This window comes from Bacillus sp. UNC322MFChir4.1, assembly GCF_000746135.1.
In the GTDB taxonomy this organism is placed as follows: domain Bacteria; phylum Bacillota; class Bacilli; order Bacillales; family Bacillaceae_G; genus Bacillus_A.
Window position 1 is genome coordinate 115,343 of record NZ_KN050809.1, and the last position, 115,343, is coordinate 230,685.

Genomic DNA, 115,343 nt, shown 5'->3' on the forward strand with positions numbered 1-115,343 from the left:
TTTTACTACTTCCCGGTAATACGCTAATGCTTGATTGCGAACAGGCTTACGGTTTTCTGTAATAAAAGCAACTCCACCAATTTCTAGTTTTTCACTAGAAGAAAAAAACGTTTGATGTGTTGGATAATTATAAATTGCATTAACAATATTCCCTTTTTCAATCACAAGTGGATTAATCCCAACATTTTGCATCGCAATCGCTGCCGCTAATCCGCACGGTCCGCCTCCGATGATAATTACTGTTTCCTTTTGCATGTAAGGTTCAACTCCTAGTCTTCTACTCTCTCTATTCAAAAAACAATGCAAACAAGAAAAAACCTACTTTCAGCAGTAGGCACCTATCTATATTGTATTCATTTTTCATATATTTGTCATCTATACGATACGTACATGCGATAGACGTCCGCTAAAAACTGTTTAAAAGGTATGCCTTGATTTGTTAATACACGTTCCGGATCAATCTTACGAGCAGGATCAAGCTTTTTATGTGACACAATATCTGTCCTTGGATTTAACCCAAAATTATGACACAAATAGGCATGATACCAAGTAAAACGTGTATATGCATTCCAAAAATTTATATTTCCCCCGTAGCAAAGTTCAACACCAATCGCTGCGCTATTAGCATTGTAACCATATATATCATTATCTGTTGGAACGTTGTATCGAACATGATAAGCTACCTCATTGATTGGAATAATTTCAAGTATGGTTGTATCATCAATAAATGTATGAGCTGAAGCTTTCGGTTGCACTTCATTAAAATAGTCACGGTTTCCAATCGCATTACTACCTGGATTCCCAGTGTCATGACTGACAATAAAACGGACTTTTGAAAGTGGAAAACCAGGCCGAGAGCTTCCATGTTTAATGTAATTTCGCTGTATAGGAAACTTCGCCATTCACATCATCTCCGCTCTAATAGAATAACCTACCTAATCTTATATGTATTCAGATGATGTGTCCCTATCACAATCATTATCAAGAAAACAAAAAATCCATCATATTCGAAACAAATACCATAAATAGTAACATACTTACTGCCAACGTATAGAAACCATAAAACCAAACTTCATCTTGCTTCGTTTCTAAACCAAAAAAACGATTCACTGTCTGTAAGAAGGAATACTCTTTCACGTTCTTTTTACGTAAATTTTCAACTCGCTCCATTACATGTGCTGGCATCATAAAACGTTGTTCTGCAGTCGTTTTCATTACAATCTCCCCTTTATTATTAGCGAATGCTTTCCACCAATGAATCCCGAATAAACTGATCCCTATGGAACTTTCACTTTATTTCCGTTTTTCTATCTAAGGAGATTATAGCACAAATGTTCTGTCAGAACAAGTGTTCTTTTCTATTTTTTACTAATTCATGTAACTCATAAGTAATACAACTAATGCGTATACACCTGTAATAAGTGGACCGATAATAACTACTCCGAACAACAGAGAAGCAAGTGCCTCCCAAAACAGCCGAATAGGCGATATTGTTTCCATTTGTTTTCTCTCTAGCTTCTTTTCTAAATTCATAATTCGCTTCTCTAATTCAACCACTTGTTCCATTAGATCCATTTGCATGTTTCTCCCCTTTCTCCCAGCACTTTTCTATATAAATCTGTTTTAATACTTTGACACCTTTATCTAGCCCTCATGTCTAAGAATCTTCCACACGAGAAAGTATAAAAGAACCTTAGCCAACAGACTTAAACAGTCGGCTCCGCTTTTCTTTATAAGTCGCTGCTATAGAGAATAGCTTGCTCCCTTTGTTTTAAACCAAGCATGTGGACCGCTCACACTCTCGTCCTCCTATAAAGTGAAACTTTAATCAGTGGGGGTTTTCTTCATCCCCCACTGATTATTAGTTGAACCAATCGGGCTTTTACGGGCAGTTTATCTCCCGCCTAACTTCTTTGCTTCCGCTGAATTTTGAGGCGGGAGTATTACTGCCCGTTAATGCGGGATAAACATGAAAGGGCTTTTATGGCAGTTTTTTAACTTATATACATATATATTCCTCCAACTTACCATCAGTAGAAATACGAATGGAAACCCCACTTAATCTCACAATCTAAATACGACAAAAAACCGCAACTTCCTTTAAGGAAATTGCGGTTTTCATAATCAATAGTTGGCTTATACCCAGCCTCTGAAGCGACTTGCTTCTGCCATTTTACGAACACCAACCATATAAGCTGCTAAACGCATATCCACTTTACGAACTTGCGATGTTTCGTAAATAGAATCAAACGAGCTTACCATTACTTTTTCTAAACGAGCCTCTACTTCTTCTTCAGTCCAATAGTAACCTTGGTTGTTCTGTACCCACTCAAAGTAAGAAACTGTTACGCCACCAGCACTTGCTAATACGTCTGGAACAAGTAAAATGCCACGCTCTGTTAAAATTCTTGTTGCTTCTAATGTTGTAGGACCGTTTGCTGCTTCTACAACAATTTTCGCTTTAATATTCGCTGCATTTTCTTCTGTAATTTGATTTTCAATCGCAGCTGGTACTAAAATATCACAATCTAATTCTAATAATTCTTTATTTGAAATTGTATTATTGAATAATTTTGTTACTGTACCAAAGCTATCACGACGGTCTAATAAATAATCAATATCTAAACCATTTGGATCATGAAGTGCACCGTAAGCATCCGAAATCGCAATTACTTTCGCTCCCGCATCGTGCATAAACTTCGCTAAGAAGCTACCTGCATTTCCGAATCCTTGTACAACAACACGTGCACCTTTAATATCGATATTACGTTTTTTCGCTGCTTCACGAATACAAATTGTTACACCTTTTGCAGTCGCTGTTTCACGGCCATGAGATCCACCTAATACAAGTGGTTTCCCTGTAATAAATCCAGGTGAATTAAATTCGTCAATACGGCTATATTCATCCATCATCCATGCCATAATTTGTGAATTTGTAAATACGTCTGGAGCTGGAATATCTTTTGTTGGCCCTACAATTTGACTAATTGCTCTTACATAGCCACGGCTTAATCTTTCTAACTCACGGAAAGACATTTCACGTGGGTCACAAACGATACCACCTTTACCACCACCGTATGGTAAATCAACGATACCACATTTTAAGCTCATCCAAATTGAAAGTGCTTTTACTTCATTTTCCGTTACATTCGGATGGAAGCGAATACCACCCTTTGTCGGACCAACAGCATCATTATGCTGAGCACGATATCCTGTAAATATTTTAACAGTCCCATCATCCATACGAACTGGAATCTTCACTGTCATCATACGAATTGGTTCTTTAAGTAATTCATATACCTCGTTTGGATAACCCAATTTTTCTAAGGCTTCTTTAATAACAATTTGCGTCGAATTCAACAGTTCAAAATGTTGTTCTCTTTGTTGTGTTTGTGTTTGAGCTCCCTTTTCGGCTACCATAGTAAGTAAACCCCCTGTAATTTCACTTGTTTAGTAAACCTTCATTGCTTAGTATACACTCTTAAAATAGGAATGCAAGAGAAAACGCTAACAAAAGTATACAAACCTTTTTTTACTTTGCAAACGTTTTCAATATCATTATAGTATTTTTGTTATTTTTAGAAAAGCAAAACGATTAAAAAGTTAACATTTTTTATATAATATAATGTTTAAATATTTTATATATAGAAAACCTCAACTAAATTACTTAGCTGAGGTTTTCTTTTGCGATAAAGTAATTGTAGATTTGTTTAATTGCATCATTTGCCATCAGTTCTTTTCCATATTCCATCATTCGATAAATTGTAATTGTGGAGGAGTTACCAAACTCCGCCAAAATAGCAATCATATCTTCTTTTAATAACGTAGCCGTTTCCTCTTCTATCCATAAATAAAAACGATCTTGCCATCCATAAAGCTTTCCACCTATTATTCCAAGACTATATAAACGACCAGCTAATGCAATCATATCGTCTAACGAATTAAATTCGTATAATATATGCTCACTCTCATCAAGAGTAACTTGCATTTCAATGTATTCATCTTGGAATTCTTCTTCCGTATCTAACTCTTGATTTTCTTTTGTGACAATAACAACCATCCCTTGCGCTTGCAATGAAAACACTTCTACTGCAATTGGACCATCAGCTTCAAAGCCGAGCTCTTTATTAGCTTCTTGCATCATATCTCGAAATAACTGTTGAACTTTAGGAGCATTTTTCCATAAATCTTCCTTCGTAAGCCCACGTTCTGACAAATCATCGAACGTCAGAAAGATTTTTATTTTATTATAATTTAAACGTTCCAGCCTCATCCCGTAACCTCCTTACGCAACCGTTGCATCTAATTTTTATTATATGAAACAGAAAATAGATGGTTCTTTCCGAACAACTATTCTAACATTTTTAACCATTCATTCCACTCTTCTTTCGTATCCCCAACAAACAAGTTATGAATCTCTTCTTTTTCTTCATTAGAAGCAAACCTAAAGGCAACACCGGCAAGTCCGATAGTAAGATTCTTATATTGCTCACGTAATCTCTTTGCAAGCTGAACACTTCCCATTATATTTTCTTGCATTGTACAAGAAATAAACAAAAATTTAGGGTTTACTCGTGTAATTACTTCATGAATACCGGCTTCCTCTATGCCTGTCCCAATATAGATTGTTGGATAACCTTTTCGGCGTAAATATGTTGTAAAAATAAATAATTCGAGTTCATCTACTTCTCCTGGAACACATATAGAAAGTACCTTTGATGTTCCTGCATTGGTGGGTATACTATGGTAAATCGCTCCCACACGTGATCGTAAAAGAGATACTGCATATTGTTCCTCTACGCTTGTGTTTTTTTCATTCAAGCGCTTCTCTCTTAGCTTGAACAATAATTTTGTGAATACCTCTGTAACCACTTTATCTATAGAAAAAATACTAAACGCTTCATCCAATAATTCAAGAGCTTGTTTTTCATCAAATTTTAACAAAGAATACAAGATATCGTCTACTAAAAGTTCTACTTTATTATATTCTTTTTCTGATAAATTGTGATTTCTTAATTGATCATTTTCTAATAAACTTACTGCTTGTCCAATGGTAAATCCTTGATTCAGTTTATTAATAAGCCATTTAAAAATTTGAACATGTTCTTCCGTATATAAGCGATGTCCAGCATCATTACGTTTCGGTGTAATGATTCGATATCGTCTTTCCCAAGCTCGCAATGTTCCTGGATGTATACCGAGCATATTGGAAATAGCTTTAATATTATATTTTCCAGTTGAATTTGGCATATTTCTTCCCACCTTAAAAGCAGCGTCAATCTTTTCTTCGTAAGGTAATCAAATGCGTTTGTGCAGGAGCTCGAAACCGTAATGGTACAAATGTTGTTCCATAACCATTACTTACAAACAAAGTCGTATGTGGATATTCATAAATTCCACCTTTCAAAAAACGTGTAGCATGAAACAGCCGAATTTGTCCGCCGTGCGTATGACCACTTAATATACAGGAAATACGTTCCATTCCATTTAATTTATATAAAATATCAGGGTTGTGGCTCACAAGGATGCGAAAGCCCTCTTCTTTGCAATCCGCTAACGCTAAATCTAATCGATCACGCCTCAAACCTACATCATCGACACCTAGTAGCCATATTTTCTCTCCAAGATCCGATTCAAATAACGTCCCTGTATTATCTAAAATTTTCACGCCATTTTGAAGAAGTAACGCATCTAATTCGTGAAAATTAATTTCATAATCGTTATTGCCCCAAACAAAATATACTTGTCCTATTTCATTTAACCGTTTAATATTTTCAGCTACTCGTGATAGAGGTACTCCTCGTTCAGCTAAATCCCCACCTATAATAACAAGGTCTACTTTTCCTTTTACTTTCTGTATTAAAGATTGAGATACCGTTCTTTTGTGAATATCTGAAATAAAGAAAATTCGAACTTCTCCAAAACTTATTGGAAAATCTGCAAATAATATGGTGTGCTCTAACAATGTATTACGTATCGCTTCTCTATACATCATCATAAAACAAACCATTACAATACATACAATGAAACAACCTAACACGACCCAAGTCATACACTTTCCCCATCTTTCTTCTTAACAGAATCTATCTATATATACAAGTTAAAAAACGACATAAAAACCCCTCTCTTTTAGTGAAGGACGAGAGCATCTGGCCGTGCATAGAAGCTGTCAGGGCCTTTTCCTGCCACATTCGAGGTTTCAAACAAAGAAAACAATCAAGTACAGGTCATGTTGTACTCTGCATAGAAGCAAATTATATGTCGAAAGATTAAAATGAATTTATATAATCACATCATAACACATCTTGAAGAAAAACCTTCTACGATCAGTAGAAGGTTTTCTTCATCAAATTACTTATTTGTAATAAGATTGATACACACCAGCAGTTATCCCCCGGCTATCTTCTTCAAATTTCTCACAAACTTTAGATAGGGGCTTACCATCAGCAAATAACAGGATGAAAATTTCTCTTTATTTCTTCTTTTCTGCCCCTGTCTTCTTCGGAATTTTCAATACCTGCCCTGGTTTCAATCCTTCTGCTATCTCATTATATTTCTTTATAATTGCTATTCCATCTTCGTTCGGAAAATATTTCTTTGCAACCTCTTCCAAAGTCTCTCCTTCTTTCACTGTATGAAACTGAAATGCCTCTGATGAGGATGATTTTGATTCATGATTTGTTTTCTTTTTTGAATCAAAAAAAATAACTTCAAATGGACTTTGTTCAGAATTAGCCTCAGATTCTTTGTTTTTCTCTACAACGTAACGCTCGGTATACCATAAAACCCCAATAGGGAGAAGGATAAATAATACTGTTAAAATCCGAACAAAAAAGTGCTTTATTTTAAATTTTGATTTTTGATTTTTTTTGTCTTTATGAACTTCACTACGTGGCGGTAAACCCTCTTCTGTTTGCGTTGACTCATTCAAACTCTCTTCAAACTCTGTTGTCGGCCTTGTCGTCATCCCGGTCACCACCATCTATCATTTGATTTCTTAATTGTAATCCCATTATGAAATCGACTAAAAAATGCGCAAAAATTGTAATTACTAAATTCCCTGTATATTGAAACACAAAACCAAATACAATACTAATTAACAACACAAAACAAAATAAAAATGGCTTAGTAATGTAGCGAATATGTAAAACAGCAAATACTACACTTGCAAAAATTAGGCCAAAGTACGTTTGTATCACACCACGAAATAGAAATTCTTCTGCTGTTCCGATCAAAAGAGTAACAGCCAATATTTGCAACACAGACATTCCTTGAAACATACGATCATTAATCCCACCGTCATCAAACCACGATTCAGGAAAAAGATACATTGCAATATGATCCAACAGAACAATAATACAAGCTACTCCTCCACCTATAAAAAAAACAGATGAAAAGTCCCAGTACCATAAATCCAAAAATGTATCCATACTCGGAAAAAATGTATACGCTAATAGTATTCCCACACATATAACAATTGCTTGTGTAATATATAAATTCAGTCTGATTTCTTTTGGGCTCATGTCTTCAATACTTTTCTTGCGTATATCCATCATTCCTTCCCTCTAAATCCGAAAAGCAATTGTAACTCCGCTTCCCAATTATATTCGAAAACAGATTGTCTCGCTTGCTTTTTTTTATAATCTTCCATATGAATTCCGCAATGATTACAACAATTTTCCGGCTGTATTTCCTTTATATATCCAAATTTCGAAAGGATTTCCTCTCTTTTGCAATCTGTTCGCCTTATCCATTCTTTCATCATTTCTAATTGACCATATTTATTATAAAGTCTCGTTCTCACTTCTGTAATTAATTTCTGCTCAGCTTCATCAGACAAGGATTCAATCATCAATTGCCTATGCTGTATGATTTTCATCTTTTCAAAATGATAGCGAATAAATCTCCAGTATTGTTCATTCAATCCTGCTGCATTATAGCAAATTTCTTCTACATCTTCTAACGATAACACTTTTTTTTGTAACGTTGTTTCACGTAATAAGGAAAATAAAAACCGAATTTGTTGTTCATTTGGTAATTCTTCTTCAATAATGGTGAGCGGCAAATCATGATCAAGCGGGCTACATAATAAAATAGCAATGCTCGGTTCTCCATCACGACCCGCTCGTCCAATTTCTTGTAAATAAGATTCTATATTAATTGGATAATGGAAATGAATAATATATCGTGTATTTTGCTTATTCACACCCATTCCAAATGCACTTGTACAGACAACAAGTTGCAGTTGATCATTCATAAATTGTTGCTGAATTAACATCCGCTCTTCATGTTCCATTCCACCGTGATAATATGCAACATCATTAATGCCCTCATCCCTTAAATACGCTGCAAGACGCTCAGTCCAAGCCCTACTTGAACAATAAATGATCCCAGGTCCTTGTAGATATTTCACGTAAGATAATAATGCCTCTTTTTTCTCTTGAATCGTTTGGACAAACTCGATTTTCATAGCGATATTAGGGCGATCAATCGAATATAAATGTTGCTTCACATCTTTCAAATGTAAGCTTTCAATAATATCTTGTAATACTTCTTTCGTAGCTGTGGCTGTTAAAGCAAGAACTGGGGGGGAACCTATGGATGCAATAACTTGATCTAGCTTTTTATAATCTGTTCGAAAATCATATCCCCATTGTGAAATACAATGCGCTTCGTCCACAACAAATAAAGAGATATGAATTTTTCTTAGTTCTTTTAGCAGTACATCTGATTGCAACATTTCAGGAGATACAAATACAAATTTATAAGAATGCAATCGTCGCATCGCTTCTTTTTTTTCTATTATTGTTCGAAAGCTATTCAGAGCAATAACTTGATTTTTCACTATATATTTTAATTGTGTAACTTGATCTTCCATTAAAGACAATAATGGTGACACAATTAGTACCGTTCCATCTTGTACAAGCCCTGGCAACTGATAACAAAGCGATTTTCCGCCCCCTGTTGGCAGCATCGCGACAACAGAGTTTCCCTTTAATAAATCTGCAACGACTTCCTTTTGTCCAGATCGAAATGTTCGGTATCCAAACCACTGATATAAAACATCTTCAAGTCTCATGTCATCCCCCTACTCGCGCTAATACAAGACGAATTTCAAAATAGGAAACATGCTCTCCAGCAGCTTGTTTTAATATTCGCAGCTTCCGTGTTTGTAACTTCTCAATCACATTCTGTATTTGCTTCATTTTTTCTTTTTCTATAAATTGCTCCACCTGAAATTCTTTCTCACGTAATGCAATTTCTACAATATGATCTTCAATTGTTGCAACTTTCAATTTTCTAATCCGCGCAATTTCATCCATACTTCTTCCTTGTTTCCATAATTGATACGTTTTTTGTGTGGATATACTTAATAGATCTGCTTTTTCATTTGGATACGCAATAATTTGTGTTAGCAATGGAAACTGTTGCTTATGATGTTGCACATGTTGAATGATGAAATGAATTGTTCCCCAAAATAAAAGATATACGCGATGTTCATCTTGTTTCATCATATCTCCAAGCTGCTCCGTTGTATAACCAATACGATGATATCCCGTTAGACGGTACACAAAACTATTTGCTTCTATAGGAGTCACATTCATTAATATGAAATGGATTTCTTTATATAACTGTTCCGCTAAATATTCTCTTGAAAAAGAAGAGCTCGTAATAAATTGTTTGACCCATCTCGTAATTTCTGTATCTTGCTGAATCGGAATAAATTTCACATTTTGCTGCTGTAAATTTGAGACAGTTTGTATAATTAAGGATAGTCTTTTCCAAAAATTCTCTCCAAGTTCACCATATTGAAGACCATGTAAATGTTTCGGGAAATAAAATTTTTCCCTCCATTCATTTAATTGTTTTTCTCCTACTTCAGATAAAATGTAAGTATTTTCATGAACACATGTAATAAGTTGTGCGTTTAATAATGTTTCAATCTGTTTATCATAATCATGACGTCTTATAGATTTATATACACCAAATAAAAAGGAAAGATGAAACATATTCCCATCCTGAAACGTTTGCGAAGAACGCTTTCCTTTTAAAAGGTGATAAATGGAAGAAACTGTCCGTTCACCTTTTAATTGCTTTAAACAGTATAGTACAGTATATTGTAGCTGCAATGACGCTTCCATCCTTTCACTCTACTTCTATTTCCATTGTAACAAAATGCATCTTATTTAGATATTTTTAAAATATCATGAACGATTGAAGAAATTAGTTGACATTTTTAATTGATAAGAATTATCATTATAACTTTGTATTGAAAAGTTATAAAAACCGTTTTACAATAAGATTAGAATTTTTATCAGTGTTTTTATACATATTCTCGAGGAGGTAATTTAAAGATGGCAAAATATACAATTGTTGATAAAGATACTTGCATTGCATGTGGAGCTTGCGGAGCAGCTGCACCAGATATTTATGATTACGATGATGAAGGTATTGCATTCGTAACATTAGACGACAACCAAGGTATCGTTGAAATTCCAGATGTATTAGTTGATGATATGATGGATGCATTTGAAGGTTGCCCAACAGATTCTATTAAAGTGGCAGACGAAGCATTCGACGGCGACGCATTAAAATTTGAATAGTCTCCAAAAATAACCCTCAAATAATGAGGGTTATTTTTTACTGAAAAAAAAATTCTCCTTCTAAACGAATGGAAACCTCTTAGCAGTCAGACTTTTACAAGATAAAAAGGCATCAGCAGAAAAATATCCACTGATGCCAAATCTTCTATTTACGCATTTTTCATTTTCGCAAACACCCATACTTTTAATCGAGAAAATAAAGGAACAAAAACAATTGTTACGATAATTCCTTTAATTAAATTAAATGGTAAAATTGCCGCCACAATCATTTGACGCATTGCACCGCTAGACATAGCAGGTTGACCTAAGAACCAAGTGTAGGCTGGTAAAATGATGAAATAATTTAGTACACTCATAATAAGAGTCATACAAATTGCTCCTAACATCAATCCAGTTGTTAAACTTTTAATTGTACGATGTTTACGGAACAACATAGATGCTGGAAGAATAAAGAGACATCCCGCTATAAAATTCGCCACTTCCCCTACTGGCACTCCTGTTAAACTTCCTTGGATACCATAATACAGTACGTTTTTTATCGCCTCTACAATTACACCTGAAAGTGGTCCAAAAATAATAGCTACAATTAATGCTGGGACATCACTAAAATCAATTTTCAAAAACGGTGGTAATCCTGGAAATGGAAAATCCAGCATCATTAGCAAATACGCAATGCTAGAAAGCATCGCAATGCTCATCATTTTTACTACACTCTTCTGTTGTTTCATATTTCTCTCTCCTTTTCCATCGATCATCTCATGGAATGTGGAAAGGTTCTGCTATGCCCAAATATTCTAGCATGAAAAAACCCTTTGCATTCGAAACGCAAAGGGAGAAATTTAAGGCACATCAAATAGACGTTCAAATACTTATCTTTTTTGAACGTTGAACCTCCATCTTCTCCCATCCAGACTGTACTGTCGGCTTTGGAATCGCACCAAATCCTGCCTTAACGGCTCGCGGGCTTAGAACAAATACATGCGTTCATCACCGCCGGTCGGGATTTTCACCCTGCCCCGAAGATAGACCGATATTCTATTTTCCTCATCATTATACAACAACTTTAAAACAATGTGAATCAAAATGCTTCTTTTTCATTCACATTGCATAGCAGATTTTACTTATACGTAGAACAAAAGATAACTCGCATTCGCTTTCTCATTTTGTTTTCATCATTACATGCGACAGCATATTCAGATATACTTGCTCGGCGAAAAAGAATTAAAATTCTTTGTCTTTTTATTTTATAAACTGTATCTAACCAAGCCTTCATAATTGCATGACATTTTAACGATTTGTAAATAATATGACAAAAAAGAACACTTTTTTCGCGTCTCTCTCTTTTTGTTAGTAATTCTCTAGCCATTCATATGCGAAAGTGATAAGATATGATATTGTTAAGAAAACAGCATTTTCTTACAGTGGAGGAAATGTCATGCGTAAAGAAAAAAAACAATCAATACGAGAAATTATGAAAAAAAATCTTCGCAAAGAATATTTTTATTTAAAAAAAGAATTACTGTTCTATTGTCCTGTTGACTCAGGAAAATTCTCAGGAGATACATATTATGCTGCCTTTGATAAACACGGGATTAGTATATACCAATATGATAAACACTCAGACAGTAAGCTAAAACTTTGCGAACGACACCCATGGAAAAGCTGGAGAAAAGTGAAAATCGATCATTATTTAACAAAAACCCAATTCGTCTTTCAAGGAGAACGAAATTGGATTCTTTCTTTGTTTCACCAAGGAAAGAAAGCTGAAAAAATCATTCAAACTTATACATCTTTAGAAATGGAGATTGTTTCTAGATCATTTTTAAAGAAACTGCCTGGTTATCGCTCGAATACAACATTAAATATGTATATTGGAACAATTTGCTATACCGCACTAATTGCGTTTATATTAAAAGTTATCGTTCCATTTCAAGTCTTCCGAGTCGCTTTGTATTCACTGTCCCTCGGCTGTATGTTGCTCGGTCTACTTTGTTTTGTTATCGGCCTTATCGAACCTACTATTGTCCTATTTAGAACAGAAGAGAAAACAAGAGCGAAAGTATTTTATTATTATAGCTATTTAGCAATTTCTGGATTTATTTGTCTCTTTATTTTTTGGTAACAAACAAAAGAGCTAGGCTTACTAGCTCTTTTTTCAATTGATATGTAATTTTTGTGATGGATAAATGATATCTTTTTGCAGACGATTTTTTGCTTTCAATTCTTCAACAGTTGTCCCAAACTTTCTAGCAATACTCACTAGTGTATCATCCTTTTGCACAACATATACAGAAGCAGATACTACTGCATTTTGTTTTTCCCCAAGTATTTGCAAGGGATTAATCGCATTTGTTTTTGCTATCGTCCAAGCCCCTTTATGAATTTCTAAATGTAAATGCGCACCATTAGATTGTCCAGTATTCCCTACTTGTCCAATTATTTGCCCTTGCAAAATCTCTTCTCCTTCTTTCACAAGCCGTTTATTCATATGTGCATATACCGCTTCATAATCTCTATGTTTAATAAATATAACATGACCATAACTATCAGAAAAATAAGATCTTGTTACAATACCACCTTGCATGGCTGCAATTGAAGTTCCTGTTGGTGCAGCAATATCAATACCAAAATGCTTTCCATTTCTCGTTCCAAAATAATCGCTAATTCTTCCCTCCACTGGCCACTTCCACTGTTTTTCCTCAGCAGCACCTTCTGCTTGTCCTATAAAAAAGATACAAAAGAAAAACAATATTACCTTTAAAACTCTCATTGTAAATCCTCCGTTTTCTAAATAACCATTACACTTTCTCTATTTTGGTTATTTATAGAAAAAAGTATACAAAAAAAAGAAAGAGTCTATTCCTCTTTCTTTTCTTCCTTATCCCGAAATACAATTGCGCTTCTTTTATATTCTACATCATTCACGTGAGAACGAGCATTCACAATCCTTGCAACCGCAAATAAATAATCCGATAATCGATTTACGTATTGCAAAACATGTTCATTTATCTCATCTTGTTTCTTTAAAGAAACGATGCATCGTTCTGCTCTTCTTGTAACAGTACGAGCGATATGAATAATTGCTGCTCCTTCACTTCCTCCTGGTAAAATAAAGCGTTCTAGCGGCGGTGCTTCTTTTACATATACATCAATCCTTTTCTCTAGAAAAGTAATGATATCCTCTGTTACTTTATACGGAATTTTTTTCTGTACAATCGCTAAATCGCCGCCGCAATCAAACAACTCATGCTGAATTTTTTCAAGTTCCAGGTAAATATCTTGAAACAACTCACCTTGCAATAGTGTCATCGCATGCCCAATAAATGAATTCGCTTCATCAAGTGTTCCGTACGCCTCGACACGCAAATCATCTTTATCTACGCGTCCTCCAATAATACTTGTTGTGCCCTTATCTCCTGTTTTTGTATAGAGCTTCATACTTTTCCCCCTACTCTTATGTATTTTTCCTATACAAACACTTCTGTCGCTAACCAATATATAGAGAAAATAGACAACCCCGAAAAATCCAATTGATGCTCATTAAAGAATACAGACCGCGCTGCTCACGGTTTTATTTTATGAAAAAAGCTTATCAAAAAGATAAGCTTTTCATCATATGTCTGATGGTAAATATACAGAGAATGTTGTACCTTCACCTACTACACTCGACACTGTTATTTTACCCTCATGTCCGCGCACAATGTTTTTTGCAATCGCAAGCCCTAAACCTGTACCACCTGTTTTTCCGCGTGTACGGGCTTTATCTGCTTTATAAAAGCGCTCAAATAAGAACGGAATATCCTCTTCTGGAATACCAACTCCAGAATCTGATACTTCGAATACAATTCCGTTACTTTTCTCATCAATAATAAGCGATACTTTACCGCCAGTATTTGTATGCCTAATCGCATTATCAATTAAATTTGTTAACACTTGTTCCATTCGATCAGGATCAAAAGAATGCTGCTCTATAGAAGTTCGATAATCAACTAATAATTGTACTTCTTTTTCCTTCGCTATCCCTTGAAATTTCCGTGCAATCTTTTCAACAAACGGAACGACATCTACCTCAGATATATGTAATTCTACATGACCGCTCTCCATTCGAGCTAGATCTAATAATTCATTTACAAGACGCCCTAATCGTACAGATTCATCATAAATGATTTGCACAAATTCATGCACTTCTTCTTTCGTTTGAACAATATCATCTAAAATTGCTTCACTATATCCTTGCAGCATAACCATTGGTGTACGTAATTCATGCGATACGTTTGCAATAAAATCTTTCCGCATTTTTTCAAGTCGGCGCTCTTCTGTCATATCACGAAGTACTGCAACAGCTCCGCGAATCTTCGTCTGATTGTATAGCGGGGTCATCAGTACAACATAATTACCTTTTTCTAAATTTATTTCCACAACTTGCTCTTGTTCACTTTCTACAACTAAATGAAACAGTTCAACAAGCTCAGATGGTAAACTTACACTTAACTCTATCTCTTTTTCTTCATGCCATACTTGTAAGAAACGCTCTGCTGGCGGATTAATTACTACAACTTCTCCTTCTTGATTTAGCGTAATAACACCATCGGCCATACTACTTAAAATACCTGAAAGCTGTTCTTTTTCTTGTTGCAGGGCATTCATATTAAACTTCAATTGTTTCCCCATTTGATTTAAAGCTGTTGCCAATTCACCGATTTCATCTTGCGAAACCATCGGTACCTTCGCATCAAATTTTCCGCGCGCTACTTCAAAAGCGACTTCACGCATTTTACGAAGTGGCGCTGTAATTCGAGTTGATAAGAAAAACGCAAAGAATGTTGTTAAAATAATTGCAATTCCCGCAGATAAAAAGATAAAATCTGTCGATTTTTCTATTCCCTGTTTTGGTACTTGTAACGATTGATATACAAAAACAGCACCATCTTTTGATGACTTTAACGGAACACCGACAATCATCATATCATTTTCATGATTTTTCTTGTTTTTTTCATCTGGGACGCTTTTTATTTTTTGGACCTTTTTACGTTCTGTAAATACAGCTTGTAACTCTTTATCATGTTTTAAATCATCTAATGTTAATGTTACCAATCCTCGTTGAGCCGGAGATGCAGATACTTTATCATCCTCTTTAACAATAATAATCCGCGAAAGAGGGTCAGCGAATTTATATGCGATATGTTCTATCGTCTTCTCATCCGCCCCCTCTTCTATTAATTCAGAAACGCTCGTTGCAACATTTGTCAGCCTTGTTTCTCCCATCGTCACATAATAATTGTCGAAAAACTGAGAAAGTAAAATAGCGACAAAGCCTAGGACGAATGAAACGAGGAGTAAAATTGTCATCCATAACTTCCCAACAACACTTTTCCAAAGCATCAATCGTTCACAACCTCAAACTTGTAACCAACACCCCATACTGTTACAATCATTTTCGCTGCATTTGCTGATTTTTTGCTTAATTTCTCACGCAAACGCTTTACATGCGTATCAACCGTGCGTAAATCACCGAAAAATTCATACTGCCATACTTCTTTTAATAATTGTTCACGGTCAAACACTTTATCAGGTGCCTTCGCTAAAAATAGTAATAATTCATATTCTTTTGGTGTTAAATTCACTTCTTCTCCATCTGCTGTTACACGATGTGCATCATTATCAATTGTTAAGTGCGGGAATACAGTAACATCCTTTGTTGTTGTATCTTGCGTAAAGAATGTTGTTGTAACGGAACGACGTAGCACAGCTTTTACACGCAACACAACTTCACGTGGGCTAAACGGTTTTACGATATAATCGTCTGTTCCAACTTCGAATCCTTGCACTCGATTTATTTCTTCTCCTTTTGCCGTTAGCATAATAATTGGTGTTGCCTTTTTCTCACGAATCCCTTTACAAACTTCAATACCATCCATTCCAGGCATCATAATGTCTAAAAGGATAAGATCATAATCATTTTGCAATGCTTTTTCTAAAGCCGTTTCTCCATTGTCGGCTTCATCAATGATGTACTGCTCTCTCTCTAAATACATTTTTAATAAACGACGGATACGATCCTCATCATCTACAATTAAAACCTTTAGTTCATTTCCCATGGCTATCCGCTGTACATATGCATGTTACAACGGTTCACACCTACCTTTCTTCAATAAAGCGAAACTTTCCTTATGAGAATGAATGAAATCCATTTGGCGCATGCTAACAGTTATACCACGCTTATTAGTAAAGTCGAAATCCTACTTTCCCATTAGAACGAAATAACTTCTCACAGACTAGCCTTTTCACGATTGAAAGTTCACCTTCGCATTATGTTTCACATAAATAACAAAATTTGTTCATAGTTTTTCCAAAAATATGTATTTTACCTGAACAATACATTTTGTCTCGACATTATTTTACAAAATCCCTCTATACTTTGTCATGTTTTTCTCAAAAAAGAAAAGAAATGAACAAAATTAAAATAGGAAAGTGACAGTCACCTTCCTATTTTATACCGCAATAATGAACTGCACAATAGAATTCGTTAAACTTCAACTTTTGTTATGCATATGAATGTAAACCTGCGATCACTAAATTCACTACGACAAAGTTAAACATAATAATTGCAAAGCCAATTACTGCCAGCCACGCTGACTTTTCACCGTGCCACCCTTTAGACAAACGTAAATGTAAAAACGCTGCATAAAAGAGCCAAGTAATGAGTGCCCAAACTTCTTTCGGATCCCAGCCCCAAAAACGCGTCCATGCAATTTGTGCCCAAATCATCGCAAAGATTAAAGCACCTAGCGTAAAGACCGGGAATCCAATTGCAACAGAGCGATACCCGATTTCATCAAGTAAATCACTATCAACTTTCTGCACTGCTGGTTGAAGAGTTGCGGCAACTCGTTTTCGTAAAATTAATCTTAGGACAATATAAAGCAACGTTCCTACAAAAACTGACCAAATGACAGTGTTTAATTTTTTCGCATTGATAATAGCTGGTGTATTTATTACAGGCTCAAATTTTTCAGCTGTAATTAACTTTCCTTCATGAGGACCGACTAAAGCTGGTAAATTATATACCATTTCAGCTTTCTGCTCATCTTTATTTACCCATTGGAACTTAGCTTCATACTTTACACTTGAAAAAGCAGTTGTCGCCCCTATAAATCCAATTACACAAACAAGCGAAAAAATAACTGCTTCGAGCCAAAATGTTTGCTTACTTTTTTTGGACTGATCCACATTTTTCAATAAATATATAACTCCTGTTATAAAACTAATCGATAAAATAGCTTGACCAGCCGCTGCTGTTGTTACATGAATATGGAGCCAGTTACTTTTTAATGATGGAATAAGCGGTGTAATTTCTCTTGGAAACATACTTGCATAGGCTATTAGTAAAATAGCAACCGGAAGTGCAAATAGGCCAAGTATACTTGTCCGATACATAAAATAAATAATTATAAACGCACCGACCATCATCATACCGAAAAATGTACCGAACTCAAAAAAATTACTAACCGGTGCATGCCCTGATGCAATCCATCTCGTAACAAAATATACTGACTGAGCAGCAAAACCTAAAATTGTGATAGTTATCCCGATGTTTGCCCACTTTCGCCCTTTTTCTTTAATCGCTCCTCCAAAGAACAGTGTTGCAACTAAATACAATACGAAAGCAGTAAATAAGAAATTACTACTTATTTCTACCATACTCTCTCCCCACCTTAACTAATTTTTTTCTCATTTACTTTATCATTTGGCTGCGGAATACTTGTCCCTTCTAGCACCTTTTCAATCTCTTTTCGCAAACCATACCAATTTTTATTTGTATGACCCGCAATCCACCATTCGTTATCAACACACTGCACCCAAATACGACGATGATTCCAATACATCCCCTGGATAACGCCGACCATGAAAATAAAGCCTCCTAAAGCGATTACCCAAAGTGTTAAATCTTTCCGAACAGTAAGTGCTGTAACGTTTCGCGTTTCGATGCCTGCAAAAGACATTTTGTATAAATTATTTCCTTCAGGCTCTATATTTTGTTGAATTCCAACAAAACTCACTTCTCCATTTGGCGTTTCAGGCGTAAACATTTTAAAGACAAAAGCAGGGTTGTTAGGAAGCTTCGTTTTTGTATTTGGCTTGCCGCTTTCATCAAAATAAAAATCAGGAAAATAACTTAACAGATGCAGAGAATACCCATTTCCTAAATCGTATGTTTCTTTTGGATTTGCTAGATCAACAGTAATCGGGCCCCATTTTTGACCACCTTCTTTCTTTTGTAAAAAGAAAGACATTTTATTTAATTCGCCTTCTTTATAGGAAACCTGATAAAGTGCATAGTCATCAAATTTAAGAGGTTCATTTACTCGAATGTTTTCATCTTTCACTTTCTCAAGCTTCGGCTCTTCACCAGCAACGCTTCTCCCGACTACTTTATACAAAACAGCATTTGTTTGAAAATTTTTCTCTATCATCTTATTTCCAACACGATCAATCGCATCGTTAAATACTTTATTTTCTTTACTTTTATCATAAACTTCTTTAATAAATTTCTCATTTTTCAAATAATACTTTCCGTCTGTTCCAGGAATTTCTTTCGTTTCACCTTCCCGAAGCCAAAGTGATGCATCAACATACATACCAGGAACAACACGAAGCATCGTTCCAAATAAAAAAATGATAAGACCAATATGATTAACGTATGGACCCCAACGCGAAAAACGACCTTTTTCTGCTAAAATATTATTATCTTCAACTTGAATATTGTATTTTCTCTTTTTCAAGTTCTCTTTTACACATTCAATCTCTTCTGTAGTCGCATCTGCTGTTCCATATAACCGCTGTCTTTTTAAAAAACTTGGATGTCTTGTTACCCGTTGTTTTTTCAGCGCTTTATATAAAGGAACAACACGATCTAAACTACATATAACGAGAGAAATCCCAATAGATGCCACTAAAATCATATACCACCAAGAACTATATAAATTATTAAACCCTAAATGATAATACAATTGCCCAAGGAAACCATACTGCTGTTCATAGTATTCTCCTGGCGTGACAGTTGGTGGAATATACATTTCTTGCGGGAAAATCGTTCCAATTCCAGATGCGATCAGTGTAATAACAATAAGCCATATTCCAACTTTTACAGAAGAAAAGAAGCTCCAAATTTTATCTACCACTGTTTTGGAATGCGTAATAGAACGCCGCGCACTTCCTTCATATCGCATATCTAGTAATTTTGTATCCTGCTTATCTTCAAAAGGTTTTCCGCAAGCTTCACAAAAAATTGTACCGATTGGGTTTACGTGACCACAATCACATTTTACTTGTCCCAAATCTTTCACCGCCTTTTTCATATTTCTATGTATCTATGTTTTATGTATAAATTAACAAAATACTCAGAAATTTAATGATAGGTGCTGAAAACCATGTACAGCACCTCGATTGTCGAAGAACTTGAATAAACTTTCTATCCTCTTCTCATTATGGAGTAATTTTCTTTAAGTATTCTTCCATTTGTTCTCTCGATTGTGTACCTGTAATTTTTTCGATAATCTTGCCATCTTTATCAATTAAAAACGTTGTCGGTAGTGGTCCTACACCATATGTATTTAAAATTTCTTGTCCTTTATCAATAGCTACAGGAAATTTCAATCCGTACCCACTCACAAAATTCTTCACAGCGAGTTCTGTTTCGTCTGCATCTAATGCCAATATTTCAACACCTTTTTCCTTATATTTCGGGTACAGTTCGTTCATATATGGCATTTCTTTCTCACAAGGTTTACACCATGTCCCCCAAAAATTTAAAAACACACCTTTTCCTTTTAACTCTTTTAACGTAATCTTTTTACCTTCTAAATCAGTAGCTACGAAGTTTGGCGCTGCCTTTCCTACTTGTACTTTCTCTTTATCAACAAAAAAGTTTTGATATAGCGTAAAACCTAACGCTCCTCCTAAGATGAGCAAAATAATTACGCGAAATAACAGTCTATTTTTCTTCACAGTGTCTCTCCTTCCTTAACCGAATAAAGAAGTTTAGCACATACTAAACTTTTCTATAAAAATGCCCATTGAAAAACTGACATAAAACCCTTTTTAAGGTAGGCAAGAGGATCTAGCCATGCATAGAAGCGGTCAGGGCCTTTACCTGCCAAGTGCAAAGTTTTAAAACAAAGAAAGATAGGTCCGTTTTGATCTTCATGATAGTAGTCTATATGCCGAAAAATGAAAGTAACTTTCTATAGATAATAAGGGGCATATGTTCACTGGAATAATCCCCTTATCAAACTTCTAAATGAAATGTATGACTGAGTAGTTACAATAAATTTATATATGTATTCACTTCTATCAGTAAAGTTTTCTTTACTGATAGAAGCCTTTATATTCTATACTATCTCGGTTTCGTTGAAGCGAGAGCACGAAGTTGTTTTACTTCATGAGGAGTTAGTTCTCTCGCATCCCCTGGGCGCAAACTCCCTAACTCTAAGAAGGCATAACGCTCACGCTTTAATTTCATCACGTTACATCCAACTGCTTCAAACATTCTACGTACTTGGCGATTTCTTCCCTCGTGAATTGTCAATTGTACAATTGCAATTTCTTTACGCTTATCCCATGAAAGGATTTTCACACGTGCAGGCGCCGTCTTTCCTTCTTCTAGCATAACACCTTTTTCTAACATGCGGATTTTTTCACCAGTTAGCGGACCTTTTACCTTTGCTACGTATGTTTTCTCAACCTTATACTTTGGATGCATTAAAATGTTCGCAAACTCTCCGTCATTTGTCATCAATATTAAACCAGATGTATCATAATCTAATCGGCCAATTGGAAACAGACGCTGTGGAATATCTAAAAAGAAATCTGTCACAACTTTTCTTCCTTTATCATCTGTTACGCTCGAAATAACACCCGTTGGTTTATATAATAAAAAGTAAGCAGGCGTTTCTTTTTCAAGAGGAATGTTGTTTACTTCAACTTTATCTTGCGCACTCACTTTCGTTCCTAGTTCAGTCACGATTTTTCCGTTAACCTTAACTTTACCTTGTTGAATGAGTTCTTCTGCCTTTCTTCTCGACGCAATACCTGCTTGCGCTATTACCTTTTGTAGTCGTTCCATTTCGTTTCTTCACCTCAAATTCATCTTACCTTCATTAGAAGGACTTGGCAACTGTCTAGCCTTAATGGCGATTATCCTTCCTTACCGTAAACAACATCGCCAACTTTATAAGCTAATAAAGGAATAAAATGCATTTTTCTTCTTTATTATGATTTACATCCTTCCATTTTCTCACAACAATTGTTCACGGTTTTGTCAAAAATAATCCATAAAAAAGCCACTATTAAGCACATTCTTAATAGTGGCTGTATCCGTATTATAGTCTAATTGGAATGAAAAATGAATCATTATTGCTGAAACATGAGTGAAACAAATACAATTGAGCACACAATCCCAATTAAATCAGCAAATAAGCCTACCTTTAAAGCATCGCCCATTTTCCGAATCCCAACCGCTCCAAAATAAACTGTTAAAATATAAAAAGTTGTATCTGTACTTCCTTGCATCGTAGACGCAAGTCTCCCAATAAATGAATCCGGCCCATATGTGGCAATTAAATCAGTTGTAATACTTAGCCCTGCTGATCCAGAAATAGGGCGAATAAGAGCAAGAGGAACAATCTCTGCTGGCACATGGATAGCATCTAGCATTGGTTTCATTACATGGATCATTGCATCTAGCGCGCCTGAAGCACGAAAAATTGAAATAGAAACGAGCATACCGACCATAAATGGCAAAATAGATATAGCAATTTGAATTCCTTCTTTCCCGCCTTCTACAAATGATTCATACGTCGGTACTTTTTTTATCGTACCATATAATAAAATAAATCCAATTACACAGGGGATTACCCATAAAGAAATCGTATTAACGAGGTTCATTTTTTCTTCCCCTTTCTACTTCTTCTTCGGTAAAAGTAACGATCAATCCAAATCGCTCCAATCATAGATAAAACCTGAGCGATAAACGTTACGCCTACAATTTCAGTTGGATTTGCAGAATGATACGTCATCCGAATCGAAATAACAGTAGTGGGAATAAGTGTAATAGCTGATGTATTTAAAGCAAGAAATGTAATCATAGAGCGGCTTGCAAAGTCTCTTCCTCCATTTAATTCTTTTAAATGTTCCATTGCTTTAATCCCAAGCGGCGTGGCTGCATTGCCTAATCCAAAAAAGTTTGCCATCATATTAGACAAAATGAACCCCAGTGCTGGATGATTCTTTGGCACTTCTGGAAACAGTTTTTTTACAAGAGGCATAAACAGTGCAACAAGTTTCTTTAGCAAACCAGCTTCCTCGGCAATCTTCATTAAACCTAGCCAAAAAACAAGAACACTAATCAGTCCGATACAAATGGTTACAGCATTTTTTGAACCTTCGAAAACTGCTTTATTTACTTCGTCCATCGTTCCATTAAACATTGCATATACAATACCAATTATCGCCATCGCAACCCATATAATATTAACCATCTATTTCCACACCTAACATATGAGAAAATACTTCCTGAAAATCTCTCCAAAACAAACCCGTGCTCACAATAAGTTTCCGTTTACTATAAAATAGGTTACGCTCTCCAATTTCTTCTTCGTTTAAATAAGCGACAGCACGCCCCACTTTCTCTCCATCTATCAGCTTGGCTGTTTTATCAAATTCAATTTTTATAACAACCTTTTTAGCCTCTTCTTTTGTTAGCGGCACTAATAAATCATTTTTCGTATATATATGATTGGTATACTTTTTGTCTTGCAGTTCAGATAGAGGCCCCTTCGCTACTACCGTAGTTGCTGTATATTGTTTAAATCCTTCATTAAATAAGTACATATGGTCATCCCAATCACCCGAAGCTTGCAATGTTACAACAATTAAATCTAGCCCATCCTTTGATGCAGTTGTTACAAGTGTTCGCCCTGCCTTTTTCGTAAATCCAGTTTTCCCTCCCGTTGCATACTCGTACATAGAAGTAACAAGCTTATGTTTATTTTTCCATGGATAGTCCCATACTTTAGATTGATACGTTTTCGTTCCAAAAATTTTACGGAATGTCTCATTTTCCATGGCATACCGGGTTAACTGTGCCATATCATATGCTGAAGAATAATGTGTCCCGTCGCCGTCTAAACCATGTGGATTAGAAAAATGTGTATCCTTCATTCCAATTTGTGCTGCTTTTTCATTCATTAGATATACGAATCCATCTATACTCCCGCCAACATATTCTGCAATTGCTTGAGCTGCATCATTTCCAGAGCGCAGCATTAAACCATATACTAAATCTTCTAATGGTACTTTCTGTCCTGGTTTTAAATAAATGGCTGATCCTTCCACACGAACCGCTGTATTACTAATGGATACCTTTTCTTTCATTTTCCCTGATTCGACCGCTAAAAGTGCGGTCATAATTTTTGTAATACTTGCGATTTTTTCAGATTCATGCTCTAACTTCCCATATAATACTCGCCCCGAATGTTGCTCCATCAACACAGCATTACGTGCACTAACATTATTCATTTGTGCATATGTATCATGTGGCAACATACTTGCACATATTAGAATAAGTGCAATCACGATCCATCTTCTCCGCATATATCCACGTCCTTTTTGGCACTTTTTGTACAAGTGTATGCTTGGACCTTTAAAATATGAATGGAAGTTGAGATGGATAACTAGCTTGCAACCGAATAGAAAGACAACTAAAAAAGACGCATTGTGATGCGTCTAATATGGTATCCACTGTAAATTCTTCGCACTTTCAAATCTTTTCTCTACATCTCCCCAGTTGACAATATTCCACCAATTCTTTATATATTCTTCCTTTCGGTTTTGATATTGTAAATAATAGGCATGTTCCCATACATCCAGTACTAATAGAGGAATTGTATCCCACTGTGTAAATAATTGATGAAGTGTACTTTGTAAAATTTCTAATCGTCCAGAACGAGGCGCCCAAACGAGAATAGCCCATCCTGAACCTTCCACCTTTGCTGCTGCTTCTGTAAAATGTTTTTGAAAACGTAAAAAGCTCCCAAAATCTTTTTCAATTTCCCTCGATAAGTCTCCATGCGGGCTGCCACCACCATCTCTTTTCATATTATTCCAAAAAATGGTGTGTAAATAATGACCAGAACCATGAAAGGCAGCTTCTCTCTCCCAATGTTTTATTAAATCAAATTGATTTGTTTTTCTTGCTTCTGCCATCATCTTCTCTGCTTTATTTAATCCCTCTACATAACTACGATGATGCTTATCGTGATGAAGCATCATAATTTCCCTTGAGATATAAGGCTCTAACGCATTATACGGATACGGAAGCGGCGGCAAGGTATGTCCGCCAATTGGTACAGAAGCTCTTTCATAATTTCTTTCATATAATGCATATTCCGAATCAGTCATTAACGCTTCTTGTAAGTAGTGTTGAATATGCTCGACATCATCACTAATTTCATAAACAAACTCTGCATCGTAATCATATTCATTTTCTTTAATGCGATCTAATAGCATTTGAATTTTATATGCAAGCATATGAACATCATACACTTCTGTTGCCCGGCTATCTAATACGTGGAGAACACTTTCACACCAACTTTCAACCTCATGAAAGTAATCAGTGAATACTTCTTGCTGACTCATATGACACCTCCATCAATATATCCTTCTTAAATGTATTCAAAATTCCGGTTGTATATGACGATTCAAAAAGCAAAAGAAGCTAGGAATCACCTAACTTCTTACAGTAGTTAATATTTTTGGATCATTTTCGTTTGATAGTCGGTCTCATAATATTCTAGCTCTTCACGCAGCATTTGAAATTTCCCTTCTAACTCTTTCATCATTTGTTCAATCGACATAGGAGGTTGCTTTTGAAACGCAATTGAATTCTTTCCCGTATAAGCTGATCGGCTATTTTCATACCAATGATCATTTTTAGGTGAAAAAAACTCTGCAATCACTTGATGATAGATTTTATATAACGTTCTTTCCGCTGCACTTTTCCGAAACGGTTTATTATTCAGTAATACGCAACAAGCATCTAAGCCTTCTTCACAAAATACAAGCAAGCGCCGAATGGAAGCTAATAATCCAGCAAAATACTGTTCATCGCCGGATGGTGTTTCTTCTAATAATAAAGGTAGCGTATAATAGTTTACATATTTAGTGATTACTTCAACTACTTCTCCCAAAAAAACAGTTACTTGCTGCGTTTGGTTTTCAACCATTAAATTGGACATGTTAGTTTCTCCCCCTACCATTTGAACTAATTTTGAAAGTTAATTTTTCTGTTATATATTTATTTTGGATCAGCTTCTTTACAAAACGCCTTACTCCCAATTGTATCCTCATCAAAATATACGCAAAATTCTTCGAACGTATTAATATGAAAATCCTCACTCACACTATCTCTTTTTTTATCACATAACTACAGAATGACATCACGCAAATATATGTTTTGATTTTCGATTTTAAAAACAAATTTCCTTCAAAAGAAGGAAATTCTTTCAAAAAACCTTCGAAATAAAGTGGGATTTTTCAGATTTTTAAGTATAAAGTATTACCGATTATTAATAGATAATGTTTACATATATAAATTACAACTACATTTTCAAAGAATTTTTCTTTTTATTTTTATTGAAGTTTGTCATAATAAAAATATTGTCTCAGTTTTCTAATACAAGGAGAGTTGTCTTTATGTCGTTTTCATGGAAACGTATATTACAAATTGGAAAATTTATTTTTCCCTTTGTTGTATTAACAATCGTGTTTTTTCAAGCACGCAAAGAACTATCTGGTGTTTCATTTCGAGAAGCAGTTGAAACGATTAAACATATTCCACCCGGTGGATTTTTCTTAGCCGTTATACTCGGTGCATTTGCTGTTGCTACAATGTTCTTTTACGATTTTGTAATGTTGCGGCATTTACAAGCAGATATACCAATTAAAAAGATTTTTCGTATTTCTTGGACTGCTAATACATTCAATGGATTTATAGGATTTGGCGGTCTTGTTGGGGCAGGTATACGTACAATGTTATATCGTCCTTATGTACAAGAAAATGGTAAACTTATTCGAAGTATCGCCTGGATGACAGCAGCTTTTATTAACGGACTAGCATTATTATCTTTTCTCGGTCTAATTGGCATACTAGATACAAGATTTATTTTACACGAAAAGCCTTGGCTATGGCCCGTTTTCATCTTTTTTGCTCTTTTTGTTCCGTTATACATAGGGATTTCTAAAATAAAAAGTCGCAAGCAAAGAAAAGAAGAAGAACAAGTTGAAAAAAATCCAACTGTCCTCTACTCCCTTGTTTCATTAGTAGAGTGGGTATCAGCGGGTATAGTAATATATGTCATCTTACTTCTATTCGGAATTGAAATAGATTTCCATAAAGTTCTCGGTGTATATGTTATTGCAGCTTTAGCTGGCGTTGTGAGTCTTGTACCAGGGGGGCTTGGTTCCTTCGACTTTGTTTTTTTAACAGGGATTGGACAATATGGTGTAGATACAGGTGTATTACTTCCTGCTATGTTATTATATCGCCTTGTATATTATATTTTACCGTTTGGACTCGGTTTAATTTTTGCAGCATTTGAAATGACAGGAGCTGCTTTAAAGAAATTTGAAGATAAACCATTTATTGCACCTGCCCTGGAAACAACTGGGGTCATTTGGTCATTACAACGTGATTTTCTTGGAAAACTAGGTTCTTGGGCATCTGCTGCATTAACAATTTTCGCAGGACTTATGGTTATTTTTTCCACGATTTTCCCTACAAGTATTGAACGTGCTCATGCATTGCATATTTTAGTTCCTAAATACCTTGTACAAATTTCCTTTAGTTTATCACTAACATTTGGTATTTTACTCGTTATTTTATCACGTGGCATTTATCACGGAACGAAACGCTCCTATTATATGACAATTGTATCTCTCATCGGAGCTGCGATCTTCAATACACTAAAAGGAATTGATTTAGAAGAAACCTTTATTTTACTCATTGTGCTAACTGTACTATATATGATTCGCAAACGATTTGTTCGTGAGAAAATAGCGATTTCATTTTCAGATGTAGTAAAAGTTTGTCTCTTTGTACTGATTACGTTGTATCTGTACAAAAAACTTGGGGTACAATTTGCCGATGCCAAAGAAGTATTTAAACCTGATTTTGTTGTTCGTAATATTAAACAAGTACAGCGCAGTGCAATTGCAGCAGCTTTTTTTGTACCAAGTTTTCTGCTAATTGGTTCCCTAATTGCCAATCGTTACAAAACTAAATTTCCCGGGCAACCAGCCAATATGACACAACTACAACACTTTTTAGATGAATATGGTGGAAACGTGTTAAGTCACCTTGGTTTTTTAGGAGATAAGCAATTCTTTTTCAGTAACGACGGAAAAGCAATGATTCAGTTTGCTCCTGCCGGTAAACGTCTTATTATACTTGGTGATCCAATTGGACAACCTTCTTCTTTTCGTAACGTTTTAGAAGAATTTTTAACAGAAGCGGATCGTTTCGGCTATATTTGCGTATTTTATCAAATTGAAAGTAAATGGCTGGGTTTATATCATGATTTTGGATATAACTTCTTCAAGCTTGGTGAAGAGGCAGTTGTCGATTTAAATAATTTCACAATTTCAGGAAAAAAACGAGCTGGATTGCGTGCAACTTTCAATCGTTTCGAGCGAGATGGTTATACTTTTGCGATTCACGAACCACCATTTACAGATGAATTGTATGATGAACTAAAAAAAGTATCAGATGCATGGCTTGGGGGGAAAAAAGAAAAAAGCTTCTCTCTCGGTTATTTTGATCGTGATTACATAAATCGTGCGCCCATCGCAACACTTTCTGATATTGATGGTAAAATTATTGCTTTTACAACATTTATGCCAGTTTACCAAGACGGTGAATTATCTGTTGATTTAATGCGCTATTATCCTAATGCACCTAGCGGAATTATGGATGCTATGTTCATTCATTTATTCCAATGGGCAAAAGAAAATGGCTATCAATACTTTAATATTGGAATGGCTCCGCTTTCTAATGTTGGGTTATCAGCACAATCATTTTGGTCAGAGCGTGTTGCAGCAGCCATTTTTAATAACGTTCGTTATACATATAGTTTTAGTGGCCTGCGACATTTCAAAGAAAAATATAAACCAACATGGAGCGGGAAGTATTTAGCATTTCGTAAAAATCATTCCTTACCAATTACAATGCTCGCTGTAACAAAATTAATCGGAAAACGAAAAGACAGCTAATTTTAGCTGTCTTTTCGTTTCTGAACTTGCAAAGTAAATTGTTCTTCATATTTCTTTCCGTCAATATAAAAAGTGCCCCATATTTTATAAAGTCCTTCACTCGGAAACGTAACGCGAAATTGTAATTGTTCCTCATTATTATTAGGAACAACGTATAAAAAATGCTGTCGCTCTCCATCCACTATACGTAATTCAGAACGTTCTCCTGCATTTGAACGAAACTTTACCTTTTGTCCTTTTCCCACTTGAAATTGAAACGTTAATGTTTCTTCTTCATTTGGATATAACGTACGAAATAATAGCGATGTTTTATATGGACCAATAGATTTCGTTAATACCGTATCTGCAGCAATTGGATTTTGTTTTTTTTCTACTACTTTTTTTCCCGCTACTATATTCTTTTCAGCAAATTGTTTAGTTGTATCCCCTGTTTCTTCATATAGGAAAATGGTATATTCTCCTTCTTTTTTAAACTGGTATGTAGCTTTGTAAGAGCCATCTCCAACAAAAGTTGGTCTCGCTTCATATGATTGTGTTAACTGCCTGTCCACAATAAACATGCGAATATGGTCGTTTACACCGCGAATTTCGGTTCCTTTTTTATTTTGCAATTGAAATGTAATATTTGCGATTTCATTTATATCCATATCATGTAGTTGCCACTTCACCTGCTGTATCTGCCCTGTTGTTTCTTCACTGCTTTTATATTTTTTCATATAAAATCCACCAAGAACAATAAGAAGCAAAGCGATAACTCCTATAATAACATTTTTCATGAAATCACCCATCTATTTTTTAATAAATTGTAACATAATTCTGATTATTAATCGTACAAAAACATCTATTAAAGCACAATTATTTTCTTTTGCCTGAATAGATCTATAGATAGAAATATACTATTGTAAACGCTCTACTTCGTGTATACTACAAAGTGAAGTAAATATTTAGTAATATTGATTGCTACATAACAAGGAGGATTTTATATGAGCATACACATTGGAGCAAAAGAAGGCGAAATTGCAGAATCTATTTTATTACCTGGAGATCCTTTACGTGCAAAGTATATTGCAGAAAATTTTTTAGAAGATGTAACATGCTATAACAATGTGCGTGGCATGCTAGGGTTTACAGGAACATATAAAGGAAAACGCGTCTCTGTTCAAGGTACAGGTATGGGAGTTCCTTCTATTTCTATTTACGTAAACGAGCTAATTCAAAGCTATGGGGTAAAGAATTTAATTCGTGTTGGAACATGCGGTGCCATTCAAAAAGACGTAAAAGTACGTGATGTTATTATTGCAATGACTGCTTGTACAGACTCAAACATAAATCGTTTAACATTCCCTGGATTTGATTTTGCACCATGTGCAAACTTTGATTTATTGAAGAAAGCATACGATGCTGGTATAGAAAAAGGGTTACACATCCGTGTTGGGAACGTACTGACAGCCGATGTATTTTATCGTGAAAGCATGGATATGGTAAAAAAACTTGGCGACTACGGTGTATTAGCTGTTGAAATGGAAACAACTGCACTATATACATTAGCTGCAAAATACGGTGTAAATGCATTATCTGTCTTAACAGTAAGTGACCATATCTTTACTGGTGAAGAAACAACGGCCGAAGAACGTCAAACAACATTTAACGAAATGATTGAAATTGCATTAGACGCTGCAATCCAATCATAAATCCGATAAGAACTTGTCATACGTCTGGCAAGTTCTTTTTTATCCTCTACTATATACACCCATTTTGATTTTCAGATATATAAGTCACTTTTATGCATAACCATATGCTCTCGTTCTCCTTAGAAAGAAAGGATTTTATGTCAGTATATACTCACTTTATATGACTTTTTGAATTGAACTATCTCAGCATGCGACAGATTTTCGCTCCTACTATGTTTATTCGTTTGCTATAATAAAGTGACGATTATGGAATTTACATCTTATGAGGTGAAAAAGTGAAAAAAAGAAGTATTGTGTTTAAGCTTTTCTTATTAACATCAGCATTATTTACTGCTACATTTCTACTCTTTTTCCTTGGACAATCACTATTTTTAGAGAAATTTTATATTAATAAAAAAGTTCAAACGGTCCAAACTAATTTCGAAAAATTTGTAAACAAATATGAAAAAAGCAACGGAACTTTCGAGGAGCTTTCAAAGCTAAAACAAGAGTTTTATGAAAAAACAAACGCTGAACTCGTACTTTTAGATCGCAATGGTATTATTAAGGATGATAAAAATTATCACATTGAAATTGTTAACAAATTCAATAATACACTGTTTATTCCATTGAATAATACTTTCACAATTCCTGAATATTCTTCGTTTATTAATTTAGGATTAAAAATATCTGACCCAATCAGTGTACAAGGTATCTTAAAAAACAATATGATTATTCCTGTTACAATTACTACTGCTGATAATAAAACATGGCAAAATGATAATATCATTTCAGATTTGAAGCTATTTGGCATTCAACTTACAGATATCAAAAGAAACTTATATACAAAAGATTTTAGTACTAGCATTAACAAATTCGATGGTACGATATCAAAATTGCATATGCCTTCTCCAAACGATATTCGTCTTGCAAATAAAGATACATTAATGCAAGGCATCCAACATTGGGAGCTTTCTGTCGCATTAGGGAAAACAAATGCGAGTGAAATGACAACATATACACTCGGCGGAGAAAACGACATTAAAAGTCAGATTTTTGTTAAACCCGTAGTTACAAATGGAGAAATAAAAGAATTTGCATTTGCAATGACATCATTGCAGCCCGTTAATGAGGCTATGCTTGTTTTGAAAGATTATTATGTCTATGCGTTAATGATCGTCTTTATTGTCATAATTTTATTATCGTTTTATTACTCAAAAATCATTGCAAATCCGCTTATTAAAATGAATCGTGTTACAAAAAAAATGGCAAACTTTGATTTCTCTGAAAAACTTCCTATATCCACTGAGGATGAGATAGGGAGTCTATCAGGTAGTATTAACTCTCTTTCTGTAAATTTAAAAGACCGAATTGATAAATTACATGTAGTAAATACAAAACTACAGCAAGATATTGAAAAAGAGCGGCAACTAGAAAAAACAAGAAAAGAATTTATATCTGGCGTATCGCATGAATTAAAAACACCATTAAGTGTAATCCGAAGTTTCGCTGAAGGCATTAAAGATGGCGTAAGTAAAGACACTACGTATTATACTGACGTTATTTTAGAAGAGACTGATAACATGAACCGCCTTATTGTCGAAATGCTAGAACTTGCAAAACTTGAGTCCGGCACATATAAATTAGAATTAGAACCGTTTTCAATAGGAGAATTAATTCAACAAGTATATACAAAGCTGTTATTTAGCATCGAAGAAAAAGATTTACAAGTAGAGCTTGCCTTTGATTCCACTATTTATGTACAAGCAAATCGAAATCGTATTGAACAAGTTGTCGTCAATTTATTAAGCAATGCGATTCGTTATACACCAGTTGGAGAGCAAATAAAAGTAACTATCAGTGAGAATGAAGAAACCGTAAAAGTGGAAATTGAAAATAACGGTGCACCTATTCCCGAAGAAAGTTTAGATAAAATATGGGATCGCTTCTATCGAATAGATGCATCACGTAGCCGTCATACGGGTGGAACTGGTCTTGGACTATCCATCGTAAAAAACATTTTAGAATTGCATCATGCTAATTATGGTGTCTATAATAAAGAAAATGGCGTTGTCTTTTACTTTCATTTGTCAAAAGTGGAAGTAATCAAATAATTTGTCCTAATTTCACGAAAAGTTCACATGAAATTCACACTCTTCCTTTACAGTAATAACTAGTTAATCCTTTCCTTTACACATACAAAAAGAGGAGAGTGCGTGAAATGAAACAAGTAGGACAACCAATTCAAAACGAAAAACAATTAGAAAAAATCAAAGATATACTAATACAATCATCAAAGCGCGATGCTTTATTATTCGTATTAGCTGTGAATTCCGGATTAAAAGTAAGTGAAATATTGCAGTTAAAAGTTGGCGATGTTATCGATGAAGATGAGCATGTTCGTCACTCAATTTTGTTCTATAATGACAAAATGAAAAAGCATAAATGGTTCGCTGTAAATGAAGAATTGCAACATACAATTGAACAATATATGAAAGAACGCAAAGTCTGGAAGCGAAATGAACCATTATTAAAATCTCAAAAAGGAACAAAATCTATTACAAGGCAACATGCTTGGTACATTTTAAACAAAGCAGCAAAAGAAGTTGGTTTAGAAGGGATTAGCTCGCATACACTTCGAAAAACATGGGGATATTGTGCTTATAAATCTGGCGTAGATATTGCCTTTTTACAACACTTTTTTGATCATAGTACCCCATCCAAAACTTTGAAATACATCGGTATTGCTTAACAATACTTACTGTAAAAATCGTAAAAGAAGGTAGCTATTTTAAAAATAGTTACCTTCTTTTTTTATACATATAAATTAAAATCGATTTATATACTTCCTGTCACATCTTATATATCTTTCTCTTTTCTTGTTTCTCTCCTCTTCTAGTGATACTCTAATAGCAGGGGGGAGAAATATGAACACATTAACAATTGAATTGCCGAAAGAAACATTAGAAAAGCTAAGTTTATTACAACAAGCTTATAAAAAGAAAACAGGTACTGTCGTTACCGAAAGTACACTTATTCAATCTCTTATTTCAAGAGAATTTATTCAAGAAGTTTCACCATTTGATTTACAGCAATACATACAACAAAAAGAACAGCAATAAGTCTCTAATGACAGAAAAACTCTCATTTATCTTTACAATGAGAGTTTTTCTATCTTTTCAAGCAAGTTATCACTAGCGTACATAATTGATCACCCATCTTAATTTTTATAAGGCGTGAATTTTTTAAGATTAAAACTAGAAAAACAATTGACATTGATAATGATAACCATTATCATTAATTACGAAGCCAACAATTGATGAAACAACCAAACGCTCAGTAACATTGTTACCCCTCTTTTTTCATAAAGAAACACACTGTACATTCCCCCTGTTTGTACAGTGTGTTTCTTTTTATTTTAACTCTTTAGTTAATATTTTACTTCATTCAAATAAATTTAGTTGTTCAGGTTTAGGCTCTCCGTATGTGATCCCCAGCATATCCATTAACTGTTTCGCATTATCTGCTGCATCTCCGCCAGAATTATTATTAAATAGAAGATAAACTTCCTTTGTTTTTGTTTTCAATTCCTCTATTCGTTCTATCCATTCTTCTAATTCCTGTTTATTATAGCGATATAAACAACGAACAGCCCGCCAGTTCTCTCCTTTATCCAGCCACCCGTGTACATTGCGTCCGTGAAATCGAACTAAAGTCATTTGTTCATGCGTTGATTCTAATACAATTGGAATAGAGCCAACTCCCGCTTGTGGTTCATCACAAATTGTATGAATCCAACCTTCTTGTTTCATAAATTCCAACGTTTGATTACGAAATTGTGGATAAAACCAAGTCTGATTCCGAAACTCTAATGAACATGGGATATCTTGCATTTTTTCCTTTGTATAGCGTAATAAATCCACATTTTTCTTTCGACAATCAAACCAAGGTGGATACTGGAATAATACCATTTTTAACTTATTGGCTTTTTGAAGAGGAGCGATTGACTCTTTAAATGCGTGAAACATATCATCAATATTTGCAAACGGAATTTCACCGCGCATATGACCTGTCATTCCTTGATAGGCTTTCACAATAAACGAAAAATTTGACGGTGTTTCTAAAGCCCATTTCTCATAATTTCTTACAGGCTGCATAGCATAAAAAGAACTATCCACTTCCACAATTGGAAAATGATCACTATATGTTTGCAGTTTATGCTTTATTTCATATGGATCCTTATATAAAGAATCGTGATCACCCCATCCCGTTACCCCAATAGAAATCATTTAAACACCATCCCCTATCTACCTTTAAGTCTAAAAAACATATAATTATATATAAAAAAATGAAAATGAAAACATTATTTCATTTTCAAACAACTCATAACGCGTTTACACTCTTTAAAATCCTATAACCTCTTATTAACTATAACAAATCTAAGAGATTTTTCTATATACATTCATTTTGATTTTCACCATATACATCGCAGCTATGCAAAATACAACATGACCTATACCTGCTTGCTTCCTTTGTTTTAATAACAGGAAAGGGCCCTGACCGCTTCTACGCATGGCCAACCCCTCTCGCCCCCTAAAAAAGGGTTTTTATATCTTTACTTTTCTTTACCACAGCTTAACGTTAATTTAATGCTCATTTTGTATAATTCATAATGAAAGAACTTATAGGAAACGAGGGTGAATACTAATGAAAGTATTATCATCTATCCGCTTTTGGCTTATTCTCATGTCATGTATAACATTATGCTTTGCACTCTTTTTAATTGGAGAATACAATAGACCAAGAGCAGAATCAAATGACGACACCATTCCTTATCAAGTCCTATATATAAATGAAAACCACATACCACTAACACAAACTAGACAAAAAGAAAAAATTGTTCTAAAGGGAATGGTAATAACTGATGCCACTTCCTATAAACAACTAGAAACAATTGCAACACAAATCAAAGAAAAATATGCAAATGCAAATCTCGACTCTATTGAACTAACAGTCCATAACAAAAATAACGGCCAATTCGATGATCTTGCTTATGAACCTATTGCCAAAGGTAATATTGTCATCTCTTATACAACATTAACTAAAACCGAGCGCAGTGTGCATACAAATATAAATATTCAACTCAACAAGCACTCTTAATCTAATAGAGTGCTTGTTTTTTTATCCCGCTATTCGTGGGCAGTATTACTCCCACCTCAAAATTCAGTGAAAACATTGTCCAGCTCTTTAGCGGCTAGAATCTCCGGTCGTTTCGCCCCCTCGGACGAGGCAAAAAGTGCCTCTCCGCCTTGTGCGTGGGCGTCCTGCGATTCTGAGCGAGCCGCTTCCGCTTTTCTTAAGAAGTTAGGCGGGAGATAAACTGCCCGTAAAAGCCCGATTGGTGAGGGCTAATAATCAGTGGGGGATAAAGTCCCCCACTGATTAAAGTTTCACTTTATGTATACGCACATTTTTTATAAATTAGTCAAGTATCCTAGGTCTTGTCCTGTAAAGATGAATATCATATAACGACAAATGATTTAAAGAGAAATAATTTCCATTAAGGAGGAACTATGTATGATGTATCCATATAATCAGTCGAACTATTCTCGAAATTCGATGAGAAATTTTAAAAATTTAATTGGCACAAACGTAAGTGTTAATTTAGGGGGTCCAGAAAAAGGAGAGGGAACATTATTAAAAGTTCAAAGTGATTTTTGTGTAGTACAATCTGACGACGGTGTTGTTTACTATCCGTTACATCATATTAATGGCTTTGCCGAGCAATATGAAGATGAATCTGAAGAATCTGATGATAATGAACAAAACGACAATCAAAATAATCAAAATAACCAGAATGAAGACCCTATCATTGTAAGCGGAACTCGTTTTGGAAGTGTTATTAACCGGCTAAAAGGAGAAACGGTTCAATTGAACCAAGGTCCGAAGAAAATAGAAGGGACTGTTGTCGGCCGTACTAATAGTCATATTCTACTAGAGGTTGATGGTCAGGTTACGTATGTACCATCGTTCCATGTTCAAAGTATGCGCTGGAACTATAACAACAATGATAATGATAACAATAACGACAACAATAACAACAATGAGAATAACAATGAGAATAACAACAATGCTAATAACAATGATGATAATGAAACACGTAACCAAGATCGTAAGAAAGATGAGTGCAAAAGAAAGAAATGTAAACGACGCGAAAGACGTTGTGACTAAAGTAATAACGATCCCTATACTAACAATTTAAAATACATGTAAATCCCAGGTTATTTTATAACCTGGGATTTACTCTCTAAAAGGATGAAAACCATTCTTTTATTTTTTCCATCAAGTTCCCTTGTTGTTCTTTTCCTTGTTTGTCTTCTTGACGTTTTTTCTCTTCTTTTCGCTTCATTTCTTCTTCAATTGTTTGTAACTGTTTTGTATACTCAGCTTCTGGTATAAGAGACAAATCAAAGTTTTTTTGAATTGGCTTTCCAATTGCTTTATTCATAATATCACGAAACATCGTCGTCGTTATTTGACTACCTGCCGGCACAAAATGTTCATTATCTGTTTTATCGTAACCAACCCAAATAGATGCAAGCAATTCTGGTGTATAGCCAACAAACCATGAATCTTTTGAGCCGTTATTTGATTCATCCGCTAATTGTGTTGTTCCTGTTTTCCCAGCAGTCTCTGCATATTTAAGTTTCGCTTTTTTTCCAGTTCCTTTCTCTACAACTCCTTTTAATAAGTATGTCATCTTTTGAGCCGTTTTTTCATCCGTAACACGAATTTCCTTTTTGTACCATTTCCCTACTATATTCCCTTCACCATCTTGAATTTCTCGAATGGCATGTGCTTCCATTTGCACACCATCATTTGCAAATGTTGCGTACGCTTGTGCCATAACAAGAGGAGATGTGCCTTCACTCATTCCTCCTAGCGCTAATGGATACGATCGATCCTTTTCTTGCAGCGGAATACCAAACCGTTCTAAAGACTTCAATCCCTTTTCTAAACCAATTTGTTTTAATAGCCAAACAGCTGGTACATTATAAGAATTAGCGATTGCCTCATACATCGTCACATTACCATGGTATACATTCCCGCTATTTTTTGGTTTATATTCATTAATTTCAAGCGGTTCATCTTTTAATACATCATATACCTCATATCCTTGCTCTAATGCCGGTGTATACACTGCTAGCGGTTTTAACGTGGAACCTGGCTGACGTTTTAATTGTACCGCATGATTAAACTGTAAAAATTGATACGGTCCTCTCCCGCCTACAAGGGCTGGAATGCCGCCTGTTTTTGGATTCATAAGTACAACACCTGTTTGCATGATTTGATCAGAATTAGTCTTTGGAAAATATTGTTCACTATTTACAACCGCTTCTGTAGCTTCTTGCATTTTTGGATTTAATTCTGTGTAAATATGATAACCGCCTGATAAAATTTCATTTTGTGTTAATTTATATTTATTCATTGCCTCTCGAACGATGTAATCAACATATTGAGAGTACTTTCCTTTATATTTATCTTCGACACCGCGCTGAAGTGAAAGCCCTTCATCTTTTGCTATTTGAAATTGCTTCTCTGTAATATAACCTTGTTCTTTCATTAACGAGAGAACAATATTTCTTCTTTCAATCGACTTATTAAAATCTTTAAAAGGTGAATACGTAGAAGGTGCTTTAATTAACCCGGCTAAAGTAGCAGCTTCTGGAATCGTCAATTCCTTTACCTCTTTGTCAAAATACGTTTTTGCCGCTTTTTTAATCCCCCAGGCTCCTTCACCAAAATAAATTTGATTCAAATACATCTCGATAATTTCATCTTTTGTATATGTGCGTTCAATTTTCTTTGCGATAAAATACTCTTTAAATTTTCGTGAAAATGTCCGATCCTGTGTTAAAAATACGTTTTTAGCCAACTGTTGTGTAATTGTACTTCCTCCAGCAACAACTTCTCCTGCTGTTATATTTTTAACAATCGCATGGAAAATTCCACTATAATAGACGCCGCTATGCTCATAAAATTTTTTATCTTCTACTGCAACAACAGCTTCGACCATAACTTTCGGAATATCTTTCCGTTTAATTCCATCCGTTTTCGAAGAAGACAATTTTGCTGCTACTTCCTTATTTGCATCATAAATAACTGTCGGCTGAGGCACTGCTTGTTTTAATGCCGAAATATCTTGGATTGTGATCATAATATTAACAAAGATAAACAAGGATAAGAAAATTAAGCTAATCGTTAACAATGTGATTCGCAATTTTTTTCTTATTTTGAACCACTCCCGTATCTTTTGTAAATGAGTGCTACTCAACTTCATTCATTCACTTCCTCTATCTTACTTTCAAATGTATATATGTACAGTATGCCTTTTCAAATTTTCCATGATACTGCTATAATTCGTCAAGTATAAGCTCTCTTTATGAGTCATACTTTTATAAGAAAAGGACATTCTATAGACAAGAGCATCGCTAATTTATATTAATATTGCTAATTTTTCAATATGTCTAATGTTAAGTTTTTGTAAACTTTTCGATAAAATGTTTTAAAAAACGACAGCTTTTTGATAGAATGAACTAGCCAATATGCTTTACATAACTATTTTTTTGGTGGGGGTAACAATATGGTTTTTAAATCGAAGAAAGATAAATTTTCAGAAATGTTAGCGAACATTTCCGAAAATTTAAAAGAAGGCGCACAATATTTTGTGGAGTATAAAATTAAAAACGCAAGTGATTTAAAAGAATTCTCCATGCGCATGAAAGAATATGAGTCAAAAGGCGACTCATATATTCACGAAATCATTATGGAATTAAACAAAGCGTTTATCACTCCAATTGAACGTGAAGACATTTTACAACTTGCAATGAGTATGGATGATGTATTAGACGGATTAGATCATAGTGCTGGTCTATTTGAAATGTACTCTATTACAGAAGCTGATGAGTACATGATTAAGTTCGTTGATGCAATTAACCAATGTGCGATTGAGATTGCATCGTCTATTGAATTGATGTCTAATAAAAAGCTACTCGATATTCGTACAAATGCAATTAAAATTAAAGATTACGAATCAAAATGTGATGATATTCGCAGACATGCAATTAAACATCTGTTCTCTCGTGAAAAAGATCCAATTAAGATTATTCAATACAAAGAAATTTACGAAGAACTAGAAGAAGTTGCTGACAGCTGCCAAAGCGTAGCAAATGTTTTAGAAACAATTATTATGAAGAACGCATAAGGAGTTTGATCATGGATACACTCTTGATTTTAACCGTTTTAGTTGTCATATGTGCCCTAGCTTTCGACTTTATTAACGGGTTCCATGATACAGCAAATGCCATCGCAACAGCTGTCTCAACAAAGGCTTTAAAGCCAAGGCAAGCCATTATTATGGCATCTATTATGAACTTTTTAGGTGCAATGACATTTACGGGTGTAGCAAAGACGATTACAAAAGATATTGTTGATCCATTTACATTACCAAATGGTTCTGTCGTTATTTTAGCAGCACTAATTGCTGCTATTGCATGGAACTTAATTACTTGGTATTACGGGATTCCAAGTAGTTCATCTCATGCTATTATCGGTGCTATTGCTGGGGCAGCTATTGCCGCTGCTGGTGTACATTCATTAAACTATAAAGGTTTCATTAAAATCATTGAAGCTTTAGTTACTTCACCAATTATCGCTTTCGTCATTGGTTACATCGTGTATAGTATTTTTAAAGTTTCCTTTAAAAACTTTAACCTGACGAAAACGAACAAAAATTTCCGTTTATTCCAAGTGTTCACAGCTGCATTACAAGCTTACACACATGGTACAAACGATGCTCAAAAAGCGATGGGTATTATTACAATGGCACTTATTGCAAATAATTATCACACTTCATCAGATATCCCTTTTTGGGTCCAACTTGCGTGTGCGACTGCAATGGGTCTTGGTACTTCTATTGGAGGATGGAAAATTATTAAAACTGTCGGTGGACAAATTATGAAAATCCGCCCTGTAAATGGAGTAGCTGCTGATTTATCATCATCACTTGTTATTTTCGGCGCAACTTTCATTCATTTACCAGTAAGTACAACACACGTTATTTCATCTTCTATTTTAGGTGTTGGCGCTTCACATCGCGTAAAGGGTGTAAAATGGGGAACAGCAAAACGTATGTTAATTACATGGGTGATTACACTTCCTATTTCAGCTTCATTAGCTGCTTTATGCTATTACGTATTAAATCTTATTTTCTAAAAAAAGTCGTCTTCTTATATAGAAGGCGACTTTTTTGCAAACACACATCATTTTCATTCAAAACGTTGTATAATGAGTGATGTATTTGCTATAAAAGAGGAGATGTTATTGTTGGAATATATTATGCTACTACTTGTTGGATTATTAGCAGGTACGATTGGAAGTCTAGTTGGTCTTGGTGGTGGAATCATTATTGTTCCATTACTGATAGGCTTACACAGCCTATCCCCACAATTAGCCGTCGGCACTTCAATTGTTACTGTCGTATTTACAGGTTTGGCTTCTACCCTTACTTATATGAAGCATAAACGAGTTGATTATAAAAGTGGTCTTATTTTATTTATTGGGAGTGGCCCTGGTGGAATCATCGGATCATGGGCAAATAAATTTTTAAATCAAGAATCTTTTTCTTTATATTTTGGAGTCTTTCTTATTTTCGTATCGATTTTACTAATGCTACGTGATAAAATGAAACCCATTTCCGTTTCAAGTAGTTCTGTTATTAAACGTTCTTTTACAACTTCAGAAGGAGAAGTCATCACCTATCAGTTTCCACCTTTTCTTGCAATCATTATTTCATTAGGTGTAGGTTTTATTTCTGGCTTATTCGGGATTGGCGGAGGTGCCTTATTAGTTCCAGCAATGATGCTTCTTTTTGCTTTTCCGGCTCAAATCGCCGTTGCTACATCCATGTTTATTGTTCTTTTATCTGCAATTGTAAATTCAGCAACTCATATTTCCCTTGGTAATGTTAGCTGGCTCTATGCCCTTGTTTTAATCCCAGGGGCATGGATTGGTGGGAAATTAGGAGCTTATATTAATACAAAGTTAAGTGGTAATGCCATTATCAACTTATTACGCATTACCTTAATTATTCTCGGCACACGCTTGATTATTAGTTCTATTTTATAACGCATTCTTTTTTAGAATGCGTTTCTTTATATACATATATATAAAAACACCCCTAAAATAATACATAAAACTGCGCAGACACATAATAAAATAAGGTTAGAAACATGTAATTTCCCCAAAACAATCACTCCTATGTTTGTTGCATCTTTTTCACTTAATCCCGCTCTAACGTACTGTATGACTCCTACCGAAAAAGGTAAAAATGAAAATTTCCTATTTACTTTATCATACCGAAAAAACACAACATATACATTTACAATGCCCTAACAATATAGAAATGAGTATTACAAATCCTATATAATTATTACATTATATATACAATCTTATTGTTTTATATTTATAAATATATTCAATTTAATTTTCCAACCCATAAGCGCCAATATGACCATGACTTGCTTTTTCCTTTTGATTTAAACATTGCACGCGGTGGGACGTAGCCTCTCGCCTATCTAGACTTTCTTTCAGTTTTTATCTTGTAAATATAAAACAATCCAATACATGCTTCTCTCCTAAATGAAAAGAAGCATGTATTGGATTGTTAAAATTACCGTTAGTGTACAAGTGACCATCCCATAAAATCTTCGTGAACTTGTCTAGCTCGTTTATCATTTCGGTCGTATAATTCTGCATAACTATCAGTTTCTTCATCATACGTCATCGTATAAATGATTTGTCCATCTATTTCGACTGATAGAACAACTCCGCCCTGCATTTCTTCTACATGGATCACTGCATCAGCTGAAATTCTCACATCAGTCATTTTTTGATCTAACATGGTATGCCTCCTAAAAAAATATTCCTTTCTAATACCGTCCTTACACATACACGCTAAACAGTATACTACTGTAATACGGTATCTTTCGTCAATACAATTAGTAGACTTTATGTGGGTGAATGTCTTTTCTACTATATAAAGTGAAATATCTATGCATGACCAGTTGCTCTCGCCCTTCTAAGAGAAAATGGGTTTTTATGTCTTTTTTCAAAATGGATATATACAAGAGCTTCTATCTCTATCAAGTATAGTCTTATGTAAACAATTCCTCTATAATGAATAATAAAGCAAAATATAAAGAGGTGCTTATAGTGATTTTACATAAAGGAGAAGTATTATTTCGCCAGGGAGAGGAAGGCCCTCTATATTTTATACAAAGTGGTCTATTAAAGGTCGTTCGTGTCCAAGATGATGGCACATCTTTTTTATTTAACATTATTGTTCCAGGTGAAACAATTCCTCATCACTCATTAATCTCACCGAAAGAATATCATGGTACTGCAATCGCTTTAATGAAAACAGAAGTAACACCGATTTCATGTAACACATGGTATGAACAATTATATACAACCCCTGAATCTTATGCCAAGATCGCCCTCCAGCTGCAAACAAAATTACGCATGATGCAGCAACGTATCGACCAACTTACAACTGTCTCACCAAAAGAACGTCTTTATCGTTTACAAGAATGGTTTGCAACCTATTTGGGTGATATCCCTATTTATGAAATCTTAACGCAAACGGAAATTGGGCAATTAATTGGCATTCGCCGTGAAACAGTAAATCGTCTTCTTCGGGAACAAACAAAAAACGAGGTGAACTAACACCTCGTTCTTTTTCATTACTGTAAGCTTGCTGCTGGTCCGAAAAATTCAAAGTGAATTTTCTCTGATGAAACGCCCCATTCTGTCAATGCTGCGTGAATATTCTTCATAAATGGTACTGGTCCGCAAAAATAGAAGTCTGCTTCAGTAGAAGGAATAATAGTTTGTAACCATGCTAAATCAACATATCCTTCTTTATCATAATTTTTTCCCTTCGTATCTTGCTCAGTTGGTGCAGAATAGCATGTATATGCTTCTACTTGTTCATGTTCTTTTGCTATACTTGCAACATAATCTTTCATTGCGTGCACATCGCTGTTTAACGCACCGTGAATAAAGTATACATTGCGGTTTGGCGATTCTTGAATTAATGTATTTAACATACTCATCATCGGTGTAATTCCTACACCACCACTAATTAACACAACTGGTAATTGTGAATCCATGTTAAGTACAAAATCTCCTGCCGGTGCACTTAATGGTAACATATCTCCTTCATTTACATGATCATGTAAATAATTAGATACCATTCCCTCTGTACTCTCCATACCTTTCTCACGTTTCACACTAATTCGGTAATAATCTTTTTCAGGGGCATCGGATAAACTGTACTGACGGTTATGTGTATATGTTTCTCCTTCAATATTAAGCTGTATGCTTACATACTGCCCTGGCAAAAATGAAGATAGTGGTCCTTTATCTTCTGGCTTTAAATAAAAGGATGTAATCACATCACTCTCTTTTTCTTTTTTCACGACGATAAAGTTACGAAAATCTTTCCAACCACCTGCTTTTATTGCCGCTTCTTCATACATCTCTGCCTCTATACTAATAAACGCATCAGCAATTACACCATAAGCTTCTCCCCAAGCATCTAATACTTCTTGCGGCGCATGAGCTACTTCTTTAATGGCTTGTAATAAGCATGTTCCAACAATCGGATAGTGCTCTGCTTTAATACCTAAGCTACGATGTTTATGTCCAATTTGTTTTACAACTGGAATAATTACTGCTAAATTATCAATATAATTTGCAGCTGCGTATACTGCATTTGCTAAAGCTTGTTGCTGTCTTCCTTTTTTTTGGTTTGTATGGTTAAAAATATTTAATAATTCCGGATGCTCAGAAAACATAATTTGATAAAAACGGGTTGTAATCTCTACACCTTTTTCTTGTAATAACGGTACAGTTGATTTTACAATTTCAATTGTTTTTTCACTTAACATGCTATTCACTCCTCTATTTCTTTATCTACTTCTATTGTATAAGATATCCAAATTAAAGACTGTGATTTTAATCACTATAAACATGATGGTTTTGTGAAAAACTTGTAAAGTGGAAATTCCCTATCGATAACATAACATTTCCAACAATGCGTTTCCTTATTACTTCTTTTGTGAGATTGTAATAATTATTTCGTAACTACTCAGCCATACATTTCATTTAGAAGTTTGGTAAGAGGTATGATTTAAGTAGAAATACGCTTACCTATAGAAAGTTATTTTTATTTTTAAGCATTTAGATTGCTGCCTTTCTTTGTTTTAATGGCAGGAAAAGGCCCTGACCGCTCCTATACCATTTAAAAAATGCTTTTCTGTCATTATTTCTAAATCCATTATAAAAAGACATACTACGTATGTCTTTTTACGATGCTTGCAATGCTTGTTCAATTACTTTCACATCTCTTCCATTTCCAAACTCTGTATAGCCCCAAATATTCGTTTCACCTGTATATTTGTTTACGATAATATCAAGATCATGGTATACACGATGTGCATAAACAATATATTCGATATTTCGGGTAGTGACTCCCTTTTTCAAAATTTCATAACTTCGTTTCACATCTCGTTTTATTTGTTTGTTTTTTACTATTTTCTCAAAATCTTTTAAAGCATTCTCCTGTTCTTGATACCATTTCATAAAATGATCCCAATCTCCATCTGAATACTTTTCCGCTTTTCCGTAATTTAAAAAAGTATTGTAGCTTTCATGTGTTTTACTAATAAATTGTTGCACTTCTTTCGTCTCATCTACATCTTCTACTTTTGGCATTGACGCTACACCAACTGGCTTACTTGCATAGTGTATAAAAAATTTGCTTAAACCGTAACTAGCGCCTCCCATAACAAGAAGAATTCCAAGTATACTCCACATTTTTTTCATACACACTACCCCTTTTCTTTATGTAAACATTACATTTATTTCCAAAAGCGTAATATTTGTAATATTCCATAAAAAAATAAGGATTCCTGTATAAATCGTTCTTACCATTTCGACAACGTTTTTTTACAAATTACGTGTCGGAAGTTGATCTTGCAAAATAATATTAGCTTGATAGGAAGCATAGCCAAGAACTGCAAATAATAACATGTATAAAATAAATATACCTATACGTGTTTTCATATTTGCAGAATAGTAATTTTCATGCTGTTTTTTTTCCTTTTCCCACTTATCTAATGTTCGTTCTGACACGGCTATTGCATCTTGCATCAATGCAAAGTGCTGTTCTCTTTCCTCTTCATACGGTACATAATCAAGTGGTTCAAATTTAGGATGCAAGTAATCTAACGCTATTTTTCTTTGACGCTCTTCTTTTGTTACTGTTTTATCTCGTTCTTTTTGGCTAAGCATCATCACTTCATAATGCATCATATAGATGGTACGATGAAGTGCACCTGTTTCTTGCAATTCTTCCTTCAAACGGACCATATATTCTTTTACAGTATTTATTTTCCAACCAAGCTCTTGGATCGGTTGATTTCGCTTTAATACTCTGTTCCATTCAAGACAACCTAATATAAAAATAAATCCAAGAAAAATACTTTTTTGAAAAATTGCATAACCAAGCAATATAACAAGGCCAATTGCCCAAATTTTCGTACTTACAACAGAAACAATTCGCCCACCATCAAGTGGTGATACGGGAATTAAGTTAAAGAAATTAATCATACTACCAAGTACAATAACTAGTGCCCAAAACGGATCTTTTGTTATCATATATAACGGAATCGCTGGTAAAAAAGAAAGTAACCCAAACAATGGTCCCATATATGCAATATATGCCTCATCTTTTGCATTTTTAGGCATTTCTTTCATTCCTATAACAGCTCCCATAAACGGGATAAAAATAGCAGGTGATGTTGCAATCCCTTTTCGTCTCGCTGCCCATAAATGACCCATTTCATGAATAAGCATTAAGTATACAAGCGCAACGCCAAATTTCCATCCGTATATTGCTGCATAAGCGCCAAGAGATAGCAACATACTAAATATAGTAGAAAACTTTGCTAATTTCACAATCGCAAATACCCATTTGAATTTAGACAATAGAAAAACACCAACCGCTGCAATAATTCCCCATAGTCCTTTTGTATTTTGTTTCATATTCTTCTCCTTACCATTCATTCTTTTCATCTTATTATGTCATATTTTTTTAGTTTATTGGAAACTATCGTTTAATTCCTCCATTTTTAGCCAATACTATCAATGCAAGGAGGTGAAAACGATGACATTGCAATCTGTTATGATCGGTGCCTTATCTTTTCTAGCTTCTATGCTAATTTTTTATACTGTTGGACATGTATTACTATTAGATTGGCTACCCGATAATATTTTTATTAGCTCCATTATCCTTTCTGCACTTATTATCGCTTATTTTATTACGCGAAAATCCATGAGTGAGCCTTCAACTAAAACAAAATAAAAGAGTGATGATGTCTTATCACTCTTTTTCTCATTTCCTATATATAACTATTATCTTTCTAACTGCATCTTCTCTCCATATTCTTTCACTATTTCAATAATATTTTGAAACGCACCTATCTCTTCTTTTTTATTATTAAATACTTTTAAATTGTATTGATCATAATACGCTTCTAACATTTTTAATTGAGATGATGAAATACTGCTAACAGGAACTACAAAGTTCACTTCATATTGTTTATACCCTTCTTTCACTAACTCACCTTGTACTTGTTCACTGTTTTCTTTATTGATTACCTTTTGTACTTTTACAGGAATTTGCAATTGAAAATAATAGTTTTTTTCTTTTTCCAACTTTTTATATAATGCATCTGAAATTGTATAATACACCGTATAATTTACTGTGTTTTCCTTTGTTTTAATGTGAAAACGAGTAATTTGTAAATCTTTTTTAGTGATTTGTGTTATAGCTGATTGTTGTTCGCCACCATTTTGTGTTAAAGGAACTGCTGGGAATAAAGAGAGAAGTTTTTCGGTATTCACTTTTGATAAAAGATAAAAGCTTTTTGGATCTGTCTCTTTTTGTAGCCACCCTGTTCTCGCTTCTGTACGAAGCCAAGCTTTATATTTTTCTTCTTGTCCATTTTTCTTAACTGTAATGACATATTCCGGTTCACCTAATTCACCGATTACGTTTTGTTTCTCTGCTTTACTTATAATATTAGCCGCTATTTTTGCTTCTTCACCCTTCAATGTTGCTTCTTTTTTCCCTACTAAAGATACAATCACTTCTACATTCTCTTCCATCATGCGCCCCGCTTCTTTTGTTAATTTTTCACTTCGGTCTTTTTTCTCATCCGTTTGATTACATGCCACTAATAAAAAAAGAAGGAACATGAATAACCATTTTTTTCGCATAGCTCTCATCCTCATTCCTTAAAATAAGAAAAACTTATTGTACCTGAAAGAAAACAAAATCATTCTAACTAATGAAATTCGATATAATATAAATGAAAAGGAGGTTATAACATGCCAATAGATTTTCATAGTTCAAACAACAAATATACGTATACCAATCGTCAAGTATCAGATTCATGGACACATATGATACAAAATATTGTAGATATTAAAGAAAAAAGAGTGGTTGATATTGGATGTGGCGGTGGTATTTATACGAAACAACTCGCTATGATGGGGGCAGTTGAAGTAACTGGTGTTGATTTTTCAAATCAGATGATCCAAGCTGCAAAGGAAAATTGTGCTCATATATCAAATGCTTCCTTTTTACAAGGTAACGCTTATCGTATCCCCTTTGCAGATGAAACATTTGATATTGTGCTATCACGAGCTGTCATTCATCATCTAGATCATATTCCAAAATTTCTTCAAGAAGCATATCGCATTTTAAAACGAAATGGCATCCTTATTCTCCAAGATCGGACAATTGAAGACTGCACAATTCCAGGAAGTCCAGAACATATTCGTGGCTATTTCTTTTCTTGCTATCCAAAATTAATCGAAATAGAAGCAAAACGAAGACCGGAAACTAATCAAATCCTTCAATTGTTATATGATAATGGCTTCTTGCCAAATCCGATTCAAACTTTTTGGGAAATTCGTAAAGTCCACCCTTCAATTGAAGATTTACTTCAAGACTTATCACCACGAACTGGTCGCTCTATTCTCCATGAATTATCAAACAATGAACTTTCTGGGTTATTACAACATATTCACTCTAAGCTTTACGAGAAATCCCCTATCATCGAACAAGATCGTTGGACAATTTGGACAGCTGTGAAAGAGTAACAAGCCTCACATCACGTGAGGCTTGTTACTCTTTCATAACCTTGTTCTGCAACACTCTTGATATCCACCATTTCTTTGCTGTGCAGTCCCACACTTCGGACATACTAAAAATCTAGATTGATTTGCAAACAAACTACCTTTATCAAAAAGTAACACTCCTGCTTGTTTAAACGAACGAGAATAATATAACCATATAAAACCACAGATTGCAGTAATACATAACAATACACCCATTACAAGCATTTTCGTCACCTCTGCTTCGTCTGTTCTTTCCAGCAAGTGGATAAATATATTATTCTCTATAATGAACATTAAATCCTTCTTTTCGCTGTAAAATAAAAAATTCCATAAAAGATTTACGATTTTTTAATAAAATAAAAAGTTGTCCCTCTAATACAATAAAAATACCAGTATATATAAAGGAGTGACAACATGTTTATCTTTCTTATGTACATCCCTTTTCTTATTTCTATAATGCTTTCTTCATTTTTTTCTCCTTCAGAATCCCCTGAAATACCTGTACAAATCATTGGATTAAACGATTTACATGGACAAATCAACACCACTACACCGCTGCACGGAAAGCCTGCCGGTCGCGCTGAGTACATAGCCTCCTATATTAACGCTTATAAACAGCAATTTCCACATACCTTACTTGTCCATACTGGTGATATGATTGGCGGCAGTCCTCCCATTTCAGCTCTCTTTCAAGATGAGCCAACAATAGATTTTTTAAATATGCTACAATTTGATGTTGGAACAATTGGTAACCATGAATTTGATGAAGGTGTAGGGGAGCTGAAGCGACTAATTGATGGCGGGTTTCATCCGAAAACCGGTATGTTTCCAGGTAGTTCTTTTCCTTATGTTTGCGCAAATGCACTAGATGCTAACACAAATCAACCTCTATTCCCACCCTATGCAATTAAATGGATTGACGGTGTTCCGATTGCTTTTATTGGCATCGTTACAAAGGAAACACCTTTTCTTACAATGCAAAGCGATATGTCAGCAGTCACTTTTATAGATGAAGCTACTGCTGTTCAAACGTACGTACGAGAATTACAGCAAAAAGGTATCCATGCTATTATCGTTCTTGCTCATCTCGATGGGAAGACAACAAATGGAGCTACTTACGGACCACTTGCTGATTTAGCAAATAAACTTGATGATGATGTCGATATACTATTTGGCGGACACAATCATTCTTATATGAATGGATATGTGAATGGAAAATTACTTGTTGAAGCATATTCTTACGGGAGAGCTTTTGCAAATGTGCAGCTCACAATTGATCGTAGAACGAAAGATATTACAAGAAAAACGGCAAAGATTATCCCTACTTATCATGATCAACTGCAACCTAATTCACTCACCCAATTATGGCTCCAAAGCTATCAAACAAAAATAGCCCCACTAACCGAGCAAGTACTCGGAAACAGCGTACACGAGCTGACGCGTGATCAAAATAAAGATGGGGAAGCAGATCTTGGTGCTCTTCTTGCTACATCCCAGCGTCAAGCTATGCAAGCTGACATTGCATTTGTTAACCTCGGCACTATACGCCATAATTTGCCAAAAGGTTTCATTACATGGGAAAATACATTTCTCATCCAACCCTTTGAAAATACACTCATTAAAATGGATTTAACTGGTAGAGAAATTCAAAGCGCACTACACGAACAATGGGATGATGAAATGCGTATATTACAAGTATCTGGAATTCGTTACACATGGGGAAAAAATGGAGTAGAATCCATTACACTAGAAAATGGGGAGCCGCTTCAAGACCATACGACATACTCTGTCGTCGTAAATTCTTTCCTGGCAAATGGGGGCGATAAGTTTACAATTTTTAAAAAAGGACGAAATCGTGTTGAAGGTCCGACAGATCAAGAGGCACTCGCAAATTTTATCCGTTCTAATCCATCTTTAGAAAATGTTCAAGTGAATCATATTCAAAAAATACAGTGAATGCTTGCAAACTAAAAAAGGCTTCTCTACAGCCTTTTTTAGTTTGCAAGCTGATGACGAAACGCATAAATAACCGCTTGTGTTCGATCACTTACATGTAATTTATTTAAAATATTACTTACATGCGTCTTCACTGTTTTTAAAGCAATAAATAGTTCATCTGCAATTTCTTGATTACTCTTTCCTTCAGCAATCAATAATAAAATTTCAAACTCTCGTTCTGTTAACTCTTCATGAAGCGGCTGTTCCTTTTTTTGACGCATACGTGACATCATTTTTCCAGTAACTTTCGGTTCAAGTACTATTTCCCCATCGTATGTCGCTCGAACTGCATCGGCTATATCACTTGCTCTAGATGTTTTTAACAAGTAACTCGTTGCACCAGCTTCAATAACCGGATATAATTTTTCGTCGTCTAAGAAACTTGTCACAACAACAATTTTTGCTTCTGGCCATTCTTGAATAATTGTTCTTGTGGCCTCAACACCGTCCATTTCATCCATAACAAGATCCATTAAAATTATATCTGGTTTTAGTAATAATGCTAATTCTGAACCTTTTCTTCCATTTTCCGCTTCTCCTACAACTTCAATGTCCGGCTGAGTCGATAAATACGCTGATACGCCCATACGAACCATTTCATGATCGTCAACAAGCAATACTTTAATCATCTTGTTCCTCCCCTCTTTCTAAAAGAATCGGCACTTTCACCTCAATTTGCGTTCCTTTATTCGGAAAGCTTAATACCTTTAAAGTTCCGCCAATTTCATGAACACGCTCTTGCATAGAGCGAAGACCATATGACCCTGCCTTGTTCACTCCTACTTCAAATCCTACGCCATCATCAATAATTTTTAAAATTGCGTATTCATCAATTTGGCGCAGCCTCACTTCTGTCTTCTTCGCTTTTGCATGACGTAATGTATTGGACAGTGCTTCTTGTACAATACGGAATAAGTGATCTTCTACACCTTTTTTTAATTGAATTGGCTCAATCAACCATTCAATCTTCATATGTTGTTTTCGTGAAAGCTCTGTTAATAATTCTTCAATGCCTTCTGTTAACTTTTTACCTTCTAATTGGACAGGACGTAAATGAAGAAGTAACGCTCTCATTTCTGATTGAGCATTTACAACCATATTTTCAACAAGTTTTAATTGCTTTTGAGTCGACTCTGGTATATGAGCGGTTTGCTCATTAATTGCTGACATCATCATCGACATCGCAAAGAGCTGTTGACTGACAGAATCATGAAGCTCTCTCGCTAAACGATGCCGTTCCTCTGAAATAGCTTGTTGTCTCATCTCTTCATTCCAATGCGCACGTTCATTCGTTACTTTTTGAAATAATCCTGCTTGCTCTTCTAAACGTCTAGCAAGCCCAATTACCTTCCGTTCTACTTCATGAAATTCATCTTCTGCTGTAAACGAAGCATCTCTTGGAAAATTTCCTCTTTCTACTTCAAATAGAAAAGTCGTTAACCCTTGAATTCGCAGCTGCATATAATACCCAATTGCATATCCAACAATTCCACCTATGAGAAGACTCGTACAGATAATAAACAAGCTAACAGGAACAGAAGCAATCGATTCTTTCCATAATAAATCATACACATTTTGCTGGCTTTTCCATACATAAACGATGGTACAAATAAGTGCAATACTCATAGAAGATAATATTGAATAACGGATATACATCCATGAAATGTTCTTCTGTTTTTTCATTATACTTTCCTCACTTCCGTATCGCCTACGATAAGCGAAGAAATAATTTTAATACGGCGAGGAGCTTCTTTATACTGTTCCGTTCTAAACTTCACATTACGATTAAAGCCTGTTTCTTCATGCGCTGGAAGCAATATTCTCCCAACAATAACAGAATGATTCAAAGATAATTCAATATCGTATGGAACATACAAACGAATATTACCAATCACACCGCGAATGACAATGACAGTTTCGCCTTCTGGAATCATAGCTGTTGTTAAATCAATTTCAATATCTCCGATTCCATATTGAATATTAACATCCTCTAACTCATATATATGATCCATTATTCGTACGTTACCAACCATTATATTCTTTATATACGGCTCTGTTCGATAGATTGGTTTTTCTTCATTTATATATTCTTTTTCCTTAATTTCAACCTGTACCGCTTTTGACTTTTGCTGGCCTTGTATCAGCTGGTAGCCTATGAAAGCTAGGCAAGCAAATAAAACGAGCACGAAGGCTGCTGATGAAAATAGGAAAAATAAGAAAACAAGTCCCCCAACAAATAAACACACATTCCCTCTCACATATCGATTCTTTTTTCGATAATGCCTCCCAAACATAATCATAATAAAGGCAAAAATAAGAGCACCAGGCTCAAAATGACCGAGAATCATATCGAGAAAAAGACCGACCCCAAATATGACGAGGAGCATCCCTAATAATTGTGTTTTCGAAAATTGTTTCTTCATTGCAGCTCCCCCTTCTTTATTATATATACATAGAAGAAAAAGGTATTGTATTCCAACACCTTTTCTTCTATCACTATATCATAAGCTCATTTTATAATATACTACAATTATCTTATTACCTATTTGTCTAAAGATACTTCTTTTTTCGCTTTCATTTCGCGTTCAAGCTTTGCAATCTTCATATCAAATGTGTCACGTTCATGATCTTCATTGATACGAAGCTCTAAATCACGAATGTGATCTTCTATTTCTTCAAAGCGTAAAAATGGGTTATTTTCATCCATTTTATGAAGAGTCGTATTCATACGGCGGTTTGCATGTGCCATATTTTCACGTGCCATTAATTCCATACGTTTTGCATTCATTTCTTTTAATTTATTTTTCATTTCTGATAGACGACGTTCTAGCTCATCTATTTGTTCTACAACCCCTCCATACATTTTTTCTAAGCGAGCTACTTGCCCTTCGTAGTATGCTACTTCTTCTAATGCACGTTCATGTAGTTGCATTTCTCCTGCTTCCCTTGCAATTACAGCTTGCTTGGATCTTTTATTTACGAAATAACGCGCCCCTTCAAGCTCATGAGCAAAATTAGATTTTAATGTTCTGTGACGCTCAATTAATTTTTCAATTTTTGTTACTTCACGCTCACTATTACGTAAATATTGATTTAACATCGCAATTGGATTTTTTCTTTCTTTCTCGTCTAACACATTATGAAAATCTGCAAGTACTGCATCTCGTACACGTCCGAATAATGATTGTTTCATTTTTAATCTTCCTCTCTTCTACTCTATTATTTTTTGTTATTTCATATTAGTTATTTTTCATTAATCTGTTCCACTCATCTTCAAAATTGCTATACGGCTTCGAGCTGTCTGAAGCAGCCTCTACTACATGTTTCTCTTTTTTCCACTCACGGTATCCATAATATAGAACGACTAATGCCGCAATACCGATTAATGCTGGGGAATGGGACAGGGCAATTGACAAGCCGATTAAACCGACGATCCCCCAAGCTAGTTTTCCAAAAAATGATTTTGCTCGCACAAATGATTTATAGCTCCAATACACAATCCCTGCTCCAATTGCTAATCCTACAATACCAGCAAGACTTCCAAGAGCAATTAAAGCCAAAATACCGGCTGCCATAAACGCTAAAAATTGTTTCATCTTGTGCTTGCCTCCCTTCGTTTTGATACTCTTATCTTACCTAGATTTTCATTTTTCTATAACGAGCTTAAGAACCGTTTTTCTCTCAGACTTAAGTCCTATTTATTATCAGACCGTAATTACTCAGTTATCCTTTGAAAAAAGACTGAAAAGCATCTTTTTTAAATGGGAGAGTGGGACTGGCTATGTATAGGAGCGGTCAGGGCCCTTTCCTGCCACGTGCAACGTTTTAAAACAAAGAAAGGTAGCAAGGTGCTTTACCGTTTTTATCTTTATGACCTCAATCTATCTGCTAATGAAGTGTATGGCTGAATAGTTACTTAAAAAGAAACGAAGAAATTAGGTAATTTATGTTAAAATAATGAGAAGCAAAATTGTCTTCGTTCTCTAAAAAGCAGGATAGTTTAAGAGGGATTGTTGAATTGGGGGTGAAGAATTGAAATATAATAAATCAAATAGGGCTTTAAGGATTGGAACTAATATCGTACTTATTTTATTAATCTTAGGTGCAATACAAATGTTTTTTGATGAAAACTATACAAATGACCACTTTGGTGGGTTATTTTTGATAGCTTTTTGGATGGTTAGAAGTATTTATGGTTTTACCATAAATTTAAAAGAAGAAAATAAGAAGTTAGCATTAATTGATTTAGTTTTAGCAATTTCCGCTTTTTATTTTATATTTTCTCAGGGTATTAAATATTTCTTCTGAAAATAATTTATTCACTAACAGAGCTTTAATTGAATAAGCCTCATACAAAAGTAAAACTCAGAGTCATATAGGGACTCTGAGTTTTTTTTGCGTGTTATTTACTGTGCAAATTAACAGTAACTACTCAACCATCCACTTCATTTTTCAGCATATAGATTGCTGCTACGAAGATAAAGTGAACCTTCCTTTCATGGATGCTTTTCCCATGAAAGGTTAGCCCTCACCAATCGGGCTTTTACAGGCAGTTATCTTCGGTGATTTCCCTCTATCTTTACTGCCCGTTAATGCGGGGTAAAAATGGCAATGCACTGCTGCCTTTCTTTGTTTTCACACTTCGCGCGTGGAAGAAATAGGAACTGACTGCTTCTACGCATGGCTAGTCCCTCCCAGACCATTTAAGAAAGTGCTTTTCTTCCTTTTTTCATAGAGCGACTGAGTAGTTATGCTGTTTTTTGATATTCCTTTTTCTCAGGCGAAAGACGCGGGAAATTAATGACAATTGAGATAATTCCGCAAACAGCGACTAACATTGGATAAAATGAGTACGGTAATAATTCAATTGGTGAAAGGGAAGCAAATCCTGCCGCCGTTAACATTTGTGCACCGTACGGAATTAATCCTTGCACACTACAAGAGAATAAATCTAACAAGCTCGCCGATTTCTTCGGATCAATATGATATTGATCTGCCACATTCTTTGCTAATGGACCTGTGAAAATAATAGAAATTGTATTATTTGCTGTGCACATATTTGTCATACCTACAAGACCAGCAATTCCAAATTCTGCACCTTTTTTCGAACGAATATTGCGTGTTAGCACATTCATTAAATATTGAATACCGCCGTTATATTGAATGATTTCGACCATTCCACCGATTAAAATTGCTAATAATACAAGCTCCATCATTCCATTAATTCCTACTGTAACACTTTTAAAGAAGCTTGCGAGTGTAAAGCTTCCATCAATCATACCGATAATACCAGCTAACACCGTTCCTCCCGTTAATACAACTAATACGTTATATCCAAGCAGCGCCGTAATTAACACTCCTGCATACGGTAAAATTTTCACCCAATTAAACGCATGTGCTGTCATATTTGTATGAGTTCCTAACGTAAGAACAACTAACAGTATGCTCGTAACAATAGCAGCTGGTAATACAATTAAGAAATTTGTTTTAAATTTATCTTTCATTTCCGTTCCTTGTGTACGGACAGCTGCAATTGTCGTGTCTGAAATAAAAGATAAATTGTCGCCAAACATCGCACCGCCAACAACCGTTGCCATAGCAAGTGCCATAGAAATATCCGTTTGTCCACTAATCCCTACTGCAATTGGCGCCAATGCAGCAATCGTCCCCATTGACGTTCCCATTGCTAATGAAATAAAAGCACCGATAGCAAACAACCCAACAACTAAAAATCCTTGCGGCAGAACAGAAAGCGCTAAGTTTACAGTTGCTTCAACGCCGCCCATGCCTTTTGCCGTTTCAGAAAATGCACCTGCTAATACAAAAATTAATACCATAATCATGATATCTGGATTGCCAGCACCTTTAGCAAAACGTTCAACCTTTGTCGTAAAATTTTCTTTTCTATTCATTACTAATGCAGCGGCAACTGCAATTAAAATCGCAACCAGAATTGGTAACTTATAAAAATCCCCTGTAATTATACCAGAACCAATAAATAATGCTAAAAATATGCCAAGTGGTAATAATGCCCATGCATTTCCTTTTGTTTGTTCCAAAGTAATATCCTCTCCTATTTCTAAACCTATCCTTCACAAGAGCGAAAAAGACCTCTTCTGAAGAGAAGAGGTCTTATATATCATATAAGAAACACTCTTCTCATCTATCAAGCATATCGCTTGCTGGATTTGGCACAGCACTCGAATATGAGTCCGCTGCCGAGGCATCGTAGGGCCAGTCCCTCCGCCTCTCTTGATAAGAAGGTTTTATATTATTTTTTTGTTAATCAATCTTTTCTTACTTTACTCGCTGCATGAAAAAATGTCAAACATTATTTCTATCAAAATAGTTGGTATTTTTTTGATATTGCATAGATACAAAGTAATACAATGATATAACAACCTCTTTCTTTTTTGAGGAGACCAGAGCGTCTATCTCCATTTAGAAACGATTAGCCCTTTTCCTACCACAAACAAAATGGAAACATAGAAAGCAATTTGTCGTTTCATATAAGTCGCTCCTATGCATGGCCAGTTCCTCTCGCTCGCCTAAAAAAGAGAGTTTTTATATCGATTTTTTAATTTATACTTCTATATATTAAAGACGATCTTTTAGTTTTTGAATTTCTACTTCTAAAATGGAAAACCATAAAAAATCTTCTTCTTCAATTTTTTTCATAATCCACTCTGCCGTATTCCAAGCTAAATCATACTCCTCTTTTGAAATATCGTCTTCCGTATATGCTTCTTCTAGCTCATCTTCATCTAATACATATGTATCTCCGCCTGGCAACAAGACAACATCTAAATATAAATCATCAAAATAAGGTAATCCTCTTTCATCAATTTTATACGCTTTTGCAACATCAATATAATATTGGACAAGCTCTTTTTTCTCGTCTAACATAGCTGTAATCGCAAAATTTTTCCCATTTATAAAATACTGGACCCAAGTATAGCCATTATTCGCAATACAAATGCTCCGATTACTATACTCCTTATAACTCGGCTCTTTTACTTGCTTTATATGTAATATACCTAACATCCCATCCTGTACATCTTTAACCGAATAGGTCTTTTCAGTTAATCGTCTCCACGATGATCCATCTCCGTATTTCCGTTTCATCCTCACTTCTCCTTATTTTACATATTAGTTGCGGCTATACAGAACAAAAATGATCGCTTCTATGCACGGCCAGTTCCTCTCACCTCCACCAAAAAAGAGTTTTTTCATTTGTATTTCTATAAAAAAAAGCCTTCACGTACACCGTGAAGGCCCTTCTAATATTTAAGCTACTTGCTTCTCTGAAATCTCTTTCAAATAAGCTTGTCCTTTTTCTGCGTCATATTGTCCTTCCCATTTAGACATAACAACTGCAGCTAAAGAGTTACCTACTACGTTTACTGCAGTACGTGCCATATCTAAAATACGGTCAATACCAGCGATAAACGCTAAACCTTCAGATGGAATACCTACTGTATGAAGCGTTGCTAATAATACTACGAACGATACGCCCGGTACACCAGCAATCCCTTTTGAAGTAAGCATTAACACAAGAAGCAATGTAATTTGCTGTGTAATAGATAAATGAATACCATACATTTGCGCTAAGAAAATTGCTGCAATTGCTTGATATAATGTTGAACCATCCAAGTTAAATGAATAACCTGTTGGAATAACGAAAGATGTAATTGCTTTCGGACAACCGAAACGTTCCATCTTTTCCATAATCTTTGGTAGAACCGTCTCTGAGCTTGCTGTAGAATATGCTAAAATAAGCTCGTCTTTTAAAATCTTAAAAAATTGGAAAATATTAATTCCAAATATCTTTGCCGTAAGACCTAATACAACAACAACGAAGAAAATCATTGATCCATAAACAACAAAAACTAAATTAGCCAATGGAACTAATGACTTTACACCAAACGTAGAAACCGTTACGCCAATTAACGCAAACACACCAAACGGTGCAAACTTCATAACTTGGTTTGTTACATAGAACATTGCATCGGCTACACCTTGGAAGAAATTCAGAACTGGTTTTCCTCTTTCTCCAATTGCCGCTACCCCTAAACCAAATAATACAGAGAAGAAAATAATTGCAAGCATATCACCATCTGCTAACGACTTCATAATATTCGTTGGAACAATATTTACGAACGTGTCTGCAAATGAATGCTGTACTTTTTCTGTTGTAGCTGCAATCTTAGAAATATCTGTTTTTTGTAATGATGACATATCCACACCTTTTCCCGGCTGGAATATGTTTGCTACTAATAATCCAACAACAATCGCAATCGTTGTAATAATTTCAAAATAAATAATTGTTTTTCCGCCTAAACGTCCAAGCTTTTTCACATCGCCAACGCCGGCAACACCAACAACAATACTTGCTACTACAATTGGTACAACAATCATTTTAATTAAACGAATAAAAATGTCACCAATCGGTTTTAGATACTTTACAATCTCTGTATTCCCATAAAAAATCGCTCCTACGAGAATACCGAGAGCAAGACCAATTAAAATTTGCCACGCAAGTCCAATTCTTTTCATACTTGCTGCAACCCCCTTCTAAGATGTTCTTAATTTTCATATTCTATTTTTCTATAAAATACAAAAAAATAGAAGTATTAAATATTGTTCAACTATTCAATACTTTCCTCCCTTTTAAAATAATAAGGCAAAAATATTAATCTGACAACTAAATAAGTTTACCAGTATGCAAATATTTTTGTTGACAAGAATAAAAAGCATGTTAGGAAACCTAACATGAGAACGATTCCTTTTTTCTTATTCCTCATTATATATATCCGTTAATATATAAATGAATCGTTATAATAAAAACGAACAATTTAGGAGTGAAATTCTTCTAACTTTCGCCATTTAATAACAATTCCTTAAATATTTTTTTACATTATCATTACAACAATAGACATTTTTCTCTTTTTTATGATTATAATAGAATGTAGGGAAAGGAGATAGGCAGATGAACAAAAAAATCACAGCGTTTAGTTTATTGACAGCCGGCACTATTTTCGTTTCTCCCGTGCTTTCAACAGCGTATGCGGAGACGAGTCAAGATAAATTAACTAATATTCAATCACAACTAGACGGTAATCAACAAGAATTACATATGAAATTAGAGGAAAAACAAAAAATAGAAAAAGAGATTCAAGATTTGCAGAAAAAAATCGATGAATTAACTTCTTCTATTAATAAAAACGAGGCAGATTTAAAAGCAACAAAAACAGAAATTGACAAAACACAAGCGAGTATTACAGAGAAAAAAAAGCATATTGAAGAGTTGCAAAAACAAATCGATTCGCGCCAAGAATTAATTAAGCACAGATTACAATCTATGCAAGAAAAGCCACGCACAAATTTAATTACAGAAGTATTAATTAATACAAACAATTTCGCAGAACTACTAGAAAATGTGTATTCTGTTAGCTTAATTTTAAATAGTGATACAGAAATCGTAAAACAACAAACACAAGACCAGGATACCGTTAAAAAAGAAAAAGAAGCGGTCGAGAAAAAAGAACAGCAACTAAAAGAAGCTGAGAAAACTTTACAGAAACAGCAACAAGAACTTCAAGCAAATCAGCAGCAACAACAAACTTTAATTACTGATTTACACGCAAAAGCTTCAAAACTAGATTCTGAAATGGAGAGTTTAGAAGAAGCAAAAAGTATTTTAGAAAATCAACGTAAAGCTGTTCAAAATGCAATTGAAGAAGAAAAGCGGGCGGAAGACGAGAAAAAAGCTGCTGAAGCGAAAAAGGCTGAAGAGCAAAAACAATCCGCTTCTTCATCTCAAACTGCGTCTGCACCTGTATCTGTCCCTACACCTGCACCTCAAGGGGGAAGTACAGGCGGTTTCATTAAGCCAGCAGCTGGATCGAAAACTTCAGGATTTGGTGTACGTGAAATGGACAACCATAAAGGAATTGATATTGCCGCATCAGGAACAGTGCCAATTATTGCAGCAGCTGACGGTGTCGTAATTCGTTCTGATTTATCTTCTAGTTATGGAAATGTTGTATATTTATCACACCGTATAAACGGGAAAACTTATACAACTGTTTACGCTCATATGAGCAGTCGTTCCGTTTCTGCCGGACAAACTGTGAAACAAGGACAACAACTTGGATTCATGGGGAATACTGGACAGTCATTTGGACAACATTTACATTTCGAACTTCATATCGGTGAATGGAATCAAGCAAAATCAAATGCAGTTGATCCATCATCTTACATTGGACTGTAATAAAAAAACTCGGCAATTGCCGAGTTTTTTTATTTATGTAAAACAAGTGAGCACCATATTTCATATATACTTCTTACATATTATTTTGCAATCTTTAACTTAATTCCGAAAGAAGTCCCCATCTTCAAGCGCGTGACGGGCAAGAGAAGTGGTGGGTAGTTGACCACCTTCTAGGCATTACACATACAATAACATGAAAGTTTTTTCGAAGAGGTCTACACATGAAACAAGAATTACAAGCAGTTGCAGAATTACAAGAAGCCAAAGAGACATTTATAGACCGAATATTTTTAGTAGTTGGATCCGGTATCTTTTTATTGGACACACGCCTTTCTTGTTTTGTATACACAAAGTATACAAAACAAGAACATACGTTTCTATTCATATACTAAAAAAAAGCGGAGAATATTCTCCGCTTTTTTTAACTAAAGCACACCAATAACGTTTAAAAGGACAAGAAGAACCGTAATCGGAATAACGTAACGAAGCAAGAAGAACCATATGTTAAATAACGTTTTCCCTCTTGTTTCTGTCACTTCTAATTCTTGCATTAACAGCTCTTTCTTCATTTTATTTGGCACAAAGAGCGAAATGGCTAACACACCAAGCGGAAGTAATACGTTACTCACCGAAAAATCCACTAAATCAAAAAATGTCTTTCCGAATAATTTCACATCACTCATAACTCCAAATGATAATGCTGCTGGAATTCCAACTACGAAAATGAGTAATCCAATTAAGAGCGATGCTGATGGGCGCTTCTTTTCATCCTCTTTCGCTACAGAAGCAACAACAATTTCCAACATAGAAATTGCCGAGGTGATCGTTGCGAAGAAAAACAAAATTAAGAATAAAATAAAGAAAAAATGCCCGAAAGGAATTTCTCCAAATACAGCGGGAAGAACGATAAATAATAATCCAGGTCCTTCTGTCGGACTAACGCCTAACGCAAAAATTGCCGGAAAAATCGCTAGTCCTGCAAGTACAGTAATAAAGACTGTTAAACTTGTAATTGACGTTGCTGATTTTGCTAAATGTTCTTCTTTTTTTAAATAGGAACTATATGTGACCATAACCGAAGCTCCAACCGTAAGCGAAAAGAACGATTGCCCCATCGCATATAAAATTGTTTTCGCTGTTAACTTTGAGAAATCAGGTTTTAAGAAAAATTCGACACCTTTCCACGCCCCATCTAATGTAAGAGAACGAACAATAATGGCAAGAAACAAAACAAATAATAGCGGCATCATATATTTACTTGCTTTTTCAATTCCTTTTTCTACACCTTTACTTACGATAAAAATGGTACAAAGCATAAAAATAAATTGTGCTCCAATGGCACTGATTGGATTGGAGATGGTTTCACCAAATAACTTTGCATAATCAGCACCATTCCCCCATAATCCACCTGTTACACTATAAAACAAATAAAGTAAAATCCATCCTCCCACAACACTATAAAATGATAAAACGCTAAAACAAGTTACTACTCCCATGCGACCAATCCATGGATATAGTTTACTATTTGGCACTAATACTTTATAAGCTGTCACCGCTTCTTTTTGCGTACTGCGGCCAATCACAAATTCCGCCACTAAAAGCGGCATACCAATAAATATTGTCATGAGTAAAAAGACAAGGAAAAAGGCTCCTCCTCCACTATTCCCGGCAACATACGGGAATTTCCAAATCGCTCCAAGTCCTACTGCTGCCCCGGCTGCTGCGAGTACAAAACCAATTTTCGACGTCCATTGCTGTGATTCTTTCATTTTTATTTCTCCTTATATTTTTGTTTTTATTGTTCTTAATCGTATAATTTCATTTCATACTCGCCCACCTCCTTTAGAAAATAAAAAAAGTCCTCTACATGCTATTATGCATGTAGAGGACGATATTATAATACCGTGGTACCACCTCAATTGGATAAGTTATCCCACTTTTCAGGTACAGGAATATATCCGATACCTTATCCTTTTAACGGCGGAACCCGGGTTGCCTACTATTCGTTCAGCATACCTCTCGCAAGCCCATTCTGTATATTTTATCGTACCGGGCTCACACCTTTTCCCAGCTCTCTGAACGTCTCAAATATACATACTCTTCTTGCTCATCGATTTCATGTATTGAAGTTAATTGTGATTATAGAGGAGATTATTTCATTTGTAAAGAATAAATTAATTGACGTCTCCTAAGTATACTTCAGTTTTTTCATGGTGAATAAAATGTTTTTGTAGTTGCACACATAATGTTTTTGGGTATAAGCGATACTGTGTAATGTTATGTAAAGGCAGCCACTCTATCCCAACTTGATTGGTATCTAACTGCGTCGCTCGCTTCATATCCGGTTCACTTAGAAGTGTACAGGAAAACATATATTCAATTTGATGAAGATCAAAATCAAACTCTGCTTGTTCATGATTTTTACCTATATATTCTCTAATAAACAGTAACTCATTCGGCTGAACTTCAGCACCGATTTCTTCCAAACACTCACGTTTCACCGTCTCTGTAAAAGTTTCCCCCGGCTCTTGACCTCCGCCAACTAACAAATAATATTCCCCGTCTTGATCATGCTTTTTAATTACTAAAAAATGATCATCTCGTACAATTAATGCTTTTACTGAATTTCTAATTTTCATAGCTCTTTCCCCTTTTTTAGTGACGTATTCTTTATTCTATTAAAAAGAGGAACATATCACAATCTATTACAATACGAGCTTTCTCCTTTTGTTTTAAACCTTGCATGTGGCAAAAATAGGCCCTGACCGCTTCTATGCATGGCCAGATGCTCTCGCCCACCTAAAAAGAAAGAAGGTTTTTAGGTTGATCTTTCAATTTGTATTTATCTAAAGAATACAAAAATTCTTCCTGTTCTTCTATATTGTGTATATAGCTAGACTTAAGTACTTCCTGTAATACAACATTTTGTTTCTTCTTATCTAGTTGTAACTGCTTCACTTTCATACGTACTTCATATAAAAAATCTAGATATTCCTTATAGCTATCATCATATTTCCCGGCAATTTTATCACGAATTTTTTTCGCAAGTTTTGGACTTGCTCCTCCAGTAGAAACAGCAATATTCAATTTCCCCCGATGAATGGCTGCTGGAAAATGAACATTACCACTTTCCGGATTTGTAATTACATTTACTAATTGATTTGGCGCTACATCGTCTGCAATTCTCTCATTTAACAACGAATCGTCCGTTGCCGCAACAACTAAAAAAGCCCCGATAAGATCGCTTGTTTCATATTCTTTTTGAAACCACCGAATTTTTTGTTCTTCTACAAGTGGAATTAAACTTTTATCTAATTTTCTACTAATGACAATAATATCAGCTTCCTCTTGCAATAAAGGAGCGATTTTAAATGCTGCGACTCGTCCACCGCCAATGAAAACAACACGTTTATTCTTTATTCGCACCGTTAATGGATACATATATATTCTCCCTTATCATTTCTTCTGTACGTTTAATGAGTACATCTTGAAACGCCTGATTTTTGCTTACATACGGACATAATACAATATGAGAATGGCTATATTTTCGAACCGTTTTTTCAATTCTCTTCATTAATAATCCTGTAAATAACAGATACGGAACAATCACAATTGGAGCATTTATTGTTTGAACAAGTTCACGCAGCTTCTCTTCAAATTGCGGCTTAGCTGCTGCTAAATAACAGACTTCAGTCTTCGCTACTTCATCTGCCTCTTCCAACAATAACGCAATGTCCTTAACATCTCTTAACGTTTCCTCATCACTACTCCCTCTTGCTACAAGTAAAAGAGTAACTCGTTTATCAATGGTTTTTATTCCGCTTCCATTTAAAAGTGCAGTAACAAGTTCACGAGAAACTCCAAATGGATTTCCATACGAAAAAGACACATTAGGATATTGATTTTGTAACCGTCCTAACTCCTCTGGAATATCTTTTTTCACATGAACTGCAGCTAATAAAAAGACAGGAACAATCACAATTTGCGTTGCTCCTTTCTGTACACAAGCTGTAACTCCCTCTGCAATAGAAGGAGATGCTAATTCTAAAAAACATAATTCCTGAATAGAAGCTGATATATGTTCCATGCACGATGTAACAAAAGCAGCCGCTTCTTTACACGCTTCCTGTAAACGGCTGCCATGACAAATATATAGTACTGCTTTCATGTTAAAGTACTCCGCTAAGTGGATATGATTGTTCCATCGTTTGTTCAAACCATTGAATTTTCTCTCGATAGCGTACAACCTCTCCGATTACAATCATACTCGGATTTTGAATTCGCTCCTCTTTCGCTATAGATACGATACTTCCTAGTGTCCCTGTAATTGTACGCTGAGATAATGTTGTTCCCCACTCAATCATCGCTACTGGCGTGTTTTCATTTTTCCCATATTTCAAAAGCTGTTCACATATATAAGGAAGATTACTTAACCCCATATAAACAGCAAGTGTATCGACGCCTTTCGCTAAGTTTTCCCATTTCACTTCTTCTTTTGCTCCTTCTTTCCGGTGCCCGGTTACAACTGCAAAACTTGTGCTAGCCTCGCGGTGTGTGACAGGAATTCCTGCATATGCAGAAGCTGCAATTCCTGCTGTAATCCCTGGAATAATTTCAAACGGAATACCATGCTTCACCAATACCTCTGCTTCTTCGCCGCCTCTCCCAAATACGAACGGATCTCCGCCTTTTAAACGCGTCACAATCTTTCCTTTCTTTGCATACTTCACTAAAAAAGCATGAATCGTTTCTTGCTTCATCGTATGGTAGTTCGGGAGTTTCCCGCAGTAAATTAAATCCGCTTCTGGCTTTGCATAAGAAAGCAGTTCTTTATTCACAAGACGATCATATAAAATAACATCTGCTTGCTTAATACATTTTACACCTTTCACAGAAATTAACTCCGGGTCCCCTGGCCCTGCCCCAACAATGTACACTTTCCCCATATTTCCCCCTCATTTCTTCTATAAAGTAAAACTTCCATCAGCAGAACATTTTCTACTAATGGAAGTTGACAATGTTCCGTCCTATTCCCCACTTCCATTGATTAAATCGTTTCCTGTTCATGTAAAACAAAAGCTGCGCCTTTCCGAATTTTCTTTTTCTCATATAAAGAAATTTCTTTCACTTCCGGCAAAGGTAAAAAATATTTTTCAAGTTCCACTTCGACGAGACGAAATGCTTGCTCTTCACTTTGCGCAACAACGACTACTGGAACAACACCATTTGCTAGAACAGCTTCAAAACGATATAAATCCATATTGTTCCCCTCCTACGATGCAATCACTTCTTCTAAAATTGTATCTAATACTCCTTGTAGATTCGTTATTCCAACACGACCAACAAATTCATAAAACGTTTCACTAGGGAGCTTATTTTCCTTAAAATAGGTTAAAAATGCAGCAAGAACATTTGGCAAGTCTTCACCATCTATTTTCCCTTTTAACTTTTCATTGTAAGCACCGCCGTCAAGCAGGGTCCCGCCTACATAAATCTCAAACGCTTCAACCATTCCTTTTTCTTTCGTTTTCATTTTGATACCTTGCAAACCGATATCGGCAATTTGTCTTTGTCCGCAAGAGTTTGGACAACCGACCATATGAATACGAACGGGTACATCTAATACAAGCTGTGTATCTAAATAATCTGCGATATTACGTAATCTTTCTTTCGTCTCCACTAATGCCAAATTGCAATATTCAATTCCTGTACAAGAAACTGCATAGCCGATAAATGACTTTGGCTTTGCGGAAATCGCTTCAAATAATGGTTCTTGTAATAACACATCAACACTCTCTCTTAATACGTTCGGTATAATAATATTTTGCGAGTTACATGTCCGAATCTCACCATTCCCATATTGCTTTGCGATTCTAGCAATCTCATACATTTCTTCTGCATGTAGACGACCAACTGGTACATTAAAACCAATATAGTATCGATTATCTTGTTTCTGTTTATGAACACCGTAAAAGTAACCAGCATTCCATCCCTTTAGAGCACTTTCTCCTCTCTCATATAAGGGTCCTGTATATTGTAATAACTGCTCTTTAAACTTTTCTGCTCCCCAATCTGCAACAAGAAATTTTAGGCGTGCAAGGTGGCGCTTTTCACGATAACCAAAATCACGAAAAATCGTCGCAATCGCAATTGCTACACCTTTTACTTGCTCTGGTAAAACAAATACATCTAATTCTTCCGCCAAATATGGGCGCGCTGATAAACCTCCTCCTACTTTCACATGAAACCCAATGACCTTTTCCCCGTTAATTTCTTTCGTTGCAGGTATAAATGCTATGCAGTTAATCTCAGCACTTGCTGAATTATACAAATTGGAGCTAATTGACATTTTGAATTTGCGAGGTAAATTTGAAAATTCTTCATTGTGCTGAAAGTATTCGTATACCTCCCGCACAATTACTTGTGTATCAAACAATTCATTTTCATCAATTCCAGCAAGTGGATTCCCTGTAATATTACGTGTAATATCACCGCATGCACCAGCTGTTGATAAACCTACTTTTTCTAATAGCTTAAAAATGTCTGGAATTTGCTCAATTTGTAGCCAATGAAACTGAATTGCTTGACGCGTTGTAATATCAAGTACATCGCGGCCGTAATCTTTTGCAATTGAAGCAAGAGCTTCAATTTGTTCATTCGTTATAATTCCAGACGGGATATTCACACGCATCATAAAATATCCAGCCTCTTTTGGGCGCTGCAAATATAATCCTGCCCACTTAAAAGAATCCCATTCTTCTTTCGGAATAGACGCAAATCCATGTTCAGCATAATGTGGTATATTTTTAAAAATCTCTAAACCGTCTTTTTCTAATTTCTTTTTCTCTGTTGCATTTAATTTTTCATTGTTTGCCCACACTTTTTCATAACTCATCTTGTTTCCTCCCTAAATAAAGTGAAACTTTAATCAGTGGGGATTTTCTTCCTCCCCCAGAATGTTAGGGGGAAGAAGCGAAGCCACTGGAACTAGCCAACGATTCTCTCTTAATCTTGAGGCGGGGTCTTACTGCCCACAAATTGCGGGATAAAGCTTCGTTTTTGCAAGTAAGCAATAATTTGCTGTGCACATTCTTCAATAGAATAGCGATGTGTTTCTACGATGATGCCAGCTTGGATCGGCTCTTCATATGGAGAATCAATTCCCGTAAACTGCTTAATCTCTCCGCTTCTTGCCCTTTTATACAACCCTTTTGGATCACGCTTTTCACATTCTTCAATCGGACACTTTACAAACACTTCAACAAACTCATCTTGTTCTAATATGTCACGCACTTGCTTACGATCTTCTCGAAATGGTGAAATAAATGCTGTTATTACAATGCTTCCATTATCAACAAATAGTTTCGCCACTTCGCCGATGCGCCGAATATTTTCTGTGCGGTCCTCTTCGGAAAATCCTAAATCTTTATTTAAACCGTGACGAATATTATCTCCGTCTAATACATAATTACCGATATTTCCCTCAAATAATTTGCGAGCTACTGCATTGGCTACTGTAGACTTCCCAGAAGCTGATAGGCCTGTGAACCACAGAACAAAACTATGATTCTTATTCTGTTTTCGGCGTTCTTCTTTTGAAACAGATGCTGCATGCCAAGTAATATTTGTTCCCATTTTTTCTCTCCTTACTTTGTCACAACTTCTTTTTGTAAACCACGAATTAAAACTTCTACTACTTCTTTACGACTAAACGTACTTGGCGGCAGTTCTCCATTTCGTAACAGCTCTCTTACCTTTGTGCCTGATAAAATGACATGATCTTCCTTTCCATGCGGACATGTTTTTGTCGATGCCATTCCCTCACATTTTGCACAATAGAAACTATGCTCAAAAAAGAGAGGGGTAATCCCTAACTCTTCTATTGTAAAATTGCTAAAAATCTCCTGCGCTTCATACGTGCCGTAATAATTTCCAACACCAGCGTGGTCACGACCAACAATAAAGTGCGTACATCCAAAGTTTTTTCTGACAAGTGCATGGAAAATCGCTTCACGAGGACCCGCATATCGCATTGCTGCCGGAAATACTGATAGAAAGACACGATTTTTTGGATAGTAGTGTTCAAGAAGTACTTCATAACTTTCCATGCGAACATCAGCTGGAATATCATCTGACTTCGTTTCACCAACGAGCGGATTTAAAAACAAACCGTCAACGATTTCAAGAGCTGCTTTTTGAATATATTCATGCGCACGGTGTACTGGATTTCTCGTTTGAAAGCCAACGATTGTTTTCCAGCCGCGCCGCTGAAACTCCGCTCGCGTTTCACTAGGCTCTAAATAATATGCAGAAAATTTCTCTTTTTCAATTCGTTTCACAAGTGTAATAGTTCCTCCTACATATACATTAGGACGATCATATAATTTCTTCACACCCGGATGTTCGTCTTCTACCGTTTTATAGACAAGGAATGCTTCTTTTTCTTTATTTGGCGTGTAAATCTCTTCAACTTGAATCACACCATAAGTCACTCCTTCTTTTACAAGCCTAACTTCTTCTCCTACTTGCAATTCTTTCGCTTTTTCTTCTGTTATAGGCAATGTAATGGGAATGCTCCATACTTCTCCATCTGTTAATCTCATTTCCGCTACTACAGACTCATAATCACTTTCCCCTAAAAAACCAGTAAGCGGGCTATATCCACCGATAGCGATCAGTTCTAAATCACTTAACGCCACCCCATCTAACTCAATTTCCTTTACGATATGTGCGGTTTCATACGTTGTATCAATTCGATTCACTATTGCTTTTGTATCACTCATTCTCGTCTCCTCCTTTTTTATCCCGCATTAACGGGCAGTAATACTCCCGCCTCAAAATTCAGCAAAAGCAAAGAAGTTAGGCGGGAGATAAACTGCCCGTAAAAGCCCGATTGGTTCAACTAATAATCAGTGGGGGATGAAGAAAACCCCCACTGATTAAAGTTTCACTTTATCAGCTTTTATCGATATGAAGACCGCATTCCGTTTTTGTCATGCCAGCCCACCGTCCATCTCTTAAATCACTGCCTTCTTGTACTCGTACTGTGCACGTTTCACATCCGATGCTCGGATATCCAATATCATGAAGTGGATTGTATGGCAAATTATGCTTGTATACATAACGCCAAACCTCTTTCCAAGTCCAATGAATAAGCGGACAAATTTTAACAAATTGAAATCGATGATCTTGATTAATAAACTGCGTATTTTTTCTCGTTTCAGACTGCTCTCTTCTTAAACCTGATATCCATGCTTTCCTACCTGTTAGTCCTTCTTCTAACGGCTTAATTTTTCTTAATTGACAACAAAGGTTTGGATTATGTTCCCATAATTTATCACCATGCTCTTTAGCTTGTTCTCCAAGTGTAAGGTTCGGTTGCTTTTCAATAATATTCAACTGAGGAAATCGTTCTCGTACTTTTTTAATTAAGTCATACGTTTCTTGAAAATGAACATTTGTATCTAAAAATACAACATTTGCAGATGGATTTACTTGGTTAATAATATGCAATAAGACCATTCCTTCTACCCCAAAACTGCATGCATACACAATATCCTGCCTATAATGTTCATAGGCCCAGCGCACCGTCGCTAAAGCACCTTTCGTTTCATCATCCTCTGGAAATGAAACAAAATTATCTTGCCAATTTTCATACGTTAACATCGTTCTCCTCCTACATATAAATCATATAAAAAGGCGGCTTTAATCTATTTTTAATAGATTAAAGCCGCCTCTAGTTTTTCTAGTCAGCATGCTTATTTCAAACGTACTTTTTCACTTTTTTCAAGTTGAATCACTTTACCATCTTGCACAACAATTGTAATTGAACCATATTTCATATCAGCAAGCATCGCTTGAATCTTACTTGCTACTTCCTCAAATTGTTCGCGTCTCCCCATGAACAGCCCCCCTTTTTTCATAAAAAAAATCTTTCCCATTTCGAAAAGACTGTTCCGGTAACGTATCTACCTTATCTTCCAAAATGGATTCCATTTTGCTGGAAGTAGCACCTTACTTTTATAAAGTAGGTTGCCGGGCTTCTTCGGGCCAGTTCCCTCCGCCGCTCTTGATAAGAATTTAATTATATCTTCACTTTAACACAATTCTGAATTTTTTCAATCCTAGTTTTCCGATAAAATTTATTTTTTTAAGAAGAAGGAGTTATTCACCTAAAAAACTCCTTCTTGGGCTAACCATCAGTAGCGGGATGAAGTCGTCATTGATAGAAGTTTCATTTTATACAAATTCCTTTATACGTATGCGATCGTTCCCGATAATATTCTCATACGATTCTCTCTCAACAACAACATGAGATTTTCCACTTTTCACAAACACAACTGCTGGTCGACGAATACGATTATAATTATTCGCCATGGAATAACCATATGCCCCTGTACAAGAAATAGCCAAGAGATCACAAGAAACAACTTTTGGGAGCGCGACATCCCAAATGAGCATATCGCCGCTTTCACAACACTTCCCTGCAATGGAAACCACTTCTTCGGCAGATTCATTTGCTCGGTTTGCTAGCAATGCTTCATAACGAGCTCCGTAAAGTGCTGGTCGAAGGTTATCTGTCATACCCCCATCAACCGATACGTACTTGCGAATGCCTGGAATATCTTTAGTTGCACCCACTGTGTACAAAGTTGTTCCTGCATCACCAACAATACTACGACCTGGTTCTACCCAAATTTCTGGCAGTGGGTATCCATAAGCTGTAAACTGCTCGCGTACTGCATCTGTTACAGCTTGCACATAATCACCAAGAGCAAGCGGGGTATCTCCTTCCGTATAACGAATTCCAAAGCCACCGCCTACATTTAATACGGGAGCTACGTAATCCGTTTCTTTTCTCACTAATTCTAAAAATTTGTGAAGCACTTCAATTGCACGAACAAATCCTGCTGTTTCAAAAATTTGCGATCCAATATGAGAATGAATTCCTAACACATGGTAATTTGATTTTTCTAATGCACTTTTCATTGCTTGTAATGCATGCCCCGTTGAAATACCAAAACCAAACTTGGAATCATCTTGACCTGTTGTAATATATTCATGTGTATGCGCTTCTACTCCTGGAGTCACACGAAGTAGAACACTGACAACTTTTCCGTATTCTTTTGCCAAATCATGCAATATTTCTAGTTCCAAAAAATTATCTACAACGAAACACCCAATGTTAGCTTCTAGCGCCATTCTTATCTCTTCTTCTGTTTTATTATTGCCATGGAAATGGATACGTTCAGCCGGAAATCCTGCTTGCAGCGCCGTATATAACTCTCCGCTAGACACAACATCAAGCGACATATTTTCTTCTGCAGCTAGTCGGCACATTTCCATGCACAAGAACGCTTTGCTTGCATATGCTACTTGATAAGAGAACCCACTCTCTCTAAAAGCACGATGAAATGCACGACATTTCTCACGAATTGCTGCTTCATCATATACATAAAGAGGTGTTCCATATGTCGCTGTAAGTTCAGTAGCATCGCATCCCCCAATTTCTAAATGTCCTTGCTCATTAATGCGGCTTGTGCCGTGTAAATACATGTGAATTCCTCCCTTTTTTTCTCAAAACCATATATATATCCATTTTAATTTTTTGACAGATAAGTCACTGTTATGCAGCATACAACATGATCGCTACTTGCTTCCTCCTTTTGTTTTAAACACTGCATGTGGTAAGAAAAGGTTCTGATCGTTTCTATACGCGGCCAGATGCTCTTGACATCCATTAAAAAGAAAGGAGGTTTCTAACTTGTATATATGACGTCCCTTATTTGTTCATATTATTCCAAATAAGGTAAACAAAAAACGCGCGGAACAATGTTCACACGCGTTTCTTATTGGAAGAATATATGATGAAAAAATAAACTTGTTGTTATTTTCTCAAATAAGAAACCGCATCAAACATCTCCAAATAGCTCTCCATAAGTCAAAAACTTATGACAGTACTACATTTATTCAATGCAGTCCCAATATATGAATAAAGTGGCTATTCATATATTTCGGCGATAATCCCTTTCAGACTATAATCATGAATCCCACTATATTTCCTATAGCTTACTCTTGATTATCGCGGCCTCTACCTTTGAGTGTAGATGAGGTAAGTCTATTTAATTTTCAAGCATCTTTTTATTGCTATTAACAATAGCAAATGACTGATTTATTTGTCAAATACTTTTTTCATACTGGTTTACGACAATTTATTTTTGTATTATCTGGTAAGCGCTTCACATCTATATTCTTCACGGACCATTCCCCCTCATCATTTTCAAACGTGATTGTTACTTTTTCAAATGGCGGAAGTTTTTTCCCTCCTACTCCTGGCTCATATTTAATGATTTCAATAGAAGCACGGAACAAATATGTACCGCTGTACATTTTTTTCATACTAATGATTTTCGGGCACTCATATGGCTTTTGCTTCCCATAATACTTTTGAATCGCTTCATTTATTCTCGGAAACAGCACCGAATAAAGGGCATCTTCTAATAATAATGGTTCATGTTCAGCCAAAAAAGGAGCTGGGTTTCCAAGTAAAATGAAGCAACTCAATATAAAACAACTTATTTTCCTCATAGTACTCCTCCACATTTCCAAAGATGACATTATTTTATCCATCTTCCCTTTTTCTACCCAATTATGAGAAAAGCATCCACAAATTCACTATGTTTTTATATAATAGTACACATAGTAAAAAAATATAGAGAGATGTAACCGGTTATATACATAAAAAAAGACGGTTACTTATAGGTAGTAGGAGGAACCAAATATGATGCAACGCTTGTTTCCAAAAGTACGATTCGCTCTCTTAGCAGTCGTTCTATTATGGATCAAAACATTTATTGTATACAAATTAGCTTTTGATATGAAGATTAATAACGCTTTCGAACAAATCATGTTGTTCTTTAATCCGTTAGCTTCATTATTATTATTTTTCGGTTTCGCTTTATTAGCAGCAAAACATCGAAATCGTATCATTATTAGCATTAGTATAGTGTTATCTTTTATTTTATTTGGCAACGCGATGTTTTACGGATTTTACAATGATTTTGTAACATTCCCAGTATTATTTCAAACGAATAACATGGCTGATTTAGGAACAAGTATAAAAGAATTATTTACATATAAAACACTCCTTTTATTTGCAGATACCATTATTTTAGTCATATTATCACGGAAATTCCCTAATTTTTGTGACAAAGCTTCTCTATCGCGAAAAGAAAAACAAACATTTTTTAGCGGTGTAACAGCAATATTAGCCTTGCAAATGGTTATCTCAGTTATTTATAAACCACAACTCTTTTCGCATTCATTTGATCGCCAAACAGTTGTGAAAAATCTTGGTTTATATACATATCATATTTATGATATTGCGCTGCAATCGAAATCATCTGCTCAGCGTGCCTTTGCAAGTGGAGATGCTTTTTCTGAAATTGATAACTATGTGAAAACAAAAGATAGACAAGCAAATAAAGATTTGTTCGGCGTGGCAAAAGGAAAGAATGTCATTTTAATTTCAATGGAATCTACACAAAATTTTGTTATCAATCAAAAAATAGATGGAAAAGAAATTACACCATTTTTAAATAACTTTATTAAAGAAAGCTATTACTTCAATAACTTTTATCATCAAACCGGACAAGGAAAAACATCAGACGCCGAATTTATTATTGAAAACTCTTTATATCCGCTTGATCGCGGCTCTGCTTTCTTTACACATGCGAATAATGAATATACAGCTACACCAGAACAACTAAAAAAACACGGATATTACTCCGCTGTATTTCATTCAAATGATAAATCATTTTGGAACCGTGATTTGATGTATCCTACACTTGGATATGATCGCTATTTCAATTTGCAAGACTATACAAATGCAGAACAAATGTCTGTTGGTTGGGGATTAAAAGATAAAGAATTTTTCGAGCAATCTATTCCGAAATTAAAATCTTTACCACAACCGTTCTATACGAAATTCATTACATTAACAAATCATTTTCCATTTTTGCTGCAACCAGAAGATCAATTCATTGGTGAATACAATTCAGAAAGCGGCGTTGTAAATCGTTATTTTCCAACTGTACGTTATACAGATGAAGCATTAAAACATTTTGTTGAACAATTAAAAGAAGAAGGGTTATACGATAATTCTATTATCATTATTTACGGAGATCATTATGGTATTTCTGAAAATCATAATGCAGCTATGGCCCAATTTTTAGGAAAAGAAGCACTTACTCCTTTTGATACGATGCAGCTACAACGAGTGCCACTCATCATTCACATACCTGGTCAAAAAGGACAAGTCATTTCAAAAGTTTCTGGGCAAATTGATGTGAAACCAACACTTCTACATTTACTCGGTATAAAAACAAACAATTCTATTGAATTTGGAACAGATTTATTTGATTCAAATAATGATCCTCTTATGATTATGCGTGACGGAAGCTTCGTCACAAATGATTATCTGTATACAAAAAATGTCTGCTATAACAAAAAAACTGGTGAACCGACTGATATTTCTATTTGTCAACCGTATATCGAAAAGGCAAAAACAGAGTTGAATTACTCTGATAAGCTCATTTACGGTGATTTGTTACGATTTGATCCACATAATCAATATAAAACTGGTACGATGACAACGAAATTTGAATAAGGAAATAACCTTCGAACGATAACGATTCGAGGGTTATTTTAATTTAGATATATATCTAAATTAAAATACAAACATAAAACCCTTTTCTTTTTAGGAGGGACGAAAGCATCTGGCCATACATTGAAGCGGTCAGGGTCTTTTTCTGCCACGTGCGGGGTTTAAAACAGAGGGAGCAGGCGAGTAGCGGGGCTTATTTTTTCTACATAGCAGCGACTTGTATATTTTAAAAATAATATATATAATAGTTTTGAATTAAACAAAGAAAAAATACGCTAAAATCTTTCTCAAAACGAAGAATTTTTTCGACGATTATAGGAAATTTATGTTATGATAAAAAAGATAAACTTTCATAAACTATTCAAGAATCTATAATAGAAAGCAAGGGATCAGATTTTGTACAGAGCAGCCATTCCAAACTTATTTACGCTCGGAAATTTATATAGTGGATTTCTATCCATCGGCTACGCCTCATTAGGATACTACAAATCAGCGGCAATTTTAGTTTTGATCGGAATGATGCTAGATAGCCTTGATGGAAGAATCGCACGCTTACTTCGCGTCGATTCACAGCTCGGAAAAGAACTTGATTCATTAGCAGATGTCGTTACATTTGGTGCTGCACCCGCTGTATTGATGTATTACACATCTTTCTCTAATTACGGTATTATCGGATTATACATAGCAGGACTTTTCCCTCTATTTGGAGCATACAGATTAGCTCGCTTCAATGTTACACCATCATCAACATCAATGAAATATTTTACTGGTGTACCAATTACAGCTGCAGGTGGTCTTGTTGCCTTCCTTACTTTATTTTCACATACGATTCCAAAAATCGTACTTATTACAGTATTCGTAACATTCGCTTTTCTTATGGTTAGTCGCATTCGTATTCCAAGTATGAAAGATGTACCGATTCCAAAATATAGTATTATCGTTACACTCTTTTTAGTTGGAATCATTTATACGATGTATAAAACGAGTGTCGGCAATATTTCAGTGTTTTTATTCATTGCTATTCCACTTTATATTTTGTATATGCTATCTCAATTTCTTAGACAGCGACCATCACAAAAAAAACGAGCAAACAAAGAATAAAATAGCGAAGCCTTCCTTGATAGGAAGGTTCTTTTTTATCCCGCATTAACGGGCAGTAATACTCCCGCCTCAAAACTCAGCAAAAGCAAAGAAGTTAGGTGGGAGATAAACTGCCCGTAAAAGCCCGATTGGTGAGGGCTGATAATCAGTGGGTGAGAAAGAACCCCCCACTGATTAAAGTTTCACTTTATTTCGTCACAAGTTCTTTTTTATACACCGGAGTTAATGGTTCATTCCCTTCTAGCACCTCTAAAATATTGCGCATTGCCATTTCTGCCATTGCATCACGTGTTTCAATCGTTGCATTTCCAATATGAGGTGTTAACACAACGTTTGTTAATCCTTTTAATTTTTCTGTAATTTCCGGTTCGAACTCGAACACATCAAGTGCCGCTCCTTCAATTTCCTTTGTCTCTAAAGCATGAGCAAGTGCTTCTTCATTCATAATTGGACCACGTGCCGCATTAATAATATAAGCAGTTTTTTTCATCATTCTAAACTGTTCTTCATCAATCATATGATGCAACTTTGGATTATACGCACAGTTAATTGTAATAAAATCTGCTGTTTGTAATAGTTCTTCTAGCGTTACATATGTTGCTTCTAATTCTTGCTCCGCCTCATACTTACGACTTGGCCCTGTATACACAATATTCATACCAAATGCCTTTGCTCGTTTCGCTACCGCTTTTCCAATTTCTCCAAGACCAATAATACCGATTGTTTTACCATATACTTCACGCCCTAAGAAAAAGAGCGGTGCCCAGCCATTAAAACCAACTGTACGACATAGTGTATCGCCTTCTGGAATACGACGTGCTGCTGCTAAAAGAATTGCAAACGTTAGCTCTGCCGTTGCCTCCGTTGAAACTTTTGGCGTGTTTGTTACCGCTATGTCTTTTTCTACTGCATATTTATAATCAATATTGTCATATCCAGCACCGTAGTTTGCAATAATTTTCAAATGCGGTGCAGCATCAATAACTTCTTCCGTAACTTTTGTTGAAAGTAAGCTTAATAATGCGTCTTTATCTTGCACACGTTTCACTAGTTCTTCTGTGCCAATTAACTCTTCCTTATCATACATTTCTACTTCATGACCTCGTAACAACTGTAGTCCGATTTCTGGAATTTGTCCTGCTATTAAAATTTTCGCCATGTTTAAGCATCCTTTCTTTTTTACATAAAAATATGCCCATTCAATATTATTGTAAAAAATTCCGTAGAAAAAAGACAAGGAATTTGATTAAACTATATAAATCCGTTTTGATTGTTCTACATTTACGTTGCAGTTATGTGGAACAAAAGATGATATGCACTCGTTTTTCTTTTTGTTTTATCACCGTTCTTTATAAAAATATGAAAAGAGGCTGAATACATTCAGCCTCTTTTCATAGAAATCTCACTTTATTCATCTTTTCCTTGTCCTAGCTTCACATCAATTGTTCCTTCTGCTACTGTATCACTAATTTGTTCTTGTATAATTGCTTGCTCTGATTGATCTTTTTGCAAAGCATTGCTCTGATTCGTTAACTTTCCAGTATCTTTATATTGTTGTTTCGCCATAAGAAGAGCCTCCTTTTTTGTTCAACGTTAGTGTAAACAAAAAAAGCAGTTTTCATCCCGTATTAACGGACAGTAAGGGGTAAATCCCCTACTAATAAAAATCACAATGCATTCTCTTTTACATATTCAATCGATTTCATGTTTCGGATTCGTTTTTCAAATGTTGCAATGTGCGTTACACCATGATTACGAAGTGTTTCTATATTTTCTTTTACGTAACTTCCTAAATCATTCGGGAAATGTGCATCTGACGAAATTGTAATCGGAACACCATAATGTACTAAGCGCTGTAAAAACAAAGGGCTTGGACACATTTCTCTTACAGGGTATCGATAATATAAACCAGCATTCACTTCCGTAGCTGTATTTGTTTCGATTAAAGCCTGGGCAATTTTCTCATAATACGGTAATTGTTCATTTTCATCTAAGCGATAATTAAACACTTTTATATTATCTAAATGTGCAACAATATCAAATAAGCCAGAACGTATTGCTTTTTCTAACGTTTGAAAAAATGTCTGATATAACATACGTAAATCGTGTTGTCTAAAATAATTGTCTGTATCCGGATTATCAAATCCCCATCCATTAATAAAATGAACAGAACCAATCACATAATCCCAATTCCCTAACGTTAATAACTGTGACAGTTCTTCTTCCCCGCCAATGAAATAATCTGCTTCTATCCCAAGGCGTAATGTCACGCCTCGTTTTTTCCATCTTTCTTTCGCATCTTCAATTGCTTTCGTAAAGTTTCCAATCGACTCTACTCTTACTTGATCTAGCCATTCTTTTTGCAGATGTCCAAGTTCAGAATCACTAATATCGACATAGCGCTCATAGTATTCTTTCGCTTCAGAAAAACGATATAAGTGGTCAACGATTCCAACTTCCCGTATTCCTTTGCGCACTGCTTCCTCTAAGTATAAATCAATCCACTCCTGTGAAAACGCACCTTCCTTTACCCGCTTTTGCAAACGTTCCCCTATCTTTAAGATCCATTCCATTGAATGTTTCTCTTCCTCAATCGGTGCAAAATACTCGAGCGCTTCATTTGTGCGTGATAACCACCGCATTGAATACGGCCCTTCTTCTAAGTGAAGGTGATAATCTACTCTCATCTTTCTCCCCTCCTATAATGTATCAATTTCTTTTCTTTCGCCCACTCTTGACAATTGTCCTTGGCGTTTATTTAATTCTTCTACTATCTCTTGTAATGAGACATTTTTTTCTACTAGTAACACTAAGCAATGATACGTAAAATCAGCAATTTCTTTTATAAGCTCGTCTTTCTCATCATTTTTCACTGCAATTACAATTTCAGTACATTCTTCTCCTAATTTCTTTAATATTTTGTCTTCACCTTTTGTAAATAAGTAATTTGTATACGACTCAGAAATAGGATTCTCTTTTCGCTGTAGAAGTGTTTCATATAACTGTTGCAACACATCGCTCATTTCCTTTTCCCCCTATAACACCTTATTATGAAAACATGACTTTTCTCCTGTATGGCAAGCTACACCAACTTGCTGAACAACTACCATAATAGAATCTTGATCGCAATCTAAATATAATGATTTCACATGTTGGACATGTCCTGATGTTTCCCCCTTATTCCACAAACTGCTTCGTGAGCGAGAATAAAACCAGGTCATTTTTGTGTCTAATGTTTTTTCATACGCTTCTTTATTCATATAAGCTAGCATCAAAACTTCTTTTGTTCCTTCTTCTATCACAATAGCTGGCAATAATCCTTTTGAAAAATCCGGCTTCACAATCTCACCTCAATTTGCGCTTCTTGTAACTTTTGCTTCGTTTCTTGAATGGTTGCCATGCCGTAATGAAAAATAGAAGCCGCTAACGCTGCATTTGCTGATGTTTGCTGAAAAACTTCTGCAATATGTTCAATTGCCCCGCATCCACCCGAAGCAATTACCGGAATACCAACTGATTTTGAAACTGTTTCTGTTAAAAGTAAATCATAGCCATCTTTCGTCCCATCTGCATCCATACTCGTTAAAAGTAATTCCCCGGCGCCTAAACTTTCCACGCGTTTTGCCCATTCGATTACATCTATTCCTGTATCATTGCGGCCTCCATTTACATATACATTCCACTTGTTTTCTTCGACCTTTCTTGCATCAATTGCAACGACTATACATTGAGAACCAAATTGCTCTGCTCCTTCTTGTATTAATTCTGGTCTTCGTACTGCCGCTGAATTTAATGAAACTTTATCGGCACCTGCTCGAAGTAATGCATACATATCTTGAACAGACGAGATTCCACCTCCAACGGTTAGAGGAATAAATACTTGATTTGCTGTACGTTCTACAACATCAATCATTGTTTTTCGTTCTTCATACGTTGCTGTAATATCTAAAAACACAAGTTCATCTGCACCTGCTTGATTGTATACTGCGGCAATTGCAACAGGATCACCAACATCTTGTAACAAGGCAAAATTTATTCCTTTTACAACACGACCATTTTTCACATCCAAACATGGAATAATTCGCTTTGTTAGCATATGCCTGTCACCTGCAATGCTTCTTCTAACATAACTTTTTTATCATATAATGCCTTCCCAATAATAACGCCATATAAGTTCATATCCTGTAACTTCTCAACATCAGCAAGCGAACTCACACCGCCGGAAGCAACAATTTGAATCGATACTTCATCTTGCAATTTTTGTAATTGTTCGAAATTTGGGCCTGCAAGTGTTCCATCTCTAGAAATGTCAGTAAAAACAAGCGTCTGTACACCTATTATCTCCATTTCCTTTGCGAGTTGTATGTAAGACGTTTCAGACACATCTAGCCATCCTCGCGTTGCTACATAGCCATTTTTCGCATCAATTCCTATAATAATTTTATCGCCATATAATCGAACTGCTTCTTCTACAAATGGACGATCATACAATGCTGCTGTTCCAAGAATTACTTTCATTACTCCAACTGATAACAGTGTTTCAATTGCAGCAACCAAGCGAATCCCGCCCCCTACTTGCACTGGAATTCGCACTGCTTTGCAAATATCTTCAATGACAGACAAATTCTCTGAACGACCAGCAACAGCTCCGTCCAAATCGACAATGTGTAGTACACGTGCACCAAGTTGTTCAAATAGTAATGCTTGGGCAACTGGGTTTTCATTCATTACTGTTTCTTGTTGAAATTGTCCTTGATACAAACGAACGCAGCGGCCATTTTTTAAATCAATAGCTGGGAAGATTTCCATGTTTCTATAACCTCCTTAAAATTTCGTAATATTTGAATTCCTATTTCACCACTTTTTTCAGGATGGAACTGAGCCCCAAATACATTTCCTTTTGAAACAATTCCCGGTACGAGAACACCATAATCACTAGCACCTACTACAACGTCACTCGGACATTGTGCATAATAAGAATGAACATAATAGACGAAAGCACCATCCTCTATTTTATTCCATAAAGGATGTTCTTTTTTCTTCTCCAACTTATTCCATCCCATATGAGGAATTTTATATGGTACATCTAGTTTCTTTACCGTTCCTGGAAGCAGCCCTAACCCTTTCGTTCTTTCAATCTCTTCACTTCCTTCAAATAATAGCTGCATCCCTAAACAAATTCCAAATAGCGGTTTTCCTGCAATCGCAACTTGCTTCAAAACAGAAATTAGTCCTTTCTCTTCTAAACAACGCATCGCCCTTGGAAACGCACCAACCCCCGGCAAAATAACGCCGTCGCTATTTAGAAATGCTTCTACTTCATCTGTTACAATATACTCTGCTCCAATATGTCTTAACGCTTGCTCTACGCTGCGAATGTTGCCCATTCCATAATCTACAATCGCAATCATATTACAACAGTCCTTTCGTGGAATTTACCCCTATAATTTTTTCGTTTTTTTCGGTTGCATCACGTAGTGCACGTCCAAACGCTTTAAAAAGTGCTTCAATTTTGTGATGCGTATTACTTCCATATATAACTCGTGCATGTAAAGTTATGTTTGCTGCATGAGCTACCGCGCGAAAAAATTCTTCAGCTAGCTCCGTGTCAAAATCACCCAATTTTGGATTTGTAAATTCACCGTCAAACACGAGGTAGGACCTTCCACTTATATCAACAGTAACAAATCCTAACGCTTCGTCCATCGGTACATAGGCTGTGCCGTAACGATTAATTCCTGCTTTATCACCAAGCGCTTCTTTTAAACAGTTTCCAAGAACAATGCCAACATCTTCTACCGTATGATGAGCATCAATATACACATCGCCATCAGCTTCAATCTGCAACCCGAAGCGGCCGTGCCTTGCAAATAATGTCAACATATGATCAAAAAAACCAACTCCCGTTTGAATTGAAACTTCTTGATTATCATCTAATTGCAGTGCTACAGAAATTTTTGTTTCCGTCGTACTTCTCGTTTGTTTGGCAGCACGCATTACTTTTCCCCTCCTTCAAAGCGAATTTCAATTGCTCTTGCATGAGCTTGTAATCCTTCTTTTTCTGCTAGATTGACAATATGTTGTTGCACTTTTCCAAGAGCCTCTTTTGTATAAAATAAAAAACTCGATTTTTTCACAAAATCATCAACAGATAATGGAGAAAAAAACCTTGCTGTTCCACTCGTTGGTAACACGTGATTCGGACCTGCCATATAATCACCTAATGGTTCCGGAGCATACGGGCCTAAAAAGATAGAGCCTGCATGTTGAATATACGGAAGAGCGGTCATCGGTTCTTTTACATGTAACTCTAGATGTTCCGGAGCAATTTCATTTGAGAGCTGAAATGCTTGTTCCAATGAATCTGCAACAAGAATCGCTCCGTTTCTATTAATGGATTCACGAGCTATTTCGCTTCTCGGAAGGCTCATCAATTGTTTTTCTATTTCTCTATTCACTTTCTGTGCTAATTCTAAACTAGTTGTGATACAAATAGCAGTTGCCTGTACATCGTGTTCTGCTTGCGATAATAAATCAGCAGCAATATACGCTGCATTTCCCGTTTCATCAGAAATAACAACAATTTCAGACGGACCAGCAATCATATCGATATGAACAGAACCAAATACTTCTCGCTTCGCTAATGCAACATATATATTTCCTGGTCCTACAATCTTATCAACACACGGAATCGATTCCGTCCCGTATGCTAACGCAGCAATTGCTTGTGCTCCCCCTACTGTATATACCTCATCAACTCCAGCAACTTTTGCCGCAGCTAAAATATGTGGATCTACGCCTTCACAATTCGGCGGTGTTACCATGAAAATCTTATTGACGCCCGCAATTTTTGCTGGTAAGACATTCATGAGCACTGATGATGGATACGCTGCCGTTCCTCCTGGTACATATACACCAACAGTTTGCAATGGCCGAACAAGCTGCCCGCGAATAATCCCTTCTTTCTCTGTATCAATAAAAGCTTGTCTTTTTTGCTTTTCGTGATAGGAAATGATATTCTTCTTTGCTTCTTCCAATGCTGCTAAAAATGCTGGTTCAACACTTTGATAAGCTAACTCTAGTTCTTCTTCCGAAACTTGAAATTGGGTCAACTCTACTTTGTCAAAAGCCTTCGTATACGAAAATAGCGCATCATCTTTCTTTTCTTTTACATTTACGACAATTTCCCTTACATCTTGTTGTATTTTTTCTTCTATTGTATTAGCCTGTTCTCTTAGTTGTTTTACCTTCCATAAAATATTTGAATAATCCTCATATATAATTCCCATATCTATCCTCCTATTATTTCTTTTCTACTAGAACACCTTCCATTTTATTTATAATATTGAATATTTCGTCTTTTTTCATTTTTAAAGATGCTTTGTTTACAATTAAACGTGCTGAAATGTCACAAATTTCTTCAAACACTAGTAATCCATTTTCTTTCAACGTTTGTCCCGTTTCTACAATATCAACGATTGCATCTGCTAATCCTAACAGAGGGGCAATCTCTACAGAACCTTCTATTTTAATAATCTCTACATCTTCTCCCTTCTTACGGAAATATGCAGAAGTAATATTCGGATACTTTGTTGCAATCCTCTTTTTGTTATAACCGTTTGGACTATACGACGAGACGGAAGCAACGCAAAATCTACAACGTCCTACCCCTAAATCAATCATTTCATATACATCGTTTTCATATTCAAGCAAAATATCTTTCCCAACAACACCAATATCCGCGATACCATGCTCGACATATGTTACGACATCAACTGCTTTTACAAGAATGAATGAAACTTGTGAGTTTTTACTTTGAAATACAAGCTTCCTTCCTTTATCCTTTAGCTCTGAGCAATCCATGCCGATTCGTTCGAATAACGAAATCGCATATTTTTCTAATCTCCCTTTCGTTAACGCAATTTGAATGCTACGCATGAGGATTCTCCTTTTTTCTGCATGATCCATTTACCTTGCCAAACATATTCAACTAAAGTATCTCCTGATACATCAATTACAGTTTTCACATCATGTGCTCTTGCAAATTGAAATGTATCTTGTAAATTTTCTAACATGGACAGTTCTACCTTTATACCATCTTTCCCAAGTAAAATACGTAATTTTTCTGCTTCTGAAATCATATCTAACGAATAATATATGAGGGAATCTATTTGTTTTTTGTATGAATTTTCTTTACGTTCTTGTAAAGTACGTACAATTTGATTTACTTGAATCGCTAGGCCTACAGCCGGTAAAGACTCACCAAAATTCCCAATCAATTCATCATATCTCCCGCCGCTCACAATCTCTTCTCCAACATCACATATATATCCTCGAAAGATTACACCGGTATAATAATTAAGATGTTGAATCATCCCCAAATCAATAGATATATATTGACCATAACCAAGACGATCAATGTTTTCATATATATTTTTTATTCTCGTAATGGCTCTTTTCATTTCTTTACTCACAGCAAGTTTTTCGGCCTCTTCAACTACTTCTAATCCTCCAAATAAACGAGGCAACTTTTGTAATAATCGCACTGTTTCGTCTTGCATATCTAACTGCTTTTCTTGTAAAAAGCGGGACAAAGCAGCAAGGTTTTTACTTTCAATATACTCTCGCAATGCATATTCATCTTCTTCTCGCAAAGATAATTTTTTCACAATAGATTTATAGAGCTCCACTTGGCCAATTTCAATTTTAAATGATTGAATACCAGCTGATTGTAAAGCTGCAATCGTGCTTACAATACACTCAACTTCCGCACGTATATTACCAATACCTATAATTTCAATTCCAGTTTGTGTAATTTCATTATATTTTCCCGTTAAAGATTCATTTGCTCTAAAAACATTTCCACTATATGTTAATTTAAATGGTGTTTTCATCTTTTTTGTCCCAATTACACGTGCTAACGGAATTGTCATATCTGGTCTCAGAACGAGGATACGTCCTTCAGAATCAAAAAACTTATACATTTTTTCCTCATCAACAGGACGATTTTGAAATGCAAATACATCATAAAATTCAATCATAGGTGTCCGGATTTCTTCATATCCCCTATCGATAAATGTTCGTCTTAATCTTTGTTCAATTTCTTCCATTATTGTACATTCTTGAAATAAAAAATCTCTTGTTCCATTCGGATTGGCTCGTTTCCATTTTTTCATCATTACCCCCCCTACTTTCTCGGCACATATATACAAAAAATCTACAATGATAACATGTCTATTATGCTTCTTTTATATGTCCATTTTTAACTTCTTGAACTTCTCCAACTCAACACTCAGCTATCCCTTGTAACACGATAAAATTAGGAATATTCCGACAGATTTGCTACGAGTTCATCTTCGTCAATACTCATACATTCATAACATAGCGCTTATAAACGAAAAAAAGAGCTATGTAGATAAAAATACCTACATAGCTCTTTGGAGAATGTAGGTACAACAGGAATAACCCTTGTACCTACACGTTTTTTCACGCTAGGTTCAAGGGTTTATGTATGATGATGTTGTGTAAATAAAATGACTGATTGGAAAGTAAACATTCTCATTACTCCCTTTCTCCTCTTAGTTTTAAGTCAGTATACTACCAATTAAATTGAAAGTAAATCATTTTCATTTAATTTTTTTTACAAAATTAGTTATTTATTTTGTATTTCTATCCATTCACACATATTTTTATCTCATATTCTGTAATCGCATTCTCATACTGAAGTGTAACCCCAATATCATCTAAACCACTTAGCAATTTTTCTTTCCACATGCGTTCAATAGAAAAAGAAAAGCTCATCTTAGGAGTTATTATTACTTCATTCTCTAAATCTATTTCTATCATCGTCTGCGGCTGAGTAGCCGCAAGTTGCTTACGAATCTCCTTTTCCATTACAATCGGAAGTATTCCATTTTTCGTACAATTCATATAAAAAATATCTGCAAAACTTCCTGCAATGATTACGCGAAATCCATAATCCGCAAGAGCCCACGGGGCATGTTCTCGAGAAGAACCGCAACCGAAGTTTTCTCCTGTAATTAAAATTGTAGCGCCATTTTGCTCAGAAGCGTTCAATGGAAAGTCAGGGTTTTCTTGACGATTATCTAAATAGCGCCATTCATCAAATAAAAACTTTCCAAATCCGGTTCTTTCAATCCGCTTTAAATACTGCTTCGGAATAATTTGATCGGTATCGATATTATCATGCATCAATACTGCAGTCGTACCTTTATGAATACGAAATGGCTCCATCGTAGTTCTCCTTTCTCACATCAACAAAATGACCGTAAACTGCAGCGGCTGCAGCCATAGCTGGGCTAACGAGATGCGTTCTCGCTCCCTTTCCTTGTCTTCCTTCAAAATTACGGTTTGAAGTAGAAGCGCAATGTTCACCTTCTGGCACTTGATCTGGATTCATGCCAAGACACATCGAACATCCAGGTTCCCGCCACTCAAATCCCGCTTCTTCAAAAATAAGGTGCAATCCTTTTTTCATTGCTGCATCTCTCACTTGTTTTGATCCAGGGACAACAAGAGCCCTTACTCCTTCTTTTACTTTCTTCCCTTTCACAACCGCAGCAGCAATTTCTAAATCAGATAAACGGGAATTTGTACAAGAACCAATAAACACGTGTTGAATTGGAATATCCATTACACGTTGACCCGGTTGAAGATCCATATACGCATAGGCACGTTCAGCATTTTTATCAGTTGCCGCCGGAAGCATTTCATCGACGCGAAGTCCCATTCCTGGATTAGTCCCCCATGTTACATATGGTGCCAATTTTGTCACATCGACTGTAAGGACCGTGTCATACACCGCATCTTCATCCGTATATAATTCACGCCATTTTCCCACTGCTTGTTCAAACTCTTTCGGTGCATATTGGCGCCCTCTTACATACGCAAACGTCGTTTCATCCGGAGCAATCATACCTGCTTTTGCTCCTCCTTCAATCGCCATATTACAAAGTGTCATTCGCTCTTCCATTGTCATTTCTTGTACAGTATCTCCATAGAACTCTATCACATGTCCTGTTCCAACAGAAACACCGTATATGGCGAGTAAATGTAGAATAATATCTTTTGCATATACACCTTTTGGCAATGTTCCTTTTAATTCTACTCCCATCGCTTTTGGCTTCCGTTGCCATAAAGTTTGGGTCGCTAATACATGTTCAACCTCACTCGTACCAATCCCAAACGCCAGAGCACCAAACGCTCCGTGTGTCGCTGTATGACTATCACCGCACACAATTGTTTTTCCCGGTTGTGTTAATCCAAGTTCCGGTCCAATCACATGGACAATCCCTTGCACTTCATCTCCTATATCCGCTAATCGTACATGAAATTGCTCGCAATTATGACGAAGCGTATCCATCTGTTGTTTTGCGATATGATCTGTAACGTTCCATACATCCTTTGTTGGCACATTATGATCCATTGTCGCAAACGTTAAATCCGGTCGCCGCACCGTTCTCTTTGCAAGCCGCAAGCCCTCAAAGGCTTGCGGTGACGTTACTTCATGAACGAGATGAAGGTCAATATATAATAAATCCAATCCATTGTCATCTGTTGCTACAACATGTCGTTCCCATAGTTTATCGAATAGTGTCTTCCCCATTATCGCCATCTCCCCACAAGCGCCTGCTCTTCCAGCGCTTGTAATACACACTTTGTAAACGAAGTTGTCGTTTCATTCCCGCCCAAATCGGCTGTACATTTTCCAGAGCGAAGAACTGTAGAAATGGCTTCTTCAATTGCTTCTCCTTCTATTCTTAACCCAAATGATTGTCCAAGCATCATTGCAACGGAGCGAAGCATAGCGATTGGATTTACTTTATTTTTCCCAGCAATATCTGGCGCCGATCCATGAATTGGTTCGTACAGAGACGGACCGTTCTCCGCATGACTTGCAGACGGTAACATTCCTAATGAACCGGCTAGTACAGATGCTTCATCACTTAAAATATCACCAAATAAATTTTCTGTAACGATTACATCAAATCGGCTTGGATTGCGAATGAGTTCCATTGCGGCAGCATCTACTAATAAGTGCTCTAACTCGACCTCGGGGTGGTGTACTGCTACTTCTTCTGTTACTTGTCGCCATAGTTTACTAGATTCTAAAACATTTGCCTTATCAATAGAAGTTACTTTTTTCCGGCGCTTTTTCGCTAATTGAAATGCATAAGAAACAATTCGTTCTACTTCACGCCGGTGATAAGTAAGTGTATCTGTTGCCATTTCTTCTGTTCGTTCTTTCGGAAACGAAAAATAGATTCCGCCTGTTAATTCACGAACGACAACAAAATCAACTTGCTCGGCTGTTTTTAGCGGTGATAAGTGCGCCGTCGCTTCTTCTACAGAAACTGGGCGAACGTTTGCAAAAACTCCTAACCCTTTTCGCAGTGTAAGAAGTCCTTGTTCAGGACGTTCTTTTTTATGATCCCAATACGGGCCTCCAACTGCCCCTAGTAATACTGCATCACTTGCTAAACATGCCGTTAATGTGCGGGGAGGAAGAGGCTGGCCGTATACGTCAATTGCTGCGCCTCCAAACAATTCTTCTTGCAAATAAAATTTATGACCGAATAACCTTTCTACCATCTCTAACACTTGCTTCGCACTCGCCATAATTTCTGGCCCAACTCCATCACCGGCTAAACAAACGATTCGTTTTTCCATCTTCAAGCACTCCTTTACGATTTTGTAAGTGATCGTAATGCTTTTAATTTCCCTGCTGCATATACGTAAGCACGGGCCGAAGCTTCTAGTACATCTTGCGCTACGCCAAAACCAGAAACTTGATGCCCATCTTCTTTCAATTCAACATGAACATGAGCTAATGCATCTTGTCCTTGTGTAATCGATTGAATACGATAGTCAGCGAGTTCACATTGTAAATGAAGAATTCTTTGAATTGCATTATAAATCGCTTCAATGCTACCTGCTCCAGTCGCAGCATCCTCCAGCTCATTCCCCTCAGTATCTTCTAAGCAGACGGTTGCACTTTGAATACTGTTTGATACAAAATGAACTTGCAATTGTTTAATATCATACTGCTGCTTAGCAAATGCAGTTTCCCCTAATACAAGCGCTCGTAAATCTTCTTCTGTAATTTCTTTCTTTCGATCCGCTAATCGTTTAAAAGCACGAAATGCTATGTCCCTCTCTTCTTCTGTAAAATCATAACCTAACTCTCTCATCTTCTCTGTAAATGCGTGGCGTCCGGAATGTTTCCCAAGTACAAATTGATTTCGCTCTTCTCCTACTAGAGAAGGTGAAATAATTTCGTAAGTAGATGCTTCTTTTAAAACCCCATCTTGATGAATACCAGATTCATGGGCAAACGCATTGGCACCAACTATTGCTTTGTTTTTTGGAACAACCATTCCTGTTAATCGACTTACAAGTGTACTCGTCGTTTTAATTTCTTTTAATTGTATGGAAGATGACGCCTCGTAGTAATCATTTCGAATATGAAGTGCAACTGCAATTTCTTCAAGAGCAGCATTACCAGCACGTTCTCCAATACCATTAATCGTCCCTTCTACTTGAAGGGCACCGCCTTCAATTGCCGCTAGTGAGTTGGCTACTGCCATGCCGAGATCATCGTGACAATGACAAGAGAAAATAGCTTTCTCATAAGATTGAACATGTTCTTGCAAATATTGAAAAAGAGAATAATATTCTTCCGGATTGGTATATCCTACTGTATCAGGAATGTTAATGACATCTGCGCCGGCGCGAATCGCAACTTCTACAGCTTCCGCTAAAAAAGAAGAGGTTGTTCGCGTTTCATCTTCTGCAGAAAACTGCACTGCTGGAAATAATGATTTCCCAAGCTTTACTGAGCGATAAATTGTATTTAATACTTCATCCTTTGACATACGGAGCTTATATTTCATATGAATATCACTCGTTGCCAGAAAGACATGTAACCGAGGGGAAACGCCTCCTTTTAACGCTTCATATGCAGTACGAATATCACTTTCCTTAGCACGGGCTAAACTCATAACAGAAGCATTTTGAATTGTTTCGGCAATCCGTTTTACTGAGCAAAAATCACCTTCGGAAGCGGACGCAAAGCCCGCCTCCATCACATGAATTCCAAGCCTCTCTAACTGCCGTGCAATTTGTAATTTTTCTTGTTCATTTAAATTTACTCCAGGTGATTGCTCCCCATCACGAAGCGTCGTATCCATGAACAAAATTTGCTTCATATTACTTAACCTCCATTTTCACTCTCGGCTTCACAAATGGCATCATCTCACGTAGTTTTCGACCTACTTCTTCAATTTGGTGCGCATTCTCCGCTGTATTAATCGCATGGAATTTTTGTCTTCCTGTTTTATGTTCCGCAATCCAACCTCTAGCAAATGTTCCATCTTGAATATCTTTTAATACTTCTTGCATCGCTTGCTTTGTATGCTCTGTTACAACACGCGGCCCCGATACAAAATCTCCCCACTGCGCTGTGTCCGAAACTGAATAGCGCATATTTTCTAATCCGCCTTCATACATAAGATCGACAATAAGCTTTAGTTCATGTAAACATTCAAAATAGGCGAGTTCTGGTTGATAGCCTGCTTCTACTAACGTTTCAAAACCTGCTTTTACAAGAGCCGTTGCTCCTCCGCAAAGTACTGCTTGCTCTCCGAATAAATCTGTTTCTGTTTCTTCTTTAAACGTTGTTTGGAGTACACCGGCGCGAGTTGCTCCGATTCCATCTGCATACGATAGTGCTTTTTCATAAGCCGTTCCTGTTGCATCTTGATAAACTGCAAATAACGCTGGCACGGCTGCACCTTCTACAAATGTGCGGCGGACAAGATGCCCCGGTCCTTTTGGCGCTACAAGGAATACATCTACATCTTCCGGCGGTGTAATTTGATTAAAATGAACGTTAAATCCATGAGCAAACACAAGTGCATTTCCTTCTTGCAAATTCGGTGCAATTTCTGCTTCATATACTTCCGGCTGTAGTTCATCTGGAAGCAATACCATTACAACATCTGCTAGTTTTGTAGCTTCAGCAACCTTATATACAGAAAACCCATCTTCCTTCGCCTTTTCCCATGACTTTCCTTGCCGAAGACCTACAACAACATCAAAACCGTTATCACGTAAATTTTGTGCATGAGCATGACCTTGTGACCCATATCCTACAATCGCTACTTTCTTTCCTTTTAATACATTTACTGTTACATCCTTTTCATAATAAACTTTCGCCATTTTCTTTCTCCTCCTATATTTTAAAAATTAGTTAATTAACATTACTTGTTGTTTATCTTGCTTTTTCATACTTCTTGTAAAAGCTGTTACTCCTGTCCTTGCAATTTCTTTTAAACCGTATGGACGTAATAATTCAATCAGCGCTTCTACTTTTTCTTGCGTTCCTGTTACTTGAACGACAATGGAATCCTTTCCAACATCTATAACAGCAGCACGAAATGGTTCAATTAAGCTATACAATTCGGATCTAGAAGCAATTGACGTAGACACTTTAATGAGTGCAAGTTCTCTTGCAATCATTGCTTCTTCTGTAATATCAGATACTTTTAATACATCAATTTGTTTATGAAGCTGCTTAATAAGCTGTTCGACTTGCTGGACATTTTCAACATGAACAACAAATGTCATTCTTGAAATATGGGATGATTCTGTATGACCTACTGAAATACTTTCAATATTAAATTGTCTTCTCGCCATCACACCTGTAATCCGATTTAAAACCCCACTTTGATTTCGAACTGTCGCTGTCACAATCCGTTTCACTATTCCACCCCCTCCATTTGATGAACACCTTTGCCCGGGGCAACCATAGGCATAACTTTTTCAGATTGTAAAACGCGGCAATCAATTAGCACCGGTTCTTGTAATTTCATCGCCTCTTTTAATTGTTCTTTTGCTGTTAATGGATGTTCAATACGAATTCCTTTTATTCCATACGCATGGGCTAACTTAACAAAGTCTGGTTGGCAAGAAATTATCGAATGCGAATAACGCTGATTATAAAACTCATCTTGCCATTGCCGCACCATCCCAAGTGCTTCATTGTTTAAAATAAGCACTTTCACAGGAAGGGAATGTTCCTTTAAAACACTTAATTCTTGTAATGTCATTTGAAAGCCAGCATCACCTACAATTGCTACAATGAGTTCATTTGGCTCGGCAATTTGCGCCCCAATCGCAGCTGGCAAACCAAACCCCATCGTTCCAAGTCCTCCTGATGTGATCCACTTATTAGGTTGTTTTAATTTATAATATTGTGCAGCCCACATTTGATGCTGCCCAACGTCCGTCGTTATAATCGCATTTCCATTTGTAACTTCATAAAGCATTTCGATTGCAGCTTGTGGTTTTAACATTTGTGAATCGTCTTTATAACAAAACGGATAACGATTCTTTCTTTTTTGCAGAAGTTGTAGCCATTCATTATGATTTTGTTTCTCTCCTTTACACGCTAATAACGCTTCTAAAGCATGCTTAGCGCTTGCTACAATTGGAATTTCTGTTGCAACGTTCTTTCCAATTTCTGCAGGGTCGATATCGATATGGGCTACCTTTGCTTCCTTTGCAAAGTACGTTAAATTTCCCGTCAAGCGATCATCAAAACGAGCCCCTATATTTATTAACAAATCGCATTCATACAAAGCCATATTTGCTGCATAAGAACCGTGCATGCCCCCCATTCCTAAAAACAATGGATCATCTGCTGGAAATCCGCCAAGACCAAGCAATGTATGAACAACCGGAAGATGATATATACGAGCAAATGCAGTTAGTTCATTTGCCGCTTTCGCATGAAGTACACCAGCACCCGCTAAAATTAGTGGTTTCTTTGCTGTTTCAATTGCTTGCATTAGCTTTGTTATTTGCAGTTGATTCGGATGATAATTCGGATGATATCCAGGTAAATCCATCTGAGCATCACTACATCGCTCTCCTGTTTCTACAACCATATTTTTCGGAAGATCAATGACGACCGGACCCGGTCTACCCGTTGCAGCAATATGAAATGCCTCTTTTATAATTCTTGGTAAATCTGATACATTTCGCACTTGATAATTATGTTTTGTGACAGGCATCGTAAGTCCGATAACATCCGCTTCTTGAAAGGCGTCACTCCCTATAAGCGTTGTTGCAACTTGACCAGTAAATACGACAAGCGGTAAAGAATCCATCATCGCATCCGCTAAACCAGTAATGACATTTGTCGCCCCTGGTCCGCTTGTAGCAATTACAACGCCTGGCTTTCCAGTAATTCTTGCATACCCTTCTGCCGCATGGATCGCACCTTGCTCATGCCGCGTCAAAATATGAGGAATTTCGAAATCATAAAGCGCATCATATAGCGGTAAAACAGCTCCTCCGGGATAGCCAAAAATAACTTCTACCTTTTCCTTTCTAAGCGTTTGTAACAAAAGCTGTGCACCGGTTGCCATTTTCTCTTCCGTTTTTGAAGACATTGTTTTGAGAAACCTCCTTTATGAAATACATATATAAATAAAAAAGTCTTTCGCCCACACTTCAGCTATGTGCTGAAGGGACGAAAGACTTCGTGGTACCACCCTTCTTTGCAAGAAAAATTCTTGCCTCAGTGACTCTAATCGAATCAAGCTAATAACGGAGCTACCGTCCAAACCTAGGCAAGTGCTTCAGCTTGGCACTCAAGGGCGATGTTCGTCAACGTGAACCATCGGTTTCCACCAGCCACCGACTCTCTGTGAGGCTTCACAATCAACTACTCCTCCCTATCAACGCTTTATCCATCCGCGCGCGGAAGTTTCACTTTATACTTTCATAATTCCTCCTGTGTTTGCCGAAGTAACGAGCTTCGCATATCTTGCTAAATACCCAGTTCTTACTTTCGGCTCTGGAGAAATAAATTGTTTTTTTCGCTCTTCTAATACTTCATTAGAAATTTCCCAATGAATACTACCATCTTTTACATTAATAATGATGGGATCACCGTCTTTCACATATGCAATTGGCCCTCCTTCAGCTGCCTCTGGTGATACATGCCCAATTGCAATCCCTCTTGTTGCCCCGGAGAAACGCCCATCGGTAACGAGCGCAACCTTTGTGCCAAGCCCTCTTCCAACGATTGCTGATGTTGGAGCTAACATTTCTGGCATACCAGGTCCTCCTTTTGGACCTTCATAACGGATAACTACAACATGCCCTTCTTTCACAATACCACTATGAATCGCTGCAACTGCTTCATCATGAGAGTCAAAGCAAATTGCTTCACCAACAAATGAAGTAACTGATTCATCAATCGCGCCAACTTTTAAGACAGAACCATCTGGTGCTAAATTCCCAAAGAGAATGGAAAGACCTCCTGTTTTACGATAAGGCCGCTCTTTCGGACGAATTACTTTTTTATCTAAAATTTTTCCAGCTTCTACTGTTTCATAGATGCTTTTCCCTGTAATTGTTATGCGCTCAGAATGGATTGCCCCTGGAATTTGTGAAAGCTCTTTAATAATAGCCGCCACCCCGCCAGCTTCATGTACATCATGCATAGAATAATGAGAGGCTGGGCTAATTTTCGCCAAGTATGGAACACGCTTTGCAATATCATTTATACGCTGCAAGTCATAATCAATTCCAGCTTCATACGCAATGGCTAACATATGTAAAACGGTATTTGTCGATCCACCCATCGCCATATCTAGTGCAAAGGCATCATCAATTGCTTCTTTCGTAATAATGTCACGCGGCTTTATATCACACTTAATTAATTCCATTAAATGAAATGCAGCTTGACGAATTAAGTTATGTCGTTCCTCACTTGTTGCAACAATTGTTCCATTTCCAGGAAGTGCAACACCGAGCATTTCCATAATGGTATTCATAGAATTTGCTGTAAACATCCCTGAACAAGAACCACACGTTGGACATGCTGATTTTTCCATATCAATCAACTGCTCTAAACTCATCTTCCCTGATTTATGAGCACCAACCCCTTCAAATACAGATGCCAACGAAAGAGGAGTCCCATCTTTTGCTTTTCCAGCTTCCATCGGCCCTCCTGAGACAAAAACAGAAGGAACATTCGTCCGAACAGATGCCATTAACATTCCCGGTGTAATTTTGTCACAATTTGGCATATACATAACTCCGTCAAACCAATGAGCTTGAATGACAGTTTCTGCTGCATCTGCAATGATCTCTCGGCTTGGAAGAGAATAGCGCATTCCAATATGCCCCATCGCAATTCCGTCATCAACACCGATTGTATTAAACTCAAAAGGAACACCGCCTGCCCCGCGAATAGCAGCTTTTGCCACATCAGCAAGTTCCCTTAAGTGAATGTGTCCTGGGACAATATCTATATATGAATTACAAATTGCAATAAATGGTTTATGAAAATCCTCTTCTTTAACGCCTGCCGCATGAAGCAAACTTCGATGCGGCGCCCGGTCAATACCTTGTTTAATCATATTGCTTCGCATCGGTTACTCTCCTATCAATTTACTTTATTTTCTTCATAAATTTTTTCACCATCTTCTACTACTAGCTTACGGAATTCTTCTAATAAACAATTTGTATGTGTTCCTGGTTTCCCAGCACCAATTTCTCTTCCGTCAACCTTTGTTACTGCAATAACTTCAGCTGCTGTACCTGTTAAAAATACTTCATCTGCTACATACACATCATGGCGAGTAAATAATTCTTCCCTTACGTCATAGCCAAGTTTCTCACCAATTTCCATAATCGCATTTCGCGTAATTCCTTCCAGTGCTCCTGCAGAACTTGGTGGTGTAATTAATTTATTACCTTTTACAATAAATACATTGTCACCTGAACCTTCTGCAACATAGCCTTGCTCATTTAACATCAGCGCTTCCTGCACACCCGCAAGTTTTGCTTCAATTCTAACTAAAATATTATTGAGGTAATTCAATGATTTCACTTGTGGTGATAATACATCCGGGCGATTCCGCCTTGTTGCCACTGTCACAACGGGGATTCCCTTTTCATAATATTCCGCTGGAAACAGTGCTAGTTGTTCCGCAATGACAACAACATTTGGCTTTAAACACGAATCAGGATCTAAACCAAGATTTCCAGCCCCGCGTGATATAACTAGACGAATGTACCCATTGGATAACTGATTACGTCTTATTGTTTCTACAACAATATTGGTCACTTCTTCCAACGTATATGGAATTTCTAGTAAAATGGATTTTGCTGACTCGTACAAACGAATGAGGTGTTCTTTCAATCGAAAAACATTTCCGCTGTAAACACGAATGCCTTCAAATACCCCATCACCATATAAATATCCATGATCATAAACAGAAACTTTTGCTTCATCTTTTGGAACAAATTCTCCATCCAAGAAAATCCATTGCTCGTTCACTTGAAAGCGCCCCCTATATCCTTGAAATTTTTATTGTTTCTTAGTTTACGCTCCCTTTTCAAATAAATCAAAGAAATTTTTGAAAATTTCAAATTTTTAAATTTAAGAACAACCTATTATATATTGATATCCCAACATTGTTAACGTTTACAAAATGTCAAAAAATTTTTTCGACATTTTCTTCTACAAAAAAATTTTTTTTGACGAGAAGGATTTTTGTCAAAAGATGCGAATGTATTGTACTCAATAAACGGACGATCTATCTATTTTCAGGAAAATGAGTAGTAATAAAGCGAGGTGGAAAAATAAAATTTGAGGATAACACTCATATTTTTTCATCGTTACTCATAATCCTATTTTCAAAAATCATTTTGACAAATTTGAGGGGGCTAAATATTATGGCATGTTTACAAATTAAAGGAACTAGACAAGAAGTAATGGAAATGCTTCAGTTATTTGATTTTATGAATACAAAAGGACTGTGTAAATTAGAGGATTATGTAGAATTACTTCATGATGTAGAGCAAAATAAAACAACGCAAACTCCGCTTTATATTGCTTCTGTTGATGTACAATCAAATGATTATACAATGCAAGATGAACAAAACGATCGTTTTGTATGTGATATGTTAACTGGAGTTTATAACGACTAGTTTATTTATTCTTCTGCCGCACGTGTGAACTCTTCTGCTAATTAGTGAATATTCTTCCGAAAAAGGAACATATTACTAGATGGCAGGAGGTGAATACTATGGCGAAAATTGGCGTAGAAAATTCTTTAACAAATGTACAACAAGCACTACAACAAAAGGGGCATGACGTAATCTCATTACAATCTGAAAATGATGTGCAAGGATGTGATTGCTGCGTTATAACCGGTCAAGATTCTAACGTAGCGGGGATTAGCAATGCTGTGATAAAGGGATCTGTTATTGACGCAAGAGGATTAACAACTGAAGAAATTTGTCAACAAGTCGAAAGTAGAATTCAATAAAGTGAAACCTTATTGAATAAGGAATCCTATCGAAAACTTCACTTTACGAACCCATCACACATTAAAGATGGGACCTCTTTCGGAAATACATTAAAAGAAGGCTACTATTTATAAAAAGTAGCCTTCTTTTCTATATTTAACTAACGGGAAAGTAACATATACTGGATGAAAGCCCTACCTCTCTCTCATCATTACGGCTCCAACGACCGCTCCTGATACACTAGTATGTGTATACAGTTTACAAATACAATCCATCATATACGTGATCACCAAAGTTGTTGGCATTATCGCCCGATCTTTAGCAATTCAGTGATTTGTACTAGTAAAGAATAACCAATATATACTAGCTGTAACCGAGACACGAAAATACATTATATCCCGTTACAATAAAAATGTCAACACTTTCTTCAAAATAAAAACAGACTAACAAATGAGCCTGTTTACTAAAATTGCGCTTTTTCCTTTAGTACGTATACAACAAAAGCACTCACTAACATGCATAAACCAACAGCAAAATTCTTGATGTTAATCATCTATACCTCTCCCTTATTCTTACATAAATCATCAACTTCTATATATTACGATTCAGCTTATATTCGTATCATCTTTAAACACACTTCATCTACTATATCATAATTTCCTTAAAATGCAAGTACCCAATTAAAGCTTATTTACCAATTTCTGCACTGCATTAGGCACTGTTTCCAACGCTTTTTCTACAAGGTGTGTACCACTATGTAAGTGCATGACTTGAATCCCTTTTGCCCCAACTACTAAAAATGCAACAGGATTAATGGAAACACCAGCACCACTTCCACCTCCAAATGGATGTAAGCCCTGCACCTCTGTTTTTCGTTCACTCACATTAAAATCACTTCCACCTGCCCCAAAACCAAAGGCAACTTTTGAAACGGTTAAAATAATACTGCCATCTGCTGTTGATACAGGCTTTCCGACAACCTTATTCACGTCCACCATTTCTTTTAAATTTGTCATTGCTGTTTTCATTAAGTTTTCAATTGGATGTTGCGTCATAGAAACCACCTCTTTTTCCTTTCAATTCCTTTTTATCGTTTCCAAAAACAGCGAAGACATACCAATTTTTACAACTTAACGATTCTTGAAAGTAAATCTTCCTTCTATAACATTCTTTTCCCGAAAATTACCATCCGCGAATCATAGGATAAAAAAGCGAAAGTAGCTCATATTAAACATGAAGCTCTTTATGAAAGGAGATATCACATTGACTGATAAACACGAAGAACGTTATAGAGAAAATGAAGATCATTTTGAAGAAGAGTACGCCGCTGAAATTGCACCGAACGGTGTACCATACAATGACAAAGAACACGAAACGACAAAAGCCGGCGGAGCAACAGCTGGATTTATCGCACTCGCCCTTGCCGTCTTATCTTTATTCACTTTTCCAGTACTCTTTGGACTTCTTTCTGTCCTAATTGGTATTTATGCTTATAACCGCGGCGCTACTGTTACAGGTGGAATAGCTGCAATTGTTGGCGGCTTAGCGGCAATTGTCGCATTAATATTCCGAGCGGCCCTTATCAGCCTATTCTTCTCTCTTTTTTAAACACAATAAAAGGTATCTTGCTTCTCGCAAGATACCTTATCCTGTAAATACATCCTCAGATGGATAGCGAATTTTTTGTTTTGCTGGCCGTGCAAGTGAAAATACAAGTGTTAGCGGTCCAATTAATCCGCAAAACATAACAAACATAATCACACATTTTCCAAATGCTGATAATTTAGCTGTAATCCCCACTGTTAATCCAACTGTTCCAAATGCTGAAATTGTTTCAAATAAGAGTGCCATAAAACTAAAATTTTCAGTGAGCATCAGTATAAATACTGCCATAAAAATCAAAAATTGACTGGCAATGACAATCGCTAAAGCTCTCGTCACTGTTGACATTTTTATCGTACGACGAAATAAAACCAATTCTTCCTTTTTCTTGAAAAACGAAAGTACAGATGTAATTAAAATAACAAAAGTGGTAAGTTTAATACCGCCTCCAGTCGAAACACTTCCCGCTCCAATAAACATAAGCACCATCGTAAAGAACAGTGTTGACTCTCTCATACTTCCGTAATCAATTGTATTAAATCCAGCTGTACGCGGTGTAATCCCTTGGAAGAACGATGCCCATAACTTCTCACTTAATGATAAAGAACCCAATGTTTTTGCGTTACTATATTCCAATACGAATATGACAAGCATCGCACCCACAATTAACACAACCGTACCAATAATCATGATTTTTGAATGCAGTACTAGTTTTCGAAAACTGCGGCTATACCAAATATCAATGAGTACGGTAAAACCTAATCCACCTGTTACAATTAACGAGCAAATACCAATATTAATAATAGGATCGCCAACATATCTCGTTAAATTATCTGGCCATAAGGCAAATCCGGCATTATTATAAGCAGCCACGACATGAAAGAGGCTGTAATATAGTCCTTTTCCGAATCCGAATTCTGGAATAAAGCGAATAGATAAAAATACAGCACCCACTAATTCAATACAAATCGAGAAGAAAAACACCCGCTTTACTAATTTTACAAGCCCGCCAATATTTGTTTGATTTAATGCTTCTCCAATAAGAAGGCGATGACGCAGCCCTATCTTTTTACCTAACACCCAAACTATTAAAATAGCAATTGTCATTAAACCTAAACCACCAGTTTGTATAAGAAACATAATGACAACTTGGCCAAATATCGTAAAGGTACTATTTACATCTACTACACCTAAGCCTGTCACAGTCGCCGCTGACGTCGCTGTAAAAAAAGCATCTACCCAGCTAATAGACGTTTTTGTTGAAATTGGCAATTTCAACAATAGCCCCCCAACCATAATCAAAGCAAAAAAGCCAATTGCTAAAATTTGCGGTGGACTTAATCGTATAAAACGATCATTTAAGTCTCGTTTTTCTATCATTCTCATAGCACTAACTCCCTTAATCCGTCCTCCAAAATATGTAACATAGTTGAGCATAATCTTTTTTTCTATGAATTTCAACTTTTATTTCCATTTAAAAAATAGAAAATTCCTAATTCCTTCACTCCAAGTTCACATTGAATTCACATCGGTCTTTTATAGTATAACTATCAAAGCTGTTCCTCCCTAATAATGAGACATCCCCAATGTCTCGAACAGCTTTCTGTCCCTAACTTAAATTGACATAAATTGTCCCCCCTTCCTAAGCCATCTTGCAATATAAAGATGGTTTTTTTTATTTCACTACTACTATTCCCTCCTGATATATAAATCGATTTTAAATTTCCAATATATAAGTCGCTGCTATACAAAATACAACATGACAACGACTTGCTTTCTCCCTTTGTTTAAAACCCCGCATGTGGCAGAAATAGGCCCTGATCGCTTCTCTGCATGGCCTATTTCTCTCGCCCCCCTAAAAAAAGAGGTTTTTATGTCGACTTTTTAATTTACATAAAAAAGAAGAAGTGAATACACTTCACTCCTTCCTTGACTTGCTGCCTTTTTTTGAACGATATTCTTTTCCTTTATTATCATCACCAGCAACAAACTCTGCACCAAATTCCTGTTGATATTGACCAGCTTTAGGTGCTCCTTGATTCCCGCTCCCTTTACTACCATTACGATTCGTCATACAACTTCCTTCCCTTCTTTATCATAATATTGTTAGTATGCTTCGTTTCATTCAAAATACACATGAAAAGCCCTCGTGTGATCACGAAGGCTTTGACAAAAAAACTATTTCCTAATATAAAATCAGTGACGCTTTTCTCACTGATGGAAAGCCCATCCAATCGGGGCATGCCAGCAGTTGCCTCCCACCTATCTTCTTCGTTTCTCTCTCAATCCTGAGGTGGCGGGGCTGACCGCTCCTATACATAGCCAGTCCCTCCCAGGCCATTTAAAAAAATGCTTTTCTGCCTTTTTCTCATAGAATGACTGAGTAGTTACAAATAATTTATACTAGATTAATTTTTGTGAAATAGAAATCATAGTCATCATTTCCTCTTCAGATAAAGTAGAAAATCGTTCTTTCAAGTACAACTTGTTCTGCTTATCCATCTCAGCTACTAACTCTTTTCCTTTATCAACAATCTCTAAATACACGACACGGCGATCTAATGTACTACGCGAACGTGTTACGAGTCCTTTTTTTATTAGTTTTTCTGCTACAGCCGTAATATGACTATTTGATACATTCAATTCATTCGCAACACGAGAAACCATTTCCTTTTGGTTTCGATTTAAAATACGCAACACGAGAAATTCATTCCACGGAATATAATTCTCAAAAATCTTGTTCATATCATTACGGATTGTGCGAAACATAGCAAAAAAATTTGTCGATAAATTCTCGATTAACAACTCGCGATCATTAACCATTTTATACAGCACCCCTATGTATTTAATATAGTTAAATAAAAATATTATTAACTATATTAACGTACTTTTTTCATTTTGTCATCCCTTTCATTTGGAAATTCATGTATCTTTTCTTCATTGTTTGGAAATAGATGATAAAGGTTGCTTTTAAAATATGCTGTACATTTGATCAGCGCGAAAAGAGGCTGTCCAAAAGTTTACTTTTTGGACAGCCTCTTTCGGTATGATTCAGCTCAGCAAATCGACTACTTGTATGTCGAATATCACCGAACGGTCTTTATCCCACATTAACGGGCAGTAAAAGCTAGAGAAGAGTAAGGAAGAAAACTGCCCGTAAAAGCCCGATTGGTGAGAGCTTTCCATCAGTGAGAAAAGCGTCACTGATGGAAGTTTCACTTTATTCCTTATACTCAAATTCCCTACAAAATGGTACAATAGGAAAAAGTTAATTATTACCATAAAGTGAGGGGGATGAAATGAAAGAGCCAGAAGAACAGTTCTCAAATTTAAATTTAAAAGAAAAAATACTTGTAATTAGTGCAATCAGCTTATTAATTCTACTCCCGTTTGCTCTTATCTTTTTCGTTTATGTTGGTGTCTTCCGCCTTACCGGGGTCGAATATACATCTCGAACAGCCCTTCTTCTCTTTTTTATATTAATTACTGTTTTAGACCTCTTTAGTAATTTTACCATTAATTCATGCAAATTAATTTTTAGTGCCACCTTTAACAACTTGCCAAAATGGCTCTCTTTTCTCCTTCTTGCCATGTTACAAATTTCTTTAGACTGGATTACATTTCATATCGCAGACGAATGGATGAATGATGTTACTATTTCTAATACAGCAGAGCTATTAATTGTGTTGTTCTTTTTTATACTCGATAAAATATGGCTTACCGATAAAAAGGAAAAGTAATATTACAAGCTTTCCACAAAAAAACTTGATACAATATGAGCAAATATAGAAGGGAGTGTCATGTATGACATTACAGAAATGGTTTGAAAAAGGCATGTCCTTTGATACATATGTAAATAATATGACAGTAAACCAATACGAATTACTACACATTTACAATAACTTCTTAATTCCTAATGAACTTCTTCCAATTTTAGAAACACGCCAAAATGACAATTTAAAGGTTATCGTTTTAACCGCAGATTGGTGCGGTGATGCCCTTCTTTGCGTACCAATTATGAAACGCATTTGCGAAGTTGCTGGCATTGAGATGAGCTTACTCATTCGTGATGAAAATTTAGAGTTGATGGATCAATATTTAACAAATGGTACAGCACGTGCAATTCCAATTTTTATTTTTATCGATCAGGACGGGAATGAAAAAGCAGTATGGGGACCTCGAGCACCAAAAGTACAAGAGTTAGTTACCTCCATGCGTGCAACACTTCCTAGTAAGGAAGATCCAAAGTTCGAAGAAAAACAGCAAAATATGTATGCAGAATTCCGTAAAACATTAGCTTCTGACACAGCACTTTGGGAACACGTTATGGAAAATATAATAGAAAAAATAGCAAAATAAAAAACTGCCAAATGGCAGTTTTTTCATTATAAAACAAAGAAATAAAACACCGCAGCAAGAATGAAACGGTAATATGCAAATGGTGTTAATTTTACACGAGATAATAATTTTAAGAATGAAACAATTGCTAACATCGCAACTACAAAGGCAGTAATAAATCCGCTCGCAAATAACGGAAGATCCGCTGCACTTAATTCACTCCAACTTTTAATTAAATCAAGACCTGTTGCTGCAACCATCATTGGTACTGCAAGAATAAATGTATATTCAGCAGCCGCTGTATGAGATACACGAGCTAATAATCCACCACTAATCGTAGATCCAGAACGTGAAAATCCTGGCCATAGCGCTAAACATTGAAACATTCCAATTGTGAATGCTTGTTTATATGTAATCTCGTCCAATGTTTTTGCTGTGCTTGGTTTTGAAAACTTCTCAGCGATAATCATTAAAATACCACCAGCAACTAAACTAATAACAACCGGTCCTGGCCCAAATAAAATTCCCTTAATTTTGCTATGAAATAAAAAACCAAGTAAACCAGCTGGAATCATTCCGATAATAATATGTAATAAGTTTAATGATGGACCCTGCTTTACTCGTCCAACTCCAACTAATGACCATAATCGTTTCCAAAATACGACAACAACTGCTAAAATGGACCCTAATTGTACAACAACTTCAAATGTTTTTGCTTTATCTCCTTCAAATCCAATTAAATGCCCTGTTAAAATCATATGTCCTGTTGATGATACAGGTAAAAACTCTGTCAATCCTTCAACAGCACCCATGATTAATCCAATTAACCAATCAGCCACACTCGTGCCTCCTTAATGCGATTTAATGCTGTGTTCACACTTTATCATAATACCTCATCTTTACAAAACACGCATCGTTTTTTTCGATTTTATCCTAAATGTATGGATACGTATTCCTTTTCTAAATTCTTATTCAATAGTATGATTAAAGCGGTTTGTTTGTATTTTAGAAAGGAGTAAACATGAAAGAAACTACATCAATTTCACAAAAAATAAAACAATTTGTCTTATTATTTTTCCCCATTTTCGTTACACAAATATCATTATTTTCCATGAGCTTTTTCGATACTACGATGTCAGGCCATGCAAGCGCTACTGATTTGGCTGGCGTTGCAATTGGAACAAGTGTATGGATTCCAGTTAGTACAGGATTAACAGGTATTTTAATGGCCACTACTCCGATTGTCGCACATCTTATCGGTTCTAAACAAAAAGAAAAAGTCTCTCATATTGTGACACAAGCTGTATATTTAGCGATTTTTGTCAGTCTAATTGTTATGCTAATTGGCTTTTTTGCAGTTTCACCTATTTTACATGCCATGCATTTAGAGCAACAAGTTGCACAGATTGCTAGTCAATTTTTAAGTATTATCGCATTTGGTATCATTCCACTATTTGTCTATACAGTACTCCGCGGTTTTATTGACGCCTTAGGAAAAACAAGGACAACTATGATTATCACTTTACTATCTTTACCGATTAATATTGTGTTGAACTATGTATTCATTTTTGGTAATTTCGGTTTTCCTAAACTCGGTGGAGTCGGGGCTGCAATTGCCTCAACAACCACATACTGGTGTATTTTACTGATTACGATTATTATTATTTGTACGAAAGAACCGTTCTCTTCCTATGGTGTCTTTCAATGTTTCTATCGTCCCTCTTTATCCAAATGGAAAGAATTATTAAAACTCGGGATACCTATTGGATTTGCGATCTTTTTTGAAACAAGCATTTTTGCTGCTGTTACGTTATTAATGAGTAATTATAATACAACAACCATCGCTGCTCACCAGTCTGCAATAAATTTCGCGTCTCTTTTATATATGACACCACTCAGTTTATCTATGGCGATGACAATTTCTGTTGGATTCGAAGTCGGTGCAGCCAAGTATAAAGATGCTAAGCACTATAGCATAATAGGAATCGGATTGGCACTCGCTTTTGCATGTGTTTATTCGCTCTTACTATTTGTATTTGATGAGCATATCGCTTCAATTTATACAAATGATCCTGTTGTACTCGACTTAACGAAACAATTTCTCGTATTTGCAATTTTGTTCCAATTTTCTGATGCCGTGGCTACACCAGTACAAGGTGCACTTCGCGGTTATAAAGATGTTAATGTCGCACTTATTATGACGCTCATTGCCTATTGGGTCATAGGTCTGCCGCTTGGTTATCTCCTCGCAACCTATACATCTTTGGCTGCAAAAGGATATTGGATTGGACTTATTTTAGGATTGGCTTTTGGGGCAATCTTTTTACTCGCTCGTTTATTACAAGTCCAAAAAAATATATTGGAGCAAAAAGCCGCTAAATAGCGGCTTTTTAATATCTAAAAAATACAATAAGAACAATCCTCTAATTTTTGTGTTCATTTATTTTTCAAATATATAATCGATAATCTGTAATATTTTAAAAAAAGGATAGGATTCCTCATAAAAGAGAGCTATAATAGATTTTGATATTTCGAAAAAGGAGATTAATTGAATATGAGGAAGATTATGATTGTACTACTACTATTCCTTTCTTCTATGCTTCCTATCAAACCAGTCAATGCAGAGACAAATCAGCAAGAACATTTGTTAATCGTCAATGTCGCGACTAATAAGATGGCATATTATGAAAAGGGTAAACTTATTAAAGAGTTTACAGTCGCTACTGGCAAAAGCAGCACTCGAACACCTTTAGGGACGTTCAAGATTGTCAATAAAATTAAGAATCGTCCATACTATAAAAGACGCATTCCTGGTGGTGATCCACGTAACCCATTAGGAGATCGTTGGCTTGGTCTAGATGTAAATGGAACAAAAGGAACTACATATGCTATTCATGGAACTAATAACGCAAGTGCTATTGGAAAATGGACAACACTTGGTTGTATTCGTATGTATAATGATGATGTGCACTGGTTATTTGACCGCGTTCCTGTCAATACAAATGTAATTGTTACAAACAAATAAAACATAACATCATTCTTTTTTTGAGAAAAAAGTTCTTTATTAAGAACTTTTTTCTTTTTGGAAATATAATTGTTTATTCGCTATAATATGTTTTATGAATATAATTTCTCTTCTTCTTTCAGACTTCCCCATTCTTCATAATGATTTTCTCTATTTTTTTATATGTATAAGCTCTCATTCAACGCTTATCATACCGAGTGCATATTTCTTGCTTATAGCGCGCAACCTATCCATACGGCGAAAGGAGTTGCAACAATGGAAGAAACAGAAGAACAACAATCCCATCAAGAAGAATTTGCACCGGAAATTTCACCTAGTTATCGTCAAGATGTACATCCTCCCTCTCGTTATTCGAACATGTCGTTTTTAGTAGGAATTGTCGTGTTTGCAGCTGTACTACTATTACTTATTACCTTCGTATATTTTAAATAAAAGACAGGAGAAGTATATATGGATAATAACCGAGCAAATGTAAGCAAAAGGGTTGTAAAAACTCAAAAGGGTTATGCTGGAGATTCTTTAAACGAGCATAGAGCGATTGAAAATGCAAATCTTGAATTGAGTAAAAAGGAGATTGGGCAACAAAACGAGAACTTATGAGGCAAGGTTACTATAATAAAATCGATTTATACCAGTAAAAAAACATAAAAACCTCTCTCTTTTTTGGGGGACGAGAGCATCTGGCCGTGTATTGGAGCGGTCAGGCTTTTTTTTTTGCCACAGGCTGGGTTTCTCATACGGAAGGAGTAAGTTTTCTACATAGTGGCGACTTGTATGTTGAGAGATTAAAATGAATTTATATGATTAATGAATGAAAGAGGCGATACAAATGATAAACTATACGTACTACATTCAAAAAGCGCTCCCGCACTTACCTATTCATTCCTTTCATCAAGATGAAAGCGGTTGGGATAATGTTGCTGTTATCGTAAACGATGAATGGTTATTTCGATTTCCTAGAAAAATTGAATATGCAAAAAAAATCCCTCGTGAAAAGCACTTATACGAAGCAATATTTCCTATACTGCAAGCTTTGCATATAGAAGTACCAAACTACCATATTCTATATGAAAACGAGGGAGATTCTATTCCTATTTGCAGTTACTATAAAATGATTCACGGCAAACCATTCAAACCATCTTACTTACATAATCTCTCAATGAGTGAAAAAACGAATATCGCTACACAACTAGCGTCATTTCTTGCTGCTTTACATACAGTTCCTACTACACTTGCAAAAGAGTGGGGCTTTCAAGTTGAGCAAACTATTAAATATTGGCAAGATTTATATACAAAACTAAAAGATTATCTATTTAACACCTTTACAATAGAAGAAACTAATCAATTGGACACACTATTTCAAAGATTTTTAGAGCAACTCTATACAAGCACTTCCTTTCAAACCGTTATTCATGCCGACTTAACACATAATCATATTTTATTTCATCCTCAGACAAAGAAAATTGCTGGCATCATTGATATAGGTGACGCACAAATTGGTGATCCTGCATTTGATTTTGCTGGGTTATACGCTGACTATGGGCATGACTTTACAGTAGAAGTGTACAACAAATATATTGCTGTAACGAACAACAAGGATACAACATTTTTCGAGCGAATTATCTCTTTTTATCAATATAGCCCTACACTCCATGATCTCGTATATGGTTTCGAAACAAACAATGAAAAAATAATTGAAACAAACAAACAACAACTATTACGAATTTTTGAGGGAATGCGCTAAATGCTTTCCTTTTTTTCTTCTCATGCTATTATTTATCCCTTTCATAGTACCCTTTTATAACTAGTAAATGACTATTTTTGAAAAATTGGTGAAAAGGTACAAGCTTGTCCGGGAGCCATTCATATACTATAAATGAGCATAGTTCTTTCTTAACCCTCTCTAACGGAAAGAAATTGAAGCAACTGCGATGTTCGCAGTTGCCTTTTTTTATTCTTTCAATAGTGCCATTGCAGTTTGCAAAAATAATTGTGCACCGCGAATTAACGCTGTTTCGTCTACATCAAATTTAGGATGATGATGCGGATAACATGTTTCTTTATTTTCGTTCCCTGTTCCTAGTTTTATAAAACAGCCTGAGGCCTTTTGTAAATACGCTGAAAAGTCCTCTCCCCCCATAGAAGGGGACAGCGAGGTAACGCTTTCTTTTCCAAACAATGTAATCGCACTATCTTCTACTATTTTCGTTACATACAAATCATTTATGACCGGGTTATATCCATACCGATACGTATATGTGTACGTTGCATCATGTGCTGCTGTAATTCCTTTTACAATTTGTTCAATAATCTCTTCAGATTCTTGTCTTAGTCCATTCTCAAAGCAACGCACCGTTCCCATAATCGTCGCTGTCTCAGGAATAATATTATCGGCCGTTCCACCATGAAATTGCGTAACCGAGACCACGCGTTGTTCAAATGCATCAGTCCGTCTTGAAACAAGATGCTGTAAATTTGTAATAATTTGTGCACCGATTACAATTGGGTCCACCGTTTGCTCCGGATGGGCGGCATGTCCTCCTTTTCCTTTAATTTCAATGGTAAATACATCAGGTGCCGCCATCATCGGCCCGTAAGAAATTCCTATTTGTCCACTATCTAGTCCCGACATGACATGTAAACCGATAACATAATCTACGCCATCCATAACGCCTGCCTGGACCATTTCTTGTGCTCCGCCAGGGTATTGTTCTTCAGCATGTTGAAATAAAAGACGAATTTCCCCTCCCCAGTTATCATCATATTTTGCCAAAGCTTCTGCTACACCTAATAAAATTGCCGTATGTGCATCATGACCACAAGCATGCATAACTTCTGGTACAGTTGATGCATATGGCTTCATTGTCTGTTCTTGAATGGGAAGTGCATCTATATCTGCGCGAATTGCAATCGTCTTTCCCGTACCTTTTCCTTTTCGCGTTGCCATTACACTGCATGCTGTTGGTCTTGTTAGATCAAAATAAGAAAATGAATGCAATGTGTCATATACAAACTGTGCTGTATGTTTTTCCTGAAATGACAACTCAGGGTGCTGATGCAAATAACGCCGCCACATACGAATATTGTCTTCTGAAAGGTAATATAACCAATCTACTTGAGATGTTTTCATTCGCTTCAACTCCCTATTCTGTTTTTACCAATTTTATTCCATCATGAATGACCGTATTCCCCTGTTTCATAAGAGTTTATGTACAATCTTAGTTAGAAGTAACAGATTCTTGTTTCTTTCCTATGCAAATAAATTACAATTCTATGTGGAATGTAATATAATTGTTAAGTTAGGGATTTTCTTTTTTAACATTTAGTGCTACTATCAGAAAAGAGCCTTTACGTCTTGTATTTACCTAAAATGTGGAATTTTTGTGTTTTTCAAAGTGATGTAGGATATGATACTTACATACGGATACTATTTTATAGAGGGGGACAGACATGAAAATATTAAAAGAAATATGGTCTCAACCACTCACGCAATGGATTGCAAAAACTTGTTACTACCTTGCGATTTTACTTGCTTTACTATGGTTGTATGGATTCCAAGATACAAATACAAGTACATTTATTTACAATGAATTTTAGGGTGGGAGCGTTATGAAGTTATTAGAACAGATTGAAAAATGGGCGCTTGAAACGCCTGACCAAACTGCTTTTGTTTGGCGAGATGCGAAAATTACGTACAAACAATTAAAAGAAGACTCTGATGCATTAGCACATTGGATTACTTCTCAATTTGGAGATGACCGTTCACCAATTATGGTATACGGACATATGCAACCAAAAATGATTGTCTGTTTCCTAGGGTGTGTCAAAGCTGGTCATGCGTATATACCAGTAGATCTTTCCATTCCAGCTGATCGTGTATTGCGCATTGCGGAAAGTTCTGGTGCAAAGCTGCTTTTATCTCCAACTGATATTACAGTGGAAAATTTACCAGTTGATATGATTGATGGAAACAAATTAGAAGATATTCTTCTTACTCATAAAGGAAATGTCCCAAATCCTGAACATGCAGTAAATGACGAAGACAACTTCTACATCATTTACACATCAGGTAGTACGGGAAATCCAAAAGGCGTACAAATTACGTATAACTGCCTTGTAAGCTTTACAAAATGGGCGGTTGAAGACTTCAATTTACAAACCGGACAAGTCTTCTTGAACCAGGCACCTTTCTCATTTGACTTATCTGTTATGGATATTTACCCATCATTAGTAACAGGTGGTACACTATGGGCAATTGATAAAGATATGATTGCACGTCCAAAAGATTTGTTTGCTTCTTTAGAACAATCAGATATACAAGTTTGGACATCTACACCGTCCTTTGCAGAAATGTGTTTAATGGAACCATCTTTCTCAGAAGGTATGCTTCCAAATATGAAAACATTCTTATTCTGCGGTGAAGTATTATCTAATGATGTTTCAAGAAAACTGTTAGAGCGTTTCCCAAAAGCTACGATTATGAATACATATGGCCCAACAGAGGCAACTGTTGCAGTAACTGGTATTCATGTAACTAATGATGTAGTGGAGAAATATAAGTCTCTTCCAGTCGGTTACTGTAAATCAGATTGCCGCATCATCATTATGAAAGAAGATGGTACAATCGCGGCTGATGGTGAGAAAGGTGAAATCATCATTGTTGGTCCAAGTGTAAGTGTTGGATACTTAGGAAGTCCTGAATTAACAGAAAAAGCATTCACTGTTATTGACGGCGAACGTGCTTATAAAACAGGTGACGCTGGCTATTTAGAAAATGGACTTCTTTTCTATAACGGTCGTCTTGATTTCCAAATTAAACTACACGGTTATCGTATGGAATTAGAAGAGATTGAACATCACCTTCGTTCTTGTTCATATGTGGAAGCTGCTGTCGTACTTCCAATTAAAAAAGGTGAAAGGTATGACTACTTATTAGCAGTTGTTGTTCCAGGTGAACATTCTTTTGAAAAAGAATTCAAACTAACATCTGCGATTAAAAAGGAGCTCAATGAACGATTACCGAATTACATGATTCCACGAAAATTCATGTATCAATCTTCTATTCCAATGACGCCAAATGGAAAAGTAGATCGTAAAAAATTATTGAGTGAGGTTACAGCATGACCCCATATGCATCATTTTATTTTTTCGCTATTGTAGGCATTTTGCTAATCCCTACCATTATTGCGGGGTTACAAGGGAAAATGCTACGCAAATATAATGCGGTCGTAACACTTATTATGCTGGCTGTTATCTTTTCAGATAAACCAATACAAGCTGTTGCACTAGCAATATTTGCAATTTGGCAATATGTTTTGCTTAAGGGCTACTTAACGTTAAGGCAGCGCGAAAACAAAACGAGTATTTTTTGCACCGCTGTTTTTTTATCGATTTTGCCGCTTATTTTGGTAAAAATCGTACCTGCTATTCCAGCTTTAAAATCAATCGTATTTTTTAATGAAATACCAGCTATCAAATTAATCGTGTTTCTTGGTATTTCATACGTAACATTTAGAGCTGTACAAATGATATTTGAAATTCGTGATGGTCTGATTAAAGAAATATCACTATTTAAGTTTTGGGAGTTTCTTTTATTTTTCCCAGCGATTTCAACAGGTCCGATTGATCGTTATCGTCGATTCCAAAAGGATGTAGAGAAACCGCCATCAGCGGATGAGTATAAAGCAATGCTTTATACAGGAATCAATCGTATTTTCCAGGGCTTTCTTTACAAATTTATTATTGCGTACTTAATTAAAAACTATATTTTGGATGCAGCAATTTCTAAACAAGCTACATTTGTTTCATTTATGACTGATATGTACTCTTATAGTCTATATCTATTCTTCGACTTTGCGGGATATAGTGCGTTTGTAATTGGTGTGAGTTACTTAATGGGAATTAAAACACCTGAAAACTTTAATAAACCGTTTATAAGTCGTAACATTAAAGACTTTTGGAACCGTTGGCATATGAGTTTATCATTTTGGTTCCGCGACTTTATCTATATGCGCTTTGTCTTTTTTGCGACAAAGAAAAAATTAATTAAAAACCGCTATACAATTTCTTATATCGGTGCATTTTTAAACTTTGGAATTATGGGCATTTGGCATGGACTAACGTGGTATTATATTACGTATGGCTTGTATCATGCAATTTTGTTTATTGCGTTTGATATATTTGAACGTAAAAATAAAAAGCTGAAGTTTTGGCCAAATAATAAATTCACACATGTCCTTGGAATTATCATTACATTCCACTTCGTTTGTCTCGGCCTTCTACTCTTCTCGGGTAACCTAGGCAGACACTTTTAGTTAAAAACTTCTTAGGAAGTTACACATAATACATTATGGATATAAAGGAGAATAAACAATGGCTGAATTTAAAGATCAAGTATTAGATATTTTAGAGGAAGTTTGTGAAAATGACATCGTAAAGGAAAATACAGATGTACAATTATTTGAAGAAGGAATTCTTGATTCTTTCGGTACAGTATCCTTATTAGTAGAATTCCAAGAACGTTTAGGCATTGAAGTGTCTATTTCTGACTTTGATCGCGACGAGTGGGCAACACCAAACATGATTATTAAGAAACTGGAAGATATGCGATGAAAAAACCGACGTTTGGCCCGGTGCTTCTAGCATTTGCTCTTTTTTGCGTGATGTTATTTATTCCATCACGCTTCCTTTTACCACTTATTGGAGAGCAAAAAGTAGACGATGCCGCAACATCTTTAAAGAAAGAAATGTTTCAAGGCATTGCTATGCAACAAAAAATGCTAGAAGATCCAAAATACCTTCCGATGTTTGGTTCATCGGAATTTTCTCGATTGGATGTGTACCATCCATCGAACTACTTTAAAGTAAAAAATCAAGAATTTACACCGTTTCTTATCGGTCGCGGTGGAACACAAAGTCTTACTCACGTATTAAGTCTAGCTTCCTCAATGGATCAGTTAGAAAATCGCAAAATTGTCTTTGTCCTTTCACCACAATGGTTTGTAAAAGAAGGTTTAGATGAAGTACATTTTGCACCAAACTTTTCGTCTCAACAAGCGTACCATCTCATATTTAACAATGACATAAATCCTGAGATGAAAAAGCAAATTGCGAAACGCTTATTAAACTTTGAAATTGTTCGTAAAGACACACTCTTAAAAACTTCTTTAGAAGGAATTGTGTATAACGATACAAAACATAATGTGAAAGCGGCGGCAGCTAAACCATTTGCATACGTATATCGTAATATTTTAGACCGCAAAGATTTAGTTGCATCAATATTTGATATTAAACCGCGAAAAACACATTTAGATCATGAATTAAAATCCCTTGCTTGGGAAGAAATTCGTAACCGAGCAGAAAAAACTGGTGAACTGGAATCGAAAACGAATCCATTCGGCATTGAAGACCCGTACTATAACAAGGGAATTAAGAAGAAATTAGAACGTCTAAAAGGTTATCGAGCAAATGAATCATTCAATGAATCACCAGAGTATGACGATTTCCAATTAGTCTTAGACATTTTAAAACAATCACATGCAAAACCATTGTTTATTTCTGTTCCTGTTAATGGTCCATGGTACGATTATGCTGGATTCCCGAAAGAACGCCGTGATGTATACTATAAAAAAATTAATGAACAAATTGCTAAAGCTGGATTCCCAGTTGCAGACTTTTCAAGCCACGAATATGATAAGTACTTCTTAAAAGATACGATGCATTTAGGCTGGAAAGGCTGGGTATATGTCGACGAGACACTTCAGCAGTTTTATAAAACTAACTAAGGTGAACGCTTGAATTTTCAAGCGTTCTTTTTTACTTGTAGATTGTGCTTTGTAATCTAGTTAATGTTTCCTTCGTCTCTTTCACCACTCGCATAATCATGTGCTGGGCCTCTTCTGTTTTTGCTAATGACGAAGCTTGCCCTGCCCAAAGTGACATATACTCATGATTATTTTGTTTCACTGCGGCCTGGCGAATTTCTGTTGTTACTGCATTTTGAATTGGATACGCTGGAAATCGCTCTTCTTTACTTCTCATTTGTTCGATAAAAGCATTTTGAATTCCTCTTGCA

121 protein-coding genes, 4 riboswitches and 2 other annotated features (2 of these 127 running past the window's edge) are annotated in these 115,343 nt (G+C 35.9%); of the genes, 36 read left to right on the forward strand and 85 right to left on the reverse strand.

The features are described 5' to 3' along the window. From BR72_RS17835 to BR72_RS17890, 12 genes are all read right to left on the reverse strand, one after another. Window positions 1-255, reverse strand: the 5' portion of a protein-coding gene (locus BR72_RS17835) for a YpdA family putative bacillithiol disulfide reductase (RefSeq protein WP_035435109.1). It extends 732 nt beyond the left edge of the window; 255 of the gene's 987 nt are visible here — the first part of the coding sequence; its start codon is at window positions 253-255; its stop codon lies off the left edge, out of view. 116 nt (window positions 256-371) lie between these two features. Next, the gene (locus BR72_RS17840) at window positions 372-902 is read right to left on the reverse strand and encodes a peptidoglycan recognition protein family protein (RefSeq protein ID WP_035435111.1); all 531 of its coding nucleotides are present in this window, start codon (window positions 900-902) and stop codon (window positions 372-374) included. Window positions 903-981: 79 nt separating this feature from the next. After that, window positions 982-1,215: a DUF3961 domain-containing protein gene (locus BR72_RS17845; protein WP_035435113.1), complete on the reverse strand. Its 234-nt coding sequence runs from the start codon at window positions 1,213-1,215 to the stop codon at window positions 982-984. Between the two features lie 153 nt (window positions 1,216-1,368). Continuing rightward, window positions 1,369-1,581 carry a hypothetical protein gene (locus BR72_RS17850; RefSeq protein WP_035435115.1) on the reverse strand — a complete coding sequence of 71 codons (213 nt, stop codon included), beginning with the start codon at window positions 1,579-1,581 and terminating at the stop codon, window positions 1,369-1,371. Window positions 1,582-2,136: 555 nt separating this feature from the next. Continuing rightward, window positions 2,137-3,420 (reverse strand): NAD-specific glutamate dehydrogenase, encoded by a 1,284-nt coding sequence (gene gudB, locus BR72_RS17855; protein WP_035435117.1) that lies wholly within the window; start codon window positions 3,418-3,420, stop codon window positions 2,137-2,139. Between the two features lie 247 nt (window positions 3,421-3,667). Beyond that, the gene (locus tag BR72_RS17860) at window positions 3,668-4,273 is read right to left on the reverse strand and encodes a genetic competence negative regulator (protein ID WP_035435118.1); all 606 of its coding nucleotides are present in this window, start codon (window positions 4,271-4,273) and stop codon (window positions 3,668-3,670) included. Window positions 4,274-4,350: 77 nt separating this feature from the next. After that, window positions 4,351-5,250: a MerR family transcriptional regulator gene (locus BR72_RS17865; protein ID WP_035435120.1), complete on the reverse strand. Its 900-nt coding sequence runs from the start codon at window positions 5,248-5,250 to the stop codon at window positions 4,351-4,353. Between the two features lie 25 nt (window positions 5,251-5,275). Continuing rightward, window positions 5,276-6,052: a metallophosphoesterase gene (locus BR72_RS17870; protein ID WP_035435121.1), complete on the reverse strand. Its 777-nt coding sequence runs from the start codon at window positions 6,050-6,052 to the stop codon at window positions 5,276-5,278. Between the two features lie 420 nt (window positions 6,053-6,472). After that, window positions 6,473-6,967 carry a LysM peptidoglycan-binding domain-containing protein gene (locus tag BR72_RS17875; protein ID WP_035435124.1) on the reverse strand — a complete coding sequence of 165 codons (495 nt, stop codon included), beginning with the start codon at window positions 6,965-6,967 and terminating at the stop codon, window positions 6,473-6,475. Further along, window positions 6,939-7,553 (reverse strand): CPBP family intramembrane glutamic endopeptidase, encoded by a 615-nt coding sequence (locus BR72_RS17880; RefSeq protein ID WP_035435125.1) that lies wholly within the window; start codon window positions 7,551-7,553, stop codon window positions 6,939-6,941. Before BR72_RS17880 ends, BR72_RS17875 begins: the two co-directional genes overlap by 29 nt. Continuing rightward, window positions 7,553-9,079, reverse strand: coding sequence for a RecQ family ATP-dependent DNA helicase (locus tag BR72_RS17885; protein WP_035435128.1), 1,527 nt, complete (start codon window positions 9,077-9,079; stop codon window positions 7,553-7,555). Before BR72_RS17885 ends, BR72_RS17880 begins: the two co-directional genes overlap by 1 nt. 1 nt (window position 9,080) lies before the next feature. Further along, window positions 9,081-10,130, reverse strand: a complete 1,050-nt coding sequence (locus BR72_RS17890; RefSeq protein ID WP_035435637.1) for a YpbB family protein — start codon at window positions 10,128-10,130, stop codon at window positions 9,081-9,083. A gap of 225 nt (window positions 10,131-10,355) precedes the next feature. Between BR72_RS17890 and BR72_RS17895 the strand changes: the two genes are divergently transcribed. After that, on the forward strand, window positions 10,356-10,604 hold the full coding sequence (locus tag BR72_RS17895) for a ferredoxin (protein ID WP_035435130.1): 249 nt from the start codon (window positions 10,356-10,358) through the stop codon (window positions 10,602-10,604). A gap of 149 nt (window positions 10,605-10,753) precedes the next feature. On the opposite strand, the gene BR72_RS17900 is transcribed toward BR72_RS17895, so the two are convergent. Continuing rightward, window positions 10,754-11,332 (reverse strand): ECF transporter S component, encoded by a 579-nt coding sequence (locus BR72_RS17900; RefSeq protein ID WP_035435132.1) that lies wholly within the window; start codon window positions 11,330-11,332, stop codon window positions 10,754-10,756. Between the two features lie 163 nt (window positions 11,333-11,495). Further along, a riboswitch (FMN riboswitch) is annotated at window positions 11,496-11,632 on the reverse strand. Window positions 11,633-12,039: 407 nt separating this feature from the next. On the opposite strand from BR72_RS17900, the gene BR72_RS17905 reads away from it, so the two are divergent. Continuing rightward, the gene (locus BR72_RS17905) at window positions 12,040-12,726 is read left to right on the forward strand and encodes a hypothetical protein (protein ID WP_035435135.1); all 687 of its coding nucleotides are present in this window, start codon (window positions 12,040-12,042) and stop codon (window positions 12,724-12,726) included. A gap of 33 nt (window positions 12,727-12,759) precedes the next feature. Here the strand turns inward: BR72_RS17905 and BR72_RS17910 are convergent, their stop codons facing one another. The 13 genes from BR72_RS17910 to BR72_RS17970 all read right to left on the reverse strand — a co-directional run bounded on the left by BR72_RS17910 (window position 12,760) and on the right by BR72_RS17970 (window position 25,900). Then, entirely contained in the window at window positions 12,760-13,374 is a 615-nt protein-coding gene (locus tag BR72_RS17910) for a peptidoglycan DD-metalloendopeptidase family protein (RefSeq protein ID WP_035435138.1), read from the reverse strand. A gap of 86 nt (window positions 13,375-13,460) precedes the next feature. After that, window positions 13,461-14,042, reverse strand: a complete 582-nt coding sequence (locus BR72_RS17915; protein WP_035435140.1) for a cob(I)yrinic acid a,c-diamide adenosyltransferase — start codon at window positions 14,040-14,042, stop codon at window positions 13,461-13,463. Between the two features lie 174 nt (window positions 14,043-14,216). Then, a complete protein-coding gene (locus tag BR72_RS17920) occupies window positions 14,217-15,953 on the reverse strand; it encodes an ATP-binding protein (protein ID WP_035435639.1) in 1,737 nt (578 codons plus the stop codon). A gap of 32 nt (window positions 15,954-15,985) precedes the next feature. Beyond that, on the reverse strand, window positions 15,986-16,702 hold the full coding sequence (locus BR72_RS17925; protein WP_035435142.1) for a response regulator transcription factor: 717 nt from the start codon (window positions 16,700-16,702) through the stop codon (window positions 15,986-15,988). Between the two features lie 445 nt (window positions 16,703-17,147). Then, entirely contained in the window at window positions 17,148-18,305 is a 1,158-nt protein-coding gene (gene ccsB, locus BR72_RS17930) for a c-type cytochrome biogenesis protein CcsB (RefSeq protein ID WP_035435143.1), read from the reverse strand. A 14-nt stretch (window positions 18,306-18,319) separates the two neighbouring features. Then, the gene (gene resB, locus BR72_RS17935; protein WP_035435147.1) at window positions 18,320-19,942 is read right to left on the reverse strand and encodes a cytochrome c biogenesis protein ResB; all 1,623 of its coding nucleotides are present in this window, start codon (window positions 19,940-19,942) and stop codon (window positions 18,320-18,322) included. Between the two features lie 148 nt (window positions 19,943-20,090). Further along, window positions 20,091-20,612 carry a thiol-disulfide oxidoreductase ResA gene (gene resA, locus BR72_RS17940; RefSeq protein ID WP_035435149.1) on the reverse strand — a complete coding sequence of 174 codons (522 nt, stop codon included), beginning with the start codon at window positions 20,610-20,612 and terminating at the stop codon, window positions 20,091-20,093. A gap of 388 nt (window positions 20,613-21,000) precedes the next feature. Beyond that, the gene (gene rluB, locus BR72_RS17945; protein ID WP_035435151.1) at window positions 21,001-21,729 is read right to left on the reverse strand and encodes a 23S rRNA pseudouridine(2605) synthase RluB; all 729 of its coding nucleotides are present in this window, start codon (window positions 21,727-21,729) and stop codon (window positions 21,001-21,003) included. A gap of 287 nt (window positions 21,730-22,016) precedes the next feature. After that, complete coding sequence (gene spmB / locus BR72_RS17950) at window positions 22,017-22,550, reverse strand: spore maturation protein SpmB (RefSeq protein ID WP_035435154.1); 534 nt, start codon at window positions 22,548-22,550, stop codon at window positions 22,017-22,019. Then, the gene (locus BR72_RS17955) at window positions 22,547-23,143 is read right to left on the reverse strand and encodes a nucleoside recognition domain-containing protein (protein ID WP_035435157.1); all 597 of its coding nucleotides are present in this window, start codon (window positions 23,141-23,143) and stop codon (window positions 22,547-22,549) included. The genes spmB and BR72_RS17955 overlap by 4 nt, the downstream gene beginning before the upstream one ends. Beyond that, a complete protein-coding gene (locus tag BR72_RS17960; protein WP_035435159.1) occupies window positions 23,136-24,257 on the reverse strand; it encodes a D-alanyl-D-alanine carboxypeptidase family protein in 1,122 nt (373 codons plus the stop codon). The genes BR72_RS17955 and BR72_RS17960 overlap by 8 nt, the downstream gene beginning before the upstream one ends. 132 nt (window positions 24,258-24,389) lie before the next feature. Continuing rightward, the gene (locus tag BR72_RS17965) at window positions 24,390-25,301 is read right to left on the reverse strand and encodes a superoxide dismutase (protein ID WP_035435161.1); all 912 of its coding nucleotides are present in this window, start codon (window positions 25,299-25,301) and stop codon (window positions 24,390-24,392) included. Window positions 25,302-25,408: 107 nt separating this feature from the next. Next, on the reverse strand, window positions 25,409-25,900 hold the full coding sequence (locus tag BR72_RS17970; RefSeq protein ID WP_035435163.1) for a DUF3907 family protein: 492 nt from the start codon (window positions 25,898-25,900) through the stop codon (window positions 25,409-25,411). Between the two features lie 457 nt (window positions 25,901-26,357). Here BR72_RS17970 and mprF point away from each other — a divergent pair, with 457 nt between their 5' ends. Further along, a complete protein-coding gene (gene mprF, locus BR72_RS17975) occupies window positions 26,358-28,931 on the forward strand; it encodes a bifunctional lysylphosphatidylglycerol flippase/synthetase MprF (RefSeq protein WP_035435167.1) in 2,574 nt (857 codons plus the stop codon). A gap of 2 nt (window positions 28,932-28,933) precedes the next feature. On the opposite strand, the gene BR72_RS17980 is transcribed toward mprF, so the two are convergent. Further along, window positions 28,934-29,707: a hypothetical protein gene (locus BR72_RS17980; RefSeq protein ID WP_035435169.1), complete on the reverse strand. Its 774-nt coding sequence runs from the start codon at window positions 29,705-29,707 to the stop codon at window positions 28,934-28,936. 207 nt (window positions 29,708-29,914) lie between these two features. Here BR72_RS17980 and deoD point away from each other — a divergent pair, with 207 nt between their 5' ends. The 4 genes from deoD (at window position 29,915) to BR72_RS18000 (ending at window position 33,723) form a co-directional block, all read left to right on the forward strand. Beyond that, window positions 29,915-30,622, forward strand: coding sequence for a purine-nucleoside phosphorylase (gene deoD, locus BR72_RS17985; RefSeq protein WP_035435171.1), 708 nt, complete (start codon window positions 29,915-29,917; stop codon window positions 30,620-30,622). 275 nt (window positions 30,623-30,897) lie between these two features. Beyond that, window positions 30,898-32,715, forward strand: coding sequence for a sensor histidine kinase (locus BR72_RS17990; protein WP_035435173.1), 1,818 nt, complete (start codon window positions 30,898-30,900; stop codon window positions 32,713-32,715). Between the two features lie 107 nt (window positions 32,716-32,822). Continuing rightward, window positions 32,823-33,353, forward strand: a complete 531-nt coding sequence (locus BR72_RS17995; protein WP_035435176.1) for a tyrosine-type recombinase/integrase — start codon at window positions 32,823-32,825, stop codon at window positions 33,351-33,353. A 175-nt stretch (window positions 33,354-33,528) separates the two neighbouring features. Further along, a complete protein-coding gene (locus tag BR72_RS18000) occupies window positions 33,529-33,723 on the forward strand; it encodes a DUF3924 family protein (protein ID WP_035435177.1) in 195 nt (64 codons plus the stop codon). 321 nt (window positions 33,724-34,044) lie between these two features. Here BR72_RS18000 and BR72_RS18005 read toward each other — a convergent pair whose 3' ends face one another. Further along, complete coding sequence (locus BR72_RS18005; RefSeq protein WP_035435180.1) at window positions 34,045-34,890, reverse strand: DUF72 domain-containing protein; 846 nt, start codon at window positions 34,888-34,890, stop codon at window positions 34,045-34,047. A gap of 418 nt (window positions 34,891-35,308) precedes the next feature. Here BR72_RS18005 and BR72_RS18010 point away from each other — a divergent pair, with 418 nt between their 5' ends. Further along, the gene (locus BR72_RS18010; protein WP_035435182.1) at window positions 35,309-35,761 is read left to right on the forward strand and encodes a hypothetical protein; all 453 of its coding nucleotides are present in this window, start codon (window positions 35,309-35,311) and stop codon (window positions 35,759-35,761) included. Window positions 35,762-36,178: 417 nt separating this feature from the next. Further along, window positions 36,179-36,832, forward strand: a complete 654-nt coding sequence (locus BR72_RS18015) for a hypothetical protein (RefSeq protein WP_035435185.1) — start codon at window positions 36,179-36,181, stop codon at window positions 36,830-36,832. 76 nt (window positions 36,833-36,908) lie between these two features. On the opposite strand, the gene BR72_RS18020 is transcribed toward BR72_RS18015, so the two are convergent. Next, on the reverse strand, window positions 36,909-38,942 hold the full coding sequence (locus BR72_RS18020; RefSeq protein ID WP_035435187.1) for a transglycosylase domain-containing protein: 2,034 nt from the start codon (window positions 38,940-38,942) through the stop codon (window positions 36,909-36,911). A 303-nt stretch (window positions 38,943-39,245) separates the two neighbouring features. Here BR72_RS18020 and BR72_RS18025 point away from each other — a divergent pair, with 303 nt between their 5' ends. The 3 genes from BR72_RS18025 to BR72_RS18035 all read left to right on the forward strand — a co-directional run bounded on the left by BR72_RS18025 (window position 39,246) and on the right by BR72_RS18035 (window position 41,788). After that, complete coding sequence (locus BR72_RS18025; protein ID WP_035435189.1) at window positions 39,246-39,866, forward strand: DUF47 domain-containing protein; 621 nt, start codon at window positions 39,246-39,248, stop codon at window positions 39,864-39,866. Window positions 39,867-39,877: 11 nt separating this feature from the next. Next, complete coding sequence (locus BR72_RS18030; protein WP_035435191.1) at window positions 39,878-40,876, forward strand: inorganic phosphate transporter; 999 nt, start codon at window positions 39,878-39,880, stop codon at window positions 40,874-40,876. 111 nt (window positions 40,877-40,987) lie between these two features. Continuing rightward, the gene (locus BR72_RS18035) at window positions 40,988-41,788 is read left to right on the forward strand and encodes a sulfite exporter TauE/SafE family protein (RefSeq protein ID WP_035435193.1); all 801 of its coding nucleotides are present in this window, start codon (window positions 40,988-40,990) and stop codon (window positions 41,786-41,788) included. 550 nt (window positions 41,789-42,338) lie between these two features. On the opposite strand, the gene BR72_RS18040 is transcribed toward BR72_RS18035, so the two are convergent. After that, a complete protein-coding gene (locus BR72_RS18040; RefSeq protein ID WP_035435196.1) occupies window positions 42,339-42,563 on the reverse strand; it encodes a hypothetical protein in 225 nt (74 codons plus the stop codon). A gap of 311 nt (window positions 42,564-42,874) precedes the next feature. Between BR72_RS18040 and BR72_RS18045 the strand changes: the two genes are divergently transcribed. Beyond that, complete coding sequence (locus BR72_RS18045; protein ID WP_035435198.1) at window positions 42,875-43,387, forward strand: Crp/Fnr family transcriptional regulator; 513 nt, start codon at window positions 42,875-42,877, stop codon at window positions 43,385-43,387. A gap of 17 nt (window positions 43,388-43,404) precedes the next feature. Here the strand turns inward: BR72_RS18045 and hmpA are convergent, their stop codons facing one another. The 3 genes from hmpA to BR72_RS18060 form a co-directional block, all read right to left on the reverse strand. Further along, window positions 43,405-44,613, reverse strand: coding sequence for an NO-inducible flavohemoprotein (gene hmpA / locus BR72_RS18050; RefSeq protein WP_035435200.1), 1,209 nt, complete (start codon window positions 44,611-44,613; stop codon window positions 43,405-43,407). A 418-nt stretch (window positions 44,614-45,031) separates the two neighbouring features. Beyond that, on the reverse strand, window positions 45,032-45,550 hold the full coding sequence (locus BR72_RS18055; RefSeq protein WP_035435202.1) for a hypothetical protein: 519 nt from the start codon (window positions 45,548-45,550) through the stop codon (window positions 45,032-45,034). A gap of 123 nt (window positions 45,551-45,673) precedes the next feature. Further along, window positions 45,674-46,771 (reverse strand): site-2 protease family protein, encoded by a 1,098-nt coding sequence (locus BR72_RS18060; RefSeq protein WP_035435205.1) that lies wholly within the window; start codon window positions 46,769-46,771, stop codon window positions 45,674-45,676. Window positions 46,772-46,892: 121 nt separating this feature from the next. On the opposite strand from BR72_RS18060, the gene BR72_RS18065 reads away from it, so the two are divergent. Next, entirely contained in the window at window positions 46,893-47,090 is a 198-nt protein-coding gene (locus tag BR72_RS18065; protein WP_020060182.1) for a hypothetical protein, read from the forward strand. Window positions 47,091-47,140: 50 nt separating this feature from the next. On the opposite strand, the gene BR72_RS18070 is transcribed toward BR72_RS18065, so the two are convergent. Next, a complete protein-coding gene (locus BR72_RS18070) occupies window positions 47,141-48,007 on the reverse strand; it encodes a hypothetical protein (protein WP_035435210.1) in 867 nt (288 codons plus the stop codon). Window positions 48,008-48,118: 111 nt separating this feature from the next. Between BR72_RS18070 and BR72_RS18075 the strand changes: the two genes are divergently transcribed. Further along, window positions 48,119-48,895 (forward strand): class I SAM-dependent methyltransferase, encoded by a 777-nt coding sequence (locus BR72_RS18075; protein WP_035435212.1) that lies wholly within the window; start codon window positions 48,119-48,121, stop codon window positions 48,893-48,895. Window positions 48,896-48,928: 33 nt separating this feature from the next. Here BR72_RS18075 and BR72_RS18080 read toward each other — a convergent pair whose 3' ends face one another. Continuing rightward, window positions 48,929-49,138 (reverse strand): hypothetical protein, encoded by a 210-nt coding sequence (locus tag BR72_RS18080; protein ID WP_035435641.1) that lies wholly within the window; start codon window positions 49,136-49,138, stop codon window positions 48,929-48,931. 189 nt (window positions 49,139-49,327) lie between these two features. Here BR72_RS18080 and BR72_RS18085 point away from each other — a divergent pair, with 189 nt between their 5' ends. After that, window positions 49,328-50,869, forward strand: coding sequence for a bifunctional metallophosphatase/5'-nucleotidase (locus BR72_RS18085; RefSeq protein ID WP_035435214.1), 1,542 nt, complete (start codon window positions 49,328-49,330; stop codon window positions 50,867-50,869). 38 nt (window positions 50,870-50,907) lie between these two features. Here the strand turns inward: BR72_RS18085 and BR72_RS18090 are convergent, their stop codons facing one another. The 5 genes from BR72_RS18090 to BR72_RS18110 all read right to left on the reverse strand — a co-directional run bounded on the left by BR72_RS18090 (window position 50,908) and on the right by BR72_RS18110 (window position 54,507). Further along, complete coding sequence (locus BR72_RS18090; protein WP_035435216.1) at window positions 50,908-51,540, reverse strand: response regulator; 633 nt, start codon at window positions 51,538-51,540, stop codon at window positions 50,908-50,910. Beyond that, complete coding sequence (locus BR72_RS18095; protein ID WP_035435219.1) at window positions 51,533-52,594, reverse strand: sensor histidine kinase; 1,062 nt, start codon at window positions 52,592-52,594, stop codon at window positions 51,533-51,535. Before BR72_RS18095 ends, BR72_RS18090 begins: the two co-directional genes overlap by 8 nt. Continuing rightward, entirely contained in the window at window positions 52,594-53,334 is a 741-nt protein-coding gene (liaF, locus tag BR72_RS18100; protein ID WP_035435223.1) for a cell wall-active antibiotics response protein LiaF, read from the reverse strand. The genes BR72_RS18095 and liaF overlap by 1 nt, the downstream gene beginning before the upstream one ends. A gap of 119 nt (window positions 53,335-53,453) precedes the next feature. Further along, window positions 53,454-54,104 (reverse strand): PspA/IM30 family protein, encoded by a 651-nt coding sequence (locus BR72_RS18105; RefSeq protein WP_035435226.1) that lies wholly within the window; start codon window positions 54,102-54,104, stop codon window positions 53,454-53,456. A gap of 46 nt (window positions 54,105-54,150) precedes the next feature. Further along, entirely contained in the window at window positions 54,151-54,507 is a 357-nt protein-coding gene (locus BR72_RS18110) for a lmo0954 family membrane protein (protein WP_035435228.1), read from the reverse strand. A 436-nt stretch (window positions 54,508-54,943) separates the two neighbouring features. Here BR72_RS18110 and BR72_RS18115 point away from each other — a divergent pair, with 436 nt between their 5' ends. Next, window positions 54,944-55,219, forward strand: a complete 276-nt coding sequence (locus BR72_RS18115; RefSeq protein WP_035435231.1) for a hypothetical protein — start codon at window positions 54,944-54,946, stop codon at window positions 55,217-55,219. 440 nt (window positions 55,220-55,659) lie between these two features. On the opposite strand, the gene BR72_RS18120 is transcribed toward BR72_RS18115, so the two are convergent. The 3 genes from BR72_RS18120 to gltP all read right to left on the reverse strand — a co-directional run bounded on the left by BR72_RS18120 (window position 55,660) and on the right by gltP (window position 59,467). Beyond that, window positions 55,660-56,970 carry a Na+/H+ antiporter NhaC family protein gene (locus BR72_RS18120; RefSeq protein ID WP_035435233.1) on the reverse strand — a complete coding sequence of 437 codons (1,311 nt, stop codon included), beginning with the start codon at window positions 56,968-56,970 and terminating at the stop codon, window positions 55,660-55,662. A gap of 97 nt (window positions 56,971-57,067) precedes the next feature. Beyond that, window positions 57,068-57,173, reverse strand: a riboswitch (SAM riboswitch). A 335-nt stretch (window positions 57,174-57,508) separates the two neighbouring features. Beyond that, complete coding sequence (locus tag BR72_RS18125; protein WP_035435236.1) at window positions 57,509-58,036, reverse strand: ribonuclease FAU-1 family protein; 528 nt, start codon at window positions 58,034-58,036, stop codon at window positions 57,509-57,511. A gap of 162 nt (window positions 58,037-58,198) precedes the next feature. After that, window positions 58,199-59,467 (reverse strand): glutamate/aspartate:proton symporter GltP, encoded by a 1,269-nt coding sequence (gltP, locus tag BR72_RS18130; RefSeq protein ID WP_035435238.1) that lies wholly within the window; start codon window positions 59,465-59,467, stop codon window positions 58,199-58,201. Window positions 59,468-59,900: 433 nt separating this feature from the next. Here gltP and BR72_RS18135 point away from each other — a divergent pair, with 433 nt between their 5' ends. Both BR72_RS18135 and BR72_RS26795 read left to right on the forward strand, forming a co-directional pair. After that, on the forward strand, window positions 59,901-61,184 hold the full coding sequence (locus tag BR72_RS18135) for a murein hydrolase activator EnvC family protein (RefSeq protein ID WP_035435240.1): 1,284 nt from the start codon (window positions 59,901-59,903) through the stop codon (window positions 61,182-61,184). Window positions 61,185-61,405: 221 nt separating this feature from the next. After that, on the forward strand, window positions 61,406-61,576 hold the full coding sequence (locus BR72_RS26795; protein ID WP_197059956.1) for a hypothetical protein: 171 nt from the start codon (window positions 61,406-61,408) through the stop codon (window positions 61,574-61,576). A gap of 33 nt (window positions 61,577-61,609) precedes the next feature. On the opposite strand, the gene BR72_RS18140 is transcribed toward BR72_RS26795, so the two are convergent. The 13 genes from BR72_RS18140 to BR72_RS18195 all read right to left on the reverse strand — a co-directional run bounded on the left by BR72_RS18140 (window position 61,610) and on the right by BR72_RS18195 (window position 73,772). Further along, a complete protein-coding gene (locus BR72_RS18140; protein ID WP_035435242.1) occupies window positions 61,610-62,953 on the reverse strand; it encodes a sodium-dependent transporter in 1,344 nt (447 codons plus the stop codon). A gap of 112 nt (window positions 62,954-63,065) precedes the next feature. After that, window positions 63,066-63,304: a binding site (T-box leader), on the reverse strand. Between the two features lie 54 nt (window positions 63,305-63,358). Then, entirely contained in the window at window positions 63,359-63,823 is a 465-nt protein-coding gene (locus BR72_RS18145) for an NUDIX domain-containing protein (RefSeq protein WP_035435244.1), read from the reverse strand. 160 nt (window positions 63,824-63,983) lie between these two features. Beyond that, on the reverse strand, window positions 63,984-64,625 hold the full coding sequence (locus BR72_RS18150) for an NAD(P)-binding protein (RefSeq protein ID WP_035435246.1): 642 nt from the start codon (window positions 64,623-64,625) through the stop codon (window positions 63,984-63,986). Continuing rightward, entirely contained in the window at window positions 64,594-65,352 is a 759-nt protein-coding gene (locus BR72_RS18155; protein WP_035435249.1) for a sirohydrochlorin chelatase, read from the reverse strand. The genes BR72_RS18150 and BR72_RS18155 overlap by 32 nt, the downstream gene beginning before the upstream one ends. A gap of 1 nt (window position 65,353) precedes the next feature. Next, a complete protein-coding gene (gene cobA / locus BR72_RS18160) occupies window positions 65,354-66,130 on the reverse strand; it encodes a uroporphyrinogen-III C-methyltransferase (protein WP_035435251.1) in 777 nt (258 codons plus the stop codon). Between the two features lie 101 nt (window positions 66,131-66,231). Next, window positions 66,232-66,444 carry a DUF3906 family protein gene (locus BR72_RS18165; protein WP_035435253.1) on the reverse strand — a complete coding sequence of 71 codons (213 nt, stop codon included), beginning with the start codon at window positions 66,442-66,444 and terminating at the stop codon, window positions 66,232-66,234. 12 nt (window positions 66,445-66,456) lie between these two features. Then, the gene (locus tag BR72_RS18170; RefSeq protein WP_035435255.1) at window positions 66,457-68,079 is read right to left on the reverse strand and encodes a nitrite/sulfite reductase; all 1,623 of its coding nucleotides are present in this window, start codon (window positions 68,077-68,079) and stop codon (window positions 66,457-66,459) included. Between the two features lie 110 nt (window positions 68,080-68,189). Beyond that, on the reverse strand, window positions 68,190-68,819 hold the full coding sequence (gene cysC / locus BR72_RS18175; protein WP_035435256.1) for an adenylyl-sulfate kinase: 630 nt from the start codon (window positions 68,817-68,819) through the stop codon (window positions 68,190-68,192). Window positions 68,820-68,830: 11 nt separating this feature from the next. Further along, window positions 68,831-69,967, reverse strand: coding sequence for a sulfate adenylyltransferase (gene sat / locus BR72_RS18180; RefSeq protein ID WP_035435258.1), 1,137 nt, complete (start codon window positions 69,965-69,967; stop codon window positions 68,831-68,833). A gap of 172 nt (window positions 69,968-70,139) precedes the next feature. Next, window positions 70,140-70,850: a phosphoadenylyl-sulfate reductase gene (locus BR72_RS18185; protein ID WP_035435259.1), complete on the reverse strand. Its 711-nt coding sequence runs from the start codon at window positions 70,848-70,850 to the stop codon at window positions 70,140-70,142. Window positions 70,851-70,942: 92 nt separating this feature from the next. Then, window positions 70,943-71,086 carry a YezD family protein gene (locus BR72_RS25845; protein WP_081904928.1) on the reverse strand — a complete coding sequence of 48 codons (144 nt, stop codon included), beginning with the start codon at window positions 71,084-71,086 and terminating at the stop codon, window positions 70,943-70,945. A 68-nt stretch (window positions 71,087-71,154) separates the two neighbouring features. Then, window positions 71,155-71,263, reverse strand: a riboswitch (SAM riboswitch). 160 nt (window positions 71,264-71,423) lie between these two features. After that, window positions 71,424-72,740, reverse strand: coding sequence for a diaminopimelate decarboxylase (gene lysA / locus BR72_RS18190; protein ID WP_035435262.1), 1,317 nt, complete (start codon window positions 72,738-72,740; stop codon window positions 71,424-71,426). A 363-nt stretch (window positions 72,741-73,103) separates the two neighbouring features. Next, window positions 73,104-73,286: riboswitch (Lysine riboswitch) on the reverse strand. 90 nt (window positions 73,287-73,376) lie between these two features. Next, window positions 73,377-73,772, reverse strand: coding sequence for a DUF3888 domain-containing protein (locus tag BR72_RS18195; RefSeq protein ID WP_035435264.1), 396 nt, complete (start codon window positions 73,770-73,772; stop codon window positions 73,377-73,379). 193 nt (window positions 73,773-73,965) lie between these two features. On the opposite strand from BR72_RS18195, the gene BR72_RS18200 reads away from it, so the two are divergent. Beyond that, complete coding sequence (locus BR72_RS18200; RefSeq protein WP_035435266.1) at window positions 73,966-75,852, forward strand: LTA synthase family protein; 1,887 nt, start codon at window positions 73,966-73,968, stop codon at window positions 75,850-75,852. A 393-nt stretch (window positions 75,853-76,245) separates the two neighbouring features. Then, window positions 76,246-76,950, forward strand: coding sequence for a CDP-diacylglycerol--serine O-phosphatidyltransferase (gene pssA, locus BR72_RS18205; RefSeq protein WP_035435268.1), 705 nt, complete (start codon window positions 76,246-76,248; stop codon window positions 76,948-76,950). A 187-nt stretch (window positions 76,951-77,137) separates the two neighbouring features. Here the strand turns inward: pssA and BR72_RS18210 are convergent, their stop codons facing one another. From BR72_RS18210 to ilvE, 21 genes are all read right to left on the reverse strand, one after another. Continuing rightward, on the reverse strand, window positions 77,138-78,109 hold the full coding sequence (locus tag BR72_RS18210; RefSeq protein WP_035435270.1) for an NAD(P)-dependent oxidoreductase: 972 nt from the start codon (window positions 78,107-78,109) through the stop codon (window positions 77,138-77,140). A 248-nt stretch (window positions 78,110-78,357) separates the two neighbouring features. Continuing rightward, window positions 78,358-78,516 (reverse strand): DUF4025 domain-containing protein, encoded by a 159-nt coding sequence (locus BR72_RS25850; protein WP_081904929.1) that lies wholly within the window; start codon window positions 78,514-78,516, stop codon window positions 78,358-78,360. 101 nt (window positions 78,517-78,617) lie between these two features. After that, window positions 78,618-79,637 carry a histidinol phosphate phosphatase domain-containing protein gene (locus tag BR72_RS18215; RefSeq protein WP_035435273.1) on the reverse strand — a complete coding sequence of 340 codons (1,020 nt, stop codon included), beginning with the start codon at window positions 79,635-79,637 and terminating at the stop codon, window positions 78,618-78,620. Between the two features lie 12 nt (window positions 79,638-79,649). Then, window positions 79,650-79,973: a phosphoribosyl-ATP diphosphatase gene (hisE, locus tag BR72_RS18220; protein WP_035435277.1), complete on the reverse strand. Its 324-nt coding sequence runs from the start codon at window positions 79,971-79,973 to the stop codon at window positions 79,650-79,652. A gap of 12 nt (window positions 79,974-79,985) precedes the next feature. Beyond that, complete coding sequence (gene hisI / locus BR72_RS18225) at window positions 79,986-80,291, reverse strand: phosphoribosyl-AMP cyclohydrolase (protein ID WP_035435280.1); 306 nt, start codon at window positions 80,289-80,291, stop codon at window positions 79,986-79,988. After that, entirely contained in the window at window positions 80,288-81,046 is a 759-nt protein-coding gene (hisF, locus tag BR72_RS18230; RefSeq protein ID WP_035435282.1) for an imidazole glycerol phosphate synthase subunit HisF, read from the reverse strand. The genes hisI and hisF overlap by 4 nt, the downstream gene beginning before the upstream one ends. Next, window positions 81,040-81,759 carry a 1-(5-phosphoribosyl)-5-[(5-phosphoribosylamino)methylideneamino]imidazole-4-carboxamide isomerase gene (gene hisA / locus BR72_RS18235; RefSeq protein WP_035435284.1) on the reverse strand — a complete coding sequence of 240 codons (720 nt, stop codon included), beginning with the start codon at window positions 81,757-81,759 and terminating at the stop codon, window positions 81,040-81,042. Before hisA ends, hisF begins: the two co-directional genes overlap by 7 nt. Beyond that, complete coding sequence (gene hisH, locus BR72_RS18240) at window positions 81,732-82,361, reverse strand: imidazole glycerol phosphate synthase subunit HisH (protein WP_035435287.1); 630 nt, start codon at window positions 82,359-82,361, stop codon at window positions 81,732-81,734. The genes hisA and hisH overlap by 28 nt, the downstream gene beginning before the upstream one ends. Before the next feature lies 1 nt (window position 82,362). Beyond that, on the reverse strand, window positions 82,363-82,947 hold the full coding sequence (gene hisB, locus BR72_RS18245) for an imidazoleglycerol-phosphate dehydratase HisB (RefSeq protein ID WP_035435289.1): 585 nt from the start codon (window positions 82,945-82,947) through the stop codon (window positions 82,363-82,365). Then, window positions 82,947-84,239, reverse strand: coding sequence for a histidinol dehydrogenase (gene hisD, locus BR72_RS18250; protein ID WP_035435291.1), 1,293 nt, complete (start codon window positions 84,237-84,239; stop codon window positions 82,947-82,949). The genes hisB and hisD overlap by 1 nt, the downstream gene beginning before the upstream one ends. 13 nt (window positions 84,240-84,252) lie before the next feature. Beyond that, window positions 84,253-84,888, reverse strand: a complete 636-nt coding sequence (gene hisG / locus BR72_RS18255) for an ATP phosphoribosyltransferase (protein ID WP_035435293.1) — start codon at window positions 84,886-84,888, stop codon at window positions 84,253-84,255. Next, window positions 84,864-86,126 carry an ATP phosphoribosyltransferase regulatory subunit gene (gene hisZ / locus BR72_RS18260; protein ID WP_035435295.1) on the reverse strand — a complete coding sequence of 421 codons (1,263 nt, stop codon included), beginning with the start codon at window positions 86,124-86,126 and terminating at the stop codon, window positions 84,864-84,866. The genes hisG and hisZ overlap by 25 nt, the downstream gene beginning before the upstream one ends. Before the next feature lie 493 nt (window positions 86,127-86,619). Next, window positions 86,620-87,204 (reverse strand): 3-isopropylmalate dehydratase small subunit, encoded by a 585-nt coding sequence (gene leuD / locus BR72_RS18265; RefSeq protein WP_035435297.1) that lies wholly within the window; start codon window positions 87,202-87,204, stop codon window positions 86,620-86,622. Beyond that, window positions 87,182-88,576 (reverse strand): 3-isopropylmalate dehydratase large subunit, encoded by a 1,395-nt coding sequence (leuC, locus tag BR72_RS18270; RefSeq protein WP_035435299.1) that lies wholly within the window; start codon window positions 88,574-88,576, stop codon window positions 87,182-87,184. Before leuC ends, leuD begins: the two co-directional genes overlap by 23 nt. Beyond that, entirely contained in the window at window positions 88,576-89,640 is a 1,065-nt protein-coding gene (gene leuB / locus BR72_RS18275; RefSeq protein ID WP_035435301.1) for a 3-isopropylmalate dehydrogenase, read from the reverse strand. Before leuB ends, leuC begins: the two co-directional genes overlap by 1 nt. 14 nt (window positions 89,641-89,654) lie before the next feature. Further along, window positions 89,655-91,178, reverse strand: coding sequence for a 2-isopropylmalate synthase (locus BR72_RS18280; RefSeq protein ID WP_035435303.1), 1,524 nt, complete (start codon window positions 91,176-91,178; stop codon window positions 89,655-89,657). A gap of 1 nt (window position 91,179) precedes the next feature. Next, window positions 91,180-92,190, reverse strand: a complete 1,011-nt coding sequence (gene ilvC, locus BR72_RS18285; RefSeq protein WP_035435305.1) for a ketol-acid reductoisomerase — start codon at window positions 92,188-92,190, stop codon at window positions 91,180-91,182. A gap of 27 nt (window positions 92,191-92,217) precedes the next feature. Continuing rightward, window positions 92,218-92,733, reverse strand: coding sequence for an acetolactate synthase small subunit (ilvN, locus tag BR72_RS18290; RefSeq protein WP_035435308.1), 516 nt, complete (start codon window positions 92,731-92,733; stop codon window positions 92,218-92,220). Continuing rightward, a complete protein-coding gene (ilvB, locus tag BR72_RS18295) occupies window positions 92,733-94,427 on the reverse strand; it encodes an acetolactate synthase large subunit (RefSeq protein ID WP_035435312.1) in 1,695 nt (564 codons plus the stop codon). Before ilvB ends, ilvN begins: the two co-directional genes overlap by 1 nt. Window positions 94,428-94,500: 73 nt before the next feature. Further along, window positions 94,501-94,728, reverse strand: a binding site (T-box leader). A 23-nt stretch (window positions 94,729-94,751) separates the two neighbouring features. Further along, complete coding sequence (ilvD, locus tag BR72_RS18300; RefSeq protein WP_035435316.1) at window positions 94,752-96,419, reverse strand: dihydroxy-acid dehydratase; 1,668 nt, start codon at window positions 96,417-96,419, stop codon at window positions 94,752-94,754. A gap of 14 nt (window positions 96,420-96,433) precedes the next feature. Beyond that, the gene (ilvE, locus tag BR72_RS18305) at window positions 96,434-97,330 is read right to left on the reverse strand and encodes a branched-chain-amino-acid transaminase (protein WP_035435318.1); all 897 of its coding nucleotides are present in this window, start codon (window positions 97,328-97,330) and stop codon (window positions 96,434-96,436) included. Window positions 97,331-97,728: 398 nt separating this feature from the next. Here ilvE and BR72_RS18310 point away from each other — a divergent pair, with 398 nt between their 5' ends. Continuing rightward, a complete protein-coding gene (locus tag BR72_RS18310) occupies window positions 97,729-97,983 on the forward strand; it encodes a DUF3911 family protein (protein ID WP_035435320.1) in 255 nt (84 codons plus the stop codon). A gap of 98 nt (window positions 97,984-98,081) precedes the next feature. Beyond that, window positions 98,082-98,324 carry a YkuS family protein gene (locus tag BR72_RS18315; RefSeq protein ID WP_035435322.1) on the forward strand — a complete coding sequence of 81 codons (243 nt, stop codon included), beginning with the start codon at window positions 98,082-98,084 and terminating at the stop codon, window positions 98,322-98,324. A gap of 443 nt (window positions 98,325-98,767) precedes the next feature. On the opposite strand, the gene BR72_RS18320 is transcribed toward BR72_RS18315, so the two are convergent. Both BR72_RS18320 and ytfJ read right to left on the reverse strand, forming a co-directional pair. After that, on the reverse strand, window positions 98,768-98,857 hold the full coding sequence (locus BR72_RS18320; protein ID WP_035435324.1) for a hypothetical protein: 90 nt from the start codon (window positions 98,855-98,857) through the stop codon (window positions 98,768-98,770). Window positions 98,858-98,984: 127 nt separating this feature from the next. Continuing rightward, complete coding sequence (gene ytfJ, locus BR72_RS18325) at window positions 98,985-99,359, reverse strand: GerW family sporulation protein (RefSeq protein ID WP_035435326.1); 375 nt, start codon at window positions 99,357-99,359, stop codon at window positions 98,985-98,987. Between the two features lie 190 nt (window positions 99,360-99,549). Between ytfJ and BR72_RS18330 the strand changes: the two genes are divergently transcribed. Then, complete coding sequence (locus BR72_RS18330; protein ID WP_081904930.1) at window positions 99,550-99,912, forward strand: imidazole glycerol phosphate synthase; 363 nt, start codon at window positions 99,550-99,552, stop codon at window positions 99,910-99,912. A 36-nt stretch (window positions 99,913-99,948) separates the two neighbouring features. Here the strand turns inward: BR72_RS18330 and BR72_RS18335 are convergent, their stop codons facing one another. From BR72_RS18335 to BR72_RS18350, 3 genes are all read right to left on the reverse strand, one after another. After that, the gene (locus BR72_RS18335) at window positions 99,949-101,292 is read right to left on the reverse strand and encodes a TrkH family potassium uptake protein (RefSeq protein WP_035435329.1); all 1,344 of its coding nucleotides are present in this window, start codon (window positions 101,290-101,292) and stop codon (window positions 99,949-99,951) included. Between the two features lie 532 nt (window positions 101,293-101,824). After that, window positions 101,825-101,980, reverse strand: a complete 156-nt coding sequence (locus tag BR72_RS18340; protein ID WP_035435330.1) for a hypothetical protein — start codon at window positions 101,978-101,980, stop codon at window positions 101,825-101,827. Window positions 101,981-102,309: 329 nt separating this feature from the next. Continuing rightward, on the reverse strand, window positions 102,310-102,729 hold the full coding sequence (locus tag BR72_RS18350; protein WP_035435333.1) for a MarR family winged helix-turn-helix transcriptional regulator: 420 nt from the start codon (window positions 102,727-102,729) through the stop codon (window positions 102,310-102,312). Between the two features lie 476 nt (window positions 102,730-103,205). On the opposite strand from BR72_RS18350, the gene BR72_RS18355 reads away from it, so the two are divergent. Next, window positions 103,206-103,646 (forward strand): regulatory YrvL family protein, encoded by a 441-nt coding sequence (locus tag BR72_RS18355; protein ID WP_035435335.1) that lies wholly within the window; start codon window positions 103,206-103,208, stop codon window positions 103,644-103,646. Between the two features lie 64 nt (window positions 103,647-103,710). Next, window positions 103,711-104,265: a thioredoxin family protein gene (locus BR72_RS18360; RefSeq protein ID WP_035435338.1), complete on the forward strand. Its 555-nt coding sequence runs from the start codon at window positions 103,711-103,713 to the stop codon at window positions 104,263-104,265. 26 nt (window positions 104,266-104,291) lie between these two features. On the opposite strand, the gene bacA is transcribed toward BR72_RS18360, so the two are convergent. Then, a complete protein-coding gene (gene bacA, locus BR72_RS18365; RefSeq protein WP_035435341.1) occupies window positions 104,292-105,083 on the reverse strand; it encodes an undecaprenyl-diphosphate phosphatase in 792 nt (263 codons plus the stop codon). Between the two features lie 182 nt (window positions 105,084-105,265). Between bacA and BR72_RS18370 the strand changes: the two genes are divergently transcribed. The 5 genes from BR72_RS18370 (at window position 105,266) to BR72_RS18390 (ending at window position 109,013) form a co-directional block, all read left to right on the forward strand. Then, window positions 105,266-106,627 (forward strand): MATE family efflux transporter, encoded by a 1,362-nt coding sequence (locus BR72_RS18370; protein WP_035435344.1) that lies wholly within the window; start codon window positions 105,266-105,268, stop codon window positions 106,625-106,627. 171 nt (window positions 106,628-106,798) lie between these two features. Continuing rightward, the gene (locus tag BR72_RS18375; protein WP_035435346.1) at window positions 106,799-107,269 is read left to right on the forward strand and encodes a L,D-transpeptidase; all 471 of its coding nucleotides are present in this window, start codon (window positions 106,799-106,801) and stop codon (window positions 107,267-107,269) included. Between the two features lie 255 nt (window positions 107,270-107,524). Further along, complete coding sequence (locus BR72_RS18380) at window positions 107,525-107,701, forward strand: hypothetical protein (protein ID WP_035435348.1); 177 nt, start codon at window positions 107,525-107,527, stop codon at window positions 107,699-107,701. Between the two features lie 18 nt (window positions 107,702-107,719). Next, window positions 107,720-107,869 (forward strand): hypothetical protein, encoded by a 150-nt coding sequence (locus tag BR72_RS26800; RefSeq protein ID WP_035435351.1) that lies wholly within the window; start codon window positions 107,720-107,722, stop codon window positions 107,867-107,869. A gap of 229 nt (window positions 107,870-108,098) precedes the next feature. Then, window positions 108,099-109,013: a phosphotransferase family protein gene (locus BR72_RS18390; RefSeq protein ID WP_035435353.1), complete on the forward strand. Its 915-nt coding sequence runs from the start codon at window positions 108,099-108,101 to the stop codon at window positions 109,011-109,013. A gap of 207 nt (window positions 109,014-109,220) precedes the next feature. On the opposite strand, the gene BR72_RS18395 is transcribed toward BR72_RS18390, so the two are convergent. After that, on the reverse strand, window positions 109,221-110,399 hold the full coding sequence (locus BR72_RS18395; RefSeq protein WP_035435356.1) for a M20 metallopeptidase family protein: 1,179 nt from the start codon (window positions 110,397-110,399) through the stop codon (window positions 109,221-109,223). 320 nt (window positions 110,400-110,719) lie between these two features. On the opposite strand from BR72_RS18395, the gene BR72_RS18400 reads away from it, so the two are divergent. The 5 genes from BR72_RS18400 to dltD are packed head-to-tail and all read left to right on the forward strand — an operon-like array spanning window position 110,720 to window position 115,053. Next, on the forward strand, window positions 110,720-110,866 hold the full coding sequence (locus BR72_RS18400; protein WP_035435359.1) for a teichoic acid D-Ala incorporation-associated protein DltX: 147 nt from the start codon (window positions 110,720-110,722) through the stop codon (window positions 110,864-110,866). A gap of 12 nt (window positions 110,867-110,878) precedes the next feature. Then, on the forward strand, window positions 110,879-112,393 hold the full coding sequence (dltA, locus tag BR72_RS18405) for a D-alanine--poly(phosphoribitol) ligase subunit DltA (RefSeq protein WP_035435361.1): 1,515 nt from the start codon (window positions 110,879-110,881) through the stop codon (window positions 112,391-112,393). Then, a complete protein-coding gene (gene dltB / locus BR72_RS18410) occupies window positions 112,390-113,583 on the forward strand; it encodes a D-alanyl-lipoteichoic acid biosynthesis protein DltB (RefSeq protein ID WP_035435363.1) in 1,194 nt (397 codons plus the stop codon). The genes dltA and dltB overlap by 4 nt, the downstream gene beginning before the upstream one ends. 58 nt (window positions 113,584-113,641) lie before the next feature. Next, a complete protein-coding gene (dltC, locus tag BR72_RS18415) occupies window positions 113,642-113,881 on the forward strand; it encodes a D-alanine--poly(phosphoribitol) ligase subunit DltC (RefSeq protein WP_020061867.1) in 240 nt (79 codons plus the stop codon). Next, window positions 113,878-115,053 (forward strand): D-alanyl-lipoteichoic acid biosynthesis protein DltD, encoded by a 1,176-nt coding sequence (gene dltD / locus BR72_RS18420; RefSeq protein ID WP_035435366.1) that lies wholly within the window; start codon window positions 113,878-113,880, stop codon window positions 115,051-115,053. The genes dltC and dltD overlap by 4 nt, the downstream gene beginning before the upstream one ends. A gap of 31 nt (window positions 115,054-115,084) precedes the next feature. Here dltD and BR72_RS18425 read toward each other — a convergent pair whose 3' ends face one another. Further along, a protein-coding gene (locus tag BR72_RS18425) for an NAD(P)H-dependent flavin oxidoreductase (RefSeq protein WP_035435368.1) crosses the window boundary here: on the reverse strand, window positions 115,085-115,343 show its 3' portion. Its footprint extends 827 nt past the window's final position; 259 of the gene's 1,086 nt are visible here — the last part of the coding sequence; its start codon lies off the right edge, out of view; its stop codon occupies window positions 115,085-115,087.

Excerpts from the sequence above, each read along its gene's own strand:
- BR72_RS18310 (WP_035435320.1), top strand. The coding sequence starts at position 97,729 with ATGGCATGTTTACAAATTAAAGGAACTAGACAAGAAGTAATGGAAATG.
- ilvC (WP_035435305.1), bottom strand. The coding sequence starts at position 92,190 with ATGGCGAAAGTTTATTATGAAAAGGATGTAACAGTAAATGTATTAAAA.
- BR72_RS17860 (WP_035435118.1), bottom strand. The coding sequence starts at position 4,273 with ATGAGGCTGGAACGTTTAAATTATAATAAAATAAAAATCTTTCTGACG.
- BR72_RS18005 (WP_035435180.1), bottom strand. The coding sequence starts at position 34,890 with ATGATTTCTATTGGGGTAACGGGATGGGGTGATCACGATTCTTTATAT.
- BR72_RS17925 (WP_035435142.1), bottom strand. The coding sequence starts at position 16,702 with ATGGGAAATGAACTAAAGGTTTTAATTGTAGATGATGAGGATCGTATC.
- BR72_RS17900 (WP_035435132.1), bottom strand. The coding sequence starts at position 11,332 with ATGAAACAACAGAAGAGTGTAGTAAAAATGATGAGCATTGCGATGCTT.
- lysA (WP_035435262.1), bottom strand. The coding sequence starts at position 72,740 with ATGTATTTACACGGCACAAGCCGCATTAATGAGCAAGGACATTTAGAA.
- BR72_RS17920 (WP_035435639.1), bottom strand. The coding sequence starts at position 15,953 with ATGACAATTTTACTCCTCGTTTCATTCGTCCTAGGCTTTGTCGCTATT.
- hisH (WP_035435287.1), bottom strand. The coding sequence starts at position 82,361 with ATGATTGCGATTGTAGATTATGGAATGGGCAACATTCGCAGCGTAGAG.
- BR72_RS18360 (WP_035435338.1), top strand. The coding sequence starts at position 103,711 with ATGACATTACAGAAATGGTTTGAAAAAGGCATGTCCTTTGATACATAT.
- BR72_RS18395 (WP_035435356.1), bottom strand. The coding sequence starts at position 110,399 with ATGAAAACATCTCAAGTAGATTGGTTATATTACCTTTCAGAAGACAAT.
- BR72_RS18200 (WP_035435266.1), top strand. The coding sequence starts at position 73,966 with ATGATGCAACGCTTGTTTCCAAAAGTACGATTCGCTCTCTTAGCAGTC.
- BR72_RS17965 (WP_035435161.1), bottom strand. The coding sequence starts at position 25,301 with ATGAGTCAGCAAGAAGTATTCACTGATTACTTTCATGAGGTTGAAAGT.
- hisA (WP_035435284.1), bottom strand. The coding sequence starts at position 81,759 with ATGGAAATCTTCCCAGCTATTGATTTAAAAAATGGCCGCTGCGTTCGT.
- BR72_RS18215 (WP_035435273.1), bottom strand. The coding sequence starts at position 79,637 with ATGAGAGTAGATTATCACCTTCACTTAGAAGAAGGGCCGTATTCAATG.
- BR72_RS18185 (WP_035435259.1), bottom strand. The coding sequence starts at position 70,850 with ATGTTAACGTATGAAAATTGGCAAGATAATTTTGTTTCATTTCCAGAG.
- leuD (WP_035435297.1), bottom strand. The coding sequence starts at position 87,204 with ATGGAGCCATTTCGTATTCATAAAGGTACGACTGCAGTATTGATGCAT.
- BR72_RS18320 (WP_035435324.1), bottom strand. The coding sequence starts at position 98,857 with ATGATTAACATCAAGAATTTTGCTGTTGGTTTATGCATGTTAGTGAGT.
- BR72_RS18020 (WP_035435187.1), bottom strand. The coding sequence starts at position 38,942 with ATGAAGTTGAGTAGCACTCATTTACAAAAGATACGGGAGTGGTTCAAA.
- BR72_RS18095 (WP_035435219.1), bottom strand. The coding sequence starts at position 52,594 with ATGAAAAAACAGAAGAACATTTCATGGATGTATATCCGTTATTCAATA.
- BR72_RS17880 (WP_035435125.1), bottom strand. The coding sequence starts at position 7,553 with ATGGATATACGCAAGAAAAGTATTGAAGACATGAGCCCAAAAGAAATC.
- BR72_RS18080 (WP_035435641.1), bottom strand. The coding sequence starts at position 49,138 with ATGCTTGTAATGGGTGTATTGTTATGTATTACTGCAATCTGTGGTTTT.
- BR72_RS18105 (WP_035435226.1), bottom strand. The coding sequence starts at position 54,104 with ATGAAACAATCATTATTCGGACGTGTACGAGATGCAGTACTTGCAGAT.
- BR72_RS18400 (WP_035435359.1), top strand. The coding sequence starts at position 110,720 with ATGAAAATATTAAAAGAAATATGGTCTCAACCACTCACGCAATGGATT.
- BR72_RS17905 (WP_035435135.1), top strand. The coding sequence starts at position 12,040 with ATGCGTAAAGAAAAAAAACAATCAATACGAGAAATTATGAAAAAAAAT.
- BR72_RS17865 (WP_035435120.1), bottom strand. The coding sequence starts at position 5,250 with ATGCCAAATTCAACTGGAAAATATAATATTAAAGCTATTTCCAATATG.
- BR72_RS17840 (WP_035435111.1), bottom strand. The coding sequence starts at position 902 with ATGGCGAAGTTTCCTATACAGCGAAATTACATTAAACATGGAAGCTCT.
- BR72_RS18065 (WP_020060182.1), top strand. The coding sequence starts at position 46,893 with ATGACATTGCAATCTGTTATGATCGGTGCCTTATCTTTTCTAGCTTCT.
- BR72_RS18135 (WP_035435240.1), top strand. The coding sequence starts at position 59,901 with ATGAACAAAAAAATCACAGCGTTTAGTTTATTGACAGCCGGCACTATT.
- sat (WP_035435258.1), bottom strand. The coding sequence starts at position 69,967 with ATGAGTGATACAAAAGCAATAGTGAATCGAATTGATACAACGTATGAA.
- dltC (WP_020061867.1), top strand. The coding sequence starts at position 113,642 with ATGGCTGAATTTAAAGATCAAGTATTAGATATTTTAGAGGAAGTTTGT.
- hisE (WP_035435277.1), bottom strand. The coding sequence starts at position 79,973 with ATGAGCGATGTGTTGCAACAGTTATATGAAACACTTCTACAGCGAAAA.
- hmpA (WP_035435200.1), bottom strand. The coding sequence starts at position 44,613 with ATGTTAAGTGAAAAAACAATTGAAATTGTAAAATCAACTGTACCGTTA.
- hisG (WP_035435293.1), bottom strand. The coding sequence starts at position 84,888 with ATGCGTAGCATTCAAATTGCGTTAACGAAAGGGAGATTAGAAAAATAT.
- deoD (WP_035435171.1), top strand. The coding sequence starts at position 29,915 with ATGAGCATACACATTGGAGCAAAAGAAGGCGAAATTGCAGAATCTATT.
- BR72_RS18375 (WP_035435346.1), top strand. The coding sequence starts at position 106,799 with ATGAGGAAGATTATGATTGTACTACTACTATTCCTTTCTTCTATGCTT.
- BR72_RS18015 (WP_035435185.1), top strand. The coding sequence starts at position 36,179 with ATGATGTATCCATATAATCAGTCGAACTATTCTCGAAATTCGATGAGA.
- BR72_RS18055 (WP_035435202.1), bottom strand. The coding sequence starts at position 45,550 with ATGAAAAAAATGTGGAGTATACTTGGAATTCTTCTTGTTATGGGAGGC.
- spmB (WP_035435154.1), bottom strand. The coding sequence starts at position 22,550 with ATGAACCTCGTTAATACGATTTCTTTATGGGTAATCCCCTGTGTAATT.
- BR72_RS26795 (WP_197059956.1), top strand. The coding sequence starts at position 61,406 with ATGAAACAAGAATTACAAGCAGTTGCAGAATTACAAGAAGCCAAAGAG.
- rluB (WP_035435151.1), bottom strand. The coding sequence starts at position 21,729 with ATGGAACGACTACAAAAGGTAATAGCGCAAGCAGGTATTGCGTCGAGA.
- hisB (WP_035435289.1), bottom strand. The coding sequence starts at position 82,947 with ATGCGTGCTGCCAAACAAACGAGAAGTACGACGGAAACAAAAATTTCT.
- liaF (WP_035435223.1), bottom strand. The coding sequence starts at position 53,334 with ATGAAGAAACAATTTTCGAAAACACAATTATTAGGGATGCTCCTCGTC.
- BR72_RS18070 (WP_035435210.1), bottom strand. The coding sequence starts at position 48,007 with ATGCGAAAAAAATGGTTATTCATGTTCCTTCTTTTTTTATTAGTGGCA.
- BR72_RS25845 (WP_081904928.1), bottom strand. The coding sequence starts at position 71,086 with ATGGGGAGACGCGAACAATTTGAGGAAGTAGCAAGTAAGATTCAAGCG.
- hisF (WP_035435282.1), bottom strand. The coding sequence starts at position 81,046 with ATGCTAACAAAGCGAATTATTCCATGTTTGGATGTGAAAAATGGTCGT.
- ilvB (WP_035435312.1), bottom strand. The coding sequence starts at position 94,427 with ATGTCTTCAAAAACGGAAGAGAAAATGGCAACCGGTGCACAGCTTTTG.
- BR72_RS17895 (WP_035435130.1), top strand. The coding sequence starts at position 10,356 with ATGGCAAAATATACAATTGTTGATAAAGATACTTGCATTGCATGTGGA.
- BR72_RS18170 (WP_035435255.1), bottom strand. The coding sequence starts at position 68,079 with ATGAGTTATGAAAAAGTGTGGGCAAACAATGAAAAATTAAATGCAACA.
- BR72_RS17970 (WP_035435163.1), bottom strand. The coding sequence starts at position 25,900 with ATGTCCAATTTAATGGTTGAAAACCAAACGCAGCAAGTAACTGTTTTT.
- hisZ (WP_035435295.1), bottom strand. The coding sequence starts at position 86,126 with ATGAAAAAATGGAAACGAGCCAATCCGAATGGAACAAGAGATTTTTTA.
- BR72_RS18165 (WP_035435253.1), bottom strand. The coding sequence starts at position 66,444 with ATGGATTTATATCGTTTTGAAGCTGTTCTAGCAAATGGTGTTGTTCCA.
- BR72_RS17915 (WP_035435140.1), bottom strand. The coding sequence starts at position 14,042 with ATGAAGCTCTATACAAAAACAGGAGATAAGGGCACAACAAGTATTATT.
- BR72_RS18090 (WP_035435216.1), bottom strand. The coding sequence starts at position 51,540 with ATGATTAAAGTATTGCTTGTTGACGATCATGAAATGGTTCGTATGGGC.
- BR72_RS18315 (WP_035435322.1), top strand. The coding sequence starts at position 98,082 with ATGGCGAAAATTGGCGTAGAAAATTCTTTAACAAATGTACAACAAGCA.
- BR72_RS17910 (WP_035435138.1), bottom strand. The coding sequence starts at position 13,374 with ATGAGAGTTTTAAAGGTAATATTGTTTTTCTTTTGTATCTTTTTTATA.
- BR72_RS25850 (WP_081904929.1), bottom strand. The coding sequence starts at position 78,516 with ATGGCGAAACAACAATATAAAGATACTGGAAAGTTAACGAATCAGAGC.
- dltA (WP_035435361.1), top strand. The coding sequence starts at position 110,879 with ATGAAGTTATTAGAACAGATTGAAAAATGGGCGCTTGAAACGCCTGAC.
- dltD (WP_035435366.1), top strand. The coding sequence starts at position 113,878 with ATGAAAAAACCGACGTTTGGCCCGGTGCTTCTAGCATTTGCTCTTTTT.
- BR72_RS17980 (WP_035435169.1), bottom strand. The coding sequence starts at position 29,707 with ATGAAAAATGTTATTATAGGAGTTATCGCTTTGCTTCTTATTGTTCTT.
- BR72_RS18330 (WP_081904930.1), top strand. The coding sequence starts at position 99,550 with ATGAAAGGAGATATCACATTGACTGATAAACACGAAGAACGTTATAGA.
- BR72_RS18060 (WP_035435205.1), bottom strand. The coding sequence starts at position 46,771 with ATGAAACAAAATACAAAAGGACTATGGGGAATTATTGCAGCGGTTGGT.
- BR72_RS18140 (WP_035435242.1), bottom strand. The coding sequence starts at position 62,953 with ATGAAAGAATCACAGCAATGGACGTCGAAAATTGGTTTTGTACTCGCA.
- BR72_RS18125 (WP_035435236.1), bottom strand. The coding sequence starts at position 58,036 with ATGAAACGGAAATACGGAGATGGATCATCGTGGAGACGATTAACTGAA.
- BR72_RS17960 (WP_035435159.1), bottom strand. The coding sequence starts at position 24,257 with ATGCGGAGAAGATGGATCGTGATTGCACTTATTCTAATATGTGCAAGT.
- BR72_RS18030 (WP_035435191.1), top strand. The coding sequence starts at position 39,878 with ATGGATACACTCTTGATTTTAACCGTTTTAGTTGTCATATGTGCCCTA.
- BR72_RS18025 (WP_035435189.1), top strand. The coding sequence starts at position 39,246 with ATGGTTTTTAAATCGAAGAAAGATAAATTTTCAGAAATGTTAGCGAAC.
- BR72_RS18085 (WP_035435214.1), top strand. The coding sequence starts at position 49,328 with ATGTTTATCTTTCTTATGTACATCCCTTTTCTTATTTCTATAATGCTT.
- BR72_RS17850 (WP_035435115.1), bottom strand. The coding sequence starts at position 1,581 with ATGCAAATGGATCTAATGGAACAAGTGGTTGAATTAGAGAAGCGAATT.
- BR72_RS18335 (WP_035435329.1), bottom strand. The coding sequence starts at position 101,292 with ATGAGAATGATAGAAAAACGAGACTTAAATGATCGTTTTATACGATTA.
- BR72_RS18010 (WP_035435182.1), top strand. The coding sequence starts at position 35,309 with ATGAAAGTATTATCATCTATCCGCTTTTGGCTTATTCTCATGTCATGT.
- BR72_RS17870 (WP_035435121.1), bottom strand. The coding sequence starts at position 6,052 with ATGACTTGGGTCGTGTTAGGTTGTTTCATTGTATGTATTGTAATGGTT.
- hisD (WP_035435291.1), bottom strand. The coding sequence starts at position 84,239 with ATGGGAATTATATATGAGGATTATTCAAATATTTTATGGAAGGTAAAA.
- BR72_RS17885 (WP_035435128.1), bottom strand. The coding sequence starts at position 9,079 with ATGAGACTTGAAGATGTTTTATATCAGTGGTTTGGATACCGAACATTT.
- dltB (WP_035435363.1), top strand. The coding sequence starts at position 112,390 with ATGACCCCATATGCATCATTTTATTTTTTCGCTATTGTAGGCATTTTG.
- BR72_RS18150 (WP_035435246.1), bottom strand. The coding sequence starts at position 64,625 with ATGTATCCATTAACGGTGCGAATAAAGAATAAACGTGTTGTTTTCATT.
- BR72_RS17845 (WP_035435113.1), bottom strand. The coding sequence starts at position 1,215 with ATGAAAACGACTGCAGAACAACGTTTTATGATGCCAGCACATGTAATG.
- BR72_RS18210 (WP_035435270.1), bottom strand. The coding sequence starts at position 78,109 with ATGGCGAAAATTTTAATAGCAGGACAAATTCCAGAAATCGGACTACAG.
- BR72_RS18075 (WP_035435212.1), top strand. The coding sequence starts at position 48,119 with ATGCCAATAGATTTTCATAGTTCAAACAACAAATATACGTATACCAAT.
- BR72_RS18000 (WP_035435177.1), top strand. The coding sequence starts at position 33,529 with ATGAACACATTAACAATTGAATTGCCGAAAGAAACATTAGAAAAGCTA.
- leuB (WP_035435301.1), bottom strand. The coding sequence starts at position 89,640 with ATGGAAAAACGAATCGTTTGTTTAGCCGGTGATGGAGTTGGGCCAGAA.
- BR72_RS18040 (WP_035435196.1), bottom strand. The coding sequence starts at position 42,563 with ATGTTAGATCAAAAAATGACTGATGTGAGAATTTCAGCTGATGCAGTG.
- BR72_RS18110 (WP_035435228.1), bottom strand. The coding sequence starts at position 54,507 with ATGAAACAATTTTTAGCGTTTATGGCAGCCGGTATTTTGGCTTTAATT.
- cysC (WP_035435256.1), bottom strand. The coding sequence starts at position 68,819 with ATGGGAACAAATATTACTTGGCATGCAGCATCTGTTTCAAAAGAAGAA.
- mprF (WP_035435167.1), top strand. The coding sequence starts at position 26,358 with ATGTCGTTTTCATGGAAACGTATATTACAAATTGGAAAATTTATTTTT.
- BR72_RS17995 (WP_035435176.1), top strand. The coding sequence starts at position 32,823 with ATGAAACAAGTAGGACAACCAATTCAAAACGAAAAACAATTAGAAAAA.
- cobA (WP_035435251.1), bottom strand. The coding sequence starts at position 66,130 with ATGGGGAAAGTGTACATTGTTGGGGCAGGGCCAGGGGACCCGGAGTTA.
- ccsB (WP_035435143.1), bottom strand. The coding sequence starts at position 18,305 with ATGGTAGAAATAAGTAGTAATTTCTTATTTACTGCTTTCGTATTGTAT.
- BR72_RS17955 (WP_035435157.1), bottom strand. The coding sequence starts at position 23,143 with ATGGTTAATATTATATGGGTTGCGATGGCGATAATTGGTATTGTATAT.
- BR72_RS18350 (WP_035435333.1), bottom strand. The coding sequence starts at position 102,729 with ATGGTTAATGATCGCGAGTTGTTAATCGAGAATTTATCGACAAATTTT.
- gltP (WP_035435238.1), bottom strand. The coding sequence starts at position 59,467 with ATGAAAAGAATTGGACTTGCGTGGCAAATTTTAATTGGTCTTGCTCTC.
- ytfJ (WP_035435326.1), bottom strand. The coding sequence starts at position 99,359 with ATGACGCAACATCCAATTGAAAACTTAATGAAAACAGCAATGACAAAT.
- BR72_RS18380 (WP_035435348.1), top strand. The coding sequence starts at position 107,525 with ATGGAAGAAACAGAAGAACAACAATCCCATCAAGAAGAATTTGCACCG.
- ilvD (WP_035435316.1), bottom strand. The coding sequence starts at position 96,419 with ATGCGAAGCAATATGATTAAACAAGGTATTGACCGGGCGCCGCATCGA.
- BR72_RS18370 (WP_035435344.1), top strand. The coding sequence starts at position 105,266 with ATGAAAGAAACTACATCAATTTCACAAAAAATAAAACAATTTGTCTTA.
- BR72_RS17875 (WP_035435124.1), bottom strand. The coding sequence starts at position 6,967 with ATGACGACAAGGCCGACAACAGAGTTTGAAGAGAGTTTGAATGAGTCA.
- BR72_RS18390 (WP_035435353.1), top strand. The coding sequence starts at position 108,099 with ATGATAAACTATACGTACTACATTCAAAAAGCGCTCCCGCACTTACCT.
- BR72_RS26800 (WP_035435351.1), top strand. The coding sequence starts at position 107,720 with ATGGATAATAACCGAGCAAATGTAAGCAAAAGGGTTGTAAAAACTCAA.
- BR72_RS18195 (WP_035435264.1), bottom strand. The coding sequence starts at position 73,772 with ATGAGGAAAATAAGTTGTTTTATATTGAGTTGCTTCATTTTACTTGGA.
- BR72_RS18355 (WP_035435335.1), top strand. The coding sequence starts at position 103,206 with ATGAAAGAGCCAGAAGAACAGTTCTCAAATTTAAATTTAAAAGAAAAA.
- BR72_RS18155 (WP_035435249.1), bottom strand. The coding sequence starts at position 65,352 with ATGAAAGCAGTACTATATATTTGTCATGGCAGCCGTTTACAGGAAGCG.
- leuC (WP_035435299.1), bottom strand. The coding sequence starts at position 88,576 with ATGGGGAAGACACTATTCGATAAACTATGGGAACGACATGTTGTAGCA.
- BR72_RS18145 (WP_035435244.1), bottom strand. The coding sequence starts at position 63,823 with ATGAAAATTAGAAATTCAGTAAAAGCATTAATTGTACGAGATGATCAT.
- BR72_RS18340 (WP_035435330.1), bottom strand. The coding sequence starts at position 101,980 with ATGACGAATCGTAATGGTAGTAAAGGGAGCGGGAATCAAGGAGCACCT.
- BR72_RS18280 (WP_035435303.1), bottom strand. The coding sequence starts at position 91,178 with ATGAAGCAAATTTTGTTCATGGATACGACGCTTCGTGATGGGGAGCAA.
- gudB (WP_035435117.1), bottom strand. The coding sequence starts at position 3,420 with ATGGTAGCCGAAAAGGGAGCTCAAACACAAACACAACAAAGAGAACAA.